The sequence below is a fragment of the Bradyrhizobium sp. LTSP885 genome, assembly GCF_000938305.1.
In the GTDB taxonomy this organism is placed as follows: domain Bacteria; phylum Pseudomonadota; class Alphaproteobacteria; order Rhizobiales; family Xanthobacteraceae; genus Bradyrhizobium.
Map to the genome: position 1 here is coordinate 1 of NZ_JYMT01000027.1, position 114,416 is coordinate 114,416.

Sequence of the window (114,416 nt, forward strand, 5' to 3'; positions counted from 1 at the left end):
GACACCGCGATCGACTGGCGGGTCGACAGCGCCTGGCTGTTGGCCGCTTCCTCGTTGGTGTCGGCCAGCGTCAGGTTGGACGAGCCGGTCTGCAACACGTTGATCAGGTTCTTGTTGAAGTCCTGACGGATCTGCACGACCGAGAGGTTCGAACCGAGCGACGACGCTTCCGAGCGGAGCGTGTCGGAGGCCGAGCCGAGCTTGGCAACGATGGCGTTTGCCGAGGTGCTGTCCAGGAAGTCGGTGCCAGCAGTCAGCGAACCGAGACCGAGGCCGCCTGCGTTGAAGGTCACGCCCGAGATGTTGAGGGTGGACTTGCCGGTTTCATTGAACGTCAGCTTCAGATTGTCGCCGTTCAGCAGGTTGACGCCGTTGAAGGACGAATCCTGGGCGGTCGTCGTAATCTGCTGGATGATGACGTTGTACTGGCTGACGAGGTTGCCGCGAGTCGACTGCGAGGTCGGATCGGCAACGGCAGCGTTGACCGTGCCGACCGTTGCAGCCGTCGTGCCCGAGATGTCGACGCCTTCACCGGTCGGGGCAGCGCCCGTCTTGGTGATCGTCTGGCTGGCGGCATCGTTGGTGGAGGTGAAGGTCACCGTGTCGGCGGTCGCGGAGACCGACGCCGAGACGGCAACGCCGTTCGAAGACAGCACGCTGTTGAGCTGATCGAGCGTCTTGACGGTCGCGGTGCCCGCACCGGTCGCGAAGCTCGAACCGATTGTGACCGCGAGCGAGCCGGTAGCCGTCTTGAAGGTGATGACCGAACCGCCGAGCTTGCCGGCGTTGAGGTCGGTGGCCACCGTGGTGCCAGTGCCGGCGCCAGTACCGGTGACGTCGACATTGGCCTTGGTCGAGTAGCCGACCGGGCTCTGCAGCACCTGGTTGGCGATCGACTTCGCGGTATCGACCAGCTTCTGCAGCGAGGTGATGCCGGTGTTGGCGGACTGCAGGACCTGCACGCCGTTGCCGATGCCATCCAGCAAATTGTTGATGTCGCTGGCGCGGTTGTCGAGCGATTGCGCCGTGAAGTAGTTGGTCGGGTTGTCGAGGGCGGTGTTGACCTTCTTGCCGGTGGCAAGGCGATTCTGCGTGGTCGAGAGCAGATCGGCTGTCGACTGCAGCGAGAGCAGGTTTTGACGGACCGATGACGAAAGGACGATGTCGGACATACTGATACCCTTCTGGATGAACACACGATTGACGCGACGCCGCAAATTTCACGCGGCGATCGCGGCCACACTGGGCCGTCGGCGCTACCCGTTCGTTAAAGACCTGCTCCGTACTAATACCCAGAAGACCCATGCCCGGTAATTCTACGGGCGGATGCTACGGTCGACGCGGCAGGCGGCAGCGATTTGGCGGCGCATGCGTTGCGGCTGAAGAATTCTCCTGCGTCCACAGGGCGTCACGCAGCGCAGCACGGTCGACCCGATGCATCACGCGATCGGAAGCGCGTGCGTGACCACGCGAGATCGGCGCGTTCAAACGTTAATGAAAATCAACGAATGCCAACGAAAGCTGAAACCTTCCGCGACCACTCCGCGTGTCGCGAATCGAGCCGATTGCCGCGGCGTCGAAGGCTCGGGCGGATGTCTGCCCTGTAGAATGTATAAAGGCGGCACCACAACTCTTGTGCAATTGGACAGGGAAGCTATGTTCGCTGCCATTCCACGCGCCAAGAGTAGCCAAGAGTAGGTGATGCGAGACCCTAAAGTGCTCCCGCCCTCGGCAGGAGCCCCAATGTCTGCGGTATCGCGTCCGCCTAATCGTCTGTTGCAAGCGCTCCCCGTGGCAGAGTACGAGCAACTCCATTCGATTCTCGAAACCGTCGAGCTGACCAAGGATACGGTGCTGGCCGACGCCGGCGCGCCGGTACAGCGAGTCTATCTGCCGCACAGCGGCGTCGTTTCGATGATGGTCCATTTGTCCGACGGGCAGTCGGTCGAGATCGCGACGGTCGGCCGCGACAACATCGTCGGCGCGACTGCCGCGCTTGATGGCGGTCCGCTGTTCGCCGATGCGATCGTCGTGGTGCCGGGGACCGCTTCGGTATTGAAGGCGGAGGACTTCCGCGAGATGGCCGATCGCAATGTCGTCTTCCGGACATTGGTCAGTCGCTATGAGCAGGCGCTGACGGCTCAGACCCAGCAGTCCGTCGCGTGCAACGTTTCGCATCCGGTTGAGGCGCGGCTATCGCGCTGGCTGCTCCGCGCGCGGGATCTGTGCGGCAGCGAGGCATTGCCGCTGACCCAGGAGATGCTGGCGCAGATGATCGGTGTCCGGCGCAACGCGGTCTCGATCGTCGCGCACGGATTTCAACAGGCCGGCATCCTCCGCTATAGCCGCGGGCACATCGAAATCACCGATATCGACGGTCTGCGGAAAGCGTCCTGCGAGTGCTACGCGACGGTCAAGGCGCATGCGGAGCAGTTGGTCGGAGTGGAGGATTGATCGCGCCAGGCGGCGAGGCATCCGCCCGAGCCAGCCTGCTGGTATCCACGGCGACCGGCAACAAGGCTTAACAGAACTGTTTCTCTTTGGAAAAAAAACTGGCAACATAGCGTGTAGAGATGCACCGCTGCACGCGGCAGCGTCGGTGCCCAGAGACAAGCTTTGCCGGCCAGGCCGGAGGTTGCTTTGGATACGATTGCGCGACCACCGAATGGATTTCTGTCATCGCTGTCGACGAGCGATTTCGAATTGATGCGCCCGCATCTGCGCACCGTCGACCTAGCTGCGGATTCAGTGCTGGTCGAGGTCGATGAGGTCCTCAAACGCGCATACTTGCCCCACAAGGGCGTGATCTCGCTGGTGGTCAAACTGGCAAGGGGCGAGCACGTACAGGTCGCGATGGTCGGCCACGACAGCATCTTTGGCGCATTCGCCGGACTCGGCGTGGCGCCTTCGCTCAACAGTGCCATGGTGCTGGTGCCGGGCGTCGCCTCGGCGATCGAGGTCGAGACGTTGCGGGCGGCCGCCGGCCAAAGTCCGACGCTTCGGGCCGCGCTGATTCGGCACGGGCTCGCCGTCTATGCCCAGATCCAGCAGACTGCCGGCTGCAACGCCGCCCACACCGTGGAGTCGCGGTTGGCACGCTGCCTGCTTCAAACGCGCGATCTCTCCGGCAGCAACAAGATTGTTCTGACGCAGGAAATGATGGCGCAGATGATCGGCGCGCGGCGCAACAGCGTATCGCTGGTCGCGCACACGTTGCAGCAAGCCAATTTCATCCATTACAGCCGTGGCCATATCGAGATCACCAATCTCGACGGCCTGACCAAGACATCGTGCGAATGCTACGCCACGGTCAAGGCCCAGTATGCGGGGCTGCTGCATTGTCAGGAGGTCTTCAGCGCCTGAGCCGTACTTCTACGGCGTGGAATTTTCACGGTCGGATAACGTTGCATCCCCAAAGTCGCGTGGACGCGCGGGGGAGCCGATGTTCACTTACGAAACGACCGACCAGAAGGAAGCCAGGCGCTTCCGTATTGCCCAGTTCAACGGCCGATCCGCCACCATCCGTTCGGCCGATGCGACGGTCACGGGCCGGGTCCGCTCGATCGTCGAGAGCAAGACCAGTGTCAGGGCGACATGGGTGATCACGATCGTTCCGGAGGAGCGGCCATCCATCGTCCCGACGGCACGGCCGGCGCTGCGCATGCCGATTGCGGCGGAAGACTACGTCTGAACCACCCGATCGCCACTGCGCTCCGGCAATCTTCCAAAGCGATAGGCAATCCGCTGCCGCCGCTGCTTTCTCGCTAATCAGACCGGCTGCAACAGGGCCTTGCGGACGAGATCGGCGGTGTTGCGCGCACCGAGCTTGCGCATGGCTTCAGCGCGATGGCTTTCGAACGTGCGCGGACTGATGCTCATGCGCAACGCCCCCTGCTTGTTGGAATAGCCGTCGCTGATCAGGCTGAGCACTTCGCGCTCGCGCTTGGTCAGCGGTTTGCGGCCGGCTTCCGGCGCGAACATCACGTCGGGCGAACGGGAACGGGCTGGCATGTCGTCCCGGATCGGTTTGAGATCGGCCGCCGGGACAGCATTCGGATAGAGATCGGAAATCTGTTTCAGCATCGCGGAAACGCGCTCGGTTTGCTCGAGCGCATTCTCGATGACCTGCCGAAGGTAAATGCCGTTACCGGGCGTCTGCGCGAATTGATGACTGTGCTGCTTGAGCTCGTTCATGTAGAGCAACAGCGCCGTCACGGGTCCATTGAACTGGCGGACGATCGCAGCGCCAGCCTCCTCCGTCGCCGGCATTCGCTGCGCAGACGGCGGGCTCAGCGCTTGGTGATCCTGGGCCTCGAGCGGAGCGCACTCGTCCATCCAGGTCGGAAGGCGGAACTCGGCTCGATCATCGTGTTGCGTCATACGTATGGTTTACCGAAGGTGAACTGCGTCGGCGTTAACGCGGAACTCAGTAGAAATACGGATGGCGCAACTGTGATCCGGGGCCCGGCTAGCCAAAAGAGGCAGATGCCTCCTGATTTGGCAATGAATCTCGGATAAGCGGGCCGCGTTACGGTAGTCTTACGGGCGGGTTCCCACCCCGGTCTCCGTAATTCGACGGGGATAAATTTACTTTCGGCCGCTTCGCTCGAAAACACTCTGGCGCGTGGACTCGGCCGTCAATCGACGTGATTCGCCGCCTTCCGACAGGCCATCACGGTGCGCTGGACAACCCGGCAATGGTTCCCTGTGAGGGCGCTCGGAACCTCATGGACGGCGGAGCCGGAGGAACTTTTGCAGGAATCGTCCCGATATGACGAACCTGAACCACCAATACGCCATCCGTCGCGTCGACATTGTCCATGCCCTCGGCACCGGGATGGTCCGGTATCTCTTCAATACCGCGTGCTCCGGCACAGGGGTGTGAGACCGTTCACATCGGAGCGAGGGCACTGCGACAACAACGAACGGCAATTTACAGCCTTCCCCCGCGCCGCGATGATCGTCTCCCGGATAGCCCTCAAGACCCCGGCCAAACCCCGGCAAGGAGGCAGCGACAATGCGCAGACGAAACGGACCCTGGATGGCGATCGCGGCATTGGCCGCAGCACTGGCGCTCAGTGCCGGTGCGCAGGCTCAGACCGCAGCATCGGACACTGCAACGCCGACATCAGACAACGCAGTCATGGTCACGATCTTTCTCAAACACGACCAGTCGCGGCCGCTCAGCGAACTGAATGCCCAACTCGAGCGGCAGGGCTTCTACAAGGCGTTTCCGCCTGAAGGCATCGAGGTCGTCAGCTGGTACGTGATGATGGGAATCGGCCAGGTGGTGACGTTGCGGTTGCCGGCGTCGCGGCTGCGCGAGGTCAACCGCGTCATCGAGAACAGCGCCTGGGGCGCCTATCACACCGAATTCTATCCAACCTACGACTACAAGGCGGTCGGGATCGCGAACCACGAGAAAGCGAAGTAACGACCGGTTTGACGAGCGACCTTGCCTGACGTTTCCCGCACCGGTAGAAATACCGCGCCACCAGCGGAATCCTTTTCATGATCATGTTCGATCGCGGCACCAGCGCGCCCCACGCCTGCCAGCCGGGCTCCCGCCTGACCTTCGTACTCGCTTTGCTGGCGCTGATCGCAGCCAGTCCGAGCAAGACACACGCGGCGGACGATGCGGCAGCACCCGGGCGAGCTGTGCTGTACGAGGAGGATCGCGCCGATCCGGCCGGCCGCACGTCTTCGGGTTCGATCGTCTGGCACACCGACACGAACAAGTTGGCAGGCGCCCCCGATGACATCTTCGTGGTTGCCGACGTCGATATCCCGAACAAATTGAAGATGACGCTGACGCTCAAGCACAACACCGATACGTCGCTTCCAGCCAGCCACGTCTTCGAGCTGACACTCGTGCCCGTCCCCGGCCTTAGAGGAGGCGGCATCAACAGCGTGCCGGGCATGCTGACGAAACTGAACGAGCAGGCACGCGGCGCGCCGCTCGCCGGCCTTTCCGTCAAGGTGACCGACAATGTGTTTCTGGTTGGCCTGTCGAATGTCGACGCCGATCGCCAACGCAATCTGCAGGCTCTCAGGGAGCGATCGTGGATCGATATCCCGCTGGTTGACAAAATCCAGCACCGCTACATCCTCGCAATCGAGAAGGGCGGATCGGGGCAGATTGCCTTCACCAAGGCGTTCGCCGCCTGGGGGCAGAATTAATTCCACGGCCCCGGACTTTACCGGTTCTGAGCGGGCAGAACCGGTTCGTTCTGAGGCGCACGCCGACGGCTAAGCGTGGGCCTTCGAGCGCAGGCTCAGCTTTGTCGCCAGCATCCGCAGATCCTCGCTGCGCCCGCTGCAGAGCAAGCGCGTGAACTCGTCGGGATCGATGGAGGAGGGCGAGACATCGGCTGATTTGCCCGCGACGCGGCGCAGCCAAGTCAATCGGAAGAGACGCTTGAGCATCTTCATGGTTGTTGAGCCCCGATGAGCGTCATCACTAATTCGCGGCAATGCCGGTTGGTTCCACCTTCTGTCGTGCTTACGACGAATTTCGCTGTCAGCTCAGACGAGCAGCGCCTTGCGCCTTCGCACTCGCTCAATGGATTGCCGCACCGCGGCCTGATCGAGCGCTCCGCCGGCGACCCCCGCCGCGATCGCCTCGGCGATGGCGGCCATTTCCTGCTCCTGGTCGAACAGATTGTTGCCGATGCAGATCATGTCCATGCCGGCGCCGATTGCCTGCAGGCTCGCGGCATGGGTTCCGAGTGCCTTCTGCAGCCCCTGCATCTGCATGTCGTCTGATATCAGGAGCGTCTCCGGCAAGCGGCCGCGAAGCCGGCCGATTCCACCCGATGACAATGTCATCGGATTGCGTTCGTCCCACTGACGGACGATGGCGTGGCTGACCAGCACCGCATCCCCATAGATCTGCGGTGCGAGTGTGTAGAACAGGTCTTCCTGCTCCGGCCGCAACGCATCGGAGATATCCATGAACTCCAGATGCGAATCGACATTGGCGCCGCCAATGCCCGGGAAATGCTTCAGGCAGAGGCCTACTCCCGCCTGCCGCGCGGCAGCGTCGACAAGCCGCGCATTGGCCTCGACCTCACCGATATCGGCCGAATAGGACCGCTTGACCCTGCCGATGTTTGGATTGTCCGCATTATAGTCGACATCGATGACCGGCGCGAAATTGTAGCTGAAACCGAGCCGGCGCAACTCGCCATAGCTCGCGGCCAGGACTTTCTGCTTCTCCGCCGTCGCGAGCCGGTTGAAATCCTTCGCGCTCGGCAGCGGCGCAAAGCCCAGGCCATCCTTGAGTCGCCGCACCAATCCGCCCTCCTGGTCGATGAACACCATCGGGCCCGAGGGCAATGCCGCGATCTCGGCGCAGAGCGACTGCACCTGAGCCGGAGAGGCGATGTTGTTGTCGTACCGCCGCGTCTGGCACGAGTAATCGAACAGGATCACGCCGCCGAGCCCGAAGCGCGCGGCAAATTCCTTCAGCCACGGCGGAATGACCTTGCCGTAAAAGCCGAGGATGAAGAGTTCGCCGACCGGCATGGGCATTCGCTTATCCTGCGCGCAGAATCAGGTGCGGCTCGCTCCGAAAGCCATAGCACGCGGAGACAGCGGTAAGAATATGCTGACGCAACGGCCGTCGCGACGGCGTTCCCCGCGCTCGCGGCTCTATGGTAGAGAGGGCGTAAGCTACGACAAGAAGATCCGGAAACCGACCATGACAGCACCTTACGTCCCGCAGATGGCGCTTTACCGCCAATGGCTGAAAGAGACGCGCGGCCTTGAGTTTGCTCATTTCGAGGAGATGCGGCGGTGGTCGGTCGCCGACATCGACGGCTTCTGGCAGAGCGTCTGGGACTATTTCGATATTCAGTCACCGACGCCGCACACCGCGGTGCTGGCGAGCCGGAAGATGCCCGGCGCGGTGTGGTTTCCCGGTGCCCAGGTCAACTATGCCCGACAGGTCCTGCGCCATGTCGCGCCAGCGCATGCCGCGGGCCTCCCGGCCCTCGTCTCATGCGGTGAAGACGGCGTGTTATCGGAAACGAGCTGGCCCGAGTTCAAGCGCAAGGTCGCCGCGCTGGCGCTGCACCTGAAAGCCCAGGGCGTGCACTCCGGCGATCGCGTCGCCGCCTACCTGCCGAACATTCCGGAGACGATCATCGCGTTTCTCGCGACCGCCAGCTTAGGCGCGATCTGGAGCGTCTGCGCGCCCGACATGGCCGCACCCGCGGTGATCGACCGCTTCAAGCAGATCGAACCAAAGGTGCTGATCGCCTGCGATGCCGTGACCTACGCCGGCCGGCGCCATGATCGGCGGCCGGTGATCGACGAATTGCGGCGTGCGCTGCCGACGGTCGAGCATGTCATTCTGCACAGCGAGACTGCAGCGTCCGACACGCAGCTTTCGTCCATCCTCGCAGGCGACAACGCTGAGATCGATGCGTTCGAGCCGGAATGGCTGCCGTTCGATCATCCGCTCTGGATCGTCTATTCCTCAGGCACCACCGGACTACCGAAACCGATTCTGCACAGCCATGGCGGCGTGATCGTGGTGGCACTGCCGCTCTCGACCCTGCACAACGACATCGGTTGCAGCTACGACAGGAATTCATTCGGTGAACGCTTCCATTGGTACAGCTCGACCGGCTGGATCATGTGGAACAGTCAGACCAACGGACTGCTGAACGGAACCACCTGTTGCATCTTCGACGGCAGCCCGGGTGGCTCCAAGGACAAGCCGGACTGGACCACGCTGTGGCGCTTCGTCGCCGAGACAAAGGCAACATTCTTCGGCGCAGGCGCCGCGTTCTTTGCCAATTGCACCAAGGCGGAGATCGATCTCGCTGCCGTCGGCGACCTCTCGCAGCTGCGCGCGCTGGGCTCGACGGGATCGCCACTCAGCGCCGACACCCAAGCCTGGTTCAACGACCGCTTCGCCGCACTCTCGAGGGCCAACGGCAACGCCGCGCAGGCCGACATGTGGTGGGCGAACATCTCCGGCGGCACCGATTTCGCCGGCGCTTTCATCGGAGGCAACCGCGAACTGCCGCAGACGCCGGGGATCATGCAATGCCGCCTGCTCGGCTGCGCAGTGGAAGCCTTCGACGAGCAGGGCCGCGCCGTGATCGACGAGGTCGGCGAGCTTGTCTGCACCGAGCCGCTGCCGTCGATGCCGCTGCGGTTCTGGAACGATCCCGGTGACGCACGCTATCGCGCCAGCTACTTCGAGACCTATCCCGATAATTTCGACGGCTCGGGCCGCGGCCCGGTGTGGCGGCACGGCGACTGGCTCAAGATCAACCCCGACGGCGCCTGCGTGATCTATGGCCGCAGCGACGCCACCATCAATCGGCACGGCCTGCGCATGGGCACCAGCGAACTCTATTCGGCGATCGAGGCGCTGCCGGAAGTGCTGGACTCGCTGGTCGTCGATCTCGAATATTTGGGACGCGACAGCTACATGCCGGTGTTCGTGGTGCTGCGCGAGGGCATCGCGCTCGATGCCGCGATGAAGGCTGACATCAACAAGGCGATCGAAGCCGGATTGTCGCGCCGCTTCCTGCCCAACGATATCTTCGCGGTCGCGGAAATTCCGCGCACGCTGTCGGGAAAGAAACAGGAACTGCCAATCAAGAAGCTCCTGCTCGGCCATCCACTGGAAAAAGTCATCAACAAGGACGCGATGGCCAATCCCGGATGCCTGGATTGGTATCTCGAATTCGCAAGGAATTATCTGAGCAGGCAAGCCGGCGCCGCGTGAGCGTGCGCACCATCACCGCACGCTCTTCTTGATGTCCGCGCGCCATGGCGGCGGCGAAAGGCCGGCGCGCAAGGATTCGAGGAACGCCTGCGTCCGTCTGGCCCTGCCGCCGCGGCCCGGATTAAGGAGCGCAACGACGTCGGCAGGCGGCAGACGATGATTCTGCAGCACACGCACCAGCCGGCCCGCCGCCAAATCCTCTGCGACATCCCATTCCGACCGTACGATCAGGCCGCAATCCGCCAGCGCCCAGGCTTTCACGACCTCGCCATCATTGCTGGAGAGTGTCGGCTCAATCCGGACAACCTCCGGCGCCGACCCGGCACGCTTGCGGGAAAACCGCCAGAGCGTCACGTCCTCCTCGTTCTCGCGCAGCGCGATGCAATCGTGCCCGCGCAGATCCGGCGGACTGACCGGAGCTCCCTTTCGTTTCAGGTAGGCCGGCGAGGCGCACAGATATCGTTCATTCGACGCGAGGCGCTGAAGCTGGAGCGCGGAGTCCTTCAGCACGCCGATGTGGATCATGATGTCCCAGGAGCCCGCGGTCGCCCGCCCGAGCCGATCGGAGAGCTCCAGATCGACCGACGCGTCGGGATGCCGGGATCGGAATGCGGCAATTGCCGGTGCGATGTAGCGGCGTCCGAAGCCAAGCGGAGCGAGAATTTTGAGATGACCGGTGATGGTGCCACGGCGCGCCTGCAGCGCATCGGTTAACTCCGCCGCATCGTCGAGCAGCGCTCGGCCACGCAACAGCAGCAGTTCGCCCTCGTCGGTCAGCGTCAGCCGGCGTGCCGAACGGCTGACCAGTTGAACACCTAACCGCCGCTCGAGGCCCTGCAGCCGCTGCGAGACGGCAGGCGGTGTCACGTCGAGCGCGCGTGCCGCGGCCGCCAGCGTGTTGGCCGCGGCGATCGCAACAAAAAACCTGATATCGTCGGTCGAGAGCATTAAGCCTGAGCTTAATCTAGGAATGATAATCGGTAAATTGCACTTAGCCTAAAAGCGGCTAATCTTAAGTCCATGCCCCTCGCACCCGCGCCAACACCACTGCGATCCCTCGCCGGGATCGAGACCCCTTGCCTTGTCCTCGACGAAGGCCGGATGTTGAATAACATCGCCCGCCTGAGGGGCAGACTGACGCGGCTTGGCGTCCCCCTCCGTCCGCATCTGAAGACCGCAAAATCAGTCGAGGTCGCCCGCGCCGTCATGGACGGCCCGACCGGCCCGGCTGCGGTCTCGACCCTGCGCGAGGCGGAGGTGTTCGCCGCCGCAGGGGTCAAGGACCTCCTCTACGCCGTCGGCATTTCGCCGCAAAAGCTCAACCGCGTCACTGCGCTGCGGCGGCGCGGCGTGGACCTGTGCGTGATCCTCGACAGCATCGAACAGGCGAATGCCGTCACGGAAACGGCACGCGCGACCGGCGACCGGATTTCGGCGCTGATCGAGATCGACTGTGACGGCCATCGTGCCGGCGTCCGCGCAGACGACCCGCTGCTCGCCGAGATCGGTCGCAGGCTTCACGCCGGCGGCGCGGAATTGCGCGGCGTCCTGACCCATGCCGGCGAGTCCTATAACTGCCGCAGCGTGGCGGCGCTCGAGGCGGCCGCCGAACAGGAACGCGCGGCCGCGGTTGGCTGCGCCGAGGCGTTGCGCGCGGCCGGACTGCCGTGTCCGGTGGTCAGCGTCGGCTCGACACCGACGGCGCATGTCGCGCGCCATCTCGACGGCGTGACCGAAATGCGCGCCGGCGTCTTCGTGATGTTCGATCTGGTGATGGCCGGGATCGGGGTTTGCACGCTCGATGACATCGCGCTGTCGGTGCTCACGACCGTAACAGGCCATCGTGCCGATCGCGGCTGGACCTTCATCGACGCAGGCTGGATGGCACTGTCGCGTGACCGCGGCACCGCCAGACAGGCGGTCGACCAGGGCTATGGCGTGGTGTGCGACATCAACGGACGGCCATATCCCGATTTGATCGTGAGCGAGGCCAACCAGGAGCACGGCATCATCGCCCGTCGTCCCGGCAGCACGGCGCCACAAGTGCTGTTGCCGCTGGGCACGCGATTACGGATATTGCCGAATCATGCTTGCGCGACCGGCGCCCAGCACGACCGGTACCATGTCATCGGCGCTGGTTCTGACGTCGTCAGGGAATGGGAGCGGTTTCGCGGATGGTAGGAGATAGAGCGCACCCCACGACGCAAACTTACGATGCCGTCCTGTTCGACCTGCTGACAGCATTGCTGGACAGCTGGACGCTTTGGAACGAGGTCGCGGGCTCCGCGGAGGCCGGATACCGCTGGCGGGCGGAGTACCTCAAGAACACCTACGCCGCCGGGCGCTATCGTCCCTATGAAGATCTGGTAGGTGAGGCGGCGCGCAATGTCGGGCTTCCCTTCGAACGCGCGCACGAACTCGGCGCACGCTACGCGGAGCTCGAGCCCTGGCCGGAGGTCCGCGAGACCCTGCGAGCATTGCACGAGGCCGGCATCGCGTTGGGCGTCGTAACCAATTGTTCGGAACGGCTGGGCCGCATCGCGGCCGATCGCATCGGCGTCCCCTTCTCGGTCTTTGTGACGGCTGAGCGCGCCGGCTACTACAAGCCGCAACCGCAGCCCTATCAACTTGCACTGGATGAATTGCCGGCCGGCTCGAAGCGATGCCTGTTTGTGGCGGGATCCGGCTATGATCTGTTCGGAACGGTACGTGTCGGCCTGCCAACATGGTGGCATAATCGTGCCGGAATGACCTTGCCGGAAGGGGCACCTGCCCCGATCGTGATTCGCCGGGATATGACGACACTGCCGGCCTTCGTTCTCGGTCACGACATGCCCGGCCGTCCCGCGACTTAAGGATTGAATTGAGATGCCATCGCCCAGCTACATCGACCCGCTCAACGGCAAGCTCTATCCGCTGGATGTGCCCCGCTGGTGCTCCGACGAAGGCAAGCCGCTGCTGGTGACACCGCTCACGGGCATCTCTCGCGACGATATCGATCGCAGCATCCGCTCGCTGTGGCGTTACCGCGCTGCGCTGCCGGCGGAGATCGCGAAGCCGATCACGATGGGCGAAGGCTGTACCCCCATGGCCGAGAGAGAGTGGGGAGAGCTTCGGCCCCACTTCAAGCTCGAATGGTTCAATCCGACGTCGAGCTTCAAGGATCGCGGCACCACGGTGATGCTGTCGTTCATGCGGCAGCTCGGCGTCAATGCGGTGCTGGAAGACAGTTCGGGCAATGGCGGCGCCTCCGTGGCCGCCTATGGCGCCGCCGGCGGGATGCGGGTCAGGATCCTCGCGCCAGCTACGACGTCACCGATGAAAGTGGCCCAGATGCACGCCTTCGGCGCCGAGGTCCAACTGGTGGAGGGACCGCGCGAGGAATCGGAAGCCGAAGCGATCCGCCAGTCGAAGCAGATATTCTATTCCAGCCACAACTGGCAGCCGTTCTTCCTGCAGGGCACGAAATCGCTGGCCTACGAGATCTGGGAAGACTTCAACTATTCGGCGCCTGATAACGTCATCATGCCGGTCGGCGCCGGCAGCAGCCTGCTCGGCTGCTATATCGGCTTCAAGGAGCTGCTCGCGGCCGGACAGATCACGCGAATGCCGCGCCTGTTCGCGGCCCAACCGCTGAATTGCTCGCCGGTCGATGCCAGCTTTGCCGCCGGCGTCGACACCCCGATCGATCGCGCTGTTAACAAGACCATTGCCGAAGGTACCGCGATCAAGCATCCGCTCCGCTTGAAGCAGATGATCGCGGCGCTGAAGGAGACCGGCGGCGGCACGGTCGCGATCCCGGAAGATGGAATCATTGCCGCGTTGAAGCGGCTCGCGCGCACCGGTCTCTTTGTCGAGCCGACCTCGGCCTCGGCTGCCGCCGCCCTCGACGTCCTGAAGGAGCGCGGTGCGATCCGGCCGACTGAGCGCACCGTCGTCATCATCACCGGGACCGGGATCAAAGCCGCGTCGCTAATCACCGAACTTCTGGCAGAAGGGAATTAGTGAGTCTCGGCCCTGCATCGGCGACTGGTCTCCCCTCGGCGACCCCATTGCCGATACCGGCAATGGGGTCGTCAGAGAACATCGTTGCCGTCGCCTAGAGCGTTTTCGAGCGAAGTGGACACCGGTTCGCTTGAAGAAAACGCGTCAATACAAGAATCTAGAGCTTCGGTTCTGATTCAATCAGAACCGATATGCTCTAGAACTTCCACGAAGCGCCGGTCGAGACGCCCACGATCGTCGTACCGGCGTAGCAGTGCGGCGTTGACGTGTAGCCACCATCCGCACCGAACGCGTCGTGACAGTCCGTCGTCACGCCCCTGCCGCCGGCGCCGAGATCATAGTGGGCGCTCGGCCCGTTGAAGGTGGCCGCGACCGAGGCGTACCAAGTGAAGTTCGGGCTCACTTTCCTCTTATAGGAGGCCGTTACCATGTCGGCCTTGTTGTCGTTGGGGCCATAGGTGCCGAGTCCGTCGATCGTCGTCAGCGTCGAGGTGTTGTGCTGGCCGGGATCGCCGGTGGCCGCGAACGCATGCGCCCATCCGAAATGGATGCTGTCGACATCGGTCAATTCCTGGCTGACGAAGAACCACGTGCCGTTGCGGGTTCGCTCGTTCTGGAATTGCAGGTCCGCCGGAACGTAACGATGCATCATTTCAAAGATGCCGCCAACCGTGGTCCGGGTGGCGAAACGATACAATGCACCAACCTTGAAGGCGTCCTCGTCCCCGACATTTTCGTTGAACAGGTTCTGGGCATAGGCGTTTGGCAACGCGGCGGTGCCGTAGATTGCCGTGATATCGCTCTGACGGTTGACCGCCTGGTGACGCTCATAAGCGACCGTCGCGTAGAACGGGCCGTTGGTGTAGCTCAGATTCGCGCTGTAGGCATTGCTGAAGGAGCCGTCATTACACGCGATCGGCAGATTGCCGCCGCTCTGGGGGACGTTACCGCCGGCGCAATCGGATTCTCCGGCCGCGATGTTGGAGCTGTCGGTATCGCGGTTCTGCCCCGGCGCAAACAAGGCGTTGAACTGGAAGCCTGAGATGGTGGGCGATTCGTACCAGATCGCATGATCGAGCCGGGTGCCGAATTCAACACGGTTGTCGCCGCCGGTATTACCCATGACCACACTGTAGTCGCCGATCTGGCCCGAGAACGGGTTGAACGCGGACGTCGAGGTCTTGTAGGGCGCATCGGTCTTGCCGATCTTGACCGCGCCCCATTCCTGCGACCCAAGCCCGATATATGTGTTGCGGTTGAACATCGCGCCGTTGACCGTGTTGCTCAGACTGCTGTTGTTTTCCTTCAAACCGGGCGTGGCCGAAACATCGAAACCGAGTTCGAGCTGATAGAGGAAATTGGCTTCCATGCCGGGCAGATGTTGGAAGCCGCGAACGCCGAGATAGGAGAGGTTGGTCGAGATCGCGGGCATCCATCCGAAATTGCCGACCGGAGGCGTGGCGCCGTTCAGGTTCAGGTTTCCGACATTCTTCGCTGTGTCGTCGATCGAGACGTCCAGATTGCCGTAAGCGGTGATCTCGCCCCCGGGCGTATAGAATGTCAGGGGGGCGCCGTGCTTGTGCTCGAAATAGGTGTGTCCCTGCGCATCCACTTCGACGACGGGCGTCTTCAGCGATGCCGGCGCACCGCCGGTCGCTGGCGCGCTGGCCACACGGCCTGGAGCAGCCTGGACCACGGGCGCCGCGGCTTTCGAAGATTCGACACGATTGAGCCGCGCCTTGAGCGCGGCATTCTCCTTGGCAAGTTGAGCATTGCTTTGCTCGATCGCCTGAAGCCGCTCCAGGACCACATCGAGCTTGTCCGCAGACGCCGGCGCAGGCTGAGAAACGACCGCTATCGCGATAGCGGAGACCGTTAGCGCATATTTCTTCATCGCCATCCCCTGTTAGAACGGCTCTTAAATCGAGCCTGCCAAAAGGCTGGAGGCGTTGCGCGGTCCGGTCAATACGATAGCACCGGCGTATAAGTTATTGCAGAAGCTAACAGAACTGTTCTTATTTTCCGGTAACGCGATACACATCAATGACATACTGCGCCGCAGCAGAGATATTGCTCTGCGAAACATACTGTCGCATTTCGACAACAGTTAGGAATAATGTATACCAGATACTGGTATTACCACTACAACTAAAAGCGGTGGCGGTCCCGAGCATCACCCGCGCACGCTATCCAGAAGTCGTATGAGCGCCGTCCCGGCCGAGCTTGATCGGAATGGAAAAATGCCAACGCGCTTCAGACGTGCTTTGCATGTCACGCGATTTTCCGCGCGAACCCGCACTCAAATCCGTGAGGTCGCCAATGCCGCTTCAGCAGCGGGAGCTGGGATCGCCGGTCGTCACGCGCGCGGCTCTCCAAGGGTGTGCATCAGCCGGTTGGCCCAGCCAAACAGCGCCGCAGAGAGCACCAGATCGAGCTGCTCGAGCTCGCTGAGCCCGACCTCCGTCAGCGCCCTGGCGTCGTCAGGGCCGACCTCGACCGGCGTGGTCGAGAGCTTGGCCGCGAAATCGAACAGCGCCTGGTCGCGCGGCGGCAGCGTCGCGTCGCGCTCGTCGGCGAAGATCGTATCGATGATGTCGGTGCGTCGCGTGATGCCGATAAACCGCGAGGCATGAACCGCGGCGCAATAGACGCAGCGATTGACAATCGAGGCGCCGAGCTCACGTTCCGCTGACGACAGCCCATCCTTGCCGTACATGATCATGTTGAACGGCGGCGGGCGGCAAGATCATGTCGGGAGGAACTCTGGAGTCGGATCGTGAAGTTGTCCGGCACTCGCCAAACCTGCTTCAGCGGACATGAGAGAGTCCGACGGGTGGACCCGCATAGCCTCCAATTGATACCTCGCGAGAATATCAGTGTCCAAGACGACGCGCTCTTGCGTGTAAAAACTGAAGTGGGCGACCACCTCGTCACCGATGATTTGCCCCGGTCTTTTTGTCAGCATCGGAAGGAAAGCGGAAATATGTTCCTCGTCATCGACACCAACCGGGCAAAAGGCGTCACCAAGCGCGTTGCGGTCCTTTCCGAACACTCCCAGGCAATTGATCGAGAACCGTCCCATCGTCATCGTGGCGTCTGGAATATGGAGGGACTCAACCCGATCGGTCTCAAGCCTGTTCAGAAAAAAGCGATGGAGGAGCACTGCAAATGCAGGGTTTTTCCAACCGATTTCGCAGCTGGCAAGACACGACAATGGCTCCGAACATTTGATCTTGCCATGGAATGATAGCAGCCAGGAGCAGATCGCATTGTTGATGACCACCGGCGAGAACCAAATCGCGTTTGTCTTGCTTGCTGCGGCTTTTGCCGCAAAGCGCCCAAAAAAACCTGGAGGCAGGTAACAGATGTCGTCATCCAGTTTGACGTAGAAGGCGCTCGGATCGGTCATCGTGCGATAGAACTTGTTGATCGATCTGTTGTCACCCGTTGAGTCCGGCAGCGAAACGATCTTGATCTTGGGATTGGCCAACGATTGAATATAGGTTCGGTCTGCGGGATCCCGGCAATTATCCCACAGGTGCCATTCAGCGACTGAATCGTCGCTGAGAATATATTTGGCCAACACTTCGAGATATCTACGGCGGCCGGCCGGCGTGACGGCGATCACTTTCATAATCTATCCCTTCGTCTGCCGATTGATCCGATTCGGCAACCGTGGAGGCGCTCGCGATTTTGGGCCAGATTGCCGGTGATCTCGCTAAGCAATTCCAAAGTGTGGTGCTGTCCTCGGGCTTCGAGCTCCGTGAGCGCCTTCCAGGGCAGCGCAGTGTCCTGGAGAGCTCAGTCCGGCCTGGACATCACGAACCCGACTTGTTGATGGCTTGGCACAAAGCCGAACGGTTTGGCCCGAATGCCGGTTTCAGCAAGCAGTTCCTCGAAGGCCTTGAACTCGTGATCGCGCCAACCCGGATAGTTCCAGTACTCGTCGAACACGATAAGAGTGCCCGGCACGATCCGATCTTTCAAATTTGCAAGGATTGTTCTGGTTGACGAATAGAGATCGCAATCCACGTGAAGCAGTGAGAGCGGCATTTGCGGCCGATCATGAAGGAAGGTTGGCAGAGTATCGTCAAACCACCCCTTGATCAGCGTCACGTTGGCCGGAACAATTGGCAGGCGCGCCTGCGCGAATGCTCCCTTGTCAAATCCGCTCCGCCACGCCTCAGGCAGCCCCTCAAAAGAGTCGAAGCCGTAGAAATGGGTCTGCGGTGTGTTCCGAGCCACGTGGCTGATCGTGCGGCCCGACGCCACCCCAAATTCAAGGAACAGGCCGTTTGGTTGAGCTAGCTCCAGTGCTTTCGACAGCAGCGACAAATCGTTGTCAAACGCGGGGCATGTCAGAAAATGCTTCTCATAGTGCTCCGCGCTGTCGAGAGCCGCCTTAAAACAGGCGACGCCCAAAATGTCGAAGCTATCCCCTCGGGGTTTGGGAAAGTTCATTCCTGCTGACGGGATCCACGTTGGGTTTTTCGGGACCATCGGCGGGACAATCGGTACGTGGATTTCAGGTGGTCGCTCGCCGTGCATCAAAAAGGAGAGCGCGCCGGCCACCTGGGGGCATAGGGGATCCTGCGCCTGAAGCTGTTTCAGCTTTGTGATGGCCTCGCCGCGCGGACCTGCGATGCCTTCAATGAAGGCCTCGAGGACATCAAAAATCTTGACGACCTTGGGCTGCTGGACAGAGCGCAAAGCGCGTAGCACCACAAGGAGGTCGCCAGCATCGCCCTCCTCGACGACCAGCTTGAGGAGCAGCCAGAGCTCCGGATGATCCAGGCCATCCTCCATGTCCCTCACTGTTCGATCGAGAGCTCTAAAGGCCTGCGTTTCCTCAAGCTTCGTCGCGCTCGTGCTCTCGTTTGATTGTAGTGCGTGTTTGGTCACGGACCCCCCGCTCGCCGGTACGTCTGCTGACGCATCGGAGTCTGTCGATACTCACGCAGCGCGGCGGACGCTTTGCTTGCATGAGCCGCCCAAGGATTGCCAAGTATGGTTTATGATTGGTTAACATTCGCCGTATGGGACTTGCCCGGCGGCGATTAAGGCCGCATTAGCCTGCCGCCATGAGTGTACGCCCTGGTTTCGGCGGGGCACTCCGATACCAGCGATAGCGAGCGCGTCACGCGCGCGGCTCTCCAAGTGTGTGCATCAGCCGGTTGGCCCAGCCGAACAGCGCCGCCGAGAGCACCAGATCGAGCTGTTCGAGTTCGCTCAGCCCGGCCTCCGTCAGCGCCCTGGCGTCATCGGCGCCGACCTCGACCGGGGTGGTCGAGAGCTTGGCCGCGAAATCGAACAGCGCCTGGTCGCGCGGCGGCAGCGTCGCGTCGCGCTCGTCGGCGAAGATCGTATCGATGATGTCGGTGCGGTGGGTGATACCGATGAAGCGCGAGGCATGCACCGCGGCGCAATAGACGCAGCGATTGACGATCGAGGCGCCGACGGCACCGAGCTCGCGTTCCGCCGACGACAGCCCATCCTTGCCGTACATGATCAGGTTGAACAGCGGCGAGCGCACCTCGAGCGATTCCGGATCGTGCGCCAGGGTCAGGACGTACGGCGAAAATCCCGTGTTCGACGGCGTCACCTTCATCGCGGCGAGCTGCGCCGGGGTCGCGGTCGCGATATCGACCGGCGTGACGTAGGGCGACCAGGTCGGGACCTTGGCCGTAAACTCGTTGATAGCCTCGCTCATTGCACGCCCTTCAAAACTTTCAGACCCGCGACGACCCGGAGCTGGTAATTCACGAAGGCTGCGAGTTCGGCGAGGCGCACGATGTCGGGTTCGGCGACGCTGGCGGCCTTCAGCGCCTCGATATCCCCGCGTGTCGCCTCGCGCGGCGCGACCGTCAGCAAATCAGCATGGCGCGCGATGGCGTCGAGCCGCGTCTCACCGCTTTTCCCATCGGGATACGCGAGCGGGGCGACATCGAGGTCGCCGGAATGGCCCAGATAGTTGTCGTAATGAGCGGCCAGCTCGTCGTTGCCGACATGCCGGCACATCCGCGCCGCGAGCGCGGCCCGCAAAGCGTGGCTCAGTCCGCCGGGATCGCGCGGCAGCAGCACGGCGTCATGGGCCGCTTCGCTGAGGCGCAGGATCTCGGCGCGTTTCTTCAAGGCTTCGCCGAGCTTCGAGGCCGGCGGAACGCCGGCCAGCGTTTCGATCAAATTGGTCATGCATTGTCTCTGAGGTCGCGAGGATTCTGCACATCCTCGACCGCGATACGAAGCGGATGCGCGCCGCCGAGGAACGCGTTCAGCTGATCCTCGTAAGGCGACGGATCGAGCCCGCGGGATGTGAGCCATGCCGGGTCGTAATAGGTCTGGCGATAGCGCTCGCCGGAATCGCAGATCAGCGTCACCAGCGATCCGGTCTCGCCCGCATCTCGCATCTCTGAGGCGAGGCGGCAGAGCGCCAGGAAATTGGTGCCGGTCGAGCCGCCGACCGGCCGGCGCAGCAGGCGCGACAGCACGTTCATCGCCGCGATCGACGCCGCATCGGGAATCTTCATCATGCGATCGACCACGCCCGGAACGAATGAGGGCTCGCAGCGCGGGCGGCCGACGCCTTCGATCAGCGAGGGCCGCTCGCAGACATGGGAGCGATCCTGGGTGCGGAAGCAATCGAAGAAGGCGGAATGCTCGACATCGGCGACGCAGAGCCTTGTCGGAAACCGGCGATAGCGCAGGTAACGCCCGATCGTGGCCGATGTGCCGCCGGTTCCGGCGCTCATCACGATCCACGCCGGCAGCGGACGCCGCTCGACCCCGAGCTGGACGAAGATCGACTCGGCGATGTTGTTGTTGCCGCGCCAATCGGTGGCGCGCTCGGCAAAGGTGAACTGGTCCATATAGTGACCGCCGAGCCGCGTGGCGAGCGCGGCGGCCTCGGCATAGAGCGCGCGGCCGTCGTCGATCAGATGGCAGTTGCCGCCGTAGTGCGCGATCGCGGCGATCTTCTCGGCCGACGTCGTCCGCGGCATCACCGCATAGAACGCCACGCCGATCATCTGCGCGAAATAAGCTTCCGAGACCGCCGTCGAGCCCGACGATGCCTCCACCACGGCGGTGCCTTCGCGGATGTGGCCGTTGCACAGCGCGTAGAGGAACAGCGACCGCGCCAGGCGATGCTTGAGGCTGCCGGTCGGATGGGTCGATTCGTCCTTCAGATAGATGTCGATGCCCGACAGCGCCGGAACGGTCAACCGCATCAGATGGGTGTCGGCGCTCCGGCACTGGTCGGCCTCGATCGCGGACACGGCCTCGTCGACCCAGCCGCGCCGGTAGCTCGGCTCGGCCGGCGGGGTTTGGCGTGAGGACGAAGGCCCGTTCGACATGGCACCATCTAATCATAATTCATATCCCACATCAAGATGGCTTTATTATCTGAAATAAGAATGATAGGAATATGCGCATGCAAGAGGACGTGATCGATATCCGCCTGCTGGAAGCCTTTGCTGCCGTGATGTCGGCCGGCAGCATCACGGGCGCGGCGCGGCTGCTCAGGCGCTCGCAACCGGTGGTCACGCGACAGATCCAGGACCTGGAGACCGACGTCGGCTATCTCCTGTTTTCCAGGAACGGCCCGCGCATCAGCCCGACACCGAAGGGCATCCTGTTCCACGCCGAGGTCGAACGTCTGCTGCTCGGGCTGAAGCACATCCGCAATCGCGCCGCCGCGATCGGCGCCGGCGCGCTGCCGGTGCTCAGCCTTGCTGCGATCCCGGCGCTCGCGGGCGGCGTCGTGCCGGCGGCGCTGGCGGCGATGGATCAGGCGCTGTTGCCGCGGCAGGTTCACGTGCAGGCGCTCTCGGCCGAGAACGTCGTGCAATCCGTGCTCTCGCAATCAGTCGATTTTGGGCTCGCGAGCCTGCCGGTCCAGCATCCCGGCCTCGATGTGCAATGGGTCTGCGAGGTGCCGTGCGTGGCCTGCCTCGCCGCCGATCACCCGCTTGCCAAGCGCAAGGTGATCCGGCTGAAGGATCTCGATGGCCGCCGGCTGCTGACCATGGCCAATCCTTATCGGCTGCGCCGCCGCGTCGAGGACGCCATCGCGCGCGCCGGCGCCAGGCCTGCTGAAGTAATCGACACCAACGCTTCGCTGACGGCGATCGCGATGGCCAAGCAGTCGCTCGGCATCGCCATCATCGAGCCGGTGCTGACCGCAAGCCTTGCGGTCGACGGCGTCGTCACCCGCCCGCTCGATGTCGACATCCCATTCCTGTTCGCCGCGATCTCGCCGACCGGGCGCGAACCGACACCGACGGTCGCCGCGGTCAACGATGCGCTGCGCGCCGCGGTAGCTCTGATGCCCGGCGCGAAACTTCACGGCGGCGAGGCGGCATTTTCCGAGGCGGCGGGCGACGCGTTCGAAAAGGAGAAGTCATGGCGGTGACCGCGGACGGCGCAATTGGCCTCGCGGCGCTCGAAGCGCGGCTGAAGCAGGATCTCGCCTGGCTCGAACTGCCGTCCAAATCATGGGTGCCGCGCCGCCTCGTCGACGGGCAGGATGTCATCGACGTCGTGATCGTGGGCGCGGGAATGGCCGGCCTCGTCACGTCGGGGATGCTGAAACGTCTCGGCGTCGACAATCACCGCGTGCTCGATCGCGCACCGGCAGGCCAGGAAGGCCCCTGGGTTACCTTCGCCCGGATGCGGACGCTGCGTTCGCCGAAAGAACTCCCCGGTCCGGCGATGGGCCTGCCGGCGCTGACATTCCGCGCCTTCTACGAGGCGCAGCACGGCGAGGCGGCGTGGAAGGCTCTCGACCGCGCACCGCGCACGATGTGGATGGAGTATCTGGTCTGGTACCGCCGGGTGCTCGACCTCCCGATCTGTAACGGAGTGTCGGTCGACGGCATTCGCGCGCGCCCCGACGATCTCTTGGCGCTCGATATCAGTGAGGGCGGCCGCTCGCGGCAACTGCTGGCGCGCCATGTCGTGCTCGCCACCGGACGCGATGGCCTCGGCGGCGCTTATGTGCCGCCGCTGGCCTGCGGCATCGACAAACGGTTCTGGGCGCACTCGGTCGAGCCGATCGACTTTACGCGCTTGCGCGGCAAGCGCATCGCCGTGGTCGGCGCCGGCGCCTCGGCGATGGACAATGCAGCGACCGCGCTGGAGGCCGGCGCTGGCAGGCTCGACCTCTTCATCCGGCGGCCGGACATCCCGCGCGTCAACAAGTTCACCGGGATCGGCAGCCAGGGCGTCGTCCACGGCTTCGCCGGTCTGTCCGACGAATGGAAGTGGCGCTTCCTCGATCACACGCTAAAGGCGCAGACGCCGCCGCCGCGGCCGAGCGTGCTGCGCATCTCTGCACACAAGCAGGCGCATTTCCATCTGGCCAGCCCGGTCACGAATCTGGCCATCGAAGGCGATCATCTGGTCGTGACGACGCCGAAGGGCCGCTACGCGACCGACTTCATCATCTTCGGCACCGGCTTCAAGGTCGATCTCGGCCTGCGACCGGAGCTTGCCGAATTCGCGCCGCATATCCGGATGTGGTCAGACCGGTTCGCAACCCCCGAGGGGATGGACAATGCGGAGCTGGAATCCTCTCCGGATCTCGGCGACAGCTTTGAATTCCTCGAGAAGGTGCCGGGCAGCTGTCCAGCGCTGGCGCGGCTGCACTGCTTCAATTATCCGGCGACGCTGAGCCACGGCAAGCTCTCAGGCGACATCCCGGCGATCAGCGAGGGCGCCGACCGGCTCGCGCGCGGCCTCGTCCGCCAGCTCTTCGTCGAAGATCGCGAACGCCATTTCGAAAACCTCAAGGCGTTCGCGACGCCCGAAATCCTCGGCGACGAATGGACCGACGCCGACGCCCCACAGCCAGCCGGATAGACCGGCGCCGCAACCAACAGGCCAGCGCAGATGCAGACGAGCAAGGGGAATGCCATCGTGGCGGCGATCGCCGGCAATGCGATGGAATGGTACGACTTCACGATCTTCGCGCTGATGACCCCGGTCATCAAGAATCTATTCTTTCCAGTCGATCCCAACATTCCCGGCAGCGAGGTCAACGCGCTGCTGCTGACAACGGCGCTGTTCGGCGCCGGCTTCGTGATGCGGCCGATCGGCGGCCTCGTGCTCGGCTATTACGCAGATCGCAAGGGGCGCAAGGCGGCGATGACGCTCGGCATGACGCTGATGGCGCTGGCGGTCGCGATGCTGGCGCTGTCGCCGACCTACGCCGGCGTCGGAATCGCGGCGCCGTTTATCGTACTGGTCGCGCGCCTGTTGCAGGGTTTCTCGGTCGGTGGCGAGTTCGGCACCTCGACCGCATTCCTGATCGAGGCCGCGCCGCCGGGCCGCACCGGCTACTACGGCTCGTGGCAGATCACCGGGCAATTGATGGCGAATGTGCTCGGCGCCACGTTTGGTGCCGCCCTGACGCTGCTGTTCACCCAGGAGCAGCTGGCTGCCGGCGCATGGCGGCTGCCATTTTTCGTCGGCCTCGCGATCATTCCGATCCTGCTCTACATGCGCGCCCGGCTGATCGAGCCCGACGCGCTTCGCAACGACAGGGCGAGCGCGCAGAAAGCCACCTTCACGGACGACCTGAAGACCCCGGGCCGCAACTATCTGATCGGCATGGGCATGGTGGTCGCGAGCGCAGTCTCGTTCTATGTGACCTTCGGCTACACCGTGACCTACGCCAAGGAGGTGTTGAAGCTGCCGCTGATGCAGAGTTTTCTGGTGCAGATGATCGCGGCGATCGTGATGGTCATCGTGGTCCCGATCGCCGGCGCGATCTCCGACCGTTACCCGCGCAAGCCGCTGCTGCTGGTGTCGCTCGCCGGGTACTTCATCTCGCTTTATCCACTCTATAGCTGGGTGATCGCCGAGCCCTCGATCATGAGGCTGCTGGTCAGCCAGATCGTGATCGGATGCTTCAGCGCGTTCTTCCTTGGCGTCTACTGCACCACGCTGGTCGAGCTGTTCCCGGTCCGGATACGCTCGACGTCGCTGTCGATCGTCAACAACGTCGCGGTGCTGATCTCGGGCGGCTTCGCGCAGTTCTTCGTAACCTGGCTGATCACGCTGACGGGTTCGCCGCTGGCGCCGATCTTCTACGTGATGATCGGCGTCGGCCTCGGCCTGATCTCGGTGATCGCGATGCGGCCTGCGACCGCGACGCCGCGGTAGCCGGGCGTGTTCGGCTCACACCGGAGCCGGGTTCAACCGCGCGAACCCCTCCTGTATCAGGTAGGGGTAATAGGGATAGGCCGGCATCACTGCGCTCGCCTCGTCGAGACGCGCGATCTGGTCTGATGTCAGCGACCATCCGACTGCGCCGAGATTGTCGCGAAGCTGCGCTTCATCGCGTGCACCGATGATCACAGATGATACGCTCGGCCGCGCCAGCAGCCAGGCAATGGCAATTTGCGGCACGCTGCGGCCGGTCTCGGCAGCCACCGCATCCAGCGCATCGACGATCGCATAGAGTCTGTTGTCGTCGACCGGCGGCCCGAACTGCGCGGTCTCATGCAGGCGGCTGTTCTTCGGCAATGGCTGCCCCCGCCGTATTTTACCGGTGAGCCGGCCCCAGCCGAGCGGACTCCAGACCAGCGCGCCGACGCCCTGGTCGAGCGCGAGCGGCATTAGCTCCGATTCATAGTCGCGACCGACTAGCGAATAATACACCTGATGCGCCGCATAGCGCGGCCAGCCGTGGCGCTCGGCGATAGCGAGCGATTTCATCAGCTGCCAGCCGGAGAAATTCGAGACGCCGACGTAGCGCAGCTTGCCGGCGCGCACGAGCGTATCGAGGGTCGACAGCACCTCATCGATCGGCGTGAAGGCGTCGAAGGCATGCAGTTGCAGCAGGTCGATATAATCGGTGCCGAGCCGCCGCAACGCCGCATCGACGGCGGCCACGAGACGATGCCGCGAGGTGCCGGCATCGAGCGGTCCGTCGCCCATCGGCAGGCCGGTCTTGGTCGAGATCAAAACCTTGTCGCGGCGGCCCTTGATCGCGGCACCGAGAATCTCTTCCGACGCGCCGTTCGAATAAACATCGGCGGTGTCGAACAGATTGACGCCGGCCTCGAGGCAGATGTCGATCAGCCGTCGCGCCTCATCGACACCGCTGCGCCCCCACGCCGAGAACAGAGGTCCCTGCCCGCCGAACGTGCCGGTGCCGAAGCTGAGCACCGGCACTTTCAAACCCGAGGCACCGAGATTGCGATAGTCCATAGTCGAACTCCTTGTGATTCTGTTCATTCTGCCGGGCACGCGACGGCAACGACCGGCCGATCGAGACGCAGGCTCCACAGCGCCAGCAGCAATCCGACCACCGTGATCGCGGCGGCCACCAGCGGCAGTGCGCCGAGGCCGAGGCCGTGATCGATGGTCAGCCCGCCGGCCCAGGCGCCAAGCGCATTGCCGAGATTGAAGGCCGCGATGTTCAGGCTCGAGGCCAGCGTGCGCCCCTCCACGCCGGCGGCTTCCAGCACGCGAAGCTGCAGCGGCGCGACAGTCGCAAAGGCGGCGATGCCGAGCACGAACAGCAGCGCCACGGCCAGCGCCTTGGTCGAGATCACCGCCGCCAGCACCACGAGGACGATAGCCAAACCGCCAAGCGTCACGATCAGCGCGCGCGCAAGCCCCTTATCGGCGAGCCGCCCGCCCGCGACGTTACCGATCGCAAGGCCCGCGCCGAATATCAGCAGGATCGGCGAGACGGCGGCGTCCGAGAATCCGGTGAGGCGGGTCAGGATCGGCTGCACATAGGTGAAGACCGCGAACAGGCCGCCGAACCCGAACACCGTCATGGCGAGCCCGAGCAGGACCTGTGGGCGGCCAAGCACCGCCAGTTCCTCGCGCAGCGGAGCAGGCTTATCCTGGCTCCCGACGTTGCCTGGGACAAACACGGCCAGCACGGCAAAGGCTGCGACGCCGATCACCGCAACGGCCCAGAACGCCGCGCGCCATCCGAGCATCAGGCCGAACCAGGCGCCGAAGGGAACGCCGAGCAGGGTTGCGACCGTCAGGCCGATGAACATCGTGGAGATCGCCGACGCGCGCTTGTCTTCGGCGACGAGGCTGGTCGCCACCACCGAGCCGACGCCGAAGAAGGTGCCGTGCGCCAGCGAGGTGAGGATGCGTGCGGCCATCAGCAGTTCGTAGTTCGGTGCCAACGCGCAGGCCCCATTGCCGAGCGTGAAGATCGCCATCAGCGCCAGCAGCACCGCCTTGCGCGGCATCCGCCGCGTTGCCAGCGTCAGGATCGGCGCACCGACGAACACGCCGAGCGCGTAGCCGGAGATCAACAGCCCCGCCGCTGACACCGAGACCTGCATGTCGGCGGCGACCTGCAGCAACAGCCCCATGATGAGGAATTCGGTGGTGCCGATGCCGAAGGCACCGGCGGTCAGGGCAAGAACAGCAGCAGGCATGGGTCGCTCCGGATCGGAATTGGCTTCCGTCATGGGAGATAGCGAAGCGGACCCAAAACGATTAGAATGGCCTCAATCCAATCATTTGTGACTTGAATTCAACATGGCCCGATCAGACAGCAACCGCTCCGGCGAGATGGACGTCTTCGTCCGCGTCGTCGATCTCGGCGGCTTCACGGCCGCGGCGAAAAGCCTGCGTCAGACGCCATCGGGCGTCAGCAAGCTGGTCTCACGGCTGGAAACCAGGCTCGGCACGCGGCTGGTCAACCGCACCACGCGCAAGCTGCAGCTCACCGAGGAGGGGCAAGCCTTCTACCAGCGCGCCCAGCGCATTCTCGCCGATATCGAGGAGGCCGAACGCGAGGCCGGTTCGGGCGCCGCGCCGCGCGGACACCTGACCGTCAACAGCAACATCCCATTCGGTATGCTGCATGTGATGCCGCTGCTGCCGCGCTTCCTCAGCGAACATCCCGACATCACGCTCGACATCATCCTCACCGATACGCTGATCGACCTGATGCAGGAGCGCGCCGACGTCGCGATCCGCGTCGGTCCGCTTGGTGCGTCGCGCCTGATCGCGCGCAAGCTCGGCACCAGCCGCATGGTGGTGTGCGCGGCACCCGACTATCTCGCCCGCTACGGCACGCCAAAAACGCCCGCCGATCTCGCCGCCCATCGCGGCATCGGCTGGACCTTCCCGCGCAGCATCCGCGGCTGGCCGTTCCGCCGGGCCGAACGGTTCGAGGAGGCGCTGCCACCGCCGGTCGCCCGCGCCAGCAACGGCGAGGCCGCGCGCCAGCTCGCGCTCGGCGGCGTCGGCCTCGCACGACTGGCGCTATTTCATATCGGGCCCGACATCGACGCCGGCCGTCTCGTACCGGTGCTGCAAAGCCTCAATCCCGGCGACCGCGAGGACATTCACGCCGTCTATGTCGGCCACGCCGGCCCGCTGCCGGCGCGGGTGCGCGCATTCATCGACTTTTTGGCGAAGCACATCCGGATCGGGGACCCGGCGCTACGGCGTGGCACCGATGGAAAATGGAAGGTTGTGCGCGGACAGTAGCTACCCTGCCGCGATATGGTCCAGTTGCTTGATGGCATCATCCGGCAACACAAGCTCAGCCACCGCAAGATTCTCGCGCAGATGCGCGACGGACGAGGTTCCGGGGATCAGCAGGATGTTCGGCGCGCGACGCAGCAGCCAAGCAAGCGCGACCTGCATGGGCGTGGCGCCGAGGCGCGCCGCGACATCCGACAGCGTGGACGACTGCAGCGGAGTGAAACCGCCGAGCGGGAAGAACGGCACATAGGCGATGCCGTCGCGGGCGAGATCGCCGATCAGGGCGTCGTCGGCGCGATGCGCCAGATTGTAGTGGTTCTGCACGCCGACGATCTCGCAGATCTTGCGTCCTTGCGCGATCTGCGCAGGCGTCACATTGCTCAACCCGACATGACGCACCAAGCCTTGACGCTGCAGGTCGGCGAGAACCGTGAGCGGCGCCTCGATCGAGCCCTCGGCAGGACCATGCACGCTGAACATGGCGCGGAGATTGACCACATCGAGCGCGTCGAGGCCGAGATTGCGCAGATTGTCGTGCACGGCTTGCGTGAGTTCGTCGCGCGAGAAGGCCGGGTTCCATGATCCATCCGCGCCACGTTTGGCACCGATCTTGGTGACGATGACGAGATGCTCCGCATAGGGGTGCAGCGCCTCGCGGATCAGCTGGTTGGTGACGTGCGGGCCGTAGAAGTCGCTGGTGTCGATATGATCGACACCGGACGCGACGGCCTCGCGCAGCACGGCGACGGCCGCGTCGCGATCCCTGGGCGGACCGAACACGCCGGGCCCCGCGAGCTGCATGGCGCCGTAGCCGAGGCGCTTCACGCTGCGATCACCAAGGGTGAACCTGCCGGACTGGTTTGCGCTGGACATCATTGGTCTCCTCTCAAGACCACGCAGAGGTAGCGATTGCCCGCTCGCACGATAACGGGGCATAATCCGAACGGGCTGTTCGGAGAAGCGAACAATGAAGGTCGACCAATGAAAGCCGACTTGGGTGATTTGAACGCCTTCGTGGCGGTGGCGCGCGCCAAGGGCTTTCGCGACGGCGCCCGCGCGAGCGGCGCCAGTGCATCCGGGCTGAGCGAAGCCGTCAGCCGGCTGGAAACCCAACTCGGCGTCAGGCTGCTCAATCGCACGACGCGCAGCGTTGCACCGACCGAGGCGGGACAGCGCCTGCTCGAGCGGCTTGGCCCGGCGTTGAGCGAGGTGGAATCGGCGCTCGATGTGGTCAATAGCTTTCGCGACCGACCGGCGGGCACGCTGCGGCTCAACGTCCCCGTCAGCGCCGCGCGGCTGGTGCTGCCCGCCATTGTGCCGCGGTTCCTCAGCCAGTATCCCGACATTCAACTGGAGATCATCGCCGACGATACTTTCATCGACGTTCTGGCCGCCGGCTGCGATGCCGGCATCCGCTACGATGAGCGTCTGGAGCAGGACATGATCGCGGTGCCGATCGGACCGCGCGTCCAGCGCTTCGCCGCCGCCGCCGCTCCCGCCTACCTCGATCGCCACGGCCGGCCTGAGCACCCGCGCGACCTGCTTCGCCACGCCTGCCTGCGCGGCCGTTTCTCCTCCGGCGCGATGATGTCGCCATGGGAGTTCGAGCGCGATGGCGAGATCGTGCGCATCGAACCGGCGGGACCGCTGCTTGTCAGCATCGGCGGGGCGACCGAGCTCTCCATCGATGTCGCGATCGCTGGAACCGGCGTTATCAAACTGTTCGAAGACTGGTTGCGTCCGCATCTCGACAGCGGCGCCCTCGAGCCTGTTCTCGAACCCTGGTGGCAAAGCTTCTCGGGGCCGTTCCTCTATTATCCCGGCCGCCGCCTCGTGCCTGCGCCGCTACGGGCGTTCATCGATTTCATCAAGGCTGGATGACGCTGCCGCGCAATGGCGTTGCCTGTCGTTGAATATTGCGCGCGCATTTTGAAGAACTTTGCTTCAACACGTATTTAACGTCGCGACTTTGCATGCGGGTGTTGCATCAACACCGCAGTTCCAGGTTGCGAGTTGCGGCTGATTGGACGAAGGTTCTTGAATGCGGACGCGGTCTGTTGCGCTTGCGCCGGACAAGCCCAGTCCCTCCTCCGCACTGGAGCCACCATGCAGCGATCCAGGGCAGTCTTCATCACGGGGATCATCTACGGCTTGATCGGCCTGGTGCTCGCGGGCGGTGGCATCTGGCTTGCCACCTTGGGCGGTTCCATCTTCTACATTATCCTCGGTGTCGGCGTTCTCGCCACGGCTGCGTTGTTGCTGGCGCAACGCCGTTCCGCGCTGTGGCTGTTTGCGATCGTGCTGGTCGGCACGCTGGCATGGGCCGTCACCGAGGTGCAATTCGATTGGTGGCCGCTCGCGGCGCGCGGCGACGTCATCTTCCCGATGGCGCTCTGGCTGCTGACGCCGGTGATCGTGCGCGGTCTGGTGCGAAACGAGCCGGTCTCTTACGGCAGCGCGACGGCGCCGCTCTGGGCCGGCATCGCGGTGGCCTCGGTCGTGCTTATCATCGCGCTGCTGTCGAGCACTCACGACATCAACGGCACGATCGCCGAGTCCGGTTCCGCCGTGCCGCAAAGCGAAGCCGATCCACAGCCGGATGGCGACTGGCGCGCTTATGGCCGCACGCAATTCGGACAACGCTATTCGCCCCTGAAGCAGATCACGCCTGACAATGTCGGCAAGCTCAAGGTTGCGTGGACCTTCCGCACCGGCGACGTGGCGACGCCAAACGATTCCGGCGAGACGACCTTCGAGGTCACCCCGATCAAGGTGCGCGATACGCTCTATCTGTGCTCACAGCACCAGGTCCTGTTCGCGCTCGACGCCAAGACCGGTACCGAGCGCTGGAGATACGATCCCAAGCTGACGTTCAACAAGACGTTCCAGCACATGACCTGCCGCGGGGTCTCCTATCACGAAACCGCGTCTGGCGCCGTCGACTCTGGCGGCAGTCCGGCGCCGGCCGAATGTCCGCGGCGGATCTTCCTGCCGGTCAATGACGGGCGGATGATCGCGCTCGATGCCGACAGCGGCAAGCTTTGCGATGGCTTTGCGGATCACGGCAGCCTCGACCTGCAACAGGGGATGGGGATCAAGACGGTGGGCTTCTTCGAGCCGACCTCACCGCCTGTCGTCAGTGACAAGATCCTGGTGGTTGCCGCCGCAGTGATCGACAATTATGCGGTCGACGTGCCGTCGGGCGTGATCCGCGGCTTCGACGTCTACACCGGCAAACTGGTCTGGGCCTGGGACTCTGCTGCTGCGGACGAGAATGCGCTGCCGTCGCCGACGCGTCATTACACCAACGGCTCGCCGAACTCCTGGATCACGGCCTCGTTCGATCCGAAGCTGAATCTGGTTTACATCCCCACCGGCAACAACGGACCCGACATCTGGGGCGGCAATCGCAATGCGCTCGTCGAGCGCTATTCCAGCTCCATCGTTGCGCTGGATATCAACACCGGCAAGCGCGCCTGGTCGTACCAGACCGTGCATCATGACCTCTGGGACATGGACGTTCCCTCGCAACCGAGCCTGGTCGATGTGACGACGGCCAAGGGCGTCGTTCCCGCGATCGTCCAGCCGACCAAGGTGGGCAACATCTTCGTGCTCGACCGCAGGACCGGCGAGCTGATCGTGCCGGCGCCGGAACGCACCGTGCCGCAGGGACCCGCGCCCGGCGACCGCACCGCGCCGACCCAGCCGTTTTCCGAGCTGACCTTCCGCCCGGAGGCGAAACTGACCGGCGCGGACATGTGGGGCGGCACGATCTTCGACCAGCTGCTGTGCCGGATCAAGTTCCATCAACTGCGTTACGAGGGCACGTTCACGCCACCATCGTTGCAGGGCACGTTGGTCTTCCCGGGCAATCTCGGCATGTTCGAATGGGGCGGCATCGCGGTCGATCCCGTCAGGCAGATCGCCATCGCCAACCCGATGTCGCTGCCTTTCGTGTCGAAGCTCCTTCCGCGCGGCCCGCAAAATCCTCCGGCGCCGACGGCCGACAAGCCGGTCGGCAGCGAGGTTGGAGCGCAGCCGATGTATGGCACGCCGTTCGGCGTCGATATTCAGAGCTTTCTCTCGCCGCTCTTCGTGCCGTGCTACCGGCCGCCTTGGGGCTCGATGGCCGCGATCGACCTGAAGACGATGAAAATCGTCTGGCAGCATCCCAACGGCACCATCAGGGACACCACGCCGCTGCCGCTTCCGTTCAAGATGGGCGTACCGATGCTGGGCGGCCCGATGACGACCGCAGGCGGGGTCGCGTTCTACACCGGAACCTACGAGTACACGATCCGGGCTTACGACGTGCGCAACGGCAAGGTGGTCTGGGAAGATCGCCTGCCGGCCGGCGCCCAGTCGACCCCGATGAGCTACGAGGCCGATGGCAAGCAATATGTCGTCACCGCGGCCGGCGGCCACGGCTCGTTCGGCACCAAGCGCGGCGATTACGTCATCGCCTACACGTTGAAGGATTGAAGAGCGGGAGCGTCGTCATGATTGCATCATCCGGTGACCGCGCGAAGCATCGAACGGCGTTGTTCCTTTCGCTGGGTCTCTCGGCAATGTCGGCCGGTGCGGGCAGTCACGCCGCCTATGCCGCCGACCTGACGATTCCTGCCGCTGCAACCAGCCCGGCGCCAGCTCCGGTTCCATGGCTGCTCGGCGACTGGAACGGCGCGAGAACCCGGCTGTTGAATGCCGGCATCGATTTCCAGTTCGGCTACACCAGCGAGCTCGCCGGCAATGCAACGGGCGGCCAGCGGCAGCAGGTCGCCTACACCGATCAGTGGGTCTTCGGCGCGACGTTCGATCTGGCAAAGCTCGGCGTGGTGCCCGGCGGCACCATCCAGGTGACATGGACCGACCGCAACGGCAGCAATTTGAGCGATGACGCGCGCCTTGGCACGCTGCAACAGGTGCAGGAGGTGTTCGGCCGCGGCCAGACGCTGCGGCTCACGGATTTCTGGTACGACCAGAAGTTCGTCAACGGAATGGTCGACTGGAAGATCGGGCGGATTCCCTTCGGCGAGGATTTCGCATCGTTCGCCTGCGATTTCCAGAACCTGACCTTCTGCGGCGCGCAGCCCGGCAACCTCGTCGGCAACTACATCTACAATTGGCCCGTCAGCTACTGGGCCACCAGATTGAAGTTCAACATCCAGGGCTTCGGTTATTTCCAGTTTGGCGTGTTTGATTCCAATCCCGGGTATCTGGATGTGTCGCAATCCGCGCTTCCGGTGATCTATTCGGGATCGACCGGCCTTCTCATCCCGGCAGAGCTCGCCTGGTTGCCGAAGTTCGGCGATCTTCAAGGCAGCTACAAGTTCGGCGGCTGGTACGACACATCGACGGCCCCCAATGTGGTCACCGACATCAACGGCAACCCGGCCGTGCTCTCCGGACTGCCGCCACAGCAGAGCCGCGGGCGTTACGGCGGGTACATCAGCTTCGTTCAACAGGTGCTTCGCCCGTCGCAAGCCAGTTCAGCGGGTGCGCTAAGCCTGTTTCTGAACGCGACGATGGCCGACCGACGAACCGCGACCACCGATTATCAGATCGCAGGCGGCCTGACCTATACCGGCCCACTGCCGTCCCGGCCCCAGGATGATATCGGATTTGCGGTCGGCACCACCCACGTCAACAGCCGCGTCGCCTGGTCCGAAGAGCTACAAAATCTCGCCGGCCTCGGTCCAATCGCCGTCCAAGGCAACGAATACGCCATCGAGTTCTACTACACCTACCGGCCGCTCCCCGGCTTGCAGATCCGACCGAACATCCAGTATGTGATCGACCCCGGCGGGACCAGCGCGAACCCGAATGCATTGGTGTTCGGTCTGAAGACGGTTGCGAACTTCTGACACCAACCGCGAAGGAACTGCGCTCCCCTCCGCAGGGGCGCACTGCCAAAATATCGAAAACAACCCCATGCAAAGTAGCCGGCCGCTGCCGGCGCTCGACACGACAACTTGACATGTCGGGCAACTCACCCGTATTATTCCATTATTCCGAAATTGCGCCAGGCCGCTCACCCCCGCAAGCGGGAGAGGTGCAGCAAGTCTGCCGCCGGGCCGATTCAACCTAACTTCATCGTGACTTCTGCGACGGCCTGACGGGTTGGCAAGCGGAGCCAAAGCCGCTAAACGTCCGCCCCCTTTCACATCGCAATCAGAGTTTGACATGTCGAGCGCCCCGCCCGCCGTCTCGATCGGCGTCGATTTCGGCACCAGCAACACGGTGGTTGCGCTGGCCGATAGCGACGGCCGCGTCGAGGCCATCAGGTTCGAGCATGGCGGCCGCAGCCACAGTGTCTATGTGTCGGCGATCTGTTTCTGGGAGGACCGGCCCGGCAGCGGGCTGCATCCGCGTGCCGAGGGCGGACCGTGGGCGATCGAACAGTTCCTCGAGGGACGCAGCGTTCACCGCTTCATCCAGTCGTTCAAGACCTTCGCGGCGAGCTCGGCCTTCACCACCACGCAGATTTTCCGGCAGCGTTACACGTTCGAGGATTTGCTGGCGGCATTCCTGCGCACGCTGACGCGCCATGCCGGCGACGGCTTCGATCTCGGGGCGCGCAGCGTCACGGTCGGCCGCCCGGTGCGATTCGCCGGCGGCAATCCCAATGACGAACTGGCCATGCAGCGCTACAAGGCCGCGTTCGAGCGCCTCGGCGCTGGGCATGCGCGCTATGTCTACGAGCCGGTCGGTGCCGCGTTCGCCTTCGCGCGCAGCCTCGAGCGTGACGCCACCGTGCTGGTGGCCGATTTCGGCGGGGGCACCAGCGACTTCTCCATCATGCGGTTCTCGCGCGCGAACGGCGCGCTGCGTGCCGAACCGCTCAGCCATGCCGGCATCGGCATCGCCGGCGACACCTTCGATTATCGCATCGTCGACCACATCGTCTCGCCGCGGCTCGGCAAGGGCACCAACTACCGCTCGTTCGACAAGGAGCTGCCGATCCCCAACCACTATTACTCGAGCCTCGCGCGCTGGCATCAGCTCGCGATGCTGAAGGGTAGCGCCGATTTGCGCGACCTGCGGCAGCTCACGCGCAGCGCGCTGGATCCAAATCCGTTGCACGATTTCATCACCATCGTCGACCACGATCTCGGCTTTGCGCTGTATCGCGCGGTATCAGACACCAAGGTCGCGCTCTCGACCCGCGACAGCGTCGCGTTCCGCTTTGCGCGCGAAGGCATCGATATCGGCGCCACCGTCACCCGCAAGGATTTCGAAAGCTGGATCGCCGACGATGTCGAACGGCTCGGCGCGACAGTTGACGAAGCGCTGGCCAAGGCCGGCATCACCGCAGGCGATGTCGAGAAGGTGTTTCTGACCGGCGGCACGTCGTTCGTGCCCGCCGTGCAGCGCCTGTTCACCGAGCGTTTTGGCAAGACGAAGCTGACGTCAGCCGACCAGTTCGAATCGATCGCCTATGGGCTCGCTTTGATCGGACAGACGGCGGAGCCTGACCGTTGGACGGTCGCGGCGGCGGCGTGACGGGCCACGTCCGGCCTTGATCCTGGCACCCCACGCGGCTAAATCACTTCAGTTCATCAATCCCGAGAGGATGCCGACAGCCATGGATTTCATCCCGACAGCAGCGCCCACCAGCCTTGCCCACCGGGATATCCATCGCCATGCCAGCATCGATTACGCTCTCCAATCTGACCCTGTCCACGCCTGACGGCCGGGTCCTCCTCTCCAACATCGACCTGCGTTTCGGACCCGAGCGGACCGGCCTTGTCGGCCGCAACGGTGTCGGCAAGACGACGCTGCTTGCCCTGATCGCAAGCCAGCGCGCACCGCAGTCCGGCACGGTCTCGGTTCAGGGACGTCTCGGATTGCTGCATCAGACGCTGCAAGTGAAGCCGGATGAGTGGGTCGTCGACCTGTTCGGCGCACGCCACGCACTTGCCGTCCTGCGCCGTGCCGAACAGGGCATCGCGACCACCGAGGAGCTTGCGGATGTCGACTGGACGCTCGACACCCGCATCGGGTTAGCGCTCGACCGCGTTGGACTGGACCACGTTCTCGAAGCCCCGCTGGCGACGCTGTCCGGTGGACAGGCCACCAGGGCTCGCCTCGCCGCACTCACCTTCGCGCAGCCCGACTTTCTGCTCCTCGATGAGCCGACCAACAACCTCGATCGCGAGGGACGCAAGGCCGTGATCGACCTGCTCGCCGACTGGCGGCAGGGTGCCATCATTGTCAGTCACGACCGCGAACTCCTGGAAACCATGGGTGCGATCGTCGAGCTGACCTCGCTGGAAGCCCGGCGCTACGGCGGCAATTGGAGCGCGTACCGCGCGCGCAAGGCGACCGAGCTTGCGGCAGCAAGGCACGATTTGGCGGATGCCGAAAAGCGTGTGGCCGAGATCGACCGCAAGGCAACAGAAACCTCCGAAAAGAAAGCACGCAAAGACGGCGCCGGCCAGAGACAACGCGCAAACGGCGGCATGCCACGCATCGCCGCCGGCCTGCGCAAAGACCGCAGCGAAGATACCAGCGGCGAGAACGCACGCCTGGCCGAGCGCAGGCGGACCCAGGCGCTCGAACTTGCCGACACTGCGCGGCAACGCATCGAGGTCCTTCAACCTTTCTCGGTCCAACTGCCGTCGACGCATCTACCGGCGGGTAAGCTGGTCCTGAAGATCGAGGCCGCAGATGTCGGCTACCCAATGGAGGAACCGATCCTGCGCGACGTCACCTTTTCCATGTCAGGTCCGGAGCGCGTTGCGATCATTGGGCCCAACGGCGCCGGCAAGACCACATTGCTGAAGCTGATCAGCGGCGAACTGCAGCCCGCACCCGGCGCGGTGCAGGTCATGACCCGCTTTGCCATGTTCGATCAGGCGGTTGGCCTGCTGGATGCCTCAGCCTCCATCCTCGACAATTTCCGGCGCATCAATGCTGATACCAACGAGAATGCGTGCCGCGCGGCGCTGGCGCGATTCATGTTCCGCGCCGATGCCGCCCTGCAGACCGTCTCTTGTCTCAGCGGCGGGCAACTGCTTCGCGCCGGCCTCGCCTGTGTTCTGGGCGGCACACTGCCGCCGCCGCTCCTGATCCTTGACGAGCCGACCAACCATCTGGACATCTCTTCGATGGAAGCCATCGAGACAGGGTTGCGCGCCTATGACGGGGCGCTGCTGGTCGTGAGCCACGACGCAGCCTTCCTCGAGGCCATCGCAGTGACCCGCAAATTCGACCTCGGTGCTTACGCCCGGGTGCGGTAGACGAGACCGTCTGGACCGTCCCTCGGCGCGGGTGCGACGAGACCGCTGCTGCGGTCTTCATTCCGCTGCGCTTCTCATCTCGGCGCGTTCGGCCCGCACCGCGCAGAACTTGAATTCGGGAATCTTGCCGAACGGATCGAGCGCTGGATTGGTGAGCAAATTGGCGGCGGCCTCGGCGTAGCAGAACGGCATGAACACCATGTTCTCAGGCACGTCGCGGTCGGCGCGCACCTTGACCTCGACCGCGCCGCGGCGTGTCTCCAGCCGGATGAAATCGCCCGGCGCGAGCTGCTTCCTCCGCATGTCCTTGGGCGACATGAAGGCGACCGCCTCCGGCTCGATCTGGTCGAGCACCGCGGCGCGGCGCGTCATCGAGCCGGTGTGCCAGTGCTCGAGCACGCGCCCGGTCGACAGCACCATCGGATATTCATCGTCGGGCAATTCGTCCGGCGGAATCACCTTGGCCGGCACGATCTTGCCGCGGCCGCTCTCGGTCGGAAAACCCGTCGTGAAGATGATCTCGTTGCCGGGCTTGTCGGGATCGTCGACCGGATAGGTCACCGCGCCCTCGCGCACCAGCCGCTCCCAGGTGATGTTCTTCAGCGACGGCATCAGTAGCGCCATCTCGGTGAAGACCTCGCCCGGACCCGCATAGTTCCAGGGCAAGCCCATGCGCTTGCCGATCTCCTGGATGATCCAGAGATCCTGCCGTGCGTCGCCCGGCGGCTTGATCACCTCGCGCGCCAATTGCACACGGCGATCGGTGTTGGTGAAGGAGCCGGATTTCTCCGCGAAAGCCGACGCCGGCAGGATGACGTCGGCGTGGAATGCGGTCTCGGTGACGAAGAGATCCTGCACCACCAGATGGTCCAGCTTCGCGAGCGCCTCGCGCGCGTGCTGCAAATCGGGATCCGACATCGCCGGATTCTCGCCCTCGACATACATGCCGTGAATCTGGCCGGCATGGATCGCATTCATGATCTCGACCACGGTCAGCCCGCGCACCGGATCGAGCTCCTGGCCCCAGAGCTTCTCGAAGGCGCCGCGCAGGTCGTCGCGGCCGACCGGCTGGTAGTCCGGCAGGAACATCGGAATCAGTCCGGCGTCGGACGCGCCCTGCACGTTGTTCTGGCCGCGCAGCGGATGCAACCCGGTGCCGGGGCGGCCGACCTGGCCGGTGATCAGCGCGAGCGCGATCAGGCAGCGCGCATTGTCGGTGCCATGGACATGCTGGCTGATGCCCATGCCCCAGAAGATGATCGAGGATTTTGCGCGCGCGTAAGTGCGGGCCACCTCGCGCAGCGTCTCGGCCGCAATACCGCAGATCGGCGCCATCTTCTCCGGCGTGAACTCCACGATCTTCGCCTTGAGATCCTCATAGCCTTCGGTGTAGCCCGCGATGTACTGCTCGTCGGCAAGCCCCTCCGTGATGATGGTGTTGATCATCGCGTTCAGCATCGCGACGTCGGAGCCCGGCTTGAACTGGAGATGCGTGGTGGCGTGGCGCGACAACGTCTGCCGGCGCGGATCCATCACGAACAGCTTGGCGCCGCGCTTGGCGGCGTTCTTGATGAAGGTCGCGGCGACCGGATGGTTGATGGTCGGGTTGGCGCCGATCACCCAGATCACCTCGGCATCGGCGGCGGCGGCAAACGGCGCCGACACCGCGCCCGAACTCAGGCCTTCGAACAGCGCCGCCACCGACGAGGCGTGGCAGAGCCGCGTGCAATGGTCGACATTGTTGGAGCCGAAGCCGGTGCGCACCAGCTTCTGGAACAGATAGGCCTCTTCGTTCGATCCCTTGGCCGAGCCGAATCCGGCGAGCGCCTTGCCGCCCTTCTCGTCGCGGATCTTGTTCAGGCCGTTGGCGGCGATGTCGAGCGCCTCTTCCCATGACGCCTCACGGAAATGCGTAAAGGGATTCGCGGGATCGACCTGATCGTTGGCGTTCTTCGGAACGTTCGGCAGCCGGACCAGCGGCTTGGTCAAACGGTTGGGGTGATGGATGTAGTCGAAGCCGAAGCGACCCTTGACGCAGAGCCGGTTGTGGTTGGCGGGGCCGTCGCGGCCCGCGGCGTAAATCACCTTCTCGTCCTTGACCTCGTAAGTGACCTGGCAGCCGACGCCGCAATACGGGCAGAGCGAATCCACCTTGCGGTCGGGATAAATGACGCGGGTCTGCTTGTCGTCGAGCATCACTGCCGGCATCAGCGCGCCGGTCGGACAGGCCTGCACGCATTCACCGCAGGCCACGCAAGTGGACTCGCCCATCGGGTCGTCGAAGTCGAACACGATCTTGGAGCCGTGATTGCGATAGGCCATGCCGATGACGTCGTTGACCTGCACCTCGCGGCAGGCGCGCACGCACAGCCCGCACTGGATGCAGGCATCGAGATTGACGCTCATCGCCGGGTGGCTGGCATCGCCGTGCCAGCGCTCGGCGGCCGGGAAGCGGCTCTCGGTGACGCCGGTCTTCTCCGCCCAGTGCCAGAATTTCGACTCCGGATCGTGCGAGGTCGCGCGCGCCGGCTGATCGGCGACCAGAAGCTCCATCACCATCTTCTGCGCGGCGACGGCACGGGCACTCGCCGATTTCACCTTCATGCCGACGCTTGGCGTCCGCTTGCACGATGCCGCCAGCACCCGCTCGCCTTCGATCTCGACCATGCAGGCGCGGCAATTGCCGTCGGGCCGGTAATCCGGCTCAGGCGAATAGCAGAGGTGCGGAATCTCGGTGCCTTGCCGCTTGGCCACTTGCCAGATGGTCTCGTCCGCCTTCGCCTCGACCTGCTGTCCGTCGAGCTCGAACTTGATCATCTGAGGTCCGCTGCCCTCGCCACCGATCATCCCGATCGGTTCGGAATGGGTGACCGTTACCCGGCCATCCGGCACGTTCTTGCCTCCCGCCGCACCTTTGGCGTCATGACCGTATCCTTGCGGCGTCGGAGAGGTTTTGTCGGTGCTCATGGTGAAACCTCGAGGGATTGCCGGAAACGTTCTAGACAGCAATGAAGCTGTCAGACCGCGAACTCCTCCGGAAAGTATTTGATCACAGTTGTCAGCGGATTGGAGGCTGCCTGGCCAAGCCCGCAGATCGAGGCATCGCGCATCGCCTGGCTCAATTCGTCGAGCAGTTCGCGGTTCCAGACCGGCCGTTGCATCAGCAGCGCCGCCTTCTGGGTGCCGACCCGGCAGGGCGTGCACTGGCCACAGCTTTCATCCTCGAAGAACCGCATCAGGTTCAGCGCGGCCCCTTTCACGCTGTCATGCTCGGACAGGATGATGACCGCGGCGGAGCCGATGAAGCAGCCGTATTTCTCCAGCGTGCCGAAATCGAGCGGAATATCGTCCATCGCGGCCGGCAGGATGCCGCCGGACGCGCCGCCCGGCAGATAGGCGTGGAACGTATGTCCATCAGCCATGCCGCCGCAGAACTCGTCGATCAGCTCACGCACGGTGATACCCGCGGGCGCGAGCTTCATGCCGGGAGTCCTGACGCGGCCCGATACCGAGTAGCTGCGCAGGCCGTGACGGTCGTGGCGGCCATGGCTCTTCCACCAGTCGGCACCCTTCTCGACGATGTCGCGCACCCACCACAAGGTCTCGATGTTGTTGATCAAGGTCGGCTGACCGAACAGACCGACCTGGAACGGGAACGGAGGCTTGTGACGGGGCAATCCGCGCTTGCCTTCCAGGCTCTCCAACAGCGAGGATTCCTCGCCGCAGATATAGGCCCCGGCGCCGCGGCGCATGTGCAGCGCAGGTCCGCCGGGCGGCAGTTTTGCGATCTCGCGCTCCAGGATTTGGCGGGAGGCCGGATATTCGTCACGCAGATAGATGTAGATGTCGGTCGCTTCGACCACATGCGCGCCGATCAGCGTGCCCTCGAGAAAGCGGTGCGGGTCGGTTTCGAGATAGTAGCGGTCCTTGAACGTGCCGGGTTCGCCCTCGTCGCCATTGACCGCCATCAGCCGCGGACCGGTCTCGCCCAGCACCGAACGCCACTTGCGCCCGGTCGGAAAACCGGCGCCGCCGAGCCCGCGCAACGAGGCGTCGTCGAGCGCCTTCAGCAAATCCTCCTTCGGCAATTCGCCGGAGCGCAGGCGCTTCAGCAGCGTGTAGCCGCCGCCGGCGACATAGGCGTCGAAGTCGACGTAGCCGGGGAGATGCGGGTGAGTGTCGCCGCCTTTCGCCGCCGCGAGCACATTGTCGACCGTGGCGTGATCGACGAAATGATGGCCGACCTCGGCTGCCGGTGCTGTATCGCAACGGCCGACGCAGGGCGCACGCACCACGCGGATGCCGGGGCCGGCGACGCTCTGCAATTCATGCAGCAGCTTTTCCGCGCCGAGCATCGCGCAGGTCAGGGAATCGCAGACGCGGATGGTCAGCGGCGCGATATCAGGCTCGCCTTCCTTCACGACATCGAAATGCGCGTAGAAGGTCGCGGTCTCGAACACTTCGGCGAAAGACAGCTTCATCTCGTCGGCCAGCGCCGCGAGATGGCTTGCGGAAATCTGATGATATCTGTCCTGGATCAAGTGCAGATACTCGATCAGGAGGTCGTGGCGCCGCGGCCGGTCGCCGAGCAGAAGCTCGACCTCATGCGCCGCCGTCGGATCGATCTGGCGGCCCTTGGGGGTCGATTTGGCCCGCCGCCGTCCTTCGCCCGGATGTTCGAACGAGCGGACCTTTTGCACGTCATGACTCATCGACATCTCGCTCCCGGCACACTCCACGGAAGTCTAGTCCTTGGCATACCAAATGCCAAGGACTAACAAGCCGCTCGTTTCCGCGGTGATCCTGACGCGGACCGGAAGAATCGAGCGCCAATCCCATTGGGACACACGCCTGGGGCAAAGTCGATTCTTCGAACGTCGCGGTCGCCGGTGGTCCTCCCAGCGGTCCGCGAACCGTTGCGGTCAGGTCGGCTGCGGCGACGTATCACCCGCTTTTTCGATCAGAAAAACGATTCCGTGCTCGCCGCGTTCCGCAATCTCGACCCGATCGCCGGTCTCGCGGATCAGGTTCGGGATATCGATCACCGACAGCGGATCGGTACAGCGCACTTCCAGAAAGTCTCCCGCCTGGACAGCCCTGAGCGCCTTCCGCGTCTTCAGCGCAGGCAACGGGCATTTGAGGCCGGTCAGATCGAGTTTCGTCGTGGTCATGTCGCGAACATGGCGAAGCGGTCCGGCACCGTCAACATCGGGGAACCGAGGGGTCTGTCAGATCAAACTGGCGTAAGCGAGAAAGCCGACCGTCTGGCCGGGCTCGACGCGCTCGATGGCTTCGCCCAGTTCCACCAAGCCATCGGTGTCCACCAGCGACGAGAGCAATCCCGCGCCCTCGCGCGGAAACTTGACCGCCTCGAGCTCACCATTCTGGCCCTTGCGCAGATTGACCCTGATATATTCGCGGCGGCCGAGCTTCTTCTTGTAGGAGAACGCCGCGCGCAGCGGCATCGGAACCAGAGGCTGTAGCGCGGCGCCCGCCAGCGCCAGCACCGTCGGTCGCACCACATGGACGAAGGTGACGAAACTTGCGACCGGATTTCCGGGCAATCCGATGAACGGTGTGCCGCCGATGATCCCCATCGCGACGGGACGTCCGGGTTTGATCGCCATCCGCCACAGCACCAGCGCTCCGACACTTTCGACGCTGGCCTTGACGTGGTCCTCTTCGCCGGTCGAGACCCCGCCGGTGGTCAGGATCAGATCGTGCGCGCCGGCGACCTTCTTCAAGCCGTCGGCGAGCGCTACGCGGTCGTCGCTGACGATACCGAGATCGCTGACGTCGCAACCCAGCCGCTTCAACATCGCCATCAGCATGAAGCGGTTGGAATCGAACAATTGCGCCGCTGCACGCGGGCTTCCCGGCGATACCAGTTCGTTGCCGGTCGAAAACACCGCGACGCGGATTCGCCGGCGTACATCGAGCTGGGTCAGGCCGAACGCCGCCGCCAGCGCGACGTCCTGCGGCCGCAGGCGTTGCCCGGCTGCGAGGGCCGGCGTACCGATCGGAATGTCTTCGCCGGCGGGACGCACATTGGCGCCCGGCCGAAGCCCCGCCGGGAGAATAACCCCGCCTGAGCCATCGAGGCGGACGTCCTCCTGCATGAACACCGTGTCAGCGCCGTCCGGAAGCGGCGCGCCGGTGAACACCCGCATTGCGTGGCCCGGTTCGATGATTCCTGCCGCCGACGCGCCGGCCTGAATCCGGCCCGTCACCGGAAACGCCCTTTCCTCTCCGCGCGGAACGTCGTCGCCGCGGATCGCGTAGCCATCGACCGCGGAATTGGTGAAGGGCGGCAGCGGCAGCGGCGCAGAAATGCCGCTTGCGAGAATGCGCCCATCGGCTTGACCTAAGGAAACAGTCTCGGTGTCCTGCACCGCCTTCACCCGCGCAGCGATGATCGACACGGCTTCGTCGACCGACATCATCGGCCCGCCAAACGCGAAGCAATCGTCGGACAGTTGCGCCATCTCGGTTCTCCGGGCCGATCAAGCCCGCTTCACATCCAAAGCTGCTTTATATCCACCGGCACGGAATGTCATGATATCAAACAGACATGATCGAGACCGATAAAGCCGAGGTTCCCCTGATCGTGCCGGATCCGACCGATCGGCGGCTGACCGAGCGCGTGACCGGCACCGACCAGACCGGCGCCGCGGTCGAGATCAGCGTTCCCGTCGAGCGGCCGCTGACGCTCTATCTGAACGCGCAGGAAATCGTCACCATGATGACGATCGGCGACTACCCGGAATATCTCGCGCTGGGCTATCTGCTCAACCAGAACATGCTGAAATACGACGATGTCGTCACCGAAGTGGAATACGACGACGACCTGCAGGTGGTGGTGGTGCGCACCGAGCGTCACACCAATTTCGAAGCCAAACTGAAGAAGCGCACGCAGACCTCGGGCTGCGCGCAGGGCACGGCGTTCGGCGACCTGCTCGAGGCCGTGGAAAGCGTGGCCTTGCCGAAGGCGGAATTGCGCACGTCCTGGCTCTATCAGATGACGCACACGATCAACACGATGCCTTCGCTCTACCTCGAGGCCGGCGCGATCCACGGCTGCGTGCTGTGCAAGGAGGGCACGCCGGTCTGCTACACAGAAGACGTCGGCCGCCACAACGCCGTCGACAAGATCGCGGGCTGGATCTATCGCCACCGCGTCGATCCCGCCGACAAGATCCTCTACACCACGGGACGCCTCACCTCCGAGATGATCATCAAGACAGTCCGAATGGGTATTCCGATTTTGGTGTCGCGCTCGGGCTTCACGGCCTGGGGCGTCGAACTGGCGCGGCAGGTCGGATTGACGCTGGTCGGACGTGCGCGCGGCAAGCGTTTCATCGCATTGTCGGGCGAGGAGCGGATCATCCACGATCAGAACCTCGCCTTCGTCGAGGACGAATCCGCGCGCCACAAACGCAAGGGCGAAGATCGTGACGATTGAGATTCCACCGACGCCGGGCGTGCTGCTCGCCGGCGGCCTGGCGCGGCGGATGGGTGGCGGCGACAAGCCGATGCGCCTGATCGCCGGACGCACCATCCTCGAACGCGTGATCACGCGGCTGGAGCCGCAATGCGACGGGCTGGTTCTGAACGCCAATGGCGATCCGTCCCGCTTCGCCGCCTTCGGCCTTCCCGTCATCGCCGACACGGTGAAGGATTTTCCGGGACCGCTTGCCGGCGTTCTTGCCGCACTCGACTGGACGGCGGCCAATCGGCCGGGCGTCGAATTCATCCTCAGTGCCGCGGCGGACTGCCCGTTCCTGCCGCGCGATCTGGTCGCGCGGCTGCATCGTGCCCGCCTGGAGCAGGATGCGCAGCTTGCGGTCGCTGCGTCCGCGGGGCAGTCGCACCCGGTGATCGGATTGTGGAACGTCGCATTGCGTGACGAGCTGCGCCACGCACTGGTCGCGGAAGATGTGCGCAAGATCGACCGCTGGACCGCACGCTACCGGCTCGCGACCGTGACGTGGCCGACGGACCAGCTCGACCCGTTCTTCAACGCCAACACCATGGACGACATCGCCGAAGCCGACCGGTTGGCGGAACTGGACGGGAGCATGGCGCAACAACCGCCGCGGAGCTAACCGCCGACGCGTTTGCGCAATAGGACCTATTACATCGGAAACAGTCTGCCTACGCTTCTCCGAAGCTTCGGGAGACGCCCTTCGCCCGGCTCTGAAAGAGTGGCGGAGAGGGAGGGATTCGAACCCCCGATAGGCTTGCACCTATGCCGCATTTCGAGTGCGGTGCATTCGACCACTCTGCCACCTCTCCAGTGGTCCGGGTGATTTGCGTCACCCGCGGTCGGGGCGTGTTCTAGGCGAGGATGGCGGGCCAGACAAGGCGCTGCAATAATATTTCCGTCACGGTCACATGGGCCGAAATGGACTTCGTAGCGTTTGAATAACGTGCGCTGAAACAACGCACTAGCGCCCAGGCTCGATTCGGCCGGGCGTTATTGAGCCAAATGGAAGGGAGCGGAGATATGGAGCATCTGACGATTCGGGCCAATGGCGCGGCGTTCCATGTCGCGCGGATCGGCAGCGGCAGACCGCTGCTGCTACTGCACGGCTGGCCGGAATTCTGGCTGACCTGGGAGCCGGTGATGACTCGCCTGGCCAGCCGCTTCACGCTGATCGCACCCGACCTGCACGGTTTCGGCGACAGCGACAAGCCCGCAGGCCCTTACGGTCCGGACCAGCATGCCGATGACATGCTGGCGCTGCTTGACGCGCTCGGCATCGGACAGGCCGGCGTTGTCGGCCACGACGTCGGCGGCGCGGTGATGCAGCCCCTCGCCCGCAAGGCGCCGGGGCGGCTGGCCGGCCTGTTGTTGTTCGATTTCGTCTATCCCGGCATCGGTCCGCGCATGGCCGCGCCCGACAGGCTGAATCACATCTGGTACCAGTCGTTCCAGCAGATGGAGATGGCGCCGGCGCTGGTCGGGGCGACGCGCGAGACGTGCCGGACCTATATCGGGCATTTCCTGCGCAACTGGTCGCATCGCAAGGCGGCCTTCGACGACGTGATCGAGGCCTTCACCGACAACTTCATGACACACGGCAACCTTGCCGGCGGCTTTGCGCATTACCGCGCGTCACATGCTGGACGCGTGAGGATGATGCAGGGCGAGGCGTCAATGCTGCCGCCGATTGCGGTGCCGACCTGCATCCGCTGGGCCGAGCACGATCCGCTGTTTCCCTATGCCTGGACCGACCGGTTAGGGGAGACCTTCATCGATCTCGATCTGAAGATATTTCCCGATGTCGGGCATTTTCCGCATCGTGAGGATCCCGACCGGGCGGCCGCCGAGATCGCAGGGTTTTTCGAGCGGATCAATTGGAGGTAGAATGAAGGTGGGACCGCCAGACGCGACAAAAAACTGGCGGTCCCGTGCCGCTGCTTAAAATTTACTGACCGAGAAGTGCGGCTTCGGCGGCCAGCGGGAGCGACGGACTGACGCTAGCAACCCCGGCCAAATCGGCAACGCGAACCCGTTCTTAACCTAACCGCTCAACCTTACCGCGCTGCGGTCAAGCGGCGATGGTTAACGCGAGTCTCACGCCTTCGCGTTTTCCTTGGCGTTCTCCTTGGCTTTTTCCTTGGCCTTCTTGGTCTTTTTCTCGCTCTTTTCGCTCTCGTCGTCGCCCTTGGCCTTCTTCTCGTCCTTGCCGTTGTCTTTCTTGCGGTTGGTGAAGCGGGCATTGCCGAGCCCGGTTCCGATCGTCAGCACGCCCCAATGCGCGACGTCCTGCATGAAGGGGACTTCGGCGAGCCCCTGGGCGACGCCGTCATTGTGCATCACGATTGCGGTGTCGTGGCCGCCGATCTCGGGGATCGCCTCGACCAGACTCGCCGGCAGGTTGAATTTGCTGCTCTCCCAGTTGCCCGGCAGGTTCTGCGCGCCCTTCGCGATCGACCCGTCCGCGTTGATGACGCCGGGACAGGAGATGCCGATGAACGGTGCGAGCTTCAGGCCCTCGGCTTCGGCGGCGCCGATGAGATCCTTCAGCATCTTCACCAGGCGCTTCACCGCGCCCTCGCGCGTCGGCTCGTCGTCGGCATGGCGCCACAGCTCCGACTTCCAGACTTCCGCCTTCGACAGATCAGGCGCCTTCTTCCAGCGTGTCTCGACCACACCGCAGCGGATATTGGTGCCGCCGATATCGACCGCCAGGATGCTGTCATGGGCCTCGAAGATCCATGACGGCGCCAGATGCAGCGTGCCGATCAGGCCGGCGTCATCGGGATGAAAGCGGATCGGCACCATGTCGATCTCGATATCCTCCGATGTGAGGATGATCTCGGTGCGCGCGATGGCGAGTTCGCCGAGTCGGCTTTCGCGAAAACCGCCGCCGACCACGATGCGCTCGGTGCCGGCCCAGGCCTTGGTCTTGAGGAAGCGCCGCGTCACATAAGCGAGCTCCTGCGCGAACTCCTCGATCGCGCTGTGCACGACGGCGGACGCTTCGGTGTCGTCGCCGACCAGCATCTCATCCAGCTTCTTCTTGCTGATCTCGTCCGACGGTTCGTCGCCGAATGGATCCTCGCCCGACTTCCGCAGCGGCTTGCGCCAGCGGTCGAAAATCTTGCGGAATGCGCCCTTGGAGGCGCGGTCGCCGATGAATCCCTCGTCGTCCTTCAGCTCGATGTTGAAACTGTCGATATCGACGGATGGCAGCCGCGCGCCGCCATGCTGGGCAATGCCCGTGGTTGATAATGTGTCGTCAGCCATTTCGCCCTTGCGCCCTAGCGCCCTTGCCCGCCTGAGGTTCCCTCCATTAACGGCCGGGAACCCAATTGGTTGCGTCCCGCGCTTTGACCCGCGCGGGACGCAATTTTTGGCGATGTCAGGCTGCCGCAACCCCGTAGCGCGCCGCGGGCTTGCTGCGCGACAGGTTCGGCATCAGCTTCTGGCGGGCGCCCTCATAGGCCTGCCAGTCCGCAGCATCGGGAAGCGACGGCACCGTGATGACTTCACCCTGATCGAGGCCGGCGAGCGCGGCATCCACCATGTCCTCGGCCTTCATGACGATCTCGCCGGGCAGATGCTCGACCGGCGTGCCGGCGATGCCCCAGAATTCGGTCGCCGTCGCACCCGGCAGCACCGCCTGGACGCGGATATTCTTGTCCTTCAGCTCGTGCTGCAACGACTGCGTCAGCGCGACCACGAAAGCCTTGCTGCCGCCGTAGACACCGTTGAGGATTTCGGGCGCGACACCGACGATCGAGGCGATGTTGATCAGGGTGCCGCCGCCGCGCGCGACAAATCCCGGGACCGCCGCATAGGTCAGGCGCATCAGCGCGTTGACGTTGAGCGCGATCATGTCGCTCATCTTGTCGACGTCGGATACGAGCAGCGGCGCAGTCGCGCCGACGCCGGCATTGTTCACCAGCACGGTAATGCCGGCATTATCGCGCAGGATGGCTTCGATCCGGGACAAATCGTCCCGCTTGCTGAGATCGGCGGCAACGATCTCGATCGATCGACCTGTCTCCCCGGACAGACGCCTGGCAAGCCCATCGAGGCGCTCGCGGTTACGTGCGACGAGGATCAGATCGTAGCCACGCCGTGCGAGCCGGTCCGCATAGATGGCACCGATTCCGGACGACGCGCCGGTGACGAGCGCCGTTCCCTTGGCTGACTTGGTCATGTTGGTCTCCTGTTTGACCTGGACGGCCGGTTTTGGCCGTTGGTCAGGTTGTAGAGGCCCTTTCCCGCGTCTCAAATGTCATATATACACCTTTTTAGGACGTCGACGTGCGCGCGAGGGTTCCATGCAGAAGATCGGCTTCGTCATTTTTCCGGACTTCCAGGTAATGGGCTTCGCCGCCATCACCGCCTTCGAGATCGCCAATCTGGTGGCGGGGGTGTCCTTCTACGAAGTGACGCTGCTGTCGGAGAACGGCGGTCCGGTGCGCTCGTCCGCGGGCTTCAATGTCGAGACTGAAGCCTTTGGTGAGCGTAGCTTCGATACGCTGTTCGTCGGGGCAGGCACGGAGCTGCGCCCAGCATCGCCGAAGCTGACCGACTATATTCACCGCGCCATGACATCGTCGCAGCGTATTGCCGCGCCTTGCGTCGGCGCCTTCTCGCTGGCCGAAGCCGGCGTGCTCGACGGCCGACGCGTCTCTACGCATTGGGAGTTTGCCGCCGAGCTGCAGGCACGATTTCCCAGGCTCAAGGTCGAGCAGGACCGCATCTACATCGTCGACGGACCGATCTGGACCTCGGCTGGCATGACCGCGACGATCGACCTGGCGCTGGCGATGGTTGAACACGATCTCGGCGTCGAGGTCGCCCGTTCGGTGGCGCGCAAGCTCGTCGTCTATCATCGCCGCGCCGGCGGACAGTCGCAGTTCTCCGCGCTGCTCGAGCTGGAGCCGAAATCCGACCGGATCCAGAACGCACTCAACTATGCCAAGGCGCACCTGCGCAACGAATTGTCCGTGGAGGAGCTGGCCGAGGTCGCGCGGCTCAGCCCGCGCCAGTTCAGCCGCGCCTTTCGCGCCGAGACCGGGCAGTCGCCGGCGAAGGCGATCGAGCATCTCCGTGTCGAGGCGGCGCGCGAGTTGATCGGCGATGGCCGGCATGCGATGGACGAGATCGCGAACGAGACCGGCTTTGCCGACCGCGAGCGGATGCGGCGGGCGTTCCTGCGTGTCCTGGGCCAGCCACCGCAAACCATCCGCCGCCACGCCAGGGCGGCCGCCTAACGGCGAATCGGGCCAAAACCGCGCCAAATCCTTCATTTTTGGCCGGTTTTTGCCCCGCTTATTCTTGACTCCCCGCTGTTTGCGGCTATAAGTCCACCGCATCCGGCGCGAGGATTTCTCGCGCCGATTGTTTTTGCGCGAGCAATCCAGGGAATTCGTTCCCCTCGCACGAAAACCGAAACCCATAGCGACTGAACAAAAAGCCGACCCGGGCTACTCGTCCGAGGCTGGTATCGAACACGAAGGAATCAAACGATGTTCGCAGTCATCAAAACCGGCGGCCGGCAGTTCCGCGTCGTTCCGAATGATGTACTCGAGATAGGCAAGATCGCCGGCGAAGTCGGTACGATCATCCAGCTTGGCGAAGTTCTGGTGCTCGGCGGTGACACGCCCGTGCTGGGAACGCCCACCGTGGCAGGCGCGACCGTTGCAGCCGAAGTGCTGCAGCACAAGCGTGGCCCCAAGGTGATCGCGTTCAAGAAGCGTCGCCGCAAGAATTCACGCCGCAAGCGCGGCTATCGCGACGAGCTCACGGTGCTTCGCATCACCGAGATTCTCGCCGATAATGCCAAGCCGACCATCGGCCCGCGGCCGAAGCGGGAAAAGCCGGTGGCAGCGCCCGCCGAGGAAGCCGCATAGGCCTCTCGCGCGCGAAAAGGTTGATCGTCACGCGGCAAATCCGCGTGACCAGAATTGAAATGATTCCGTCAAGGAATTGATCTAGAGATTCTAGCGAAGTCGGAGACGAGCCATGGCTCACAAAAAAGCAGGCGGTTCATCGCGTAACGGACGTGATTCCAAGGGCAAGCGCCTTGGCGTCAAGGCGTTCGGTGGCGAGCGCGTGATCCCCGGTAACATCATCGCGCGTCAGCGCGGCACCACCTGGCATCCCGGCCTTAATGTCGGCATGGGCACCGACCATACTCTCTTCGCGAAGATCGAGGGTCATGTCGAGTTCCGCGCCAAAGCCAACGGCCGCACATTCGTATCGGTCGTCCCGATGGCGGAAGCGGCCGAATAGACGGTGGACAAACACGAGTCCGCCGGGTCCTGTTGAACCGGCGGAGTCGAAATGGGCTCCAAGGGAGGCGGGACAACCGGCCTCCCTTTTTTGTTGCGCGGGTTCCAGTTCGACCGCGCGCAACATTCCAAGCGTTGCGTACCGTTGTTTCGCATCACAGGAGCCCGACATGTTGCAGGACATCCCGACCCCGACCTTGCGCGAGGCGAGAGCGTGCGTCCTCGAGACCGAACGGCTGACATTGCGCAAGCCGACGCTCGCGGACGTAAAAGCAATTGCCCGTCTCGCCAATGATCGCCGCATCGCGGAGAACACCCGTCGGCTGCCGCATCCCTACAGCCAGGACGACGCCATCGATTTCGTGCGTGCGCTCGCCGAGGGCGGACGCGAGACGGTTTTCCTGATCGAGAACAATCATACGCCGATCGGAATGGTCGGCGTCGACTGGCGCGAGGCGACCACGGCGGAACTCGGCTATTGGCTCGGCGTCGACCATTGGGGCCAGGGTTTCGGCACCGAGGCCGCACGCGCGGTGATCGATTACTTTTTCGAGGAATTCGATCTCGACCAGCTGATATCAGGCGCCCGCGTCGCGAATCCGTCGTCGCGCAACATCCTTGAGAAATGCGGCTTCCAGTGGAGCGGCGTCGAGCTGCACCGCTTCGAGGCGCTGGGCTCGTCGAGCCCGGTGGACTGCTTCCGCCTGTCGCGCGGCGTCTGGGCCTCGCTAAAGACCTGGAGCCATTCGACGCGGCGGCAGGGTTGATCTTCACCCTCCCTGGAGGGGGAGGGTCGGATCGCATTGAGCAACGCGAAATGCGATCCGGGGTGGGGTGATCTCTCCGCACGGATACTTCTGGACGTGGAAAGACCTCCACCCCACCCCGCCGCTCATTGCATTCGCGTCGACCCTCCCCCTCCAGGGGAGGGTGATAGTCACGCCGGCGGATTCACCGCCGGCTGCTGCCGCCCGAGCTGCTGCTCGCGCAGGAAGATATAGAGTCCTGCGCCGATAATGATCGCGGCACCGACGATCGTGGCCCAGGACGGCACGTCGCCGAACACCACAAAGCCGAAGATCACCGCCCAGACGATCATCGAATATTGATAGGGCACCACCACGCTCGCCGGCGCGAGCTTCAGCGAGCGGTTCACGCAGAGCAGGGCTGCGACCGAGATGATGCCGGCGGCGAAGAACAGCCCGAGGCTGCCGGCGGATGGCGTCACCCAGCCGAACGGCGACAGCGCCGCGCCCAGGATGAACGTGCCGCCGAATTGCGACGACGCCAGCACGATGTCGGGTGTCGATCGCAGCGATCGCGTGATCAGCATCAACACCGCAAACGACAGGCTCCCGCCAAGTGCGATCATCGCCGGCCAACTGATCGTCTGCGAGGATGGCCTGAGCGCGATCAACACGCCGCAAAAGCCGACCAGGATCGCCGTCCAGCGCCGCCAGCCCACATGCTCACCGAGCACGAGGCCCGACATTGCGGTGACGAAGATCGGTCCGGCCAGATAATAGGTGATGACGTCGGCGAGCGGCAGATAGACGGTTGCGAGGAAGAACGCTGCGACCTCGAGCGTCGACAGTATCACCCGCAGCAATTGCAGCCAGGGGCGCTCGAGATGCAGGAAATCGGCGCGCTGCTTCCACACCATCGGCAGCAGCACGATCAGTGCCGCGAAGGCGCGCAGCCACAGCAACTGCCCGACCGAATAGGTCGCGACCATGAACTTGCCCATCGCGTCGCCGAACGAGAACATGAAGATCGACAGCAGCATCAATCCGATGCCGGCGAGCCGCGCGGATCGATCGTCGTAGGAGGACAGTTTTGCGAACAGGCTCATCTTGCTTCTGTTGCCGCCGCGTGAGTCGGGCTGGCTTTGTTGACGGTTTTAGCGACGTGGTTGCGCAGGACAACCCCAAGGGAGCCAAAAAGGAGGGCGCCAAAAGACAGCAAATCGAACCAATTGTCGCAGTGCGGCACCTGCGCTACCGGTAGATCAGCCCTTCAAAGAACAGCGCAGGAAACGCCGCATGACCGAGTTCGATCCTACCCAGCACCGCATGGTACCTGCGCAGCGGTGGTTCGAGGATTTTGTGCTTGGCGAGCGCTTCGTGATCCCGAGCCGGACGCAGACTTCGGCCGTGTTCGCCGCCTTCCAGACCGCGAGCGGCGACACCCATCCGATCCATTACGACGTCGAGTATTGCCGCACGCGCGGCATGCCGGACCTGCTCGCGCATGGCTTCCAGACGCTGGTGCACACGGCGCCCGGCGCGGGGCTGTTTCCCTATGTCGTGGAGGAGTCGCTGATCGGCTTTCTCGAACAGTCGAGCAAGTTCCTGAAACCCGTCTACGCCGGCGACACCATCTACCCCGCACTCGAGGTGATCGAGCTCGCACCTGGCCGCAGCACCGGCGTGGTGACGCTGCGCTCGACCGTGCACAACCAGCGCCGCGAACTGGTGCTGGAGGGGATGCAGAAGTTCCTGGTCCTACGCCGGCCGGAATAAATGCTCAGCAATCGGGCCGAGGCCGCAAAAAGGCCCGAAAATTAAGGCTTTTCGCCAAAGTGAGGGCGCTTCCGGGTTGCCGCAGCGGCCGCCCTGCCCTAACTAGGGAAATGCCGGTTCTGACAACGCCAAGGCCGGGCTCCAAATTCTCGTTTTGACGCGTTTTCTTCGCGCGAACCGGCGTCCATTTCGCTCGAAAACGCTAGTGTTGAGATCATGAAATTCCTCGATGAAGCCAAGGTCTATATTCGCTCCGGCGACGGCGGCAATGGCTGCGTCGCGTTCCGGCGCGAGAAGTTCATCGAGTTCGGCGGCCCGTCCGGCGGCAATGGCGGCCGCGGCGGCGACGTCATCATCGAGGCCGTCGACGGCCTCAATACGCTGATCGACTATCGCTACCAGCAGCACTTCAAGGCGCCAAAGGGCACCAATGGCATGGGCAAGGACCGCCATGGCGCTAACGGCAAGCCGATCGTGCTGAAGGTGCCCGTCGGCACCCAGGTGTTCGACGAGGACCGCGAGACGCTGCTGCACGACTTCACCACGCTCGGTGAGAAATTCGTGCTGGCCGAAGGCGGCAATGGCGGCTTTGGCAATGCGCATTTCAAATCCTCCACCAACCGCACGCCGCGCAATGCCAATCCCGGCCAGACCGGCGAAGAACGCTGGATCTGGCTGCACCTGAAGCTGATCGCCGATGCGGGTCTGGTTGGCCTGCCCAACGCCGGCAAGTCGACCTTCCTGTCGGTCGTAAGCGCGGCAAAACCGAAGATCGCCGACTATCCCTTCACCACCCTGCATCCGCAGCTTGGCGTGGTGAATGTCGGCGGCCGTGAGTTCGTGCTGGCCGATATTCCCGGCCTGATCGAAGGCGCCCATGAAGGCGTCGGCCTCGGTGACCGCTTCCTCGGCCATGTCGAACGCTGCCGCGTGCTGCTGCATCTGATCGATGCGACCTGCGAGCATGCCGGCAAGGCGTACAAGACCGTGCGCACCGAGATCGAGGCGTATGAGGGTGAGCTCGCCGACAAGATCGAAATCGTCGCGCTGAACAAGATCGACGCAGTTACGCCGGACGAGTTGAAGAAGCAGAAGGACCGGCTCAAGCGGGCGGCGAAGAAGACGCCGCTGCTGATCTCCGGCGTCACCGGCGAAGGCGTGCCGGAGGCCTTGCGCGCGCTGGTCGAGGTGATCGGCGAGGCGCCGGTATCAAACAAGGCCAAGGGCCAGACGGAGCCGTGGGCGACGCCGGGACCGTAGGGGTGAACGCCTCGCCCTCGCCACTTCCAAAGTCCTGACGTGGCGCGTATTGCTTCCCAAGCTTCAAAGATCTTGCTTCAAAGACCTTGTTTTCCAGACCCAAGCCCATGCAACGCCCTGCGCTCAAGAACTTTCGCCGCATCGTCGTCAAGGTCGGCTCGTCTCTGCTGGTCGACTCGCAGGCGGGCGAGGTGCGCGCGTCCTGGCTCGCGGCACTGGTCGACGATATCGCGAAACTGCACAAGGAAGGCCGCGAGGTCATGGTGGTGTCGTCGGGCTCGATTGCGCTCGGCCGCAGCCGCCTGAAGCTGCCGCGCGGACCGCTGAAGCTCGAGGAGAGCCAGGGCGCCGCCGCCGTCGGTCAGATCGCGCTGGCGCGGATCTGGTCGGAAGTGCTCGGCCATCACGGCATCGGCGCCGGCCAAATTCTCGTCACGCTGCAGGACACCGAGGAGCGCCGCCGCTATCTCAACGCACGCTCGACGATCGCAAAGCTGCTCGAATGGCGCGCGGTGCCTGTGATCAACGAGAACGACACGGTCGCCACCAACGAAATCCGTTACGGCGACAACGACCGCCTCGCCGCCCGCGTCGCCACCATGGCGAGCGCGGACCTCCTGATCCTGCTGTCCGACATCGACGGCCTCTACACCGCGCCACCCGCGGCCAATCCCGAAGCAAGGCTGATCCCGATCGTCGAGAGCGTCACCTCGGAGATCGAGGCGATGGCGGGCGCCGCTGAATCCGAATTGTCGCGCGGCGGCATGTACACCAAGATCGAAGCCGCGAAGATCGCGACCACCGCCGGCACCCATATGCTGATCGCCTCCGGCAAGATCGAGCATCCATTGCAGGCGATCGCCGACGGCGGCCGCTGCACCTGGTTCCTCACCCCCGCCAATCCGGTGACGGCGCGAAAACGCTGGATCGCGGGCTCGCTGGAGCCCAAGGGCACGCTGACCATCGATGCCGGCGCGGTGAACGCGCTGCGCGCGGGCAAAAGCCTGCTTCCGGCCGGTGTTGTCAGGGTCGACGGCCAATTCGCGCGCGGCGACGCAGTGGTGGTGCGCGGCCCCGATACCCATGAAATCGGCCGCGGCCTCGTCGCCTACGACGCCGAGAACGCCGAGAAGATCAAGGGCCGCTCCTCGCCGGACGTGATGGCCATTCTCGGGACCAGCGGCCGGTCCGAAATGATCCATCGCGACGACCTGGTGGTGGGCCCGGCGGGCACCTTCCCGGCCAAGTAGGCGCAAAGTAGGCCCAAATAGCCTATTGGGCCGATCGGCCGGCGGCCCGCCGCCATCTGCCATACCGGTTCCGCGCCTCGCCAACCCCTCAATTGTCATGCTAGAACATGGCCTTAATCTAAAGCTGGGACGTCCATGACCGCGCCTCTGAAGGCGATCGACGGCAACGCCGATCTCTCCGCCCTGATGTCCGACCTCGCCGTCAAGGCGCGCACTGCCGCGCGCGTGCTGGCGCTGGCGTCGCCGGAGCAGAAGAACCGGGCCCTCGCGGCCATTGAACGTGCGATCCGCAGCAACGCGCGAGCCATCCTCGCTGCCAATGCCGAGGATGTCGCGGAGGCGCGCGCAGCCGGCATGACCTCTGCGTTCGTCGACCGCCTGACGCTGACGCAGGCACGCGTCGACGGGATGGCCGACGGCGTTGCAACCGTGCGCGAGATTCCTGATCCGGTCGGCGCCGTCACCGAGAGCTGGCAGCGGCCGAACGGCATGACGATCGAGCGCGTGCGCGTACCGCTCGGCGTGATCGGGGTGATCTTCGAAAGCCGTCCCAATGTCGCGGCCGATGCCGGCGTGCTGTGCCTGAAGTCGGGCAATGCCGTGATCCTGCGCGGCGGCTCCGACAGCTTCCGCTCCTGCCGCGCGATCCATGACTGCCTGGTGCAGGGCCTGCGCGAGGCCGGCCTCCCCGAGGCCGCGATCACCCTGGTGCCGACGCGCGACCGCACAGCGGTCGGCCTGATGCTCACGGGATTGAACGGCGGCATCGACGTGATCGTGCCGCGTGGCGGCAAGAGCCTGGTTGCGCGCGTCGAGACGGAAGCGCGGGTACCCGTGTTCGCGCATCTTGAGGGCGTCAACCACGTCTATGTCGATCGTTCGGCCAATCTCGACATGGCGAAGAAGATCGTGCTCAACGCCAAGATGCGGCGCCCGGGTGTCTGCGGCGCTGCGGAGACCCTGCTGGTGGATCGCACGGCTGTTGCGACGAGCCTGAAGCCGCTGATCGAGATGTTGATCAATGCCGGCTGTGAGGTGCGCGGCGACGACACGGTGCAAGGCGCTGATGCCAGGGTGAAGCCCGCGTCGGACGAGGATTGGGACACCGAATATGAGGACGCGATCATCTCGGCGAAGATCGTGGATGGCCTCGATGAAGCGATCGCGCATATTCAAAGTCACGGTTCGCATCACACCGATGCGATCGTGACGGAAGATGCCGCGGCCGCGCAGCGATTTCTCGGCGAGGTCGACTCCGCGATCGTGCTGCATAACGCTTCGACGCAGTTTGCCGACGGCGGTGAGTTCGGCTTCGGCGCCGAGATCGGGATTGCGACCGGCAAATTCCACGCCCGCGGCCCGGTCGGCGCCGAGCAACTGACGAGCTTCAAATATCGCGTCCACGGCACCGGACAGACGCGGCCGTGATTATTCCCCGACGCGGGCGGTAGAGCCATTGCAGCAAGCTCCGACCGCGCAGCGACCCGCAGCCCGCGCCATTCCGTTCTACACCAACGGCATGCGCATCGGGCTGCTCGGCGGCTCCTTCAATCCGCCGCACGCCGCGCATCGCGCCATCAGCCTGTTCGCGCTCAAGCGTCTGCAGCTCGATCGGGTCTGGTGGTTGTTGACGCCGGGCAATCCGCTGAAGGATCACAACGGCCTGCACGCGCTCGCCGAGCGCGCCGAGGCCGCGCGCCGCACCGCCGATGACCCGCGCATCGACATCAGCTGTCTCGAAGCTGTCATTGGTACGCGCTATACGGTCGACACGATCATCCACTTGCGCCGCCGCGTCTCCGGCGTGCACTTTGTCTGGATCATGGGCGCTGACAACCTTGCGCAATTCCATCGCTGGAAAGACTGGCGGCGCATCGCCTCGGATGTGCCGATTGCCGTGATCGACCGTCCGCCCGAAAGTTTCCGCGCGCTTGCCGCACCGGCCGCGCAGGCGCTTGCGCGCTATCGCATGCCCGAAAATCAGGCGATCCGGCTGGCTGATCAGCCGGCGCCGGCCTGGGTGTTCCTGACCGGCATGAAATCCAAGCTGTCTTCGACCGGCCTTCGGAACCCGGACGGGAGCTGGAGGACGGCGTGAAGGGCGTAAAGGGTTACTGGAATGTTGAAACCATTAACCCCACATGCGTAGAATGGTGCGCGGGCGCCGAGGATTCGGTCCCCGCGATACAGTGAAAGGAATGGTCCCTGGCCACATCTGTATTGTCAAAGTCTGTTTTACCCAAGGTTCCCAAGACTTCAGGTCTTAAGACTGCGCGTAAAACATCGACGAAAACCGCGGCCTTGAAGGCGCAACCCGACGCCGACAAGACCTTGAACCTGATCCTCTCCCGCCTCGACGATATGAAGGCGGAAGAAACGGTCACCATCGACCTTCGCGGCAAATCGGCATATTCCGACTACATGATCGTCACCTCGGGCCGGGCCAACCGGCACGTCGGCGCGATCGCGGAAAATGTGACGAAGGGCCTGAAGGAAAACGGGATCAAAAGCGTCCATGTCGAGGGCTTGTCCAATTGCGACTGGGTGCTGATCGATTCCGGCGACGTGGTCGTGCACGTGTTCAGACCCGAGGTGCGCGAGTTCTACAATCTCGAACGATTGTGGACTCAGAACCCGGCGGTCACGGCAGTCTGAGTTTCGTGAAGCCGATGCGAATCGGCTGAGGCGCATGGTAACGTGCGCTGATGCGCCTTGTCGTGATCTGCATCGGCCGTTTGAAACAGGGTCCGGAACGGGAGCTGGCCGAGCGCTACCGCGAGCGCTTCGACGATATCGGTCGCAAACTCGGCTTTCGCGGCCTCGACGTCCATGAAATTGTGGAAAGCCGTGCGCGCGATGTCAGCGCGCGCATCGCCGAAGAGGCCGCCGCCATCTCGGCGCTGCTGCCCGACAAGTTCACGCTGGTTGCGCTCGACGAGCGTGGCAAGAGCATCGATAGCGCAAGCTTTGCCCGGCAGCTCGGCCGCTGGCGCGACGAAGGAAGCGCAAACGCTGTCTTTACGATCGGCGGTGCGGACGGACTTTCGCCTGAATTGCAGCGCAAGGCTGCCTTACGTATTGCGTTCGGCTCGGCGACCTGGCCGCATCAAATGGTCCGCATCATGCTTCTGGAACAGATATATCGGGCCGCGACCATTTTGGCCGGCCACCCCTATCACCGCGCCTGAGTGCCGTGATGGACAATCGAGAACGCTGAATAAACCGGATGCAGCACAAGCGGGACATGCTTTCATACCCCGACGCCATCAGGCGCGGTTGGCTGCCCGTATCGCTTCTTTCAATTACCATGCTCGCCGCGAGTCCGCCGGCACCAGCGCATGCGCAAGCGATACCGCCGGCGCAACAGGCCGCAACACCGCCAGACATCATCAAGCAGCGCGAGCAGGAGCTCGAGGCCGCGCGCGAGCAGCAGCGCAAGGCGGCCGAGCTGCAGGAGAAGCTGAAGGCCGACATCACGGCAATCGGTCAGGACCGCAGCAAGCTCAATCAGCAATTGATCGACATCGCGGCCCAGGTGCGCAGCGTCGAGACCCGGATCGTAGAGACCGAGGCGCGTCTGCAACCGCTCGATGGCCGCGAGCGCGAAATCCGCTCCTCGCTCGATTCACGCCGTGCCGAGATCATCGAGGTGCTCGCAGCGCTTCAGCGCGCCGGGAGGCGCTCACCGCCGGCGCTGCTGGTGCGGCCAGAGGACGCGCTGCAATCGCTGCGCACGGCGATGCTGCTCGGTGCGGTGGTGCCGGAATTGCGCGGCCGCGCCGAGAAGCTCGCGACCGACCTCGGCGAGCTGGTCGCGCTCCGCAAGACCATCTCGACCGAACGCGACGCGCTCTCGCGTGACCGCGACAAGCTCAAGGACGACCAGACCCGCCTCGCAGCCCTGGTCGACGAGCGGCAGCGGCAGCAGAGCACAGCCGAAAAGGACATGGAGACGGAAGGCGCCCGCGCCATTGCGCTGTCCAAGCAGGTCGACAGCCTGCAGGGCCTGATCGCCAAGATGGAACAGGATCTCAAAAGCGCCGCGAAGGCCGCCGCCACGGCAAACCTCCAGGGCGCCCCCGCGACGGTCAACGGCAAGCCGAATCTGGGGGCCTTCAAGGACCAGGGCCGGCTAACCCCGGCGGTCGCCTTCGCCTCGGCCAAGGGCCTATTCGCCTACCCCGTGAATGGCGCCAAGATTCGCGATTTTGGCGGTTCCGACGGGGCCAGCGGCGTACAAAAAGGCATTTCTTTGGCCGCCAAGGCCGGCGCGCAGGTCACAACCCCGTGTGACGGCTGGGTCGTTTACGCCGGTCCTTTCCGCAGCTACGGACAACTCTTGATCCTCAATGCCGGGGGCGGGTATCATGTCCTGATCGCCGGGATGGAGCGGATTTCGGTAAACATTGGCCAGTTTGTGCTAACGGGAGAGCCGGTCGCGACCATGGGGTCCACGTCCCAGGTTGCATCCATTCTAGCGACCAATGCGAGCCAGCCAGTGCTCTATGTCGAGTTCCGGAAAGACGGCACTCCAATCGATCCAGGTCCATGGTGGGCCGCAAATGAAGGCGAAAAGGTTCGCGGATGATGCGCAAGACTTCTGTAATTCTCCTCAGCGCCGCCACCGGTGCGGCACTGACGCTGTTCATCACGCAGCCCCGCGCGGTGCTGATGGGATCGAGCGCGCGCGCCGCAACGTCTGACACCTATCGCCAGCTCAATCTGTTCGGAGACGTGTTCGAGCGCGTGCGCAGCGACTATGTCGAGAAGCCCGACGACTCGAAGCTGGTCGAGTCCGCGATCTCGGGCATGCTGTCCGGCCTCGATCCGCATTCGAGCTACATGGATGCCAAGAGCTTCCGCGACATGCAGGTGCAGACCCGCGGCGAGTTCGGCGGCCTCGGCATCGAAGTCACGATGGAAGACGGTCTGATCAAGGTCGTCTCGCCGATCGACGACACGCCGGCATCGAAGGCCGGCATCATGGCCAACGACATCATCACCAATCTCGACGACGAAGCCGTGCAGGGCCTGACGCTGAACCAGGCCGTCGAGAAGATGCGCGGTCCGGTCAACACCAAGATCAAGCTCAAGATCATCCGCAAGGGCCAGGACAATCCGATCGACGTCACGCTGGTGCGTGACAACATCCGCGTCCGCTCGGTGCGCGCGCGCGTCGAAGCCGACGATATCGCTTACATCCGCATCACCACCTTCAACGAGCAGACAACCGAAGGCCTGAAGAAGGAGATCGCCAATCTGCAGGGCCAGATCGGCGACAAGCTGAAGGGCTATGTCATCGACCTCAGAAACAACCCCGGCGGCCTGCTCGAGGAAGCCGTCACGGTCTCCGACGCGTTCCTGGAGCGCGGCGAGATCGTATCGACCCGCGGACGCAACGCCGAGGAAACGCAGCGCCGCGCCGCCCATCCGGGCGACCTGACCAAGGGCAAGCCGGTCATCGTGCTGATCAATGGTGGTTCGGCATCGGCCTCCGAAATCGTTGCCGGCGCGCTGCAGGACCACAAGCGCGCGACGCTGGTCGGCACGCGCTCGTTCGGCAAGGGCTCGGTTCAGACCATCATCCCGCTCGGCTCGGGCAACGGCGCGCTGCGCCTGACCACGGCGCGCTACTACACGCCGTCGGGCAAGTCGATCCAGGCCAAGGGCATCGTGCCCGACATCGAAGTGCTGCAGGACGTGCCGGACGAGTTGAAGGCGCGGACCGACACCAAGGGCGAGGCTTCGCTGCGCGGCCATCTGAAGAACGATGGCGACGAGAAGACCGGCTCGCAATCCTACGTGCCGCCGGACGCCAAGGACGACAAGGCGCTGAAGATGGCCGACGACCTGCTGCACGGCATCAAGTCGACCGCGAATGCGACGCCGCCGGCAGCGCCTGCTGCCGCATCCGGCGACAAGGCCGCGGCGGACAAGCCGGCCGAGAAATCCTCGAACTGATTCGATCGATCCATTTGGCGAAAAGGGCGGCCCTCGGGCCGCCCTTTTTGTATCTCGACCTCGCCGGTGTTCACCGGGCTCTGACGGGCCCCGCGGTCCGCGCGCGGGAACGCGCCGCATCGTGCTATCGTTCGCGCTGTTGATTCGGGGAGGCTCATGGCAGAGGCGGCCGACGAACTGAGCACGCCGCTTGGGCAGCAGACCGTTGGCAAGACGCGCCGGCTTCGCCTGCCGTTCACGGCGATGCAGGCGCTCGCCGTGCTGCTTGGGCTTGTGCTGGTCGGCTTCGTCGGCGTTGCGCTGTTCAACGACAATCCGCTCGGAGGCGAGCCGGTTGCCCATGTCGCGCTCCGCAAGGTGGAGACCCCCGCGGCGGCCGACAAGCAAGCGCCGGCCGCCCTGACTGAGCCGGCAGCCAAATCCGCCGCTCCCAAGTCGCCGGCGGCCGCCGGCGACGCCAAGACCGTGACCATCATCGATGGCTCCAGCGGCAAGCGCCAGGATGTGGTGATCGGCGCCGGCAATCCCGCCGACAAAACCGACGGCGACGCGCCGCCCGCGATGATGACGGGCATCGACCAGCGCCTGCTGGAGAAATCGCGCTACGGCATGATCCCGGTGGTCGCCGATGGCCTGAAACCCTTCACGGTCTATGCGGCTGACGCCGACCGCGCCAAGGCCGCCAAAATGCCCGTGGTTGCGATTGTGGTCGCAGGCCTTGGTGTCGGCGCCGCCAAGACCGCCGACGCCATCGTGAAGCTGCCGGCGGCCGTGACGCTGGCCTTTACGCCCTACGGAGCCGACCCCGGCAAGCTTGCCGAACGCGCCCGGTCGCAGCGCCACGAGATCCTGCTGCAGATCCCGATGGAACCGTTCGACTATCCCGACAATGATCCGGGGCCGCAGACCCTGCTGACCTCGCTCAACAGCGAGCAGAACCTCGATCGCCTCTACTGGCACCTCAGCCGCCTGCAGGGCTATGCCGGCATCGCCAATTTCATGGGCGCTCGCTTCGTCGCGACCGATCCCATGATGCAGCCGATCGTCCGCGAGGCGGCCAAGCGCGGCCTTGGCTATTTCGACGACGGTTCCACCCCCCGCAGCGTCGCCCAGTCGCTGGCCGCGGGCCAGGCCATGCCGTTCGCCAAGGCCGATTTCACCATCGATGCGGTGCCGACCTCGGCGGAAATCGACCGCACGCTGGTCAAGCTGGAGACGCTCGCCAAGGAACGCGGCACGGCCGTGGGCGTCGCCTCGGCCCTGCCGGTCTCGATCGAGCGGCTGAGCGCCTGGATCAAGACCCTGGAGTCCAAGGGCATTATGCTTGTGCCATTGACAACGGCCATGCTGAAATCAAAATCAGGCTAAAGATCAATCCGTTGGTGCGACTTCAGGCCTTGCCGGGGGGCGGGTCGGCGGCCCCAAGAGTACGAGGTATCGGCGGCATGGCACGTTACGAAGACCTGCCCTATCGGACCTGTGTCGGCATCATGCTTTTGAATGCGGCCGGACTGGTGTTCATCGGGCGCCGCGCGGGCGGCGTCGAACATGTCGACGAGACCCATGTCTGGCAGATGCCGCAAGGCGGCGTCGATCCCGGCGAGGACACGTTTCAGGCCGCCAGGCGCGAGCTTTACGAAGAGACCAGCGTCAAATCGGCGGAGAAGCTCGGCGAGGTCCCGGACTGGCTGATCTATGACATCCCGCGCACCGTCGCGGGCCGCGCCTGGAAGGGTCGCTATCGCGGGCAGCGGCAAAAATGGTTCGCCCTTCGCTTCACCGGCAAGGACAACGAGATCAACGTTGCCAATCCCGGGGGCGGGCACAAGGCGGAGTTCGTCACCTGGCGCTGGGAGCCGATGAAAAATCTTCCCGATCTGATCGTGCCGTTCAAGCGCCCGGTCTATGAGCGCGTGGTGAAGGAATTCGCCGGACTGGCGGCCGAATAGCTACCGAAGCAAACGCCACCATGTCATCAAGCAAGCCCTATCGCCCTAATGTGGGTATCGCGCTGTTCAACGCTGCAGGACGCGTGCTGATCGGCCATCGATTCAAGGATGACGGGCCGGAGATCGTCCTGCCCGGCCTCGATTGGCAGATGCCGCAAGGCGGTATCGACGAGGGCGAGGACCCGCGTCAGGCGGTCATGCGCGAACTCTGGGAAGAGACCGGGGCCGTCAGCGCCGATTATCTCGCCGAAACCGATTGGATGACCTACGAATTCCTGCCCCATGACGATCCGTCGCACCGGCTGGCGAAATTCCGCGGACAGCGGCAGAAATGGTTCGCGCTGCGGTTCACAGGACGCGATGCCGAGATCGACCCGCTGACGCCGCGCAACGGCCAGCCCGCGGAGTTCGATCAATGGCGCTGGGAGCGCCTCGACCGCGTCGCCGATCTCGTGGTCCCGTTCCGCCGCGACATCTATCGCGCCGTCGCCGCGCAGTTCGCCGAATTCGCGGGCTAGAACATTTTCGGTTCTGATTGAATCAGAACCGAAGCTCTAGATTCTTGTTCTGACGCATTTTCTTCACGCGAACCGGTGTCCACTTCGCTCGAAAACGCTCTAATTAGTTCGGGCCGACGGTGAATGGTCCAATCGCGATCACGTGGCAATCGCTATCGCGCTTGACGCAATCGCCAAGCGCGGCATTCACGGCCGCGGTCTCGTCGGCCGCCTTCAGTCCGAGCCCGGGTCGCCCCTGCGTTCCGACCGCGACCGCGTTCCAACCCGATGTCGCCTCGGCAAGCTTGTGCGCGATATCGCCCCGCTCGCGCGGCGTGATCACCGAACTGTCTTCTGCCTTGAAGAATCCGGTGACGCGCAGCGTCGTCGGGATCGGGACGACAAACACGTCATCAACGGCCACGATCATGCAGGGGACGCCGGCGAGTGCACCGCAAGCCTGCAGGTTCCGCCGCGTCGATTCTTCGAGTGTGTCCATGCCGGAGTTGAAGAAAAACTGGCCGCCCGGCCCAAGCGCGATCGTTCTCGATTTGCGCCCCGGCGCGAAGAGGCTCTCAAGGCGATTTCTGCCGGGCTCGCGCAGCATCGGCACATCCTTTGATGCGAACGGCTTTTCAACCAGCGAATCACGCTTGACCCAGGGCAGCGGCGGCAGCGGCGGCCCGCCGTGCGCATACACCACCGTGTTGCCGACTGCGTAAAGCTCGCACTTGCGCGTCGTGCCGGCATTGTCGGCGCGCTTCTGGCACTGCTCGAGCGCCGCGGTCTTCGCGGTATCCTCGTTCACCTGCCCCGCGATCCAGCCGATGAAGCCGTTGAGGTTGATGGCAAGAGCCTTGGCGTCGCCCGCCCCCGCATATTCAGTGGCGAGAAGGACGCGGTTACGGTCGCTGATGAAGGGAATGTTGTCGGCGGTGAAATGCTCACCTGACGGAATCGACGTCGGCGGAGCCGGTGTTGGAGTGGGCGCAGGCGACGATGTGACCAACGGTGTTGACGAGGGCGTTGGCGCCGGCGCGGCCGATGGCGTGGGCGCCAACGTCGTTGCGTTGCTCGCCACCACCGACGGCCTCGTGACCGATGTCTCCAGCTTGGTATAGTAGAGGAAGCCGCCGACTCCGATCCCCGCGAGCAGGACCAGGGTCGCAGCCACGGGCCACATCCAGGCCGGCGTATTGGCCGTGCCCGGCTTGATAGGCTTCTTGACCTGCGGGGTCCCGTAGGTGCCGTCCTCGCGCCGCATCGCCACCATGTAGGCATGCACGGGGGTCGGGATGTTCTTCACCTCCTGCGCGCCGATGTCGGCGAACTGCACCGACAGCTTGTTGGCGACCTGCTCATGAACGGCGCGCGACACGCAGATGCCGCCGACCTCGGCGAGGCCCTCGAGCCGCGCAGCGATATTGACGCCGTCACCGAGCAGATCGCCGTCGCGCTCGACCACATCGCCGATGGTGATGCCGATGCGGAAGGCCATCTGCCGGCTCGTCGGATAGGCCAGGTTGCGCGTGCGCAGGCTCTCCTGGATGTCGATCGCGCAGCGCACCGCTTCGACCGCACTGGGAAACTCCGCGAGCACCGCATCACCCGCAGTGTTGAAGATTCGGCCGCCGTATTTTGCAATGAAGTCGTCGGTGACCTGACGATAGGAGGCGAGCCGCCGCAGCGTCTCCTCTTCGTCCTCCGCAACCAGTCGGCTGTAGCCGGCAATATCGGCCGCGAAGATCGCCGCGATCTTGCGTTTCATGAAAACCCAGCCTCGATCTCTAATATGCCCCGCAGAATGCCGTCAGAAGCTCCCGGGCGCAACAAGCATTCAGCGCCCGCCATGGGTCTGGCGAGCGCTGAATTTGTTCGGGATTCAGTTGATGAACGGTCCGCCTAGAGCGTTTTCGAGCGAAGTGGATACCGGTTCGCGTGAAGAAAACGCGTCAAAACTAGAATCTAGAGCTTCGGTTCTGATTCAATCAGAACCGAAAATGCTCTAGTGCATGGCGGTCGTGTTGAGCTCGTTCTCGATGCTCTTGAAGTGATCGAGCCGCTCGATTGCATTGTCGAGCTCGGAGCCTTCCTTCTCGGCAAGCTTCTCTTCCATCCCCTTGATGGTCTCAGAGAACTTCGTCCGATCGAGATCCGCAATCGCGGTCGCGACGTCGGCGAGCACGGTGAGGCCCTTGTCCGACATCTCGGCAAGACCGCCGAGCACGATCACCTTCTCGCGCTTGCCGGCAGTGATGATCGTCAGGATGCCCGGGCGAACCGCAGCGACGACAGGAGCATGTCCGGCGAGGACGCCGAAATCGCCTTCCACGCCGGGAACGTCGACCTGATCGACCTCGCCGGAGAAGGCGAGCTTTTCGGGAGAGACGAGATCGAAGTGGAAGGTCGTCATGTAAAACCTGCGAATGGGGAATAGCGAATGGTGAGTGGCGGAACAGGAGCAGCTATTCGCTACTCCCTATTCGCCATTCGCCTGTCTTACGCCGCCTCGGCGGCAAGCTTCTTGCCCTTTTCGACGGCTTCTTCGATGGTGCCGACCATGTAGAAGGCCGCTTCCGGCAGATGATCGTACTTGCCCTCGCAAAGGCCACGGAAGCCCTTGATGGTGTCGGGGAGATCGACGAACTTGCCCGGCGAACCGGTGAAGACTTCGGCGACGAAGAACGGCTGCGACAGGAAGCGCTCGATCTTGCGGGCGCGGGCCACGGCGATTTTGTCTTCTTCCGACAATTCGTCCATGCCGAGAATGGCGATGATGTCCTGCAGTGACTTGTAGCGCTGCAACACCTGCTGGACCATACGGGCAGTGGTGTAATGCTCCTCGCCGACAATGTGCGCCTGGAGCATGCGCGAGCTCGAATCGAGCGGATCCACGGCGGGATAGATGCCCTTTTCCGAGATCGCGCGATTGAGGTTGGTGGTCGCATCGAGATGGGCGAACGTCGTCGCCGGCGCCGGATCGGTGTAGTCGTCGGCAGGCACGTAGATCGCCTGGATCGACGTGATCGAGCCCTTGGTCGTGGTGGTGATGCGCTCCTGCATCGCGCCCATGTCGGTCGCGAGCGTCGGCTGGTAACCCACCGCCGAAGGAATACGGCCGAGCAGCGCCGACACTTCCGAGCCGGCTTGCGTAAAGCGGAAGATGTTGTCGACGAAGAACAGCACGTCCTGGCCCTGGTCGCGGAAGTGCTCGGCAACCGTCAGGCCGGTCAGACCGACGCGGGCACGGGCGCCGGGCGGCTCGTTCATCTGGCCGAACACCAGCGCGCACTTCGACTTCACGCTCGGATCCGGATTGTGCGGATCGGCGTTGACCTTCGATTCGATGAACTCGTGATAGAGGTCGTTGCCTTCGCGGGTTCGCTCGCCGACGCCGGCGAACACGGAATAACCACCGTGCGCCTTCGCGACGTTGTTGATCAGTTCCTGAATCAGCACGGTCTTGCCGACGCCGGCGCCGCCGAACAGGCCGATCTTGCCGCCCTTGGCGTACGGCGCGAGCAGGTCGACGACCTTGATGCCGGTCACGAGAATTTCCGCTTCGGTGGACTGCTCGGTGTAGGTCGGCGCCTCCTGGTGGATCGCGCGCATGGCCTCGGCCTTCACCGGACCGGCTTCGTCGATCGGCTCGCCGATGACGTTGATGATGCGGCCGAGCGTGCCTTCACCGACCGGCACCATGATCGGCGCTCCGGTGTCGGAGACTTGCTGACCACGAACCAGACCTTCGGTGGTGTCCATCGCGATGGTACGCACCGTCGATTCACCGAGATGCTGCGCGACTTCGAGCACCAGGCGATTGCCGCCGTTCTTGGTCTCGAGCGCGTTGAGAATCGCCGGCAGCTTGCCTTCGAACTGCACGTCGACGACGGCGCCGATGACCTGGGTGACGCGACCGTTCTGGTTGGCTTCTGTAGCCATGGATTGTTCTCCTTCGAAAATCTGCCTTAGACCGCCTCGGCGCCGGAGATGATTTCAATCAGCTCCTTCGTGATCATGGCCTGGCGGGTCCGGTTGTAGATCAGGGTTTGCTTGCGAATCATTTCGCCGGCGTTGCGGGTCGCGTTGTCCATCGCGCTCATCTGCGCACCGTAGAACGACGCATTGTTTTCGAGCAGCGCACGGAAGATCTGCACCGCGAGGTTACGCGGCAGCAGCCCGGTGAGGATCTCGTCCTCTTCCGGCTCGTAGTCGTAGGAGGTGGCCGGACCAGCGTGCGCCGTAGGCGTCGCCACTTCCAGCGGGATGACCTGCTGTGCGGTCGGGATTTGCGAGATCACGGACTGGAAGCGCGAGTAGAACAGCGTGCAGACATCGAATTCACCGGCGTCGAACCGCGCCAGTACCTTCGTGGCGATGTCCTCGGCGTTGACGAAGCCGAGCTGACGCACCGAACGCAATTCGAGATGCTCGACGATCTGCCGATCGAAGTTACGGCGAAGCTGCTCATAGCCCTTGCGGCCGACGCAGAAGAACTTGACCTCTTTGCCTTGCGCAATCAGCGAATTTGCCCGCTCGCGCGCGAGGCGCACGATGGCCGAGTTGAACGCGCCGGAGAGGCCGCGCTCGCCGGTGCAGACCAGGAGCAGGTGCACCTGATCCTTGCCGGTGCCAGCCAGGAGCGGCGGTGCGCCGGGCGAGGCGCTGGCAGCGGCGGCGATGTTGGAGATCACCGCGTCCATCTTCTCGGCGTAGGGCCGTGCCGCCTCGGCAGCATTCTGCGCGCGGCGCAGCTTCGAGGCTGCGACCATCTGCATGGCCTTGGTGATCTTCTGCGTCGCCTTGGTCGAGGCGATGCGGACCCGCATGTCTTTCAGTGACGCCATTCTTCGTCCACCCCGGCGATCCGACCGCTGGGGTCAGTCGCAAGCCTCTCTGTTCGTCACGCCCGGCGAGCCGCCGGGCGAAGCCGTTAATTATGCAAACGTCGCCTCAAGCAAACGTCCTCTTAAGCAAACGTCTTGGCGTAGCCTTCGACCACCGACTTCAGCTTGGCCGCGCTGTCGTCGGAGAGATCACGGCTGTCGCGGATCGCATTGAGGATCTCGACGTTCTTGCCACGCAACAGCGACAGCAGGCCGTCCTCGAACGCGCGCACCTTGTTGAGCGGGAGCGGATCGAGATAGCCGTTGGTGCCGGCCCAGATCACGCAGACCTGCTCTTCCATCTTCAGCGGCGAGAACTGCGGCTGCTTCAGGAGCTCGGTGAGGCGCGAGCCGCGATTGAGCAGGCGCTGCGTCGAAGCGTCGAGGTCGGAGCCGAACTGCGCGAACGCCGCCATTTCGCGGTACTGCGCGAGTTCGCCCTTGATCTTGCCGGCGACCTTCTTCGTCGCCTTGGTCTGCGCCGACGAACCGACGCGCGACACCGAGAGACCGACGTTCACGGCAGGGCGGATGCCCTGGAAGAACAAATCCGTTTCCAGGAAGATCTGGCCGTCGGTGATCGAAATCACGTTGGTCGGAATGTAGGCCGACACGTCGTTGGCCTGGGTTTCGATGACCGGCAGCGCGGTCAGCGAGCCCGAGCCGTGATCCTTGTTGAGCTTGGCCGCGCGCTCGAGCAGGCGGGAATGCAGGTAGAACACGTCGCCCGGATAGGCTTCGCGGCCCGGCGGGCGGCGCAGCAGCAGCGACATCTGGCGGTAGGCGACGGCCTGCTTGGACAAGTCGTCATAGATGATCACGGCATGCATGCCGTTGTCGCGGAAGTACTCACCCATGGTGCAGGCGGTGAACGGCGCGATGTACTGCATCGGCGCCGGATCCGACGCGGTGGCCGCGACGATGATCGAATATTCGAGCGCGCCCTGCTCTTCGAGGACCTTGACGAATTGCGCGACGGTGGAGCGCTTCTGGCCGATCGCGACATAGACGCAATACAGCTTGAGATTCTCGTCCGGCTGCGCGTTGAGCGGCTTCTGGTTCAGGATGGTGTCGAGCGCGATCGCGGTCTTGCCGGTCTGGCGGTCGCCGATGATCAGCTCGCGCTGACCGCGGCCGATCGGAATCAGCGCATCGATCGCCTTCAGGCCGGTCGCCATCGGCTCGTTCACCGACTTGCGCGGAATGATGCCAGGCGCCTTGACGTCGACGCGCTTGCGTTCGGTGGCCTGGATCGGGCCCTTGCCGTCGATCGGATTGCCGAGCGCGTCGACGACGCGGCCAAGCAGGCCCTTGCCGACCGGCGCGTCCACGATGGCGCGGGTACGCTTGACGGTCTGGCCTTCCTTGATCTCACGGTCGGCGCCGAAAATCACGATACCGACGTTGTCCGTCTCGAGGTTGAGCGCCATGCCGCGCGTGCCGTTCTCGAACTCGACCATTTCGCCGGCCTGAACGTTGTCGAGGCCGTAGACGCGGGCGATACCGTCACCGACCGACAGCACCTGTCCAACTTCAGTGACCTCGGCTTCCTGACCGAAATTCTTGATCTGGTCCTTGAGGATCGCGGAAATTTCCGCGGCGCGGATGTCCATCAGCCTGCCTCTTTCATCGCATTCTTGATCGAATTGAGTTTGGTGCGAAGCGAACTATCCACCATGCGGCTGCCGAGCTTGACCACCAGGCCACCGATAATGGAGGGATCGACTTTCACGTTCAGCGCGACGTCCTTGCCCGTCACTGATTTCAGTGCGGTCTTCAGCGCGTCGAGATTCTTGTCGTTGAGCTGTTCGGCGACGGTGACTTCCGCAGTCGCCTCACCCTTGTACTTCGCCACCAGCGCGCGATAAGCCCGGATCACATCGGTCACGGCGAACAGCCGGCGATTGGCGGTGAGCACTTTCAGGAATTTTGCCGAGATGCCGGTAATAACGGCCTTGTCGAGCACTGCGGTCAGCGCCCTTGCCTGGGTGTCCGCCGAGAATACAGGGCTACGTACAAGACGACTGAGGTCGGCGCTCTCGGTGAGCAAGGCCTCGAATCGCTCGAGATCGGCTTTCACTTCATCGACGGATTTTTCGTCGCGCGCCAACTCGAACAAGGCCGTCGCATAACGACCGGACACTCCCGAAACGGACGGATCTTCAGCAGCCACGAGCTCGCTCTTTTTTGCTGTCAAACTCGCAAGGGAAAAACCGTCGCCACCAAAGCAGCGCCTAGCGATCCAAGCCCTTGGAATTCAAGCGGGACTTCGATTTTCGACCGGCACAGGACGTGCCGGGATCGTTAAAATCGCGGCTTTGCTAACATAGCATACGCGCAGGTGCAACATGACGGCACGTGTCGGCGCCGCCTTGTCGCATGGGCGCTTGGCGGCTGTCGCCACCGGCCGAATCAGAAAATTCTGCGCGCGGGAATTTGCTGCCACAGCTCCAGCTTTCATCCGACCCGGATTGGTTCCAGCAAGAATTTGCATAGCCCCATGAGCGCGCGGGCAGGAACCAACAGCGGGTCCCAAACTCCATTTGGCGAATACTTACCGAAAGCTTACTGACGCACTACTATTCAGTATTGTCGAGTATTGTATTGGTTAACGTTTAGTTAACGACCAAGATTACGGAATTTCGTTTGAATACCCCGCGAGGTAACAAGATGTTTCAACCCGAGACAATGCGGAATTACTGCCCAATTCACGCCGCAATGCGCAACCAAACGGCCTTGGTCAACTATGGGACGGGGGTTCCACTTGCCGCGTTCGCGGCAATACTGTCTGAGGGTCTTAATCAATGGCGAATATCAAGAAGGCGGTACTGGGAAATATAACCCAGTCGCGTACGGCGCTTGCTTTTGTTGCCGCAACTCTCCTGGTCGGCGGCAGCGTCACCGAAGCGTCGGCCAGGTCCAGGCACCACCAGCGCTATCATCACCACCATCACGCCAAGGCCGAAGGCTCGTCCTGGCAGGACGCCAACGCCTCGATCGCCCAGCCGACCGGCGGCGGCCACATGTTCTCGGGGATGGCTTCCTTTTACGGCAATGAATCGGGCAGCCGCACCGCTTCCGGCCAGCGCTTCAACCAGAACGCCATGACGGCGGCCCATCGCTCGCTGCCCTTCGGCACCAAGCTCCGCGTCACCCATGGTGGCCAAAGCGTCATCGTCACCATCAACGATCGTGGCCCGTTCGTCCGTGGCCGCGTCCTCGACCTTTCCACCGGCGCCGCCCGCGCCATCGGCCTGACCGGTGCCGGCGTCGGCCGTGTCACCGCCGAGGTCGTCTCCTAAGAGCGCGCACGGTTCCGATTGCCTCCAGTTCGGTAAGCGTTGCGTTGCGTAACGGTCCGCGAAGCCCGCTTCGTGTGCCGATCAAGGCCTGCCGTCGCAAATGACGGCAGGCCTTTCACGTTACAGGAAGCTCTGCGGATCGACGTCGACCTCAAGCTTCAGATTGCCCTTGGTCTTGGGCCCCGCGGCCAGCCATTCGCGCAAATATTGCGACAGGTCGACATTGCGCAGCGATTTCACCAGCAGGCGGAAGCGATAGCGTCCCTTGATGACCGCAAGCGGCGCTTCGGCGGGGCCGAGCACCTGGATCCGCTCATCGATCGGCGCGACGGAAGCAAGCCTGCGTGCAAAGCCTTCGGCCGTGGGGCGGTCGCCGGCGGAGATGATCAGGCTCGCCAGCCGGCCGAACGGCGGATAGCCGGTGCGTTCGCGGATATCGATCTCGCTGGCGTAAAACGCCTCGCGGTCGTTCGCGATCAACGCCTTCATCACCGGATGCTCCGGCTGGTGGGTCTGCAGATAGCCGACGCCGCGGCCCTGATCGCGGCCGGCGCGGCCGATCACCTGGTTCAAGAGCTGGAAGGTCCGTTCGGCGGCACGCGGATCGCCGTTGCTTAAGCCCAGATCGGCATCGATCACACCGACCAGATTGAGCCGCGGAAAGTTGTGCCCCTTCGCCACCAGCTGCGTGCCGATGATGATATCGACGCGCCCCGCGGCGATCTCGTTCAACTCGCTGCGCATAGTCTCGATCGAGGTGATGAGGTCGCTCGACAGCACCATGGTGCGCGCCTCGGGAAAGATGCTCGCCGCCTCCTCCTGCAGGCGCTCGACACCGGGACCGACGGCGACCAGCGATTCCTCCGCCGCGCAGTGCGGACAGATGTTCGGGCGCGGCATCGAGAAGCCGCAGTGATGGCAGACCAGCCGCTGGCGGAAGCGATGATCGACCAGCCAGGCGTCACAGATCGTGCAGGCGAAGCGATGGCCGCAGGCGCGGCATAGCGTCAGCGGCGCATAGCCGCGGCGGTTGAGAAACAGCAACGCCTGCTCGCGGCGCTCGATCGCGTAACTGATCTGCTCGGCGAGCGGTGGCGAGATGAAGCGGCCGCGCGGCGGCGGAGCGCGGCGCATGTCGATCGCCTCGATATGCGGCATGTGTTGGCCGCCGAACCGCGACGGCAGCACCACGCGCTGGTAGCGCCCCTTGCGGGCATTGACCTCGCTCTCGACCGACGGCGTGGCGGAAGCCAATATGATCGGGATCTTTGCGATATGCGCGCGAACCACCGCCATGTCGCGTGCGTGATAATGCGCGCCTTCGTCCTGCTTGTAGGCCTGGTCGTGCTCCTCGTCGACGATGATGAGCCCGAGATTGGCATAGGGCAGGAACAGCGCCGAGCGAGCCCCGATCACGACCGGCGCCTTGCCTTCCGAGATCGCCGCCCAGTTGCGCGCGCGCGTGCGCGGCGTCAGTTCCGAATGCCATTCGAGCGGACGTACGCCGAAGCGCTGCGCGAAGCGATCGAGGAACTGGCCAGTCAACGCGATTTCCGGCATCAGGATCAGCGACTGTTTGCCGCGCCGGATATTTTCGGCGATCGCCTCGAAATAGACCTCGGTCTTGCCGGAGCCGGTGACGCCATCAAGCAGCGCGACATGGAAGCTGCCGCTCGCAGCCAACGTCCGCATCACATCGACTGCACTGCGCTGCTCGCGCGAAAACTCCGGTAGCGTGTACGACGGATCCGGAGCCGGCGGTACCGGCGGCGGCGGCATCGCCTCAACCGTCAACGTGCCCTCATCGACCAGGCCGTCGATCACGCCGGAACTGACGCCGGCCTCCCGCGCCGCCTCCGACTTGCCGTGCAACAGCCCGTCCGACAGCACGTCGATCACCCGACGCCGCGCGGGGGTCAGGCGCCGCGGCGGCTCACCGACCAGGCGCACGCCGAGGCGCGTACGCTCGGGCCCGAGATTCTCGCCCATGCGCAAGCTCATCCGCAGCACCATGCCGCGGGCCGACAGCGTGTAAGTGGACACCCAATCGACGAGCTGACGCAGTTCCGCCCTCAACGGCGGTACGTCGAGCTTTTCGCCGACGTCCTTGAGCCGGTTGTGCAGCCGAGGATCGGGACTAGCATTCTCGGCCCACACCACCGCGACGACCTCGCGCGGCCCGAGCGGAACGCAGATCACGTCGCCGGGCGCGAGCTCCATGCCGCGCGGGACGCGGTAGGAGTAGGTCTGGTTCAGCGCGACAGGCACCAGCACATCGACGACGCGAGTCGCCGATGCGGAGGCCGTGCTGGTGCGCGTGGTGTGGTCCATGGGATCAGAACTTCGGGATCAGAACTTTATCGCCTTAGCGAAGGGTAAACGAAAGAAGTGCGATATAATCAGGAGAATCGCAGCACCAATAGTCGCATGGCCCGGACAGATCAGCCAATTCAACCGGTCGAACTCGACTGCGCCGACGAGACGCTCACGCATCAGATGACGCGCTGGCTGTCGCATCTGCGCGCCGAGCGGCGGTTGTCGCCGAAGACGCTGGAAGCTTATACCCGCGACGTCCGCCAATGCCTGACCTTCCTGGCCGGGCATTGGGGTGCACGGGTTTCGCTTGCGAGCTTTGCCGCGCTCGAGGCCACCGATGTCCGTGCCTTCATGGCGATGCGGCGCGCCGACGAGATCGGCGGACGATCGCTGATGCGAGCGCTGGCGGGGCTGCGCTCGTTCGGGCGCTTCCTGGAACGCGAAGGCAAGGGCAAGCTTGGCGCGCTCTCGGCGATTCGCGCGCCGAAAGTGGCAAAAAGCCTGCCGAAGCCGATCCACATGGACGCGGCAAAGCGTTTCACGGACGCCGACGAGCGCGCCGGCGAAACGCGCGAGACCTGGATCCTTGCGCGCGACGCGGCCGTCATGGCGCTGCTCTATGGCTCCGGCCTGCGCATCTCGGAGGCGCTGGGACTGAAGCGCCGCGACGTGCCGAAGCCCGGCGAAGGTGACGTGCTCATCGTCACCGGCAAGGGCAACAAGACCCGCATGGTGCCGGTGCTGCAGAACGTGCTGCAACTCATCGCAGACTACGCCGCAATCTGCCCGCATTCCCTGCCGCCGACCGGCCCGACCTTTGTCGGCGCGCGCGGTGGCCCCTTAAGCCCGCGAATCATCCAGCTCACCATGGAGCGGCTGCGCGGCGCCCTCGGTCTGCCCGACAGTGCAACGCCGCACGCGCTGCGGCACTCCTTTGCCACGCACCTGCTCAGTCGCGGCGGCGACTTGCGCGCGATCCAGGAATTGCTCGGTCACGCGTCGCTGTCGACGACACAGATCTACACCGGTATCGACAGCGAACGCCTGCTCGAAGTCTACCGCTCCGCACATCCGCGCGGCTGAAGTGTTTGGACCAGCGGCTCGCTGCCGCTCATATTCATAGGTCCGTCACAAGCGGCTCGCCCCTTGCGTTGAGGGCCGCATTCGGCAATCGTATCCCGGTCTCAGCCGGAGGGGGAATCATGAGCGCACATGAGAGTATGGAGCACGCGGAACATGCCGAGCATGCTTCCAGCGAGAACAAGAAGATCGCACTGCTGATCGCCGTGATCGCACTCTGCCTGGCGCTGTCGGAAACGCTCGGCAAGGGCGCACAGACCGAATCGATCAGCTTGAATGTCGAGGCTTCCAACCTGTGGGCTTTCTTCCAGGCCAAGAGCATTCGCCGCACCACCGTGCAGACCGCCGCCGAGCAGGGCAAGTTGAGCCTTGCCACCGCGCCCGACGATGCCGCCAAGGCGGCGCTGCAGAAGCAGATCGACGACTGGCAGAAGACTGCTACGCGTTATCGTTCGGAGCCGGAGACCGGCGAAGGTTCGGAGCAACTGTCCGAGCGCGCCAAGCACGCCGAGCATGAGCGCGACGAGGCAACGGCGAAGTATCACCACTTCGAACTTGCCTCCGCCGCCTTCCAGATCGCGATCGTGCTGGCGTCCGCAACCATCATCACGGGCATCGCCGCGCTGGCGTGGGTGTCGGGCATCCTGACGCTGGCCGGGATCGCGGTGACATTGCTGGGCATGATCCAGCCACACCTGCTGCCGCTGCATTAAGTTTGGATGAGCGGCGCTGGCCGCTCGACAAGCAATCAGCGCGCCTGATGCACGCTTTTGCGGAAGCGTGCGATCAGGCGCAGCATGCGTGCCGACCAGCCGTCACCGTCGCCGCGCAGCATCTCGACGAGCCGCCGCTTGACCGGCTCGACCATTGCGGTGGCCCTGGCGCGCATCGCCATCACGAAATCATAGAGCGCCTTGAACCAACGCATCTCCAGCAGCTTCGGCCGCGTCACGTCGAAGATGAAGGCGGTGACGCCGACGCCGAGGAATTTCGCGAACACGATGGTCGAGATCGCGGCCAGCCAATATTCGTGGGTCAACAGCCACAGTCCGACCAGCTTGAGCGGAAACAGTGGGATGAGCGGTACGACGAACACGATCAACGTCATCGCCGGCGACAGCGAATCGACCCGCTCGGCCAGCCATTGCTTGAACGTGCGCAGCGGGATCCATGCGACGGCGCGCGCCACGATCGGCTCGAGGTGATCCCATAGCCAAGCCTCGATCAGGAAAATGATCGCAAGCAGGATCCAGAACGGCTGAAGCAGGCGGCGCAGCATCGATGTCATCTCTACCCGGCGGGCCGCCGGACGTCGATCACATATGGATGGCGCGTTTGCCCACCGCAAGCGCGGCTTCCTTGATCGCTTCCGACCGGGTCGGATGGGCGTGGCAGGTGCGCGCCAGATCTTCGGCAGAGCCACCGAATTCCATCAGAACGCACGCTTCGTGGATCATTTCGCCGGCTTCGCGGCCGATAATGTGCACCCCGAGCACCCGGTCCGTCTTCGCATCTGCGAGAACCTTCACGAAGCCGTCCGTGGTCTGGTTGACCTTGGAGCGGCCATTCGCGGTAAACGGAAACTTACCGACGGTATAGGCGACGCCCGCCTGCTTGAGCTCTTCCTCGGTCTTGCCGACCGACGACACTTCCGGCGTGGTATACACAACGCCTGGAATAACGTCGTAGTTCACATGGCCGGCCTGGCCCGCGATGATCTCCGCGCAGGCCACGCCTTCGTCTTCCGCCTTGTGCGCCAGCATCGGCCCGGCAACGACGTCGCCGATCGCGTAGATGCCCTTCACATTGGTCGAGAAATGCGCGTCGATCTCAACGCGGCCGCGGTTGTCGAGCGCGACACCGGCTTCCTTGAGCCCGAGGCCCTCGGTGTAGGGCACGCGGCCGATGCAGACGAGTACGACGTCAGCTTCGATCGTCTCCGGCGCGCCGCCAGCAGCCGGCTCGACCTTGGCAAGCAACGTCTTGCCCGACGTATCGACCGCCGTGACCTTGGCGCCGAGCTTGAACGTGAAGCCCTGTTTCTCGAGTAGGCGTTGGAATTGCTTGGCGACCTCGCCGTCCATGCCGGGCAGGATGCGGTCGAGGAATTCCACGACGGTGACTTGCGCACCGAGGCGATGCCAGACCGATCCGAGTTCGAGTCCGATCACGCCGGCGCCGACGATCAAGAGCTTCGAGGGCACCTTGTCCAGCGACAGCGCACCGGTCGACGACACGATGCGCTTCTCGTCGATCTCGATCCCCTTCAGCCGCGCGATATCCGAGCCGGTGGCGATCACGATGTTCCTGGCCTCGACGATCTCGGTCTTGCCGTCGCCGGAGACTTCGACCTTGCCGGCACCGAGGATCTTGCCGGTGCCTTTGAGGACGTCGATCTTGTTCTTCTTCATCAGGAACTCGACGCCCTTGACGTTGCCGTCGATGCCCTGCTGCTTGAAGTTCATCATCGCGGGCAGATCGAGCTTCGGCGCCGAAACGCTGACACCCATTTTGGCGAAGGAATGCGCGGCTTCCTCGAACATGTCGGAGGCGTGGAGCAGCGCCTTCGAGGGCATGCAGCCGACATTGAGGCAGGTGCCGCCGAGCGTCGCGTTCTTCTCGACGACCGCGACCTTCATGCCGAGTTGCGCCGCGCGGATCGCGCAGACGTAACCGCCGGGTCCGGTGCCGATGACGACGAGATCATAAGAAGCCATGATGGAAATCCTGTAGCTAAACTCTGTGACACTTAAGCGAGCATGATCCTAGCGACCGCCCGACACGTCGAGGGTCGCGCTCGTGACATAGGAGGCCTCGTCCGACATCAGCCAGACGATGGCGTTGGCGATTTCATCTGCGGTGCCGACGCGCTTCATCGGCACCATGTGGGCGAGCCGATGCGCGCGATCCGGCTCGCCGCCGGCGGCATGAATGTCGGTGTCGATGAGTCCTGGCCGGATGCCCGCGACGCGGATGCCCTCACCCGCGACTTCATGGCCAAGGCCGACGGTGAAGGAATCGATCGCGCCCTTGGAGGCGGCATAGTCGACATAGGTGTTAGGCGCACCGAGCCTGGCCGCGACCGAAGAAAGGTTGACGATAACGCCGCCCTTGCCCCCATGCCTGGTCGACATGCGCTTCACCGCCTCGCGCGCGCACAAAATGCTGCCAGTGACATTGACCGCCATCATTTGCTGGATTCGCTCGGCGGACATCTCGTCGACCCGCACACCGCTCTTGCCAACGATCCCGGCATTGTTGACGAGAGCGCCGAGCGTTCCGAACGCGTCGGCGGCCTTGAACAGCGCCAGGATGTCCTGCTCGCTGCCGACATCACATTTCACCGCGATCGCTTTGCCGTTGCTGGCCTCGATCGCGGAGACGACCTCGTTCGCGGCCGCCTGGTTGGACGCATAGCCGACCACGACACGATAGCCGCGTGCCGCGGCGGCAAGAGCGGTGGCGCGGCCGATGCCGCGACTGCCGCCAGTGATGACAACAACCTTGTCCGTCACATTGATCCCCAAGCGTGTACGCCAAACCGACCGTGACGCCCGAACCGATCGGACGTCACGCGCGCCATGATCTCAGAGATCCAGCACCAACCGCGCCGGATCCTCAAGGCTCTCCTTCACGCGGACCAGGAAGGTAACCGCTTCCTTGCCGTCGATCACGCGGTGATCATAGGACAGCGCCAGATACATCATCGGGCGGGCCTCGATCTTGCCGCCGACCACCATCGGCCGCTCCTGGATCTTGTGCATGCCGAGGATGGCGGACTGCGGCGCATTGAGGATCGGCGTCGACATCAGCGAACCGTAGATGCCGCCATTGGTGATGGTGAAGGTGCCGCCCTGCATCTCGTCGATCTTGAGCTGACCGTCGCGGGCGCGGCGGCCGTAATCGGCGATCGACTTCTCGATCTCGGCGATCGACTTGTGATCGCAATCGCGCACGACAGGCACGACCAGGCCACGGTCGGTGCCGACCGCGACGCCGACGTGATAGTAGTTCTTGTAGATCAGGTCGGTGCCGTCGATCTCGGCGTTGACGGCGGGGATGTCTTTCAGAGCCTGCACGCAAGCCTTGGTGAAGAAGCCCATGAAGCCGAGCTTGACGCCGTGCTTCTTCTCGAACGCGTCCTTGTAGTGCGCGCGCAGCGCCATGACGTTGGTCATGTCGACCTCGTTGAAGGTCGTCAGCATCGCCGCGGTGTTCTGCACATCCTTCAGGCGGCGGGCGATGGTCTGGCGCAGCCGCGTCATTTTCACGCGCTCTTCGCGCGCAGCATCATCGGCCGGCGAGGCGCTGCGAACCTGCACGGCGGCGGCCGGCTGATTGACCGGGGTCGGCGCCGAGGCGGCCTTCTCGATCGCAGCCAGCATGTCGCCCTTGGTGACGCGGCCGTCCTTGCCGGAGCCGGGAACCGTGGAGGCATCGACACCACTCTCGGCGGAGAGCTTGCGGACCGAAGGCGCAAGCGGCGCATCGGTCGGCGGCACCTTCGGCGCGGCAGCAGGAGCCGGCGCAGCAGCAGCCGGAGCGGGAGCCGTCTTGGTGGGAGCAGCGGCAGCCGCAGCGGGTTTGGCCGCGACAGCGCCGTCGTTGATCTGGCCCAGCAGCGCGCCGACGGCGACCGTTTCGCCATCCTTGGCGATGATCTCGCCGAGCGTACCGGCAACCGGCGCCGGAACCTCGATCGTGACCTTGTCGGTCTCGAGCTCCACCAAGGGTTCGTCCACCGCGACGGCATCACCGGCCTTCTTGAACCAGCGGCCGATGGTGGCCTCGGTCACGGATTCGCCGAGCGTTGGAACGCGAATTTCAGTCATGGTCTTTTCCTCAGATCAACCCTGCGGTCATGAAACTTGTGCGGCCACCGCCCGCCAAAGCGGGCGATCCAGGACACCGTGACGACAGCGAGAGGGGCTGGATGACGCGGGGTACTGGATGCCCCGCTCCAGTGTGCAATTGCGCACAAGGCGGGGCATGACGGAGTGAAGGTTTTTAGTTCAGCGCTTCGTCCAGGAACGCCTTGAGCTGCGCCAGATGCTTCGACATCAGGCCAGTCGCAGTCGCGGCCGATGCCGGACGGCCGGCGTAGCGCGGCCGCTTGTTCGGCGCGTTGATCTGGTTCAGCACCCATTCGAGATAGGGCTCGATGAAGTGCCACGAACCCATGTTACGCGGCTCTTCCTGGCACCAGACCACCTCGGCCCCCTTGAAGCGCCCGAGCTCCTGCACCAGCGCCTTCAACGGCACCGGATAGAGCTGTTCGATTCGCATCAGATAGATGTCGTCGACGCCGCGCTTCTCGCGCTCGTCATAGAGATCGTAATAGACCTTGCCCGAGCACAGCACGACGCGACGGATCTTGTCGTCCGGCTGCAGCTTGATCTTCTCGTCCGGCTGCATCTGCGCGTCATCGTACAGGATGCGGTGGAAGGTGGCGTTCTTGCCGAGTTCGTCGAGCCGCGACACCGCGCGCTTGTGACGCAGCAGCGACTTCGGCGTCATCAGGATCAGCGGCTTGCGGATCTCGCGATGCAGCTGGCGCCGCAGTACGTGGAAGTAATTCGCCGGCGTAGTCGGATAGACCACCTGCATGTTGTCCTCGGCGCACATCTGCAGGTAACGCTCGAGTCGCGCCGAGGAATGCTCCGGCCCCTGGCCCTCATAGCCATGCGGCAGCAGGCAGACGAGGCCGGACATGCGCAACCATTTGCGTTCGCCCGAGGAAATAAACTGGTCGAACAACACCTGCGCGCCGTTGGCGAAGTCGCCGAACTGCGCTTCCCACATCGCCAGCGCATTCGGCTCGGCCAGCGAATAGCCGTACTCGAAGCCGAGCACCGCTTCTTCCGACAGCAGCGAGTTGATGACCTCGTAATGACCCTGGTCACCGCCGAGATGGTTGTACGGCGTGTAGCGGCTTTCGTCCTCCTGGTCGATCAGCACCGAATGACGCTGCGAGAAGGTGCCGCGCTCGGAGTCCTGGCCGGACAGGCGGACGTGACGGCCTTCCTCCAGCAGCGAGCAGAATGCCAGCGCCTCGCCAGTCGCCCAGTCGATACCGACACCGGTGTCGATGGCCTTGGCGCGATTGTCGAGGAAACGCTGGATGGTCTTGTGGACGCGGAAACCGTCCGGCACTTTGGTGATCTTGCGGCCGATGTCCTTCAGCACCGGAATATCAACGCCGGTGACGCCGCGGCGGGCGTCTTCCTCCTGGTCGGCGATCTTGAAGCCCGACCATTTGCCGTCGAGCCAGTCGGCCTTGTTCGGCTTGTAGCCGGTACCGGCCTCGAACTCGGCGTCGAGCCGCGAGCGCCAGTCGGCCTTGGCCTTCTCGACCTCGCCCTCGGTCATCACGCCTTCGGCGATCAGCCGCTTGGCGTAGATTTCCAGCGTCGTCGGATGCGAGGCGATCTTCTTGTACATCACCGGCTGGGTGAATGCCGGTTCGTCGCCCTCATTGTGGCCGTGGCGACGATAGCAGAACATGTCGATGACGACCGGCTTGTGGAATTTCTGCCGGAACTCGATCGCAACCTTGGCCGCGAACACCACCGCCTCCGGATCGTCGCCATTCACATGGAAGATCGGCGCGTCGATCATCTTCGCCACATCGGACGGATACGGCGAGGAGCGCGAGTAGCGCGGATAGGTGGTGAAGCCGATCTGATTGTTGACGATGAAGTGCAGCGAACCGCCGGTGCGATAGCCCTTCAAATCGGACAGGCTGAAGCATTCGGCAACCACGCCCTGGCCCGCGAACGCCGCATCGCCATGCATCAGGAGCGGCAGCACCGAGATGCGCTGATCCGGCGGATCGCCATGCTGGTCCTGCTTGGCCCGCACCTTGCCGAGCACAACGGGATCGACGATCTCGAGATGCGACGGGTTCGCAGTCAGCGACAGATGGATCTTGTTGCCGTCGAACTCGCGATCCGAGGAGACGCCGAGGTGATACTTGACGTCGCCGGAGCCTTCGACCGCATCCGGGTTGGCCGATCCGCCCTTGAATTCATGGAACAGCGCGCGGTGCGGCTTGCCCAGCACCTGGGTCAGCACGTTGAGGCGGCCGCGATGCGGCATGCCGACCACGATCTCCTTCACGCCGAGATTGCCGCCGCGCTTGATGATCTGCTCGAGCGCCGGGATCAGCGATTCGGCGCCGTCGAGGCCGAAACGCTTGGTGCCGGTGAACTTGACGTCGCAGAACTTTTCGAAGCCTTCCGACTCGATCAGCTTGTTGAGGATTGCGCGGCGTCCCTCGCGCGTGAAGCTGATCTCCTTGTCCGGCCCCTCGATGCGCTCCTGGATCCACGCCTTCTGCGCGGCATTGGAGATGTGCATGAACTCGACGCCGAGCGTCTGGCAGTAAGTGCGTTCGCAGATCGTGACGATCTCGCGCAGCGTGCCGTATTCGAGGCCGAGCACGTGATCGAGGAAGATCTTGCGGTCGAAATCGGCTTCGGTGAAGCCGTAGGAGCGCGGATCGAGCTCCTCGCGGTCGCGCGGCGCCTCGATGCCGAGCGGATCGAGCTTGGCGTGGAAATGGCCGCGCATGCGATAGGCGCGGATCAGCATCAGGGCGCGGACGGAGTCGCGGGTCGCCTGATGGACCTCGGTGGCGGAGAGTTCCGGGCCCTTGGCCTGGGCCTTGGCAGCGATCTTGGTGCCGACGGCCTTCTCGACCTGAGCCCAGTTGCCGTCCAGCGCCGAGGTCAATTCGTCGCGCGGCGTGACCGGCCAGTTGTCGCGGCTCCAGGAGGCGCCCTCGGCGTTCTTCTGGACGTCGGAGGGGGTGTCCTTGAGGCTCTTGAAGAACTCCTGCCATTCGGTGTCGACCGAGGCGGGATCCTGTTCATAACGGGCGTAGAGGTCGTCGATATAGGCCGCGTTGGTGCCCTGCAAAAATGATGAAAGGGCAAAAGCGGCGTTCGCATCCTGGCGAGACATGGGGCAGTCCTGGTGATTTTCGGTTCGCGCATAGAAGACGGCGCAAGTGCCGGTCTGGAAGAGCGCCGGCTCGATAAATTCCCTTTAGCCTATTTAGGACCGATATTCCTGCCTAAAAGAACCAAGAAATGAATATAATTTCAAAACTTATTGAACTGCCCGCGTAGGGCGAAATGATCAAAAGAGTGCACTTCCCGAGGCGAGAACGACCGGGAAGCGCCGATAACCCCTGACGACAACCGCCAGCTGCGGACCGTTACTTCAGCATTTCGGCCAGCGTGTGCCCGAGCCGTGCCGGCGACGGGGACACCTTGATGCCAGCGGATTCCATCGCCGCGGTCTTGGAACCGGCGTCGCCCTTGCCGCCGGAAATGATCGCGCCGGCATGGCCCATGCGGCGGCCGGGAGGAGCTGTCACGCCGGCGATGAAGCCGACCATGGGTTTCTTGCGGCCGCGCTTGGCCTCATCCTTGAGGAACTGGGCAGCGTCTTCCTCGGCGGAACCGCCGATCTCGCCGATCATGACGATCGATTTGGTGTTCTCGTCGGCCAGGAACATCTCCAGCACGTCGATGAACTCGGTGCCCTTGACCGGGTCGCCGCCGATGCCGACCGCGGTGGTCTGGCCGAGGCCTTCCTGGGTAGTCTGGAACACCGCCTCATAGGTCAGCGTGCCGGAGCGCGAGACGATGCCGACTGAGCCTGGCTTGAAGATGTTGGCCGGCATGATGCCGATCTTGCACTCGCCGGCGGTCATCACGCCGGGGCAATTCGGCCCGATCAGCCGCGACTTCGATCCCGATAGCGAGCGCTTCACCCGCACCATGTCGAGCACCGGAATGCCTTCGGTGATGCAGACGATGAGCGGGATCTCCGCATCGATTGCCTCGCAGATCGCGTCCGCCGCGCCCGGCGGCGGCACATAGACCACGCTGGCGTCAGCGCCGGTCCTGGCGCGCGCCTCGGCGACAGTATCGAACACCGGCAGGTTGAGATGCGTCTGGCCGCCTTTGCCCGGCGCGACGCCGCCGACCATCTTGGTGCCGTAAGCGATCGCCGCCTCCGAATGGAAGGTGCCGTTCTTGCCGGTAAAGCCCTGGCAGATGACCTTGGTGTTCTTGTCGATCAGGATGGACATTGGATCATTACCCTACATGGTGAATTCTGAGGTCATCGAACGGAGGCCTTGCAAGCATCCGATGTGCGTTCCATGAGCAATTCGGTCGTCTTCTGGTTGGATGTATTGAAACTCACGAACATCAGAGACAAGCAACCGCCCTTCGTATCCCGGCTAGCCATGACTTGCGCCCCCCGGGAATCTGATTTGTCGGGGCGCTTCGTCATTCCCGAAAGACGCGGATCGCGCATGAGGCCTTCGAACGCCGCATCCAATTGCCGGATCGGCGTCGGCCGTCCGACAAACAGCTTGCAACTGAATATCGCCTTGCTCGGCGCGGTGGCTGGCGAGCCAAAGAACTCGAAACTAAGATTGGTTTTGGCTTGCTTATAAGACACTACTTCCGAATCAGCATCTCCGTCGCGATCACTCTCGGAAAACTCCCGCTCTTTCAGCAGGCCTTCAAGTTTGGCCGGTTCGAAAATCGCCGAGGGGCAAACAATCGAGAACTCGCGAGCCCACGCGCTAACATCATTGCCTGCGAACGCAGACGGAACAACTGGCAGGCCAGCCACAGCAGATACCAGAACGGCCTGGGTCGCCTTGCTCCATCTGCACCGCATTTCCAAAACCTCGGCCAAGCGGCGCCTCAGTGGATACGCCGATACGTGCCGGTGAGCACGTCGGCCCACCCTTCCGCGTCAGGCGAGAACTGGATCTTCATGTTGTAGGTGTTGTCGTCGACCACCTCGTAGACGTGGCGGGCGTTGCCGCGCAGCGAGCCGCGCACCAGGATCAGCGACTTGTTGATCCAGCCGCCGGAGGCCGGAGACGGCGGGTAATAGCCAAGCGAGTCGTGCCAGAACAATCTGTAGGCCCGGTCGTCGCGGTCGTAGGTGAAGACGCCGTGCGTGGCAAAGCTCTCCTTGCCGTCGCGCGTCTGCACGCTGTCCTGGATTAAATAGAAACCGTTGAGCGCGATCCGCGCGACGACATTCGATGTGGCCGGACCGCCCGCGGTCCAGCGCGATGGAAAAACCGTCTCTTCGCCGTTCCACTCGCCAGCGAAGACCGCGAGCTTGCGGTGTTCCTCCAGCGGCGTCGGGGCGTCGAGATGATCGACCATCGCTAGCCTCCCTTGACGGCTTTCACGATCTTCTGTGCAGCGTCATCGAGATTGTCGGCGGGCACGACGTTGAGGCCGCTTTCGCGGATGATCTTCTTGCCCAGTTCGACATTGGTGCCTTCGAGACGCACCACCAGCGGCACCTTGAGGCCGACCTGCTTCACCGCGGCAACCACGCCCTCGGCGATCACGTCGCACTTCATGATGCCGCCGAAAATGTTGACCAGGATGCCCTCCACGGCGGGATCGGCGGTGATGATCTTGAAGGCGGCTGCGACCTTCTCGGCGGTGGCGCCACCGCCGACGTCGAGGAAGTTGGCCGGCGCCATGCCGTAGAGCTTGATGATGTCCATCGTTGCCATGGCAAGGCCGGCGCCGTTGACCATGCAGCCGATATTGCCGTCGAGCGTGACGTAGTTGAGGTCGAATTTCGACGCCTCGATCTCCTTGGCGTCTTCCTCTGTCTCGTCACGCAGCGCCACCACGTCGGGATGGCGGTAGAGCGCGTTGCTGTCGAACGACACCTTGGCGTCGAGCACGCGAAGCTGGCCCTGCTTGGTGACGACGAGCGGATTGATCTCGAGCATCGCCATGTCCTTGGCGACGAACGCGGCATAGAGCTGGCCGGTCAGCTTCTCGGCCTGCTTGGCGAGATCGCCGGTCAGTTTCAGCGCCTGCGCGACGGTGCGGCCATGATGGGCCATGATGCCGGTCGCGGGATCGACCGAGAAGGAGATAATCTTCTCCGGCGTCGAATGCGCGACTTCCTCGATGTTGACGCCGCCCTCGGTCGAAACCACGAAGGAGACTTCGGAGGTCTCACGGTCGACCAGGATCGAGAGATAGAACTCCTTGTCGATGTCGGAGCCGTCCTCGATGTAGAGGCGGTTGACCTGCTTGCCGTGCGGGCCGGTCTGCACCGTGACCAGCGTCGCGCCGAGCATCTGCTTGGCGAATTCATCGACCTCGGCGACCGATTTGGCGATGCGGACGCCGCCCTTGTCGCCGGCGGAGGCTTCCTTGAACTTGCCCTTGCCGCGGCCGCCCGCATGGATCTGGCTCTTCACCACCCAGATTGGCCCGGGAAGCTGCTTGGCGGCCGCGTCGGCCTCCCCCGGATTCAGCACCGGCACCCCGCGCGAGATCGGCACGCCGAATTCATGCAGCAGTGCCTTGGCCTGGTATTCGTGGATATTCATGGAAAGACGCTCCCAAACCTTCGCGCGGCGAACTTCGTCGAATTCACGTCAGCCTTGGAATTGGCATACCATATACCAAGACAGGCGCAATCCAAAAGTATCCGGAATTTCATCACGTTGCGCCCGACAGACGATTGAATACGCCTATCGGGCCATTGCCAAGCCAGATTACTTGCCGAGCAGATCGGGCGCGATCTTCTTGCAGGCGTCGACCAGGCCCTGCACCGAGGCAACCGACTTGTCGAAGGCTTCCCGATCCTTGCCGGTCAGCTCGATTTCGACGATGCGCTCGATGCCCTTGGAGCCGATTACGGTGGGCACGCCGACATACATGTCCTTCACGCCGTACTCGCCGTTGAGGTAGGCGGCGCACGGCAGCACGCGCTTCTTGTCCTTGAGGTAGCTCTCGGCCATCGCGATCGCAGAGGCCGCCGGCGCGTAGAAGGCAGACCCGGTCTTGAGCAGGTTGACGATCTCGGCGCCGCCATTGCGGGTGCGGTCGACGATCTCGTCGATGCGCGCCTGCGAGGTCCAGCCCATCTTGACGAGGTCTGGGAGCGGAATGCCGGCGACGGTGGAATAGCGGGTCAGCGGCACCATGGTGTCGCCATGGCCGCCAAGCACGAAGGCGGTGACGTCTTCGACCGAGACGTGGAATTCGTCGGCCAGGAAATAGCGGAAGCGCGCGGAGTCGAGCACGCCGGCCATGCCGACCACCTTCTTGTGCGGCAGGCCCGAAGCCTTCTGCAGCGCCCACACCATCGCGTCCAGCGGGTTGGTGATGCAGATGACGAAGGCGTCGGGGGCGTACTTCTTGATGCCGGCGCCGACCTGCTCCATGACCTTGAGATTGATGCTCAGGAGATCGTCGCGGCTCATGCCGGGTTTGCGCGGCACGCCGGCGGTGACGATGCAGACCTTGGCGCCGTCGAGCGCTTCATAGGAATTGGCGCCGACCAGGTTGGAGTCGAAGCCGTCGACCGGCGACGACTGCGCGATGTCGAGCGCTTTGCCCTGCGGCACGCCTTCGGCGATATCGAACAGCACGACATCGCCCAGTTCCTTGAGGCCGACGAGGTGCGCCAGCGTTCCGCCGATCTGTCCGGAGCCAATCAGAGCAATCTTGTCGCGTGCCATGGGAAATCAGTCCTTTGAACTGGTAGCGGGAGGGAGAGAAGTCGGTTGCAAGGGTGGTTATCCCTTTCGAATGATACGTTCAAGTCGCGGCCTGCCCAATTGTCGGCCCTGCCCGGAATTCGATCAGGCATGCCAGCAACGTCCGGCCCCAACGCACGAAAAGTTGCTCCGGACGCCGCCGTGGCCGGCCGCGTTCAGGTCTCGACCAGACCGCTCGACGAGCCGCTTGCGGCCGAGTCTTTGCGACCATGCGGCAACGCTAGGTAGGATTCCGAGCTCATTTCGATCAGACGCGACGACGTCCGCTTGAACTCCATCGCCTCGATGCCGTCGGTGGCGAGGTACAGCGACACCGGATCGGCGGCCGCCGAGGCCATCAGCTTCACGGCATTGTCATAGAGCGTGTCGATCAGCGAGATGAAGCGCTTGGCGGCGTTGCGCTCGGCGTAATCCATCACCGGAATGTGGTCGATCAGGATGGTGTGGTAGTCGTGCGCGAGCCGCAGATAGTCGGACGCGGCCAGCGGCTTTTCGCAAATATCCGCGAAGCCAAAGCGCGCGACGCCGTGGGACGAGCACGGCACGTGCAGGACACGCCCCTTGATCGCGATGTCGCGCGCCTTGCACGGCGCGTTGCCGGTCATCTTGCGCCAGGCCGCGTCGATCGCGGCATCGGCCGCAGCATCATCAGGCACCAGCCACATCTTCACGCCGACCAGTTTTTCCAGCCGAAAGTCGGTGCGCGCATCGAGCCGCAGCACGTCCATATGGTCGGAGATCTGCGCGATGAACGGCAGGAACAGCGCACGGTTGAGCCCGCCCTTGTAGAGATCGTCAGGCGCAACGTTCGAGGTCGCAACCACGACGGTGCCGAGATCGAACAGCTTGGTGAACAGCCGCCCGAGGATCATCGCATCGGCGATATCGGTGACATGGAATTCGTCGAAGCAAAGCAGCCAAGCCTCGTCGAAGATCGCATGTGCGGTGAGCGCGATCACATCGCCATCCGCGATCTCGCCGCGTGCGATCTGCTGGCGATAGAAGTAGATGCGCTCATGCGCTTCCGCCATGAACTCGTGGAAATGCGCGCGGCGCTTGTGCTCGACCTGGCTCTGCTGGAAAAACAAATCCATCAGCATGGTCTTGCCGCGGCCGACCTCGCCATGGACGTAGAGTCCGCGCGGCGGCTTGTCGTCCTTGTCGCCGCCGAACAGCCGACCGAGCAGGCCCTGCTTGCGGTGAGGCTTGTAGCTCGCAAGCCGCTCCTCGACCGCGCCAAACGCCTCGGCGGCAAGCGCTTGCGCCGGGTCAGCCTCGATCGCGCCGGAGGCGACCAGGGCCTTGTAGTGCTCAAGAAAGGAACTGGGCGAAGTGGAGAGCATGGGCCCACCTTACGGCCCTACTGCGCGGGAAATTGCAAGCCGAGAATTTTACCGACGGGTATGCACTTCCCCCCTCGCCCCGCGCTTGCGGGGAGAGGGTCGGGGTGAGGGGCTCTCTCCACCCGACGTGGTCTGTCGATAGACCTGTACCCCCTCACCCGGATCGCATCTTCGATGCGACATAGCCGAAGCGCCGCTTCGGCGTTCTTAACGACGGCCGCCGAAGGCGGCCTATGCCTCTCCCCGCAAGCAGGGCGAGGTGAAGAGCCTCACGCGCAGAGCGCGTAGGAATCCTCGACCACGTAGGGACCACCGCCGGTCGAGGCTCGCGACGAGAACAGCACGAAACGGTCCGCCAAGAAGGTCCGGCTCGGGAAGTAGCCGCGCACGGACAGATAGTCCGCGACGTCCTGGCTCGAAGCGTCGTGCAATCGGGCGAGCGTGATGTGCGGCGTAAATTTGCGACCCTCCGGATCGAGCCCGATCCGCTGCATCATCCGTTCGAGTTCGGCCTGCAGTTCGATCAGCGGCCGACTAGGCTCGACGGCGGCAACCACCGCGCGCGGCTTTCGTCCGCCGAAGGTCGACAATCCCTGCAGCTTGACCTCGAACGGCTTGCGATTCACCCGAAACAGCAACGACGCGATCTCGTTGGCGAACAGGCCATCGATATCGCCGATGAAGCGCAGAGTGACGTGATAATTTTCGGGATCGATCCAGCGTGCGCCCGGAAGGCCGCCACGCAAATTGGAAAGGGTCTGGCCGATCTCGGCCGGAATTTCCAGTCCAGTGAACAGACGAGGCATCGCAACAATCCTCGATGCGGTGGCGCGAGTTTTGGGAGCCCGCGCTCTGTTTCAACCCGGTGACGAATCACCGATATCTATTTGTACCCGAGTTATGTGACTCTGCGAAGCATGAGCTGTTAACAGCTCGTAAACCTACGGAGAGAACGCGGCGCATCGCCTATTTTTCAACTGCGTTGCCCTGATAATGCGCCGAGAAATGCCTGCACCGTGGGCAGCATGTTGTTCACGACGATATCCACACCCTCGGCCGTCGGGTGCATGCCGTCAGCCTGGTTGAGCTTGGCGTCGGCCGCGACGCCGTCGAGGAAAAACGGATAGAGCGGCACGCCGAGAGATTTCGACAGATCAGGATAGATCGCGTTGAACTTGGCCGCATAGTCGCTGCCGTAGTTCGGCGGCGCGAGCATGCCGCACAGAAGCACCGCGATCTTGCGCGCCTGCAACTTTGTGATGATGTCGGACAGTGCTGCGCGGGTGACCGCGGGATCGGTGCCGCGCAAGGCGTCGTTGGCGCCAAGCTCGACAATCACGGCGTCGGTTCCATCGGGCACCGACCAGTCGAGCCGGTCGCGGCCACCCGAGGAGGTGTCGCCGGACACCCCGGCGTTGATCATGTCGACCTTTATCCCCTTGGCTTCCAACGCCTTTTGCAGGCGAACCGGAAACGCCGCCGCCCCCGGAAGGCCGTAGCCTGCGCTCAAGGAGTCGCCCAGGACCACCATTTTGATCGGTCTCGCGGTGCCTGCGGTCTGCGCCAGCGCTGGTGCGCCTGTCGCCGTCATCAAGCCCATAAGCAACACGAGTATGTGCACGACAATTCCCAACCGGCCCTCGACCGCAGCAGCGGAAGTGCCATATGACCGAACCATGGACAGTCTCATCGAACCCTCTTCACTGACCGGCATCGAGCCGGACACCATTTCCGTCAGCAACATCAATCTCTCGCTCGGCACCGGCGCGGCACGGGTTCATATCCTCAAAGATATCAGCCTTCGTGTGGCAGCGGGCGAAGCCATCGGCTTGATCGGCCCGTCGGGCTCGGGCAAGTCGACCTTGCTGATGGTGATGGCCGGGCTGGAACGTCCTGACAGCGGTGAGGTGGTTGTCAACGGCACATCGTTCAATGCCCTTGACGAAGATGCGCTCGCGCGCTTCCGCGGCCGGCAGGTCGGCATCGTCTTCCAGTCGTTCCATCTGATCCCGACCATGACGGCGCTGGAGAATGTCGCAGTGCCGCTCGAACTCGCTGGCATCGACGATGCGGCGGCGCGCGCCGCGCAGGAGCTGCAATCGGTCGGCCTCGGTGAACGGCTGCATCACTATCCGACGCAACTCTCCGGCGGCGAGCAGCAGCGCGTGGCGCTCGCGCGCGCGCTGGCGCCCGATCCAGCGATCCTCGTTGCCGACGAGCCGACCGGCAATCTCGATGAGGCAACCGGCAAGCAGATCGTCGACCTGCTGTTCACCAAGCACGCCGAACGCGGCATGACGCTGGTGCTGGTGACGCACGACACCTCGCTCGCACAGCGCTGCGACCGCGTGGTGCGGCTGCGCTCCGGCCGCATCGACGGACACTCCGCGACATGAACATTGCGTCCGAAGTCGCGGTCCAGCGCCGCGCGTCGTCGCTTGCCTTCCGTTACGCGCTGCGCGAACTGCGCGGTGGCCTGCGCGGGTTTTACGTCTTCATCGCCTGCATCGCGCTCGGCGTGATGGCAATTGCCGGCGTCGGTTCGGTCGCTGCAAGCCTTGCTGATGGCCTGTCGCGCGAGGGCCGCACACTGCTCGGCGGCGACGTCGCATTCTCGCTGATCCAGCGCGAGGCCAAGCCGGACGAGGTGGCATTCTTGCGCACGCGCGGCGAGGTCTCGGTCGCGGCGACGCTTCGCGCCATGGCCCGCAGCAGCGACGGCAAGCTGGCGCTGGTCGAGCTCAAGGCCGTCGACAACAAATATCCGATGCTTGGCGAGCTGACGCTCGAGCCGAACATGCCGCTCGCCGATCTCCTCGCCGAGCGCGACGGCGCCTATGGCGCGGCCGCCGATTCAACCTTGCTGGCACGGCTCGACCTGAAGCTCGGCGACCGCGTCACCATCGGCAGCGCGACCTACCAGATCCGCAGCGTGGTCGTGGCCGAGCCGGACAAGCTCGCCGGCGGCGTCGGCCTCGGGCCGCGCTTCCTGGTCAGCGAAGCGAGCCTGCGCGCCACCGCGTTGCTGCAGCCGGGCAGCCTGGTGCGATGGATCTATCGGGTGAAACTCCCCGATGGCGCCAACGATGACCGCGCCACCACCGCGCTGATCGACGGCGCGCGGAGCGCGGCGCCCGAAGCCGGCTGGGAAGTCCGCAGCCGCAGCAACGCCTCGCCGCAGCTCGAACGCTCGATCAGCCGTTTCACCCAGTTCCTGACCCTGGTCGGCCTCGCCGCGCTGCTGGTCGGCGGCGTCGGCGTCGCCAACGCGGTGAAGAGCCATATCGACCGTCGCCGCGACGTCATCGCCGCCTTCAAGGCGCTGGGTGCCACCGGCCGCGACGTCTTCACGATCTACCTCACCCAGGTGGTGGTGCTGGCCGGGATCGGCTCGGTGATCGGGCTCGCGCTCGGGGCGTCGCTGCCCTTCGCCATCGTCGGCCTGTTCGGCAAATTGCTGCCACTGCCGGTGGTGCCGGCGGTGCATCCCGATGAGCTCGCGCTCTCCTTCATCTATGGCCAGCTCACCGCGCTGGCCTTCGGCCTGTGGCCGCTCGGCCGGGTGCACGACGTACCCGTGGCGGCGCTGTTCCGCGAGACCGTGACCAGCGAATGGCATCGTCCGCGCTGGAGCTATCTCGCGCTGATGGCGGTGGTGATCGCGCTGCTGATCGCGGTCGCGATCGGGCTCGCCTATGACAAGCGGGTCGCCTCCGCATTCGTCGTTTCCTCGATCGCGGTGTTCCTGCTGCTGCGCGGGGTTGCCGCAATCCTGATGGCCGTGGCGCGGCGGCTGCCGCGTAGCCGCATCACCATGCTGCGGCTGGCGATCGCCAATATCCACCGCCCGGGTGCGCTGACACCGTCGGTCGTGCTGTCGCTGGGCCTCGGCCTCGCCGTGCTCGTCACCATCACCCAGATCGACGGCAATTTGCGCCGCCAGTTCATGGCGGCGCTGCCGGAGCGGGCGCCCTCGTTCTTCTTCATCGACATCCCCTCCACCGAAGCCGACCGCTTTGGCGCCTTCCTGAAGCAGACGTCACCCGATTCCACCGTCGAGGACGTGCCGATGCTGCGCGGGCGCATCGTCGCCGCCCACGGCGTCAAGGCCGACCAGCTCAAGCCGAATGTCGATTCGGAATGGGTGCTGCAGAGCGACCGCGGCCTGACCTACACCGGAGAGGTCCCCAAGGGCTCGAAGGTCGTCGAGGGCGAATGGTGGGCGCCCGACTATAGCGGGCCGCCGCTGGTCTCGCTGGAAAAGAAGATCGCCGACGGCCTTGGCCTGAAGATCGGCGACGAGATCGTCGTCAACGTGCTCGGCCGCGACATCCCGGCGAAGATCGCCAATCTGCGCAACATCGACTGGCAAGGGCTGGGCATCAACTTCGTGCTGGTGTTCTCGCCGAATGCCTTCAAGGGCGCGCCGCACAGCCATGTCGCGACCCTCACCGAGGCCCACCCGGGTTCCACCGACGATGCCCGCATCGTCAAGCAGGTCGCCGACGCCTTCCCGATGGTGACGAGCGTGCGCGTCCGGGAAGCGCTGGAGACCGTCGGCGGCGTCGTCAACAACCTCGTGCTGGCGATCCGCGGCGCCAGCGCCGTGACGCTGATCTCGGCCATCCTGGTGCTGGGCGGCGCGCTCGCCGCCGGCCACCGCCACCGCGTCTACGACGCCGTGATCCTCAAGACGCTCGGCGCCACGCGGGCCCGGCTGCTCGGCGCCTACGCGCTGGAGTATCTGATGATCGGCTTTGCAACCGCCGTATTCGGGGTCATTGCCGGCTCGATCGCGGCCTGGCTGATCGTCACGCGGCTGATGACGCTGAGTTTCATCTGGCAGGCCGGCAGCGCCGCGCTGGTCGTGGTCGCCGCGCTGGTCGTCACCGTGGGGCTGGGCTTGGCCGGAACACTGCTTGCACTGAACCAGAAGCCAGCCTCGGTGCTGCGGAATTTGTGACAATTTGTAGCGGCGGTTAACGCTGCTTTTTGCTGCAAATGCTTGATCGTAGCGACATTCAGCCGCGCGTGGAAGCTTGTGCTGGATGTGCTACTTTCCCACATATCAACCAGGTCGGATGGCCAGCTTGATGACAGGGAATTAATGTTCCGCAAACCGGGCCATCTGAGATAGATTTACGACCGGCGCCGCAAATCCCTTGCGCTCCACCGGGACAAACACGGGAATTCGACCATGTCGGACCTAGACCGCAATTACGCTTCTCCTTTCGGCCGGGCCGCCGGGCGCACTGACGCTGCGGCCGTCGACGCCGGTCTGCGCGCCTACATGCTGCGCATCTACAACTACATGAGCATCGGCCTGGCCATTACCGGCCTGGCCGCGCTTGGCGTCTACATGGCAGCCGTAACCGGTGACCCGTCGGCCGCCGTCGCGAAGTTCGGCAACGCCTATCTGACGCAGTTCGGCTACGCGATGTTCGTCAGCCCGCTGAAGTGGCTGTTCATCCTCGCCCCTCTGGTGATGGTGTTCGTCATCTCGGCCGGCATCAATCGCCTGCAGCCCGCGACCGCCCAGATGCTGTTCTGGGTGTTCTCGGCCCTGATGGGCCTGTCGATGTCGTCGATCTTCCTGGTGTACACGCACACCTCGATCGTGCGGGTATTCTTCATCACCGCGGCGACGTTCGGAGCGCTCAGCCTGTACGGCTACACCACCAAGCGTGACATGAGCGGCATGGGCTCGTTCCTGTTCATGGGCCTGATCGGCATCATCATCGCGAGCCTGGTCAACCTGTTCCTCGCGAGCTCGGTGCTGCAGTTCATCGTCTCCGTGGTCGGCGTGCTGGTGTTCGCGGGCCTCACCGCCTGGGATACCCAGCGGTTGAAGAACGACTACATCTATGGCTACGCCTCGCAGGGCGGCGTGGCAGCGGAACGCGCGGCAATCACTGGCGCACTCTCGCTCTACCTGAACTTCATCAACCTGTTCACGCTGCTCCTGCAGCTGCTCGGCCAGCGCGACTAACGCTCAAAGCCGATCGGATCAATCGAAGCCCCGGCCTCAGCGCCGGGGCTTTTCTTTTGCGCAAGGCAAAAATAGTCTCGCAGCATGTCCGACGTAGAGATCAGGCCCACCACCGAGGCGGACCTCCCCTCCATCACCGCGATCTATGAGCATGCGGTGCGCTTCGGCACCGCGACCTTCGAGCTGATCCCGCCTGACCTCGCCGAGATGACCCGCCGCTACAGGGCGCTGGTGGATGGCGGCTTCCCCTATTTTGTCGCCGTGCTCGCCGGCCGTGTGGTGGGCTATGCCTATGCCGGCCCGTACCGACCGCGGCCGGCCTACCGCTTCACGGTTGAGAACTCCGTCTATCTGGACCCGGCGAGCCATCGCCGCGGCATCGGCCTGCAGCTGATGGAACGCCTGATCGCCGAGTGCGAGGCGCGCGGCTTCCGGCAGATGATCGCGGTGATCGGCGATTCCGCCAATGTCGGCTCGATCAGCCTGCACCGCAGATGCGGCTTCGAGATGGTCGGGACGCATCCCAGCGTCGGCCTGAAGTTCGGCCGCTGGCTCGACACCGTGATGATGCAGCGCGCGCTCGGCGAAGGCGCGACGACGGTGCCGGCGGATTAAGAGGCTATACCAGCGCCAGCTTGCGGTCGATCACCAGCAGCACGCGCTCCAACTCGTGGCCACGGCGCAGGATCAGACCGGTCGCCGAGATCACGCTGTACATGCCCTGCTTGCGCGCGAGCCGCGGATCCTTCTCGATCCGGTAGATCGGCATTTCGGATGCGCGCCGAAACACCGAGAACACTGCGCGGTCCTTCAGGAAGTCGATCGCATAATCGCGCCACTCGCCGTCGGCGACCATGCGGCCATAGAGATTGAGAATGCGGCTGAGTTCAAGTCGATTGAACGTCACGCGGTTGGGCTGAGGGGCCGCAGCGGCGGGGCGCGCTACGGCGCGATTCCCGCTCGGATCCGTATCCTCCGACATCAAGCTCATCCAGCGCCTCCTGTCAGCTCAGCGACGATCTCGATCCGAAACCGGTGTCCCCTTTTCGGGATCGTCACGCCGCTGACATGATCGCGCTAAGTCTGGAGCCCCGCAAGGGCCATTCGCAACGCAACCGGCTCCGAACCATCCCGGGGCGCGACGGATTGTCCCGCAAGGGGTCACGGGAACGTTAGCGGAATCATATTACTGCCCCACTTCCGCCCATCGCCCGCCCCGCTGGCCTGCGAGAAGATAATCCTGCGTTGACCCGGTCCTTTCGGTTCCGGATTCCTCAGCCCCCAGCCCCCCGGGGCCGTCGGGATCGGGTCTGTTCGCAGGGGAGTTAATCCCAACACTGGGCCAACGAAAGTTGGTCCTTTTTGTTTTTGGGACACCCCGCCACTCAGGCGTGATCGAGCGCCAAGCCCGATGGCGGCTCTGCCTCAATTTGTTTCTGGATGCATGTCGGCGCCGACGTCTCACAACGACGCGGCGCGACCGATGAAGCTGCTAATGCAGTGAGGTGAATGCTGCACCGAGCATTGCGCCCGGCTTGTCGCGATTGCCGTCCTGGACATAGACCGCCGCGGCATCGACGCCATCGCGCGTGATGTTCTCGAGCGGCACGGTCCAGCTGCCCGACGAACCGTTCCAGTCACCGACCTTCAAGAGATTACGCACCACATTGTGGTAGGTGATTTCCTGGCCGCGATTCTCGCCACGCGAGATCGAGATCGGCACCGACTTCGAGATCGAGCAGATCCAGACTTCGCCCCGCGCCGCCGTGGGCGACTTGGCCGCCGCCACCGAAACGTTGATTTGCTTGCCCGTCAGCGTCATCGTCACCGGCACCGACATCACGCCAGCGCTCTTCTCAGTGTCCTTGATCGCGCTCTCGATGCTGGCGCGGTCGCTGCCGATAACATGCGCGGAGCCGTTGACCACGGCCTGCGGCGTGTAGACGTCGCGATCGCCGCGCATATGCGAATAGGCTTTCTGACGCGCGCTGAAGCGGGAATCGGCCAGCGTGTCCTTCCAGCCGAGATAATCCCAATAGTCGATCGGCATGCTCAGCGCGATGACGTTGGGATCCTTCGCGAGGTCACCGATGACCTTGTCCGCGGGCGGACAGGATGAGCAGCCTTGCGAGGTGAAGAGTTCAATGACGGCCCGCGGATCGGCGTGAGCGGGGCGGATGATCGCGACAATCGCGCAGATACCAAGAGCGCTGGACCATCGCGAAATAGAATTATAGGCCATCATCGCTGTCATACTGCGAACCAGTCGTGATGATTTCTATCCGTATTTGTACGGGGCATCAGATTGTCCCTTAGACGGCGTGCCCCAGAACGCGAGAAAGCGGCCTTTTCATAGGCCGCCTTCTTTTTAGCCGCTACTCACTAAGCAGTGAGGCACCGATCACAAATCCGCGTTGGAGCGTGATCCGGAAAAGTGTGAAGCGGTTTTCCCCGCGACAAACGCAAGCGTTTGCGCGGAGATCATGCTCAAACAAACGGCCTAAGCCGCGAGTTTGCGCAGCACATAGTGCAGGATGCCACCATTGCGATAGTAATCGAGCTCGTCGAGCGTATCGATGCGGCAGAGCAGCGGGACGTCCCTCTTGGCACCGTCATTGGAGACGATTTCGGCCGTCAGCGTCTGACGCGGTTTCAAATCACCCTGGAGACCGCGGATCGTGACCTTCTCGTCGCCCTTCAGGGCGAGCGAAGACCAAGAGGTGCCCTCCTGGAAGGTGAGCGGAAGCACACCCATGCCGACCAGGTTGGAGCGGTGGATGCGCTCGAAGCTCTGGCAGATCACCGCACGCACGCCGAGCAGGCGCGTGCCCTTCGCGGCCCAGTCGCGCGACGAACCGTTGCCGTATTCAGCGCCGGCGAACACCACCAGCGGCACGCCTTCCTCCTGGTACTTCATCGCGGCGTCGTAGATCGGCATCTGCTCACCGTCGGGCCAATGCTTGGTCAGGCCGCCTTCCGGGATGTTGCCGTCGGCGCCCTTCAGCATGAAGTTCTTGATGCGGATGTTGGCAAAGGTGCCGCGCATCATGACTTCATGGTTGCCGCGCCGCGTCCCGTACTGGTTGAAGTCGGCGGGACGCACCTGATGTTCGCTGAGGAACTTGCCGGCGGGCGAGGTCAGCTTGATCGAACCGGCCGGCGAGATGTGGTCGGTGGTGATCTTGTCGCCGAACATTGCAAGGATCCGCGCGTCGACCACGTCCTTGATCGGCTCGGGCTCCTTCTTCATGCCTTCGAAGTAGGGCGGGTTCTGCACATAGGTCGAGCTCATGTTCCAGCGATAGGTCTCGCTTTCGACGGTCTTGATCTTGCGCCAGTTGGTATCGCCCTTAAACACGTCGGCGTACTTCTTCTTGAAGATCGTCGCGGTGACGAACTTCTTCATGTAGGCGTTGATCTCCTTGGTCGTCGGCCAGATGTCCTTCAGGAACACCGGCTTGCCGTCCTTGCCGATGCCGATCGGCTCGACCGCGAGATCCTTGGTGACGGTGCCGGCAAGCGCGTGCGCCACGACCAGCGGCGGCGAGGCGAGGTAGTTCGCCTGCACGTCGGGCGAGACGCGACCTTCGAAGTTGCGGTTACCCGACAGCACGGCGGCGGCGACGATGCCGTTGTCGTTGATCGACTTCGAGATATCTTCCGGCAGCGGGCCGGAGTTACCGATGCAGGTGGTGCAGCCGAAGCCCACCAGGTTGAAGCCGACCTTGTCGAGATCGGTCTGCAGGCCGGAATTGGCGAGATATTCCGCCACCACCTGGCTGCCGGGCGCGAGCGAGGTCTTCACCCACGGCTTGGCCTTCAGGCCCTTGGCAGCCGCGTTGCGCGCAAGCAGGCCGGCACCGATCAGCACGCTCGGGTTCGAGGTGTTGGTGCAGGAGGTGATCGCGGCGATCACGACGTCGCCATGGCCAAGATCGAAGTCGCGGCCTTCGACGGGGAAGCGCTTCTGCTCGCCCTCGGGCTTCTTGTACTCGTTGACCAAAGAGGTCGCGAAGCCGGACGCCACCGCCGGCAGCGCGATGCGGCCTTCGGGGCGCTTCGGTCCAGCCATCGACGGCACGACGTCGGCGAGGTCGAGCGTCAGCGTGGTGGTGAACACCGGATCGGCCGACTTGGCGGTGCGGAACAGGCCCTGCGCCTTGGCATAGGACGTCACCAGCTTGACGCGATCAGCCTTGCGGCCCGAGGTCTTCAGGTAATCGAGGGTCGCGGCATCGACCGGGAAGAAGCCGCAGGTCGCGCCGTATTCAGGCGCCATGTTGCCGATGGTCGCCTTGTCCGCAACCGAGAGGAAGTCGAGGCCCGGGCCGAAGAACTCGACGAATTTGCCGACCACGCCCTGCTTGCGCAGCATCTGGGTGACGGTCAGCACGAGGTCGGTCGCGGTCACGCCTTCCTTGAGCTGGCCCTTGAGCTTGAAGCCGACAACCTCCGGCAGCAGCATCGACAGCGGCTGGCCGAGCATGCAGGCTTCCGCCTCGATGCCGCCGACGCCCCAGCCGAGCACGGCAAGGCCGTTGACCATCGTGGTGTGCGAGTCGGTGCCGACGAGCGAATCCGGATAGGCGACCTCGAAGGTGCCGGTCTTCTTGCCGACCGTCATCTTCTCCTTCTTGGTCCAGACCGTCTGCGCGAGATATTCGAGATTGACCTGATGGCAGATGCCGGTGCCGGGCGGCACCACCGAGAAGTTCGAGAACGCCTTCTGGCCCCACTTCAGGAACTCGTAGCGTTCCTGGTTCTGCTTGTATTCCTCGACGACGTTCTTGCCGAACGCCTTGTTGTCACCGAAGAAGTTGACGATCACCGAGTGGTCGATGACGAGATCGACCGGCACCAGCGGGTTGATCTTCTCGGCGTCGCCGCCGAGCTTCTGCATCGCGTTGCGCATCGCCGCGAGATCGACCACGGCCGGAACGCCGGTGAAGTCCTGCATCAGCACGCGCGCCGGGCGGAAGGCGATCTCGTGCTCGAGCTGGCGCTTCTTCAGCCACTTCGAGAACGCGACGATGTCGGCCTTCTTGACGGTGCGGTCGTCTTCATTGCGGAGCAGGTTCTCCAGCAGAACCTTCATCGAGTACGGCAGCTTCGAAATGCCCTTCAGTCCGTTCTTCTCTGCCGTGGGCAGGCTGTAATAGACGTAGGTCTTGCCACCGACCTTGAGGGTCTTGCGGCATTTGAAGCTGTCGAGCGATGTCATGCGAGGGATCCCAATTTCTCAGTTATACCCGGCAAGGGTATTTGAACACCGTTGGCCGACACCGGCCAGAGGTTGGCCTGGTGACTTGCGGCCGCCGATCGTGTGCTGCATCAAGTTCCGGGCTTATAGAATCTTTCTAGAAGCACCGCCACACCGACAAGCGTGCGACAGCGTTGCGCGACCCAAAAATTCTCACACGGTAGCCAAAGATTTCAGAGGGCTGTGACAGGGCAAGCATGCGGCTCTCGGGGCAAAATCTGACATGCGTGCGCGGCGGCCGCGAGGTATTTTCCAGCCTCGATTTTTCGGCCGCCTGCGGCAACGCCCTGGCCGTCACCGGCCCCAACGGCTCAGGCAAAACCTCGCTGCTGCGCATGGTTGCCGGCCTGCTGGTTCCCGCAGAGGGATCGATTGCGCTCGAGGGTGGCGAGGCCGAGCTGAGCCTGCCTGAACAAGCCCACTATCTCGGCCACCGCGATGCGCTGAAGCCAGCGCTGACCGTGCTGGAAAATCTCTCCTTCTGGCGGGAATTCCTCGGCGGCGAGGCGCAGGACGCCCGGCAATGCCTTGGCGCCGTGGCGCTCGACCACGCCACGCATCTGCCGGCGGCTTATCTGTCGGCCGGCCAGCGCCGCCGCCTGTCGATCGCACGTCTGCTCGCGGTACGGCGGNTGGCTGCTGGACGAGCCGACATCGGCGCTCGATGCCGCCGGCCAGGAATTGTTCGTCGGGCTGATGCGCGATCATCTCAGCCGCGGCGGCATCATCGTCGCGGCGACCCACATGCCGCTTGGGATCGAGGCCCATGACCTGCGGATGGGGGGCACAGGATGAGCGCGCTTGCCGCCCTGATCCGCCGCGACATCAGGATTGCGCTCCGCGTCGGCGGCGGGGCGCTGATCGGGGTGCTGTTCTTCCTCACCGTCACCGTGCTGATGCCGTTCGCGGTCGGGCCTGATCTCGCGTTGCTGTCGCGGCTTGGCCCGGCCATCCTCTGGCTCGGCGCGCTGCTGGCGAGCCTGCTGACGCTGGATCGCCTGTTCACGGCCGACCACGAGGACGGCTCGCTCGACCTGATCGTGATGAGCCGGACGCCGCTGGAACTGGCCTGTGCAGCCAAGGCGCTGGCGCATTGGCTTGCCGCCGGCCTGCCGCTGATCATTGCGACACCCGTGCTCGGCCTGTTGCTCAACCTCGACAGCGCGGCGACGCTGGCGGTGGCGCTGACGCTGCTTGCGGGAACACCGGCGCTGACCTTCACCGGCATGATCGGCGCGGCACTGGCCGTCACGCTGCATCGCGGTGGCTTGCTGCTGGCGGTGCTGGTGCTGCCGCTGTCGATTCCGGTGCTGATCTTCGGCGTCGCAGCATCGCAGGCCGCGATCACCGGACCGATGTCGTTTGGAACGCCATTCTCGATCCTCTGCGCGCTGTCGCTGGTCAGCTTCGTGGTCGGACCATTCGCGGCAGCGGCGAGCCTTCGGCACGGGCTGGACTGAGATGTAACAGATCAATTCTCGACGAGAACGATGCGGCCAATTGCCTGCGACACATCAGACGATTATCAGGGTGCCATGACGCTGACAGCGACGCTGACCGACCTCGCCAACCCGACCAAGTTCCTGGCGCTGACCGCGCGCATCCTGCCGTGGCTGGCGGGCGCGACCGCGATCCTGCTCGCGATCGGCCTCTATCAATCGGCGATGGCACCCGACGACTACCAGCAAGGCGCCACGGTGAAGATCATGTTCATCCACGTGCCGAATGCATGGCTGTCGATGTTCGTCTGGGGCGTGATGAGCCTGGCGGCGCTCGGCACGCTGGTGTGGCGGCATCCGCTGGCCGACGTCGCCGCGAAGGCCGCGGCGCCGATCGGGGCCGCCTTCACCTTCCTCGCGCTCGTCACCGGCTCGCTGTGGGGCCGGCCGATGTGGGGCACCTATTGGGAATGGGATGCGCGGCTGACCTCGGTGCTGATCCTGTTCCTGATGTATCTCGGCCTGATGGCGCTGTGGCGCGCGGTCGAGGACCCCTCGCGCGCGGCGCGGGCGGCGGCGATCCTCACTTTGGTCGGCGCAATCAACATCCCGATCATCAAATTCTCGGTTGATTGGTGGAACACGCTGCATCAGCCGGCCTCCGTGCTCCGCATGGGCGGGCCGACGCTCGACAAGGCGTTCCTGTGGCCGCTGCTGGTGATGGCGATCGCGTTTTCGCTGCTGTTCATCACGTTGCATCTGGCGGCGATGCGCAACGAGATCCTGCGTCGCCGCGTCCGCAGCCTGCAGATGATGCAGGCCAGCCAGAAGGCGGCATGACGCGATGTCGCTTGGCCCTTACGCTTCCTTCATCGTGACATCCTACGCGCTGGTGACGGCGGTGGTGGTGCTCTTGATCGTCTGGATCATCGCGGACTACCGCCGGCAGCAGGCGCGCTTAAGGGAAATCGAGGCCAGCGGCGTCACCCGCCGCTCCGGCCGCAGTGCGGCGGATATCCGATGAGTGAACAGGCGACAAATCCTCCGCCGCAGGGCCGCCGCTGGCTGCTGGTGCTGCCGCTGATCGTCTTCGCTGGGCTCGCGGGGCTGTTCCTGCTGCGGCTCTATGGCGGCGATCCCTCGCGAATCCCGTCGGCGCTGATCGGCCGGCCGGCGCCGCAGACCGCGCTGCCAGCACTCGACGGGCTGGTGAAGGACGGCACGCAAGTGCCGGGGCTCGACCCCGCAATGTTCAAGGGCAAGGTCAGCGTGGTCAATGTCTGGGCGTCCTGGTGCGTGCCCTGCCACGACGAGGCGCCGCTGTTCACCGAGCTCGGCAAGGACAAGCGCTTCCAGATCATCGGCATCAACTACAAGGACGCGCCCGACAATGCGCGACGCTTCCTCGGCCGCTACGGCAATCCGTTCGGCCTCGTCGGCGTCGACGGCAACGGCCGCGCCTCGATCGAGTGGGGCGTCTACGGCGTGCCCGAGACCTTCGTCGTCGGGCGCGAGGGCAAGATCGTCTACAAGCTGGTCGGCCCGGTGACGCCTGACAACGTCAACAGCGTGCTCAAGGCCGAGATCGAAAAGGCGCTCGCGGCGGGGAGCTAGAGCATGATCCGGAAAAGTGTGCAGCGGTTTTCCGAAAAGATCATGCTCAAACAAAAAGATAAGACCGCGTTGCCAAAATATCGAAAACAACCCCATGCAAAGTAGCCGGCGGCGGACGGCGTTCGACCTCTAGCTAGTGGTTCCGAACATCACCCGCCTCCGCCTCGCTTGCCTCCAGCGAGGCCGGCTCGAGGTGATAGCGCTTGGTCAGCGGCATCTGGGCGATGGCGAAGATCATGGTCAGCGGCGTCACGCCGAACACCTTGAAGTTGACCCAGAAATCCGTCGTCTGCGTACGCCAGACGATCTCGTTCAGAACTGCCATGCCGGCGAAGAACAGCGCCCAGCGCAGGGTGAGGACACGCCAGCCCTGCGGCGTCAGATTGAACATCTGGTCGAACACGACGGCAATGAAGGAGCGGTTGAACAACAGCCCGCCGCCGAGCACGGCCGCGAACAGGCTGTAGATGATGGTCGGCTTGACCTTGATGAAGGTCTCGTCATGCAGCACCAGCGTCAGCGTGCCGAACACGAGCACGACCGCGCCGGTGACCAGCGCCATGATCGGGACGTGCTTGGTCACCACATAGGACGCGATCATCGCAACGACGATGGCGACCATGAATGCGCCGGTTGCAACGAACAAATGAAACTTTGCGTTGGCGATGAAGAACACGAGCAACGGCCCGAGCTCGGTTGCAAGCTTGAACAGCGGATGCGGCTGGGTCTTGTCCATCAATCCTCGATCCCGGCAATCGCCTTGGCAAAATCTTTCGCGGCGAATGGCGCAAGATCCTCGACACTCTCGCCGACGCCGATGAAGTGCACCGGCAGTTTATGCTTCTCCGACAGCGCGACCAGGATGCCACCGCGCGCGGTGCCGTCGAGCTTGGTCATCACGAGGCCGGTGACACCTGCCGTACGACGGAATGCCTCGACCTGCGACAGCGCATTTTGTCCCACCGTGGCGTCGAGCACGAGCAGCACCGCATGCGGCGCCGACGCATCGACCTTCTTGATGACGCGCACGACCTTCTCGAGCTCGTTCATCAGCTCGGTCTTGTTCTGCAAGCGGCCCGCCGTGTCGATCAGCAGCACATCGCGCTGCTGCTCCTTCGCCGCGGTCAGCGCACCGAAGGCGAGGCTTGCGGAGTCCGAACCTTGGGCAGCTGATATGACCGGCGACTTGGTGCGCTCGCCCCACACCTTGAGCTGCTCGATCGCCGCGGCGCGAAACGTGTCGCCGGCGGCGAGCATCACCTTGCGGCCCTCGGCGGAGAGTTTCGCGGCGAGCTTGCCGATCGTGGTGGTCTTGCCGGAGCCGTTGACGCCGACGACGAGGATGACGAACGGCTTCTTCGACGCATCGATCTCCAGCGGCTTCGCCACCGGCGCCAGCACCTTCTCGACCTCGGTCGCGACCACGGCCTTGACCTCGTCGGCGGAGATCGCCTTGTCGTAGCGGCCCTTGCCGACCGCATCCGCGATACGCGCCGAGACCTCGGTGCCGAGATCGGCGCGCAGCAGCACATCCTCGATATCATCGAGCATAGCGCGATCGAGCTTGCGCTTGGTGACGAGATCGGCAACCGCCGTCCCCAGCGCCCCGGAGGTCCGCTTCAGGCCGCCGGTCAGCCGTTGCCACCAGCTCAGTTTGGGAGTTCCCGCAATGGTATCGTTCATGGCGCGCGTGTGTTAGCCGTTTCGCTTCCCAAACGAAAGTCTCGACGAATTGATCGATGTTCCCCAATTGTCCGCGGAAGACATCCAGGCGCGCGTGCTCCACCGCGACGGGCTGATGCTGGTGATCGACAAGCCGGCCGGACTGCCGGTGCATCGCGGCCCCAAGGGCGGCGCCAATCTGGAAGCATCGTTCGACGCGTTGCGGTTCGGACTGCCGCGGCCGCCCGTGCTGGCGCATCGGCTCGACAAGGATACTTCGGGCTGCCTGGTGTTGGGACGCCACCGCAAGGCGACCGCCTCGCTCGGGCTGCTGTTCAAGCACGGCAGGATTTCGAAGACCTACTGGACGGTGGTCGAGGGCGGCCCCACTGAGGATGAAGGCACCATCGACATGCCGCTCGGCCGGCTCAACGCCGAACGCGGCTGGTGGCAGAAGCCGGACCCGGATGGGCAGAAGGCCGTCACCAACTGGAAGGTCCTCGGGCGCGGCCAAATCCTCACGCAAGACCTCACCTGGCTCGCGATGGAGCCGGTCACCGGCCGCACCCATCAGCTCCGCGTGCATTCGTCTGCCACCGGCTGGCCGATCGTCGGCGACAATATCTATGGCAACGGTCCGCGCTTCGGCGAGCCAACCCTGCATCTGCACTCCCGCGAGATCGGAATCCCGATCTCCAGGAACAAGGATCCGGTGCGCGTGGTCGCACCGGTGCCGCAGCACATGCAGGACCGGCTGCGGGCCTGCGGCTGGAACGGCGAGTAGATTCCTGTTTTGACGCGTTTTCTTCACGCGAACCGGTGCCCACTTCGCTCGAAAACGCTCCGATATCCGGGAAATTACGGTCCGTTATCCTTTACGGAACGTTCAGGGCCATCCGGTAGACCTGCAAGCTGGCTTAGAACAAGCGCACCGGGACGGGCTCAGGACGAGCAATGCATCATGTCGGGCAGGCCATTGTCGATGAGGTCGAAACAGCGATCCGCGGCGGTTCGGCCGAAAAATGCATAGCGACGGCCAAGCGCGTCACCGACCTTTTCCTCGCATCCGCCGGCGGCTTCAACAGCGAACAGATCGAGCTGTTCGACAATGTGCTGGAGCGACTGGTCAAGACCATCGAGCTCCGCGCTCTTGCCGACATCAGCGCCCGGATGGCGCTCGCCGAGATCAGCGAACAGCTTGCGCCGGTCAAGCAGGCGCCGCCCACAATCGTTCGCCGGCTGGCGCGGAATGACGAGATCCGGATCGCACGGCCAATCCTGCAGGAATCATCGCGCCTGAGCGCAGAGGATCTGATCGAGATTGCGCAGACCAAGAGCGAGCAGCATCTGCTCGCCGTGGCCGGCCGCTGGTGGTTGAAGGAGACCGTCACCGACGCGCTGCTGGCACGTCGCTTTGCGAGCGTGAGCCGCCGGGTGGTCAGCAATCCCGGCGCCAAGGTGTCGGCGAGCGGGTTTGTGGTCATCCTCGCCCAGGCCGAGTACGACCCTGATCTGGCGGTCGAGACCGGCGTCCGCGCAGACCTGCCGTCCGAGCTCCGCCTTCAGCTCCTGCACGATGCGACCGAAGAGGTTCGCAGCCGGTTGCTGGAACGCGCGCCTGCGCATCTGTTCGAGGAGATTCGCCACGCGATCGCCGCGGTCGCCGCCGGCGTCGAGCGCGACATGTCGCGGGTCCGCGACTTTACCGCAGCCAGACGTCACGTCGCGAAGCTCAAGGACAGCGGCGAACTGAATGAAGCGGCGTTGCTTGGCTTCGCCAGGCAGCGAAAATACGAAGAGACCGTCGTTGCGCTGGCGCATCTGGCGCGATCGAGCGTCGAGGTGATCCGCCCCCTGATGCAAAGCCTCCACGGCGAAGGTCTGCTGGTGCCCTGCCGAGGTGCCGGACTGACCTGGGAGACAACGGCCGCGATTATGGAATGTCGCTATTCGACGGGCGCGATGGCGCCAGCCGAACTGGCCAAGGCCAAGGGCCAGTTCGCGAAGATCACGCGCGACAACGCCGACCGGCTGCTGAGGTTCTGGCAGGTTCGCACGGCGCAACCGCCGAAGCCGGGCGGGCATTGAAATATTCACCAGCGATCCAGTATTCGAGAGGCAGCGGTGATTGAGCCGAGAAGCCGCGGCTTACTGGGTCACCCGGTCGGAGGCCGCTAACTGACGCGGCCTCAACGATGGGCTGGAGCGGAACTAATTGCCGACGGTCATCTGCGCGTCGAAGGTTGCCGCCGCCGTCACGTTCGCAGCTGCGGTTGCGGCATCCTGAGCATAGCCCGCGTTCGCAGCATCCATCGCGCTCTGCTCTTGCTGAGCGGCCCAATCATTATTCTCGGTCGCCGTGTCAGCAGCCTCGTTATCGCCGCCGCCTATCGAAATATTGACACTCGGGCCAGTGTAGGAGCGCTGCGCCACCGCTTGCTCCGCCGCGCTCGGCGGATCCTGAACGACGTTTGTATATTCGAAGTGCCAACCGCGCGAGAGCATGCAGCTCTTAAAGGCGGGGATGTCATGGACTGCCGTCCGGCTCTCGCCAGATGCTGCGTAGCAAGCGTTGACGGCTGTATTGTAGACCGCGTCGCTACGCGCATGTCCGTGCGGACGGATGGTGTCGCGGTACATTGACTCGCCGTGGGTCGAAGCGCTGGCGCTCGAAGCCAGCCCGGTTGTCAAAACTGCAATGACAAGCGTCAATTTTGTCAGCGTTTTCATGGCCGTTTCTCCTTTAGAACCCGCCGTCATAGGTTGAGGCTGGGGCGGCCCAAGGTTCACAAAATCCAGCATCGTAGTGTTCGCTTCCATGGGTGGCTGGCGACGGCAAGTTGGTTCGAGAAAAGAGATTACAAGTTGGATAGGAATCCGGGGAGACGGGTGCTTATCCATGCGGACAAAGCGCCGAAGCGAATGCGGTAAAAGCTCGCCCATTGCTCTCCTTGGAGAAGGTTGCCAGAACGCGTCAATGGCTAATGGCAATGGCTTTCGTGAGTGCCACAAGATCGCGAATCACTTCAATGGAAGTTGCGGACGAGGCGTCCGCCTAGGCGTGCTCACCTCACTGCGTCGACCGATCCGATCAGACGCGCGCCGTCATGGCCGGTCACGGTGAACGGTCGCACGGTGCCTGGGATCTCTTCACTGATCGCAACGGGCAGGAAATGCTCGGTACGGCCCTGCATGTCGCTCTCGATCAGCACCTCTCTGACGGCGCCGACCTCCGCCACGAGCCGCCGTTGCAGCGCGGCTTCGCCTGCCGCGCGCAGACGCCTCGCACGTTCCTTGATCGCGCCACCTTCGACCTGCGGCATCCGCGCGGCCGGCGTTCCCGGACGCTTCGAATAGGGGAACACATGCAGGAAGGTGAGATCGCATTCCGCGACCAGATCGAGCGAGCGAGCGAACATCTCTTCGGTCTCAGTCGGAAAGCCCGCGATGATGTCGGCGCCGAAGGCGATGTCCGGCCGCAGCCGGCGCAGCTGCGCGCAGAAATCGATCGCATGCTTACGCGAATGCCGGCGTTTCATTCGCTTGAGGATCATGTCGTCGCCGGACTGCAGCGACAGGTGCAGATGCGGCATCAGCCTGATGTCGTCGGCGATCACGTCGAGCAGATCGCGGTCGGCCTCGATCGAATCGATCGATGAGATGCGCAGTCGCTTCAACTCGGGCACGTGCCGCAGGATCTGCCTCGTCAACTGGCCGAGCTTCGGCGCGCCCGGCAGGTCGGCGCCGTAGCTGGTGAGATCGACGCCGGTCAGCACGATCTCGGCATGGCCGCGTTCGACCAGGGTACGAACCTGATCGACCACCGCCCCCATCGGCACCGAGCGCGAATTGCCGCGGCCATACGGGATGATGCAGAAGGTGCAGCGATGATCGCAGCCGTTCTGCACCTGCACGAACACCCGCGGCAGGCCGCGCGCGAATCCGTCGAGCAGATGCGGCGCCATCTCGGTCACCGCCATGATATCGGCGACCGCGACTTTCTCGCTGTTGCCGATGCCGAAGGGCGCATCGAACGCCGCGCGGGTCTCGCGCCAGGCGTCGCCGCGCATCTTCTCGTCATTGCCGAGCACGCGATCGACCTCGGCCATCTCGGCAAACATCCCGGCTTGGGTCTGCGCGGCGCAGCCGGTGACGACGATGCGCGCGGCGGGACGCTCGCGCTTCAGCTTGCGGATCGATTGCCGGGCCTGCGCCACCGCCTCGTTGGTGACGGCGCAGCTGTTGATGACGATGGTCTCAGTCAAGCCGGCCTGCTCGGCCTCGCGGCGGATCACCTCGGATTCGAACGCATTGAGGCGGCAGCCAAAAGTGACAATCTCGACGCCCATGACCGATCCCTTGGCGGTCAGGCGACGCTAAAGCGCGATGAGATTTCATGAATCATCATCGCGCTTTAGCTCCCTTTTTTAGCATGATCTTTTCGGAAAACCGCTTCACACTTTTCCGGATCATGCTGTGGCGAACAGCGCCGGGTCGAAGCGACCTTCATATTCGAATTCGGCGGTGCCGGTCATCAGCACGTGATCGTCGCGCTCGCGCCACTCGAGGCCGAGCTTGCCGCCGGGCAGCGTGATCTCGACGATGCGGTTGGCGCGCTTCAGCCGCGCGGCGGCGACCGCGGTCGCGCAGGCCGCCGACCCGCAGGCCCTGGTCAGGCCCGCGCCGCGCTCCCAGGTGCGCATCGTGATGTGGTCGCGATCGACGATATGGGCGAGCGTGATGTTGGCGCGTTCCGGAAAGATCGGATGATTTTCCAGCAGCGGCCCGAAGCGCTCGAGGTCGTAGGCATTGATGTCCTCGACCCAGAAGATCGCATGCGGATTGCCCATGCTGACCACCGACGGCGAGTGCAGCACCGGATTGTCGATTGGCCCGACCTGCAGCTCGATATAGCGGGTGTCGCGGAATTCCTCGGCGAGCGGGATGTCCTGCCAGCCGAACTTCGGTGCCCCCATGTCGACCGTGTAGAGACCCGGCGCCGGCCCCTGCCAGCAATTGAGCAGGCCGGCGCGGGTCTCGAAGGTCGCCGTGGTCTGACCGGTTGTCTCGAACAGGCGGCGCACCACACAGCGCATGCCGTTGCCGCAGGCGCCGGCTTCCGAGCCGTCATTGTTGTAGATCTTGATGAAGGCCTCGGTGCCATCGAGCCGCGGCGGCTGCAGCACCATGAGCTGGTCGTAGGGCACGCCGGCGGGCGAGGCCACCGCGCGCGCCTCCGCTGCCGAAACCTGCGCTTTGGAATCGCGCAGGTCGACGACGACGATCTCGTTGCCGATGCCGTTCATCTTGGCAAAGGCATGGTTGGCGAGCGTGCTCATGGAATTTCCCAACTTCCGCCCGGTTATATGGCGAGTGATGGCGGGTTGGCCAGTCCATAGCGTTTTCAAGCGAAGTGGCCCCCCGGTTCGCGTGAAGAAAACGCGTCAGAACAACAGTCTGAATGCCGCCATGACGCATCTGTCATGGGACGAAAGCGGAACTTGCGTGTTAGGAATATTGCACCTTGCGGACCGTATGCCGGGACAGATCGAGCGGCCGCGTGGCGATGGGGATGGAGATTACCGAATGAACCGAATCAGCACGTTCCGCGCGGCCCTGGTCGCGCTGCTCCCTTTGGCCGCGATCGCGCTGACCAGCCCGGCCGCCGCCCAGTCGCCGACCGCCTCGCCTGCGCCCGCAGCGAGCCCCGCACCGTCGGCGACCCCGGTCCCGGCGCCGGTGACCCCGGTCCCGCCGCCGGCCGAGACCAAGTCACCGGCCGACAGCCCCGCCGCGTCGCAGACCCCGCCACCTGCCGCACCGGTGCAGACCGCTGACCCCTTCGGCGAGCCCATCACGCTGGAGCCGAAAAAGGTCGTCATGCTGAAGGGCAATGCCAATTGGGATGCGGCCTTCGATGCCCTGATCGAGGCGTTCAAGCAGCTCACCGCGCAGCTCGGCAAGGAGAGCGTCAAGCCATCAGGCAATCCGATGATCGTCTATACGTCGACCGACGACACCGGCTTCACCTTCATCGCCGAATATCCGGTCGACCAGGACGTGAAGAACCTCGGCAAGGGCATGAGCATGGGCAACTCGCCGGACGGCAAGGCGTTGAAGTTCGTCCATCGCGGCTCCTACGACAACATGGACAACACCTATGAGGCGATCACCAATCACCTCGACGACAAGAAGCTCGAAGCCAAGGACACCTTCATCGAGGAATACATCACCGACCCCCTGAAGACTGCCGAAGACAAGCTTGTGATCAACGTCTACGTCCCCTTGAAGTGAGCCAGATGACCTATCGCGTCCCCTTCGCTGCCGCCCTCGTTGCAACTGCTCTGCTGGCCGCGCCTGCTCTGGCCGAGACCGACTTTCCGCCGGCGATTTCGGTCACCGGTGAAGCCAGCGTCTCGGCGCCGCCCGACGAGGCACAACTCGACGCAGGCGTCACCACGGACGCCAAGACTGCGCGCGAAGCCGCCGACGCCAACAATGTGACGATGGGCAAGGTGCTGGCCGCGCTGAAGGGCGCGGGGCTCGCGGAGAAGGATTATCAGACCTCGCGGCTGTCATTGCAGCCGCAATTCGCCAACCGTGCCCCAACGTCCCCGAATGCACCGCCCAGCATTGTCGGCTATCACGCGAGCAACCGCGTCACGATCAAGTTGCACGATGTCACCAAGGTTGGGGCTGTTATCGATGTGCTGGTCGGCGCCGGCGCCAACGATATCGGCGGGATCAATTTCCTGGTGTCGCAGGCCTCGAAACTGCTCGACGACGCGCGTGAAAAGGCGATCGCCGACGCCCGCCGCAAGGCCGAGATCTATGCCAGGGCCGCGGGCGTGGCGCTCGGAGCGCCCTTGAGCATTTCGGAAGCCGGTTCGGCCCCGATGCCGATGTTCCGCGCCAAGATGGCCACGGCCACATTTGCCGCGCCGACGCCGGTCGCGCAGGGCGAAGAGACGCTCTCGGTCACGGTGAATGTCTCCTGGGCGATCAAGGAAAAATAACTGGCGTCGTCCCTGCGAAAGCAGGGACCCATAACCACAGGGTTGAGTCATTCAAGCAAGCTGGGGGCCCAGCGTTGCACAACAATTGACGGTCGTGGTTATGGGTCCCGGGTCGCGCTTCGCTTGCCCGGGACGACATCAAATCTCGAACACTTGCCCGGGCTTCAACGTCGCGAACTTTTCGCGCGGCAGTTTTGCCGCATCCAACGCCTCGCCGAGTGCGATCACCGGCGCGTCAACAGCCTCATCGGTGAGCTGGAACGTGCCGTGATGGTGCGCCAGCGCCTGCTGCGCGCCGCAATCGGCGAGCGCCTTCACGGCGTCTTCCGGATTCATGTGCTGGTCGCGCATGAACCAGCGCGGCTCGTAGGCGCCGATCGGCAGGATCGCGAGCCGCAGCGGGCCGTGCGCTTCGGCGACGCGGCGAAAATGCCCGCCGTCGCCATAGCCGGAATCGCAGACGATGTAGAGCTTGCCGGCCGACGTCTCCAGCACGAAGCTCGCCCACAGCGCCTTGTTGCGGTCGTACAGGCCGCGCGCCGACCAGTGCCGCGTCGGCACCAGCGTCACCGCGAGCTCGTTGCCGAGATCGATGCGCTGATGCCAGTCGAACGCCTCGGCTTTGATTGCGGCATCCGCCGCGCGCATCGTGATGTCGTTGCCGAGTGGCGTAATCACACGCGGCGCGAACGTCTCGGCAAGCTTCGAGAGCGTCGCGATATCGAGGTGGTCGTAATGGCCGTGCGACACCAGCACGACATCGATCTTGGGCAATTTCTCGAAAGCAATGCCGGGATCATTGTGCCGCTTCGGCCCGGCAAAGCTGAACGGCGAGGCGCGGGTCGACCACACGGGGTCGACGAGGATATTGAGGCCGGCGGTTTGAATCAGCCAGCTGGCGTGCCCGACGAAGGAAAACCGTACTTTGGCGCCCTCGACACGCGGCGGTGGCGTGTCGGCATAGGGGCTCGGCACCCGGTCCGGCCAGGTCGCGCGCTTGCGGCCGCCACCGAATTGCCAGCGCAGCACCTCGCCGAGCGACTTCGGCGGCGAGCCGTCCGGATCGAAGAAGCGCAGGCCATCGAAATGGTCGGAGACAGGGCCGTCATAGGTTTTCATTGATGACATCCAGATCGACGGAACGCCGATCGCCGCGGCGGCTCCGGTCAGCAAAGCGAGAATGCGGCGGCGGGTGATCGGCAAGCGGGTTCCGAGATGACGAGCGGAAGGCCCCGCCTATATGGGGGGTGAGGACGAAT

103 protein-coding genes, 1 tRNA gene and 2 pseudogenes are annotated in these 114,416 nt (G+C 63.9%); 54 read left to right on the forward strand and 52 right to left on the reverse strand.

All coding sequences use genetic code 11. From position 1 onward, the window contains the following. Positions 1-1,172 (reverse strand): flagellin N-terminal helical domain-containing protein (locus UP09_RS17685; protein WP_044539649.1); only part of this gene is annotated, 1,172 nt, incomplete at its 3' end. A gap of 619 nt (positions 1,173-1,791) precedes the next feature. Here UP09_RS17685 and UP09_RS17690 point away from each other — a divergent pair. From UP09_RS17690 to UP09_RS17700, 3 genes are all read left to right on the forward strand, one after another. Continuing rightward, positions 1,792-2,454, forward strand: a complete 663-nt coding sequence (locus tag UP09_RS17690) for a Crp/Fnr family transcriptional regulator (protein WP_349643915.1) — start codon at positions 1,792-1,794, stop codon at positions 2,452-2,454. Positions 2,455-2,706: 252 nt separating this feature from the next. Then, on the forward strand, positions 2,707-3,363 hold the full coding sequence (locus UP09_RS17695) for a Crp/Fnr family transcriptional regulator (protein ID WP_502689061.1): 657 nt from the start codon (positions 2,707-2,709) through the stop codon (positions 3,361-3,363). A gap of 79 nt (positions 3,364-3,442) precedes the next feature. Further along, positions 3,443-3,691, forward strand: coding sequence for a hypothetical protein (locus UP09_RS17700; RefSeq protein WP_044539543.1), 249 nt, complete (start codon positions 3,443-3,445; stop codon positions 3,689-3,691). A 77-nt stretch (positions 3,692-3,768) separates the two neighbouring features. Here UP09_RS17700 and UP09_RS17705 read toward each other — a convergent pair whose 3' ends face one another. After that, entirely contained in the window at positions 3,769-4,380 is a 612-nt protein-coding gene (locus tag UP09_RS17705; RefSeq protein ID WP_052833123.1) for a helix-turn-helix domain-containing protein, read from the reverse strand. Between the two features lie 637 nt (positions 4,381-5,017). On the opposite strand from UP09_RS17705, the gene UP09_RS17710 reads away from it, so the two are divergent. After that, positions 5,018-5,434, forward strand: a complete 417-nt coding sequence (locus UP09_RS17710) for a hypothetical protein (protein ID WP_044539544.1) — start codon at positions 5,018-5,020, stop codon at positions 5,432-5,434. 77 nt (positions 5,435-5,511) lie between these two features. Continuing rightward, entirely contained in the window at positions 5,512-6,180 is a 669-nt protein-coding gene (locus UP09_RS17715; RefSeq protein WP_052833124.1) for a hypothetical protein, read from the forward strand. A gap of 69 nt (positions 6,181-6,249) precedes the next feature. Here the strand turns inward: UP09_RS17715 and UP09_RS17720 are convergent, their stop codons facing one another. Both UP09_RS17720 and UP09_RS17725 read right to left on the reverse strand, forming a co-directional pair. After that, positions 6,250-6,432, reverse strand: a complete 183-nt coding sequence (locus UP09_RS17720; RefSeq protein WP_044539545.1) for a hypothetical protein — start codon at positions 6,430-6,432, stop codon at positions 6,250-6,252. A 93-nt stretch (positions 6,433-6,525) separates the two neighbouring features. Beyond that, positions 6,526-7,533 carry a glycoside hydrolase family 3 N-terminal domain-containing protein gene (locus UP09_RS17725; protein WP_245302041.1) on the reverse strand — a complete coding sequence of 336 codons (1,008 nt, stop codon included), beginning with the start codon at positions 7,531-7,533 and terminating at the stop codon, positions 6,526-6,528. 73 nt (positions 7,534-7,606) lie between these two features. Here UP09_RS17725 and UP09_RS17730 point away from each other — a divergent pair, with 73 nt between their 5' ends. Then, positions 7,607-9,748, forward strand: coding sequence for an acetoacetate--CoA ligase (locus UP09_RS17730; protein ID WP_082070182.1), 2,142 nt, complete (start codon positions 7,607-7,609; stop codon positions 9,746-9,748). Between the two features lie 12 nt (positions 9,749-9,760). Here the strand turns inward: UP09_RS17730 and UP09_RS17735 are convergent, their stop codons facing one another. After that, positions 9,761-10,696: a LysR family transcriptional regulator gene (locus UP09_RS17735; RefSeq protein WP_044539548.1), complete on the reverse strand. Its 936-nt coding sequence runs from the start codon at positions 10,694-10,696 to the stop codon at positions 9,761-9,763. Between the two features lie 72 nt (positions 10,697-10,768). Here UP09_RS17735 and UP09_RS17740 point away from each other — a divergent pair, with 72 nt between their 5' ends. From UP09_RS17740 to UP09_RS17750, 3 genes are read left to right on the forward strand one after another with little or no spacing between them, the layout of a single operon-like run. Beyond that, entirely contained in the window at positions 10,769-11,929 is a 1,161-nt protein-coding gene (locus UP09_RS17740) for a DSD1 family PLP-dependent enzyme (RefSeq protein WP_044539549.1), read from the forward strand. Beyond that, positions 11,923-12,603: an HAD-IA family hydrolase gene (locus tag UP09_RS17745; RefSeq protein WP_044539550.1), complete on the forward strand. Its 681-nt coding sequence runs from the start codon at positions 11,923-11,925 to the stop codon at positions 12,601-12,603. The genes UP09_RS17740 and UP09_RS17745 overlap by 7 nt, the downstream gene beginning before the upstream one ends. Before the next feature lie 13 nt (positions 12,604-12,616). Further along, positions 12,617-13,753 (forward strand): threonine synthase, encoded by a 1,137-nt coding sequence (locus UP09_RS17750; RefSeq protein ID WP_044539551.1) that lies wholly within the window; start codon positions 12,617-12,619, stop codon positions 13,751-13,753. 196 nt (positions 13,754-13,949) lie between these two features. Here the strand turns inward: UP09_RS17750 and UP09_RS17755 are convergent, their stop codons facing one another. The 7 genes and pseudogenes from UP09_RS17755 to UP09_RS17785 form a co-directional block, all read right to left on the reverse strand. Further along, positions 13,950-15,647, reverse strand: coding sequence for a porin (locus UP09_RS17755; protein ID WP_197082688.1), 1,698 nt, complete (start codon positions 15,645-15,647; stop codon positions 13,950-13,952). 462 nt (positions 15,648-16,109) lie between these two features. Beyond that, a pseudogene (locus tag UP09_RS38165) lies at positions 16,110-16,493 on the reverse strand (peroxidase-related enzyme); the annotation flags it as partial. Between the two features lie 6 nt (positions 16,494-16,499). Continuing rightward, complete coding sequence (locus UP09_RS39025; RefSeq protein WP_197082690.1) at positions 16,500-17,387, reverse strand: hypothetical protein; 888 nt, start codon at positions 17,385-17,387, stop codon at positions 16,500-16,502. Between the two features lie 167 nt (positions 17,388-17,554). Next, positions 17,555-18,559: a class I SAM-dependent methyltransferase gene (locus tag UP09_RS17770; protein ID WP_156164652.1), complete on the reverse strand. Its 1,005-nt coding sequence runs from the start codon at positions 18,557-18,559 to the stop codon at positions 17,555-17,557. Positions 18,560-18,890: 331 nt separating this feature from the next. Further along, positions 18,891-19,463, reverse strand: coding sequence for a peroxidase-related enzyme (locus UP09_RS17775; protein WP_044539552.1), 573 nt, complete (start codon positions 19,461-19,463; stop codon positions 18,891-18,893). Beyond that, positions 19,460-19,945: a CMD domain-containing protein gene (locus tag UP09_RS17780; RefSeq protein ID WP_044539553.1), complete on the reverse strand. Its 486-nt coding sequence runs from the start codon at positions 19,943-19,945 to the stop codon at positions 19,460-19,462. The genes UP09_RS17775 and UP09_RS17780 overlap by 4 nt, the downstream gene beginning before the upstream one ends. Further along, positions 19,942-21,105, reverse strand: coding sequence for a PLP-dependent cysteine synthase family protein (locus tag UP09_RS17785; protein WP_044539554.1), 1,164 nt, complete (start codon positions 21,103-21,105; stop codon positions 19,942-19,944). Before UP09_RS17785 ends, UP09_RS17780 begins: the two co-directional genes overlap by 4 nt. A 77-nt stretch (positions 21,106-21,182) precedes the next feature. Here UP09_RS17785 and UP09_RS17790 point away from each other — a divergent pair, with 77 nt between their 5' ends. Genes UP09_RS17790 through UP09_RS17800 form a run of 3 tightly spaced genes read left to right on the forward strand, consistent with a single transcriptional unit; the run spans position 21,183 to position 24,916 of the window. Then, the gene (locus UP09_RS17790) at positions 21,183-22,163 is read left to right on the forward strand and encodes a LysR family transcriptional regulator (protein WP_044539655.1); all 981 of its coding nucleotides are present in this window, start codon (positions 21,183-21,185) and stop codon (positions 22,161-22,163) included. Beyond that, complete coding sequence (locus UP09_RS17795) at positions 22,154-23,611, forward strand: NAD(P)-binding domain-containing protein (protein WP_044539555.1); 1,458 nt, start codon at positions 22,154-22,156, stop codon at positions 23,609-23,611. Before UP09_RS17790 ends, UP09_RS17795 begins: the two co-directional genes overlap by 10 nt. Before the next feature lie 30 nt (positions 23,612-23,641). After that, on the forward strand, positions 23,642-24,916 hold the full coding sequence (locus UP09_RS17800; RefSeq protein WP_044539556.1) for a citrate-proton symporter: 1,275 nt from the start codon (positions 23,642-23,644) through the stop codon (positions 24,914-24,916). Positions 24,917-24,931: 15 nt separating this feature from the next. On the opposite strand, the gene UP09_RS17805 is transcribed toward UP09_RS17800, so the two are convergent. Continuing rightward, positions 24,932-25,966, reverse strand: a complete 1,035-nt coding sequence (locus UP09_RS17805) for an aldo/keto reductase (RefSeq protein WP_044539557.1) — start codon at positions 25,964-25,966, stop codon at positions 24,932-24,934. A gap of 23 nt (positions 25,967-25,989) precedes the next feature. Next, positions 25,990-27,168, reverse strand: coding sequence for an MFS transporter (locus UP09_RS17810; protein ID WP_044539657.1), 1,179 nt, complete (start codon positions 27,166-27,168; stop codon positions 25,990-25,992). A gap of 103 nt (positions 27,169-27,271) precedes the next feature. On the opposite strand from UP09_RS17810, the gene UP09_RS17815 reads away from it, so the two are divergent. Continuing rightward, positions 27,272-28,231: a LysR family transcriptional regulator gene (locus tag UP09_RS17815; RefSeq protein WP_044539558.1), complete on the forward strand. Its 960-nt coding sequence runs from the start codon at positions 27,272-27,274 to the stop codon at positions 28,229-28,231. On the opposite strand, the gene UP09_RS17820 is transcribed toward UP09_RS17815, so the two are convergent. After that, positions 28,232-29,101 (reverse strand): aldo/keto reductase family oxidoreductase, encoded by an 870-nt coding sequence (locus UP09_RS17820; RefSeq protein WP_044539658.1) that lies wholly within the window; start codon positions 29,099-29,101, stop codon positions 28,232-28,234. Between the two features lie 108 nt (positions 29,102-29,209). On the opposite strand from UP09_RS17820, the gene UP09_RS17825 reads away from it, so the two are divergent. From UP09_RS17825 to UP09_RS17845, 5 genes are all read left to right on the forward strand, one after another. Beyond that, entirely contained in the window at positions 29,210-30,109 is a 900-nt protein-coding gene (locus tag UP09_RS17825; protein ID WP_044539559.1) for a LysR family transcriptional regulator, read from the forward strand. A gap of 225 nt (positions 30,110-30,334) precedes the next feature. Continuing rightward, positions 30,335-32,710, forward strand: a complete 2,376-nt coding sequence (locus tag UP09_RS17830; protein ID WP_044539560.1) for a glucose/quinate/shikimate family membrane-bound PQQ-dependent dehydrogenase — start codon at positions 30,335-30,337, stop codon at positions 32,708-32,710. 17 nt (positions 32,711-32,727) lie between these two features. Continuing rightward, on the forward strand, positions 32,728-34,092 hold the full coding sequence (locus UP09_RS17835) for a carbohydrate porin (RefSeq protein ID WP_197082691.1): 1,365 nt from the start codon (positions 32,728-32,730) through the stop codon (positions 34,090-34,092). A gap of 319 nt (positions 34,093-34,411) precedes the next feature. After that, complete coding sequence (locus tag UP09_RS17840; RefSeq protein ID WP_044539561.1) at positions 34,412-35,731, forward strand: Hsp70 family protein; 1,320 nt, start codon at positions 34,412-34,414, stop codon at positions 35,729-35,731. A gap of 140 nt (positions 35,732-35,871) precedes the next feature. Beyond that, complete coding sequence (locus UP09_RS17845) at positions 35,872-37,470, forward strand: ABC-F family ATP-binding cassette domain-containing protein (RefSeq protein WP_044539562.1); 1,599 nt, start codon at positions 35,872-35,874, stop codon at positions 37,468-37,470. 57 nt (positions 37,471-37,527) lie between these two features. Here the strand turns inward: UP09_RS17845 and fdhF are convergent, their stop codons facing one another. From fdhF to UP09_RS17865, 4 genes are all read right to left on the reverse strand, one after another. Then, on the reverse strand, positions 37,528-40,287 hold the full coding sequence (gene fdhF, locus UP09_RS17850) for a formate dehydrogenase subunit alpha (protein WP_044539660.1): 2,760 nt from the start codon (positions 40,285-40,287) through the stop codon (positions 37,528-37,530). 200 nt (positions 40,288-40,487) lie between these two features. Continuing rightward, a complete protein-coding gene (locus UP09_RS17855; RefSeq protein WP_044539563.1) occupies positions 40,488-42,188 on the reverse strand; it encodes an NADH-ubiquinone oxidoreductase-F iron-sulfur binding region domain-containing protein in 1,701 nt (566 codons plus the stop codon). Positions 42,189-42,392: 204 nt separating this feature from the next. Continuing rightward, the gene (locus tag UP09_RS17860) at positions 42,393-42,641 is read right to left on the reverse strand and encodes a sulfurtransferase TusA family protein (protein ID WP_044539564.1); all 249 of its coding nucleotides are present in this window, start codon (positions 42,639-42,641) and stop codon (positions 42,393-42,395) included. A 57-nt stretch (positions 42,642-42,698) separates the two neighbouring features. Next, on the reverse strand, positions 42,699-43,955 hold the full coding sequence (locus UP09_RS17865; RefSeq protein ID WP_044539565.1) for a molybdopterin molybdotransferase MoeA: 1,257 nt from the start codon (positions 43,953-43,955) through the stop codon (positions 42,699-42,701). 86 nt (positions 43,956-44,041) lie between these two features. On the opposite strand from UP09_RS17865, the gene UP09_RS17870 reads away from it, so the two are divergent. Together UP09_RS17870 and mobA are read left to right on the forward strand one after the other, a co-directional pair. Further along, positions 44,042-44,932: a formate dehydrogenase accessory sulfurtransferase FdhD gene (locus UP09_RS17870; RefSeq protein ID WP_044539566.1), complete on the forward strand. Its 891-nt coding sequence runs from the start codon at positions 44,042-44,044 to the stop codon at positions 44,930-44,932. Then, entirely contained in the window at positions 44,922-45,575 is a 654-nt protein-coding gene (gene mobA / locus UP09_RS17875; RefSeq protein WP_502689062.1) for a molybdenum cofactor guanylyltransferase MobA, read from the forward strand. The genes UP09_RS17870 and mobA overlap by 11 nt, the downstream gene beginning before the upstream one ends. Before the next feature lie 100 nt (positions 45,576-45,675). On the opposite strand, the gene UP09_RS17880 is transcribed toward mobA, so the two are convergent. Further along, a tRNA-Ser gene (locus tag UP09_RS17880) sits at positions 45,676-45,765 on the reverse strand. Between the two features lie 211 nt (positions 45,766-45,976). Between UP09_RS17880 and UP09_RS17885 the strand changes: the two genes are divergently transcribed. Continuing rightward, positions 45,977-46,840 carry an alpha/beta fold hydrolase gene (locus UP09_RS17885; protein ID WP_044539567.1) on the forward strand — a complete coding sequence of 288 codons (864 nt, stop codon included), beginning with the start codon at positions 45,977-45,979 and terminating at the stop codon, positions 46,838-46,840. Between the two features lie 210 nt (positions 46,841-47,050). Here the strand turns inward: UP09_RS17885 and UP09_RS17890 are convergent, their stop codons facing one another. Both UP09_RS17890 and UP09_RS17895 read right to left on the reverse strand, forming a co-directional pair. After that, complete coding sequence (locus tag UP09_RS17890) at positions 47,051-48,226, reverse strand: ROK family protein (RefSeq protein WP_044539568.1); 1,176 nt, start codon at positions 48,224-48,226, stop codon at positions 47,051-47,053. Positions 48,227-48,341: 115 nt separating this feature from the next. After that, positions 48,342-49,145, reverse strand: a complete 804-nt coding sequence (locus UP09_RS17895; protein WP_044539569.1) for an SDR family NAD(P)-dependent oxidoreductase — start codon at positions 49,143-49,145, stop codon at positions 48,342-48,344. 124 nt (positions 49,146-49,269) lie between these two features. Between UP09_RS17895 and UP09_RS17900 the strand changes: the two genes are divergently transcribed. The 4 genes from UP09_RS17900 to UP09_RS17915 all read left to right on the forward strand — a co-directional run bounded on the left by UP09_RS17900 (position 49,270) and on the right by UP09_RS17915 (position 51,995). Next, the gene (locus tag UP09_RS17900; protein ID WP_044539570.1) at positions 49,270-50,208 is read left to right on the forward strand and encodes a GlxA family transcriptional regulator; all 939 of its coding nucleotides are present in this window, start codon (positions 49,270-49,272) and stop codon (positions 50,206-50,208) included. Between the two features lie 255 nt (positions 50,209-50,463). Further along, positions 50,464-50,847, forward strand: coding sequence for a 50S ribosomal protein L21 (gene rplU, locus UP09_RS17905; protein WP_044539571.1), 384 nt, complete (start codon positions 50,464-50,466; stop codon positions 50,845-50,847). Between the two features lie 112 nt (positions 50,848-50,959). Continuing rightward, complete coding sequence (rpmA, locus tag UP09_RS17910) at positions 50,960-51,229, forward strand: 50S ribosomal protein L27 (RefSeq protein WP_044539572.1); 270 nt, start codon at positions 50,960-50,962, stop codon at positions 51,227-51,229. Positions 51,230-51,398: 169 nt separating this feature from the next. Then, positions 51,399-51,995: a GNAT family N-acetyltransferase gene (locus UP09_RS17915; RefSeq protein ID WP_044539573.1), complete on the forward strand. Its 597-nt coding sequence runs from the start codon at positions 51,399-51,401 to the stop codon at positions 51,993-51,995. Between the two features lie 170 nt (positions 51,996-52,165). Here the strand turns inward: UP09_RS17915 and UP09_RS17920 are convergent, their stop codons facing one another. Beyond that, positions 52,166-53,080, reverse strand: a complete 915-nt coding sequence (locus tag UP09_RS17920; RefSeq protein ID WP_044539574.1) for a DMT family transporter — start codon at positions 53,078-53,080, stop codon at positions 52,166-52,168. Positions 53,081-53,270: 190 nt separating this feature from the next. On the opposite strand from UP09_RS17920, the gene UP09_RS17925 reads away from it, so the two are divergent. From UP09_RS17925 to UP09_RS17980, 12 genes are all read left to right on the forward strand, one after another. Further along, the gene (locus tag UP09_RS17925) at positions 53,271-53,750 is read left to right on the forward strand and encodes a MaoC family dehydratase (RefSeq protein WP_044539575.1); all 480 of its coding nucleotides are present in this window, start codon (positions 53,271-53,273) and stop codon (positions 53,748-53,750) included. A 216-nt stretch (positions 53,751-53,966) separates the two neighbouring features. Then, entirely contained in the window at positions 53,967-55,010 is a 1,044-nt protein-coding gene (gene obgE, locus UP09_RS17930) for a GTPase ObgE (protein ID WP_044539576.1), read from the forward strand. Between the two features lie 107 nt (positions 55,011-55,117). Beyond that, positions 55,118-56,260, forward strand: coding sequence for a glutamate 5-kinase (proB, locus tag UP09_RS17935; RefSeq protein ID WP_044539577.1), 1,143 nt, complete (start codon positions 55,118-55,120; stop codon positions 56,258-56,260). A gap of 135 nt (positions 56,261-56,395) precedes the next feature. After that, on the forward strand, positions 56,396-57,688 hold the full coding sequence (locus UP09_RS17940) for a glutamate-5-semialdehyde dehydrogenase (RefSeq protein WP_044539578.1): 1,293 nt from the start codon (positions 56,396-56,398) through the stop codon (positions 57,686-57,688). Between the two features lie 28 nt (positions 57,689-57,716). After that, the gene (locus tag UP09_RS17945) at positions 57,717-58,358 is read left to right on the forward strand and encodes a nicotinate-nucleotide adenylyltransferase (protein ID WP_044539579.1); all 642 of its coding nucleotides are present in this window, start codon (positions 57,717-57,719) and stop codon (positions 58,356-58,358) included. A 203-nt stretch (positions 58,359-58,561) separates the two neighbouring features. Further along, positions 58,562-58,915 carry a ribosome silencing factor gene (gene rsfS, locus UP09_RS17950; RefSeq protein ID WP_044539580.1) on the forward strand — a complete coding sequence of 118 codons (354 nt, stop codon included), beginning with the start codon at positions 58,562-58,564 and terminating at the stop codon, positions 58,913-58,915. Positions 58,916-58,965: 50 nt separating this feature from the next. After that, positions 58,966-59,448, forward strand: coding sequence for a 23S rRNA (pseudouridine(1915)-N(3))-methyltransferase RlmH (gene rlmH, locus UP09_RS17955; RefSeq protein ID WP_044539581.1), 483 nt, complete (start codon positions 58,966-58,968; stop codon positions 59,446-59,448). 38 nt (positions 59,449-59,486) lie between these two features. After that, entirely contained in the window at positions 59,487-60,848 is a 1,362-nt protein-coding gene (locus UP09_RS17960; RefSeq protein ID WP_044539582.1) for a murein hydrolase activator EnvC family protein, read from the forward strand. Then, the gene (locus UP09_RS17965) at positions 60,845-62,221 is read left to right on the forward strand and encodes a S41 family peptidase (protein WP_044539583.1); all 1,377 of its coding nucleotides are present in this window, start codon (positions 60,845-60,847) and stop codon (positions 62,219-62,221) included. The genes UP09_RS17960 and UP09_RS17965 overlap by 4 nt, the downstream gene beginning before the upstream one ends. 156 nt (positions 62,222-62,377) lie before the next feature. Then, positions 62,378-63,589, forward strand: coding sequence for a divergent polysaccharide deacetylase family protein (locus tag UP09_RS17970; protein WP_044539584.1), 1,212 nt, complete (start codon positions 62,378-62,380; stop codon positions 63,587-63,589). 77 nt (positions 63,590-63,666) lie between these two features. Then, positions 63,667-64,170, forward strand: coding sequence for an RNA pyrophosphohydrolase (locus UP09_RS17975; RefSeq protein ID WP_044539585.1), 504 nt, complete (start codon positions 63,667-63,669; stop codon positions 64,168-64,170). Positions 64,171-64,190: 20 nt separating this feature from the next. Further along, the gene (locus UP09_RS17980) at positions 64,191-64,688 is read left to right on the forward strand and encodes an RNA pyrophosphohydrolase (RefSeq protein ID WP_044539586.1); all 498 of its coding nucleotides are present in this window, start codon (positions 64,191-64,193) and stop codon (positions 64,686-64,688) included. A gap of 103 nt (positions 64,689-64,791) precedes the next feature. On the opposite strand, the gene UP09_RS17985 is transcribed toward UP09_RS17980, so the two are convergent. The 6 genes from UP09_RS17985 to UP09_RS18010 all read right to left on the reverse strand — a co-directional run bounded on the left by UP09_RS17985 (position 64,792) and on the right by UP09_RS18010 (position 71,726). Beyond that, entirely contained in the window at positions 64,792-66,435 is a 1,644-nt protein-coding gene (locus UP09_RS17985; protein ID WP_044539587.1) for an adenylate/guanylate cyclase domain-containing protein, read from the reverse strand. 237 nt (positions 66,436-66,672) lie between these two features. Beyond that, positions 66,673-67,080, reverse strand: a complete 408-nt coding sequence (locus tag UP09_RS17990) for a F0F1 ATP synthase subunit epsilon (protein ID WP_044539588.1) — start codon at positions 67,078-67,080, stop codon at positions 66,673-66,675. An 86-nt stretch (positions 67,081-67,166) separates the two neighbouring features. Further along, positions 67,167-68,609 carry a F0F1 ATP synthase subunit beta gene (atpD, locus tag UP09_RS17995; RefSeq protein WP_044539589.1) on the reverse strand — a complete coding sequence of 481 codons (1,443 nt, stop codon included), beginning with the start codon at positions 68,607-68,609 and terminating at the stop codon, positions 67,167-67,169. 26 nt (positions 68,610-68,635) lie between these two features. Beyond that, positions 68,636-69,514, reverse strand: a complete 879-nt coding sequence (locus UP09_RS18000) for a F0F1 ATP synthase subunit gamma (RefSeq protein ID WP_044539590.1) — start codon at positions 69,512-69,514, stop codon at positions 68,636-68,638. Positions 69,515-69,636: 122 nt separating this feature from the next. Beyond that, positions 69,637-71,166: a F0F1 ATP synthase subunit alpha gene (gene atpA, locus UP09_RS18005; RefSeq protein ID WP_044539591.1), complete on the reverse strand. Its 1,530-nt coding sequence runs from the start codon at positions 71,164-71,166 to the stop codon at positions 69,637-69,639. Continuing rightward, complete coding sequence (locus tag UP09_RS18010; RefSeq protein WP_044539592.1) at positions 71,166-71,726, reverse strand: F0F1 ATP synthase subunit delta; 561 nt, start codon at positions 71,724-71,726, stop codon at positions 71,166-71,168. The genes atpA and UP09_RS18010 overlap by 1 nt, the downstream gene beginning before the upstream one ends. Before the next feature lie 631 nt (positions 71,727-72,357). On the opposite strand from UP09_RS18010, the gene UP09_RS18015 reads away from it, so the two are divergent. Next, positions 72,358-72,855 carry a septal ring lytic transglycosylase RlpA family protein gene (locus UP09_RS18015; RefSeq protein WP_044539593.1) on the forward strand — a complete coding sequence of 166 codons (498 nt, stop codon included), beginning with the start codon at positions 72,358-72,360 and terminating at the stop codon, positions 72,853-72,855. Between the two features lie 120 nt (positions 72,856-72,975). Here UP09_RS18015 and UP09_RS18020 read toward each other — a convergent pair whose 3' ends face one another. Further along, entirely contained in the window at positions 72,976-75,186 is a 2,211-nt protein-coding gene (locus UP09_RS18020; protein ID WP_044539594.1) for a primosomal protein N', read from the reverse strand. Between the two features lie 96 nt (positions 75,187-75,282). Here UP09_RS18020 and UP09_RS18025 point away from each other — a divergent pair, with 96 nt between their 5' ends. Both UP09_RS18025 and UP09_RS18030 read left to right on the forward strand, forming a co-directional pair. After that, entirely contained in the window at positions 75,283-76,254 is a 972-nt protein-coding gene (locus UP09_RS18025) for a tyrosine recombinase XerC (RefSeq protein WP_044539595.1), read from the forward strand. Between the two features lie 119 nt (positions 76,255-76,373). Next, positions 76,374-76,964 carry a DUF4337 domain-containing protein gene (locus UP09_RS18030; RefSeq protein WP_044539596.1) on the forward strand — a complete coding sequence of 197 codons (591 nt, stop codon included), beginning with the start codon at positions 76,374-76,376 and terminating at the stop codon, positions 76,962-76,964. 35 nt (positions 76,965-76,999) lie between these two features. On the opposite strand, the gene UP09_RS18035 is transcribed toward UP09_RS18030, so the two are convergent. From UP09_RS18035 to UP09_RS18095, 13 genes are all read right to left on the reverse strand, one after another. Beyond that, positions 77,000-77,530 carry a hypothetical protein gene (locus tag UP09_RS18035; RefSeq protein WP_044539662.1) on the reverse strand — a complete coding sequence of 177 codons (531 nt, stop codon included), beginning with the start codon at positions 77,528-77,530 and terminating at the stop codon, positions 77,000-77,002. Between the two features lie 37 nt (positions 77,531-77,567). Then, positions 77,568-78,968, reverse strand: coding sequence for a dihydrolipoyl dehydrogenase (lpdA, locus tag UP09_RS18040; RefSeq protein WP_044539597.1), 1,401 nt, complete (start codon positions 78,966-78,968; stop codon positions 77,568-77,570). A 48-nt stretch (positions 78,969-79,016) separates the two neighbouring features. Further along, on the reverse strand, positions 79,017-79,766 hold the full coding sequence (locus UP09_RS18045) for an SDR family oxidoreductase (RefSeq protein ID WP_044539663.1): 750 nt from the start codon (positions 79,764-79,766) through the stop codon (positions 79,017-79,019). A 72-nt stretch (positions 79,767-79,838) separates the two neighbouring features. Then, positions 79,839-81,083 carry a 2-oxoglutarate dehydrogenase complex dihydrolipoyllysine-residue succinyltransferase gene (gene odhB / locus UP09_RS18050; protein ID WP_044539598.1) on the reverse strand — a complete coding sequence of 415 codons (1,245 nt, stop codon included), beginning with the start codon at positions 81,081-81,083 and terminating at the stop codon, positions 79,839-79,841. 175 nt (positions 81,084-81,258) lie between these two features. Then, positions 81,259-84,216 carry a 2-oxoglutarate dehydrogenase E1 component gene (locus tag UP09_RS18055; RefSeq protein ID WP_044539599.1) on the reverse strand — a complete coding sequence of 986 codons (2,958 nt, stop codon included), beginning with the start codon at positions 84,214-84,216 and terminating at the stop codon, positions 81,259-81,261. Between the two features lie 256 nt (positions 84,217-84,472). Further along, positions 84,473-85,354 (reverse strand): succinate--CoA ligase subunit alpha, encoded by an 882-nt coding sequence (gene sucD / locus UP09_RS18060; RefSeq protein WP_044539600.1) that lies wholly within the window; start codon positions 85,352-85,354, stop codon positions 84,473-84,475. 32 nt (positions 85,355-85,386) lie between these two features. Further along, positions 85,387-85,974, reverse strand: coding sequence for a hypothetical protein (locus UP09_RS18065; protein ID WP_156164656.1), 588 nt, complete (start codon positions 85,972-85,974; stop codon positions 85,387-85,389). 8 nt (positions 85,975-85,982) lie between these two features. Then, positions 85,983-86,459 (reverse strand): DUF1579 family protein, encoded by a 477-nt coding sequence (locus tag UP09_RS18070; protein WP_044539602.1) that lies wholly within the window; start codon positions 86,457-86,459, stop codon positions 85,983-85,985. A 2-nt stretch (positions 86,460-86,461) separates the two neighbouring features. Further along, a complete protein-coding gene (gene sucC, locus UP09_RS18075) occupies positions 86,462-87,658 on the reverse strand; it encodes an ADP-forming succinate--CoA ligase subunit beta (RefSeq protein WP_044539603.1) in 1,197 nt (398 codons plus the stop codon). Positions 87,659-87,826: 168 nt separating this feature from the next. Then, a complete protein-coding gene (mdh, locus tag UP09_RS18080) occupies positions 87,827-88,795 on the reverse strand; it encodes a malate dehydrogenase (RefSeq protein ID WP_044539604.1) in 969 nt (322 codons plus the stop codon). Between the two features lie 194 nt (positions 88,796-88,989). After that, the gene (gene zapE / locus UP09_RS18085) at positions 88,990-90,177 is read right to left on the reverse strand and encodes a cell division protein ZapE (RefSeq protein WP_044539605.1); all 1,188 of its coding nucleotides are present in this window, start codon (positions 90,175-90,177) and stop codon (positions 88,990-88,992) included. A 269-nt stretch (positions 90,178-90,446) separates the two neighbouring features. Further along, complete coding sequence (gene thpR, locus UP09_RS18090; protein ID WP_044539606.1) at positions 90,447-90,983, reverse strand: RNA 2',3'-cyclic phosphodiesterase; 537 nt, start codon at positions 90,981-90,983, stop codon at positions 90,447-90,449. A 167-nt stretch (positions 90,984-91,150) separates the two neighbouring features. Then, positions 91,151-91,798, reverse strand: a complete 648-nt coding sequence (locus tag UP09_RS18095; protein ID WP_044539607.1) for an arylesterase — start codon at positions 91,796-91,798, stop codon at positions 91,151-91,153. A 55-nt stretch (positions 91,799-91,853) separates the two neighbouring features. Between UP09_RS18095 and UP09_RS18100 the strand changes: the two genes are divergently transcribed. The 4 genes from UP09_RS18100 (at position 91,854) to UP09_RS18115 (ending at position 96,781) form a co-directional block, all read left to right on the forward strand. Continuing rightward, entirely contained in the window at positions 91,854-92,573 is a 720-nt protein-coding gene (locus UP09_RS18100) for an ABC transporter ATP-binding protein (protein ID WP_044539608.1), read from the forward strand. Next, the gene (locus UP09_RS18105) at positions 92,570-95,140 is read left to right on the forward strand and encodes an ABC transporter permease (protein ID WP_044539609.1); all 2,571 of its coding nucleotides are present in this window, start codon (positions 92,570-92,572) and stop codon (positions 95,138-95,140) included. The genes UP09_RS18100 and UP09_RS18105 overlap by 4 nt, the downstream gene beginning before the upstream one ends. Positions 95,141-95,374: 234 nt before the next feature. Then, positions 95,375-96,166, forward strand: a complete 792-nt coding sequence (locus UP09_RS18110; protein WP_044539610.1) for a Bax inhibitor-1/YccA family protein — start codon at positions 95,375-95,377, stop codon at positions 96,164-96,166. Positions 96,167-96,250: 84 nt separating this feature from the next. Further along, positions 96,251-96,781, forward strand: coding sequence for a GNAT family N-acetyltransferase (locus UP09_RS18115; protein ID WP_044539611.1), 531 nt, complete (start codon positions 96,251-96,253; stop codon positions 96,779-96,781). Between the two features lie 4 nt (positions 96,782-96,785). Here the strand turns inward: UP09_RS18115 and UP09_RS18120 are convergent, their stop codons facing one another. The 3 genes from UP09_RS18120 to acnA all read right to left on the reverse strand — a co-directional run bounded on the left by UP09_RS18120 (position 96,786) and on the right by acnA (position 101,387). Continuing rightward, positions 96,786-97,157 carry a DUF2794 domain-containing protein gene (locus UP09_RS18120; RefSeq protein WP_044539612.1) on the reverse strand — a complete coding sequence of 124 codons (372 nt, stop codon included), beginning with the start codon at positions 97,155-97,157 and terminating at the stop codon, positions 96,786-96,788. Positions 97,158-97,658: 501 nt separating this feature from the next. Next, entirely contained in the window at positions 97,659-98,420 is a 762-nt protein-coding gene (locus tag UP09_RS18125) for a DUF1223 domain-containing protein (protein WP_044539613.1), read from the reverse strand. A 246-nt stretch (positions 98,421-98,666) separates the two neighbouring features. After that, entirely contained in the window at positions 98,667-101,387 is a 2,721-nt protein-coding gene (gene acnA / locus UP09_RS18130; RefSeq protein ID WP_044539614.1) for an aconitate hydratase AcnA, read from the reverse strand. A 236-nt stretch (positions 101,388-101,623) separates the two neighbouring features. Here acnA and ccmA point away from each other — a divergent pair. The 6 genes and pseudogenes from ccmA to UP09_RS18155 all read left to right on the forward strand — a co-directional run. Beyond that, positions 101,624-102,058: heme ABC exporter ATP-binding protein CcmA (gene ccmA / locus UP09_RS18135; RefSeq protein WP_245302043.1), on the forward strand; the 435-nt coding region annotated here is incomplete at its 3' end. Position 102,059: 1 nt separating this feature from the next. After that, positions 102,060-102,221, forward strand: a pseudogene (locus UP09_RS38570) (heme ABC exporter ATP-binding protein CcmA); the annotation flags it as partial. Beyond that, a complete protein-coding gene (gene ccmB, locus UP09_RS18140; protein ID WP_044539615.1) occupies positions 102,218-102,886 on the forward strand; it encodes a heme exporter protein CcmB in 669 nt (222 codons plus the stop codon). The pseudogene UP09_RS38570 and the gene ccmB, both read left to right, overlap by 4 nt. A 75-nt stretch (positions 102,887-102,961) precedes the next feature. Then, positions 102,962-103,705 carry a heme ABC transporter permease gene (locus tag UP09_RS18145; protein ID WP_044539664.1) on the forward strand — a complete coding sequence of 248 codons (744 nt, stop codon included), beginning with the start codon at positions 102,962-102,964 and terminating at the stop codon, positions 103,703-103,705. Positions 103,706-103,709: 4 nt separating this feature from the next. Further along, positions 103,710-103,889, forward strand: coding sequence for a heme exporter protein CcmD (gene ccmD / locus UP09_RS18150; protein WP_044539616.1), 180 nt, complete (start codon positions 103,710-103,712; stop codon positions 103,887-103,889). Next, positions 103,886-104,479 carry a DsbE family thiol:disulfide interchange protein gene (locus UP09_RS18155; protein WP_044539617.1) on the forward strand — a complete coding sequence of 198 codons (594 nt, stop codon included), beginning with the start codon at positions 103,886-103,888 and terminating at the stop codon, positions 104,477-104,479. The genes ccmD and UP09_RS18155 overlap by 4 nt, the downstream gene beginning before the upstream one ends. Positions 104,480-104,612: 133 nt before the next feature. Here the strand turns inward: UP09_RS18155 and UP09_RS18160 are convergent, their stop codons facing one another. After that, complete coding sequence (locus UP09_RS18160; RefSeq protein ID WP_044539618.1) at positions 104,613-105,215, reverse strand: septation protein A; 603 nt, start codon at positions 105,213-105,215, stop codon at positions 104,613-104,615. After that, on the reverse strand, positions 105,215-106,162 hold the full coding sequence (gene ftsY / locus UP09_RS18165; protein ID WP_044539619.1) for a signal recognition particle-docking protein FtsY: 948 nt from the start codon (positions 106,160-106,162) through the stop codon (positions 105,215-105,217). Before ftsY ends, UP09_RS18160 begins: the two co-directional genes overlap by 1 nt. A 49-nt stretch (positions 106,163-106,211) precedes the next feature. Between ftsY and UP09_RS18170 the strand changes: the two genes are divergently transcribed. After that, a complete protein-coding gene (locus tag UP09_RS18170; RefSeq protein ID WP_044539620.1) occupies positions 106,212-106,925 on the forward strand; it encodes an RluA family pseudouridine synthase in 714 nt (237 codons plus the stop codon). 170 nt (positions 106,926-107,095) lie between these two features. Next, positions 107,096-108,229 (forward strand): DUF2336 domain-containing protein, encoded by a 1,134-nt coding sequence (locus UP09_RS18175; RefSeq protein ID WP_044539621.1) that lies wholly within the window; start codon positions 107,096-107,098, stop codon positions 108,227-108,229. 123 nt (positions 108,230-108,352) lie between these two features. On the opposite strand, the gene UP09_RS37685 is transcribed toward UP09_RS18175, so the two are convergent. From UP09_RS37685 to dapF, 3 genes are all read right to left on the reverse strand, one after another. Then, on the reverse strand, positions 108,353-108,871 hold the full coding sequence (locus UP09_RS37685; RefSeq protein ID WP_156164657.1) for a hypothetical protein: 519 nt from the start codon (positions 108,869-108,871) through the stop codon (positions 108,353-108,355). 335 nt (positions 108,872-109,206) lie between these two features. After that, on the reverse strand, positions 109,207-110,490 hold the full coding sequence (gene mtaB / locus UP09_RS18185) for a tRNA (N(6)-L-threonylcarbamoyladenosine(37)-C(2))-methylthiotransferase MtaB (protein WP_044539623.1): 1,284 nt from the start codon (positions 110,488-110,490) through the stop codon (positions 109,207-109,209). 120 nt (positions 110,491-110,610) lie between these two features. Next, positions 110,611-111,480 carry a diaminopimelate epimerase gene (gene dapF, locus UP09_RS18190; protein WP_044539624.1) on the reverse strand — a complete coding sequence of 290 codons (870 nt, stop codon included), beginning with the start codon at positions 111,478-111,480 and terminating at the stop codon, positions 110,611-110,613. Between the two features lie 247 nt (positions 111,481-111,727). On the opposite strand from dapF, the gene UP09_RS18195 reads away from it, so the two are divergent. Continuing rightward, positions 111,728-112,435: a GyrI-like domain-containing protein gene (locus UP09_RS18195; protein WP_044539625.1), complete on the forward strand. Its 708-nt coding sequence runs from the start codon at positions 111,728-111,730 to the stop codon at positions 112,433-112,435. A 5-nt stretch (positions 112,436-112,440) separates the two neighbouring features. Then, a complete protein-coding gene (locus UP09_RS18200) occupies positions 112,441-113,157 on the forward strand; it encodes an SIMPL domain-containing protein (RefSeq protein ID WP_044539665.1) in 717 nt (238 codons plus the stop codon). Between the two features lie 138 nt (positions 113,158-113,295). On the opposite strand, the gene UP09_RS18205 is transcribed toward UP09_RS18200, so the two are convergent. Beyond that, positions 113,296-114,360: an MBL fold metallo-hydrolase gene (locus UP09_RS18205; RefSeq protein ID WP_044539626.1), complete on the reverse strand. Its 1,065-nt coding sequence runs from the start codon at positions 114,358-114,360 to the stop codon at positions 113,296-113,298. Positions 114,361-114,416 lie beyond the last annotated feature (56 nt).

What these genes read in the sequence shown, in the direction of transcription:
- UP09_RS17695 (WP_502689061.1), top strand. Translation starts at nt 2,707, where the DNA reads ATGCGCCCGCATCTGCGCACCGTCGACCTAGCTGCGGATTCAGTGCTG.
- UP09_RS17700 (WP_044539543.1), top strand. Translation starts at nt 3,443, where the DNA reads ATGTTCACTTACGAAACGACCGACCAGAAGGAAGCCAGGCGCTTCCGT.
- UP09_RS17705 (WP_052833123.1), bottom strand. Translation starts at nt 4,380, where the DNA reads ATGACGCAACACGATGATCGAGCCGAGTTCCGCCTTCCGACCTGGATG.
- UP09_RS17710 (WP_044539544.1), top strand. Translation starts at nt 5,018, where the DNA reads ATGCGCAGACGAAACGGACCCTGGATGGCGATCGCGGCATTGGCCGCA.
- UP09_RS17715 (WP_052833124.1), top strand. Translation starts at nt 5,512, where the DNA reads ATGATCATGTTCGATCGCGGCACCAGCGCGCCCCACGCCTGCCAGCCG.
- UP09_RS17720 (WP_044539545.1), bottom strand. Translation starts at nt 6,432, where the DNA reads ATGAAGATGCTCAAGCGTCTCTTCCGATTGACTTGGCTGCGCCGCGTC.
- UP09_RS17725 (WP_245302041.1), bottom strand. Translation starts at nt 7,533, where the DNA reads ATGCCCATGCCGGTCGGCGAACTCTTCATCCTCGGCTTTTACGGCAAG.
- UP09_RS17730 (WP_082070182.1), top strand. Translation starts at nt 7,607, where the DNA reads ATGCTGACGCAACGGCCGTCGCGACGGCGTTCCCCGCGCTCGCGGCTC.
- UP09_RS17735 (WP_044539548.1), bottom strand. Translation starts at nt 10,696, where the DNA reads ATGCTCTCGACCGACGATATCAGGTTTTTTGTTGCGATCGCCGCGGCC.
- UP09_RS17740 (WP_044539549.1), top strand. Translation starts at nt 10,769, where the DNA reads ATGCCCCTCGCACCCGCGCCAACACCACTGCGATCCCTCGCCGGGATC.
- UP09_RS17745 (WP_044539550.1), top strand. Translation starts at nt 11,923, where the DNA reads ATGGTAGGAGATAGAGCGCACCCCACGACGCAAACTTACGATGCCGTC.
- UP09_RS17750 (WP_044539551.1), top strand. Translation starts at nt 12,617, where the DNA reads ATGCCATCGCCCAGCTACATCGACCCGCTCAACGGCAAGCTCTATCCG.
- UP09_RS17755 (WP_197082688.1), bottom strand. Translation starts at nt 15,647, where the DNA reads ATGAAGAAATATGCGCTAACGGTCTCCGCTATCGCGATAGCGGTCGTT.
- UP09_RS39025 (WP_197082690.1), bottom strand. Translation starts at nt 17,387, where the DNA reads ATGAAAGTGATCGCCGTCACGCCGGCCGGCCGCCGTAGATATCTCGAA.
- UP09_RS17770 (WP_156164652.1), bottom strand. Translation starts at nt 18,559, where the DNA reads ATGGAGGATGGCCTGGATCATCCGGAGCTCTGGCTGCTCCTCAAGCTG.
- UP09_RS17775 (WP_044539552.1), bottom strand. Translation starts at nt 19,463, where the DNA reads ATGAGCGAGGCTATCAACGAGTTTACGGCCAAGGTCCCGACCTGGTCG.
- UP09_RS17780 (WP_044539553.1), bottom strand. Translation starts at nt 19,945, where the DNA reads ATGACCAATTTGATCGAAACGCTGGCCGGCGTTCCGCCGGCCTCGAAG.
- UP09_RS17785 (WP_044539554.1), bottom strand. Translation starts at nt 21,105, where the DNA reads ATGTCGAACGGGCCTTCGTCCTCACGCCAAACCCCGCCGGCCGAGCCG.
- UP09_RS17790 (WP_044539655.1), top strand. Translation starts at nt 21,183, where the DNA reads ATGCAAGAGGACGTGATCGATATCCGCCTGCTGGAAGCCTTTGCTGCC.
- UP09_RS17795 (WP_044539555.1), top strand. Translation starts at nt 22,154, where the DNA reads ATGGCGGTGACCGCGGACGGCGCAATTGGCCTCGCGGCGCTCGAAGCG.
- UP09_RS17800 (WP_044539556.1), top strand. Translation starts at nt 23,642, where the DNA reads ATGCAGACGAGCAAGGGGAATGCCATCGTGGCGGCGATCGCCGGCAAT.
- UP09_RS17805 (WP_044539557.1), bottom strand. Translation starts at nt 25,966, where the DNA reads ATGGACTATCGCAATCTCGGTGCCTCGGGTTTGAAAGTGCCGGTGCTC.
- UP09_RS17810 (WP_044539657.1), bottom strand. Translation starts at nt 27,168, where the DNA reads ATGCCTGCTGCTGTTCTTGCCCTGACCGCCGGTGCCTTCGGCATCGGC.
- UP09_RS17815 (WP_044539558.1), top strand. Translation starts at nt 27,272, where the DNA reads ATGGCCCGATCAGACAGCAACCGCTCCGGCGAGATGGACGTCTTCGTC.
- UP09_RS17820 (WP_044539658.1), bottom strand. Translation starts at nt 29,101, where the DNA reads ATGTCCAGCGCAAACCAGTCCGGCAGGTTCACCCTTGGTGATCGCAGC.
- UP09_RS17825 (WP_044539559.1), top strand. Translation starts at nt 29,210, where the DNA reads ATGAAAGCCGACTTGGGTGATTTGAACGCCTTCGTGGCGGTGGCGCGC.
- UP09_RS17830 (WP_044539560.1), top strand. Translation starts at nt 30,335, where the DNA reads ATGCAGCGATCCAGGGCAGTCTTCATCACGGGGATCATCTACGGCTTG.
- UP09_RS17835 (WP_197082691.1), top strand. Translation starts at nt 32,728, where the DNA reads ATGATTGCATCATCCGGTGACCGCGCGAAGCATCGAACGGCGTTGTTC.
- UP09_RS17840 (WP_044539561.1), top strand. Translation starts at nt 34,412, where the DNA reads ATGTCGAGCGCCCCGCCCGCCGTCTCGATCGGCGTCGATTTCGGCACC.
- UP09_RS17845 (WP_044539562.1), top strand. Translation starts at nt 35,872, where the DNA reads ATGCCAGCATCGATTACGCTCTCCAATCTGACCCTGTCCACGCCTGAC.
- fdhF (WP_044539660.1), bottom strand. Translation starts at nt 40,287, where the DNA reads ATGATCAAGTTCGAGCTCGACGGACAGCAGGTCGAGGCGAAGGCGGAC.
- UP09_RS17855 (WP_044539563.1), bottom strand. Translation starts at nt 42,188, where the DNA reads ATGTCGATGAGTCATGACGTGCAAAAGGTCCGCTCGTTCGAACATCCG.
- UP09_RS17860 (WP_044539564.1), bottom strand. Translation starts at nt 42,641, where the DNA reads ATGACCACGACGAAACTCGATCTGACCGGCCTCAAATGCCCGTTGCCT.
- UP09_RS17865 (WP_044539565.1), bottom strand. Translation starts at nt 43,955, where the DNA reads ATGGCGCAACTGTCCGACGATTGCTTCGCGTTTGGCGGGCCGATGATG.
- UP09_RS17870 (WP_044539566.1), top strand. Translation starts at nt 44,042, where the DNA reads ATGATCGAGACCGATAAAGCCGAGGTTCCCCTGATCGTGCCGGATCCG.
- UP09_RS17885 (WP_044539567.1), top strand. Translation starts at nt 45,977, where the DNA reads ATGGAGCATCTGACGATTCGGGCCAATGGCGCGGCGTTCCATGTCGCG.
- UP09_RS17890 (WP_044539568.1), bottom strand. Translation starts at nt 48,226, where the DNA reads ATGGCTGACGACACATTATCAACCACGGGCATTGCCCAGCATGGCGGC.
- UP09_RS17895 (WP_044539569.1), bottom strand. Translation starts at nt 49,145, where the DNA reads ATGACCAAGTCAGCCAAGGGAACGGCGCTCGTCACCGGCGCGTCGTCC.
- UP09_RS17900 (WP_044539570.1), top strand. Translation starts at nt 49,270, where the DNA reads ATGCAGAAGATCGGCTTCGTCATTTTTCCGGACTTCCAGGTAATGGGC.
- rplU (WP_044539571.1), top strand. Translation starts at nt 50,464, where the DNA reads ATGTTCGCAGTCATCAAAACCGGCGGCCGGCAGTTCCGCGTCGTTCCG.
- rpmA (WP_044539572.1), top strand. Translation starts at nt 50,960, where the DNA reads ATGGCTCACAAAAAAGCAGGCGGTTCATCGCGTAACGGACGTGATTCC.
- UP09_RS17915 (WP_044539573.1), top strand. Translation starts at nt 51,399, where the DNA reads ATGTTGCAGGACATCCCGACCCCGACCTTGCGCGAGGCGAGAGCGTGC.
- UP09_RS17920 (WP_044539574.1), bottom strand. Translation starts at nt 53,080, where the DNA reads ATGAGCCTGTTCGCAAAACTGTCCTCCTACGACGATCGATCCGCGCGG.
- UP09_RS17925 (WP_044539575.1), top strand. Translation starts at nt 53,271, where the DNA reads ATGACCGAGTTCGATCCTACCCAGCACCGCATGGTACCTGCGCAGCGG.
- obgE (WP_044539576.1), top strand. Translation starts at nt 53,967, where the DNA reads ATGAAATTCCTCGATGAAGCCAAGGTCTATATTCGCTCCGGCGACGGC.
- proB (WP_044539577.1), top strand. Translation starts at nt 55,118, where the DNA reads ATGCAACGCCCTGCGCTCAAGAACTTTCGCCGCATCGTCGTCAAGGTC.
- UP09_RS17940 (WP_044539578.1), top strand. Translation starts at nt 56,396, where the DNA reads ATGACCGCGCCTCTGAAGGCGATCGACGGCAACGCCGATCTCTCCGCC.
- rlmH (WP_044539581.1), top strand. Translation starts at nt 58,966, where the DNA reads ATGCGCCTTGTCGTGATCTGCATCGGCCGTTTGAAACAGGGTCCGGAA.
- UP09_RS17960 (WP_044539582.1), top strand. Translation starts at nt 59,487, where the DNA reads ATGCAGCACAAGCGGGACATGCTTTCATACCCCGACGCCATCAGGCGC.
- UP09_RS17965 (WP_044539583.1), top strand. Translation starts at nt 60,845, where the DNA reads ATGATGCGCAAGACTTCTGTAATTCTCCTCAGCGCCGCCACCGGTGCG.
- UP09_RS17970 (WP_044539584.1), top strand. Translation starts at nt 62,378, where the DNA reads ATGGCAGAGGCGGCCGACGAACTGAGCACGCCGCTTGGGCAGCAGACC.
- UP09_RS17975 (WP_044539585.1), top strand. Translation starts at nt 63,667, where the DNA reads ATGGCACGTTACGAAGACCTGCCCTATCGGACCTGTGTCGGCATCATG.
- UP09_RS17980 (WP_044539586.1), top strand. Translation starts at nt 64,191, where the DNA reads ATGTCATCAAGCAAGCCCTATCGCCCTAATGTGGGTATCGCGCTGTTC.
- UP09_RS17985 (WP_044539587.1), bottom strand. Translation starts at nt 66,435, where the DNA reads ATGAAACGCAAGATCGCGGCGATCTTCGCGGCCGATATTGCCGGCTAC.
- UP09_RS17990 (WP_044539588.1), bottom strand. Translation starts at nt 67,080, where the DNA reads ATGACGACCTTCCACTTCGATCTCGTCTCTCCCGAAAAGCTCGCCTTC.
- atpD (WP_044539589.1), bottom strand. Translation starts at nt 68,609, where the DNA reads ATGGCTACAGAAGCCAACCAGAACGGTCGCGTCACCCAGGTCATCGGC.
- UP09_RS18000 (WP_044539590.1), bottom strand. Translation starts at nt 69,514, where the DNA reads ATGGCGTCACTGAAAGACATGCGGGTCCGCATCGCCTCGACCAAGGCG.
- atpA (WP_044539591.1), bottom strand. Translation starts at nt 71,166, where the DNA reads ATGGACATCCGCGCCGCGGAAATTTCCGCGATCCTCAAGGACCAGATC.
- UP09_RS18015 (WP_044539593.1), top strand. Translation starts at nt 72,358, where the DNA reads ATGGCGAATATCAAGAAGGCGGTACTGGGAAATATAACCCAGTCGCGT.
- UP09_RS18020 (WP_044539594.1), bottom strand. Translation starts at nt 75,186, where the DNA reads ATGGACCACACCACGCGCACCAGCACGGCCTCCGCATCGGCGACTCGC.
- UP09_RS18025 (WP_044539595.1), top strand. Translation starts at nt 75,283, where the DNA reads ATGGCCCGGACAGATCAGCCAATTCAACCGGTCGAACTCGACTGCGCC.
- UP09_RS18030 (WP_044539596.1), top strand. Translation starts at nt 76,374, where the DNA reads ATGAGCGCACATGAGAGTATGGAGCACGCGGAACATGCCGAGCATGCT.
- UP09_RS18035 (WP_044539662.1), bottom strand. Translation starts at nt 77,530, where the DNA reads ATGCTGCGCCGCCTGCTTCAGCCGTTCTGGATCCTGCTTGCGATCATT.
- lpdA (WP_044539597.1), bottom strand. Translation starts at nt 78,968, where the DNA reads ATGGCTTCTTATGATCTCGTCGTCATCGGCACCGGACCCGGCGGTTAC.
- odhB (WP_044539598.1), bottom strand. Translation starts at nt 81,083, where the DNA reads ATGACTGAAATTCGCGTTCCAACGCTCGGCGAATCCGTGACCGAGGCC.
- UP09_RS18055 (WP_044539599.1), bottom strand. Translation starts at nt 84,216, where the DNA reads ATGTCTCGCCAGGATGCGAACGCCGCTTTTGCCCTTTCATCATTTTTG.
- sucD (WP_044539600.1), bottom strand. Translation starts at nt 85,354, where the DNA reads ATGTCCATCCTGATCGACAAGAACACCAAGGTCATCTGCCAGGGCTTT.
- UP09_RS18070 (WP_044539602.1), bottom strand. Translation starts at nt 86,459, where the DNA reads ATGGTCGATCATCTCGACGCCCCGACGCCGCTGGAGGAACACCGCAAG.
- sucC (WP_044539603.1), bottom strand. Translation starts at nt 87,658, where the DNA reads ATGAATATCCACGAATACCAGGCCAAGGCACTGCTGCATGAATTCGGC.
- mdh (WP_044539604.1), bottom strand. Translation starts at nt 88,795, where the DNA reads ATGGCACGCGACAAGATTGCTCTGATTGGCTCCGGACAGATCGGCGGA.
- zapE (WP_044539605.1), bottom strand. Translation starts at nt 90,177, where the DNA reads ATGCTCTCCACTTCGCCCAGTTCCTTTCTTGAGCACTACAAGGCCCTG.
- thpR (WP_044539606.1), bottom strand. Translation starts at nt 90,983, where the DNA reads ATGCCTCGTCTGTTCACTGGACTGGAAATTCCGGCCGAGATCGGCCAG.
- UP09_RS18100 (WP_044539608.1), top strand. Translation starts at nt 91,854, where the DNA reads ATGGACAGTCTCATCGAACCCTCTTCACTGACCGGCATCGAGCCGGAC.
- UP09_RS18105 (WP_044539609.1), top strand. Translation starts at nt 92,570, where the DNA reads ATGAACATTGCGTCCGAAGTCGCGGTCCAGCGCCGCGCGTCGTCGCTT.
- UP09_RS18110 (WP_044539610.1), top strand. Translation starts at nt 95,375, where the DNA reads ATGTCGGACCTAGACCGCAATTACGCTTCTCCTTTCGGCCGGGCCGCC.
- UP09_RS18115 (WP_044539611.1), top strand. Translation starts at nt 96,251, where the DNA reads ATGTCCGACGTAGAGATCAGGCCCACCACCGAGGCGGACCTCCCCTCC.
- UP09_RS18120 (WP_044539612.1), bottom strand. Translation starts at nt 97,157, where the DNA reads ATGAGCTTGATGTCGGAGGATACGGATCCGAGCGGGAATCGCGCCGTA.
- UP09_RS18125 (WP_044539613.1), bottom strand. Translation starts at nt 98,420, where the DNA reads ATGACAGCGATGATGGCCTATAATTCTATTTCGCGATGGTCCAGCGCT.
- acnA (WP_044539614.1), bottom strand. Translation starts at nt 101,387, where the DNA reads ATGACATCGCTCGACAGCTTCAAATGCCGCAAGACCCTCAAGGTCGGT.
- ccmB (WP_044539615.1), top strand. Translation starts at nt 102,218, where the DNA reads ATGAGCGCGCTTGCCGCCCTGATCCGCCGCGACATCAGGATTGCGCTC.
- UP09_RS18145 (WP_044539664.1), top strand. Translation starts at nt 102,962, where the DNA reads ATGACGCTGACAGCGACGCTGACCGACCTCGCCAACCCGACCAAGTTC.
- ccmD (WP_044539616.1), top strand. Translation starts at nt 103,710, where the DNA reads ATGTCGCTTGGCCCTTACGCTTCCTTCATCGTGACATCCTACGCGCTG.
- UP09_RS18155 (WP_044539617.1), top strand. Translation starts at nt 103,886, where the DNA reads ATGAGTGAACAGGCGACAAATCCTCCGCCGCAGGGCCGCCGCTGGCTG.
- UP09_RS18160 (WP_044539618.1), bottom strand. Translation starts at nt 105,215, where the DNA reads ATGGACAAGACCCAGCCGCATCCGCTGTTCAAGCTTGCAACCGAGCTC.
- ftsY (WP_044539619.1), bottom strand. Translation starts at nt 106,162, where the DNA reads ATGAACGATACCATTGCGGGAACTCCCAAACTGAGCTGGTGGCAACGG.
- UP09_RS18175 (WP_044539621.1), top strand. Translation starts at nt 107,096, where the DNA reads ATGCATCATGTCGGGCAGGCCATTGTCGATGAGGTCGAAACAGCGATC.
- UP09_RS37685 (WP_156164657.1), bottom strand. Translation starts at nt 108,871, where the DNA reads ATGAAAACGCTGACAAAATTGACGCTTGTCATTGCAGTTTTGACAACC.
- mtaB (WP_044539623.1), bottom strand. Translation starts at nt 110,490, where the DNA reads ATGGGCGTCGAGATTGTCACTTTTGGCTGCCGCCTCAATGCGTTCGAA.
- dapF (WP_044539624.1), bottom strand. Translation starts at nt 111,480, where the DNA reads ATGAGCACGCTCGCCAACCATGCCTTTGCCAAGATGAACGGCATCGGC.
- UP09_RS18195 (WP_044539625.1), top strand. Translation starts at nt 111,728, where the DNA reads ATGAACCGAATCAGCACGTTCCGCGCGGCCCTGGTCGCGCTGCTCCCT.
- UP09_RS18200 (WP_044539665.1), top strand. Translation starts at nt 112,441, where the DNA reads ATGACCTATCGCGTCCCCTTCGCTGCCGCCCTCGTTGCAACTGCTCTG.